The 114,425-nt window shown below is 70.8% G+C and carries 100 protein-coding genes, 1 pseudogene and 1 riboswitch (2 of these 102 running past the window's edge); of the genes and pseudogenes, 42 read left to right on the top strand and 59 right to left on the bottom strand.

Features of this window, described 5'->3' with window-relative positions:
* Nucleotides 1-452: the 3' portion of an MFS transporter gene (locus J2S57_RS08345; protein ID WP_370882448.1), read on the top strand. Its footprint begins 913 nt before the window's first position; only the last 452 of its 1,365 coding nucleotides appear in the window; its start codon lies beyond the left edge, outside the window; it ends in the stop codon at nt 450-452.
* Between the two features lie 53 nt (nt 453-505).
* Here the strand turns inward: J2S57_RS08345 and J2S57_RS08340 are convergent, their stop codons facing one another.
* From J2S57_RS08340 to J2S57_RS08325, 4 genes are all read right to left on the bottom strand, one after another.
* Nucleotides 506-1,312 (bottom strand): CPBP family intramembrane glutamic endopeptidase, encoded by an 807-nt coding sequence (locus J2S57_RS08340; RefSeq protein WP_370882598.1) that lies wholly within the window; start codon nt 1,310-1,312, stop codon nt 506-508.
* Between the two features lie 84 nt (nt 1,313-1,396).
* A complete protein-coding gene (locus tag J2S57_RS08335; RefSeq protein ID WP_307240188.1) occupies nt 1,397-3,025 on the bottom strand; it encodes a serine/threonine-protein kinase in 1,629 nt (542 codons plus the stop codon).
* Nucleotides 3,022-3,315, bottom strand: a complete 294-nt coding sequence (locus J2S57_RS08330; RefSeq protein WP_307240186.1) for a hypothetical protein — start codon at nt 3,313-3,315, stop codon at nt 3,022-3,024. Before J2S57_RS08330 ends, J2S57_RS08335 begins: the two co-directional genes overlap by 4 nt.
* Nucleotides 3,316-3,393: 78 nt before the next feature.
* The gene (locus J2S57_RS08325) at nt 3,394-3,933 is read right to left on the bottom strand and encodes a DinB family protein (RefSeq protein ID WP_307240184.1); all 540 of its coding nucleotides are present in this window, start codon (nt 3,931-3,933) and stop codon (nt 3,394-3,396) included.
* An 88-nt stretch (nt 3,934-4,021) separates the two neighbouring features.
* Here J2S57_RS08325 and J2S57_RS08320 point away from each other — a divergent pair, with 88 nt between their 5' ends.
* A complete protein-coding gene (locus J2S57_RS08320) occupies nt 4,022-4,477 on the top strand; it encodes a GNAT family N-acetyltransferase (RefSeq protein WP_307240182.1) in 456 nt (151 codons plus the stop codon).
* On the opposite strand, the gene alc is transcribed toward J2S57_RS08320, so the two are convergent.
* The 16 genes and pseudogenes from alc to J2S57_RS08245 all read right to left on the bottom strand — a co-directional run bounded on the left by alc (nt 4,462) and on the right by J2S57_RS08245 (nt 19,252).
* Nucleotides 4,462-5,574, bottom strand: coding sequence for an allantoicase (gene alc / locus J2S57_RS08315; protein WP_307240180.1), 1,113 nt, complete (start codon nt 5,572-5,574; stop codon nt 4,462-4,464). The two genes, J2S57_RS08320 and alc, sit on opposite strands and share 16 nt — an antisense overlap.
* Before the next feature lie 59 nt (nt 5,575-5,633).
* Complete coding sequence (gene allB / locus J2S57_RS08310; RefSeq protein WP_307240178.1) at nt 5,634-6,968, bottom strand: allantoinase AllB; 1,335 nt, start codon at nt 6,966-6,968, stop codon at nt 5,634-5,636.
* Nucleotides 6,969-6,977: 9 nt separating this feature from the next.
* Nucleotides 6,978-8,210 carry a DUF6986 family protein gene (locus J2S57_RS08305; protein WP_307240177.1) on the bottom strand — a complete coding sequence of 411 codons (1,233 nt, stop codon included), beginning with the start codon at nt 8,208-8,210 and terminating at the stop codon, nt 6,978-6,980.
* Nucleotides 8,211-8,231: 21 nt separating this feature from the next.
* Nucleotides 8,232-9,107 (bottom strand): factor-independent urate hydroxylase, encoded by an 876-nt coding sequence (pucL, locus tag J2S57_RS08300; protein ID WP_307240176.1) that lies wholly within the window; start codon nt 9,105-9,107, stop codon nt 8,232-8,234.
* A gap of 3 nt (nt 9,108-9,110) precedes the next feature.
* Nucleotides 9,111-9,437, bottom strand: coding sequence for a hydroxyisourate hydrolase (uraH, locus tag J2S57_RS08295; RefSeq protein WP_307240174.1), 327 nt, complete (start codon nt 9,435-9,437; stop codon nt 9,111-9,113).
* Nucleotides 9,437-9,952, bottom strand: coding sequence for a 2-oxo-4-hydroxy-4-carboxy-5-ureidoimidazoline decarboxylase (gene uraD, locus J2S57_RS08290; protein ID WP_307240171.1), 516 nt, complete (start codon nt 9,950-9,952; stop codon nt 9,437-9,439). The genes uraH and uraD overlap by 1 nt, the downstream gene beginning before the upstream one ends.
* A gap of 40 nt (nt 9,953-9,992) precedes the next feature.
* Nucleotides 9,993-11,030, bottom strand: a complete 1,038-nt coding sequence (locus J2S57_RS08285; protein WP_307240168.1) for a hypothetical protein — start codon at nt 11,028-11,030, stop codon at nt 9,993-9,995.
* Nucleotides 11,027-12,205, bottom strand: coding sequence for a class I SAM-dependent methyltransferase (locus J2S57_RS08280; RefSeq protein ID WP_307240166.1), 1,179 nt, complete (start codon nt 12,203-12,205; stop codon nt 11,027-11,029). The genes J2S57_RS08285 and J2S57_RS08280 overlap by 4 nt, the downstream gene beginning before the upstream one ends.
* Nucleotides 12,206-12,301: 96 nt before the next feature.
* The gene (locus J2S57_RS08275; RefSeq protein ID WP_307240164.1) at nt 12,302-12,757 is read right to left on the bottom strand and encodes an RrF2 family transcriptional regulator; all 456 of its coding nucleotides are present in this window, start codon (nt 12,755-12,757) and stop codon (nt 12,302-12,304) included.
* Between the two features lie 138 nt (nt 12,758-12,895).
* Nucleotides 12,896-13,171, bottom strand: a complete 276-nt coding sequence (locus J2S57_RS35510) for a TOBE-like domain-containing protein (RefSeq protein ID WP_442358346.1) — start codon at nt 13,169-13,171, stop codon at nt 12,896-12,898.
* A 30-nt stretch (nt 13,172-13,201) separates the two neighbouring features.
* Nucleotides 13,202-13,858, bottom strand: a pseudogene (locus tag J2S57_RS08270) (sulfate/molybdate ABC transporter ATP-binding protein); the annotation flags it as partial.
* Complete coding sequence (locus J2S57_RS08265; RefSeq protein ID WP_307240161.1) at nt 13,855-14,748, bottom strand: sulfate ABC transporter permease; 894 nt, start codon at nt 14,746-14,748, stop codon at nt 13,855-13,857. The gene J2S57_RS08265 and the pseudogene J2S57_RS08270, both read right to left, overlap by 4 nt.
* The gene (gene cysT / locus J2S57_RS08260) at nt 14,741-15,580 is read right to left on the bottom strand and encodes a sulfate ABC transporter permease subunit CysT (protein ID WP_307240159.1); all 840 of its coding nucleotides are present in this window, start codon (nt 15,578-15,580) and stop codon (nt 14,741-14,743) included. The genes J2S57_RS08265 and cysT overlap by 8 nt, the downstream gene beginning before the upstream one ends.
* An 8-nt stretch (nt 15,581-15,588) precedes the next feature.
* Nucleotides 15,589-16,626, bottom strand: coding sequence for a sulfate ABC transporter substrate-binding protein (locus J2S57_RS08255; RefSeq protein WP_307240157.1), 1,038 nt, complete (start codon nt 16,624-16,626; stop codon nt 15,589-15,591).
* A gap of 360 nt (nt 16,627-16,986) precedes the next feature.
* Nucleotides 16,987-18,102, bottom strand: coding sequence for a phosphoserine transaminase (gene serC / locus J2S57_RS08250; RefSeq protein ID WP_307240155.1), 1,116 nt, complete (start codon nt 18,100-18,102; stop codon nt 16,987-16,989).
* 58 nt (nt 18,103-18,160) lie between these two features.
* The gene (locus J2S57_RS08245) at nt 18,161-19,252 is read right to left on the bottom strand and encodes a citrate synthase 2 (RefSeq protein WP_307240153.1); all 1,092 of its coding nucleotides are present in this window, start codon (nt 19,250-19,252) and stop codon (nt 18,161-18,163) included.
* A gap of 93 nt (nt 19,253-19,345) precedes the next feature.
* Between J2S57_RS08245 and pdxH the strand changes: the two genes are divergently transcribed.
* A complete protein-coding gene (gene pdxH, locus J2S57_RS08240; RefSeq protein ID WP_307240151.1) occupies nt 19,346-20,068 on the top strand; it encodes a pyridoxamine 5'-phosphate oxidase in 723 nt (240 codons plus the stop codon).
* A 52-nt stretch (nt 20,069-20,120) separates the two neighbouring features.
* Here the strand turns inward: pdxH and J2S57_RS08235 are convergent, their stop codons facing one another.
* The gene (locus tag J2S57_RS08235) at nt 20,121-23,687 is read right to left on the bottom strand and encodes a tetratricopeptide repeat protein (RefSeq protein ID WP_307240149.1); all 3,567 of its coding nucleotides are present in this window, start codon (nt 23,685-23,687) and stop codon (nt 20,121-20,123) included.
* Nucleotides 23,688-24,172: 485 nt separating this feature from the next.
* On the opposite strand from J2S57_RS08235, the gene J2S57_RS08230 reads away from it, so the two are divergent.
* The 3 genes from J2S57_RS08230 to J2S57_RS08220 all read left to right on the top strand — a co-directional run bounded on the left by J2S57_RS08230 (nt 24,173) and on the right by J2S57_RS08220 (nt 27,202).
* Nucleotides 24,173-24,898, top strand: coding sequence for an iron-dependent transcriptional repressor DtxR (locus J2S57_RS08230; protein ID WP_307240147.1), 726 nt, complete (start codon nt 24,173-24,175; stop codon nt 24,896-24,898).
* Nucleotides 24,899-25,386: 488 nt separating this feature from the next.
* Nucleotides 25,387-25,553: riboswitch (cyclic di-AMP (ydaO/yuaA leader) on the top strand.
* Between the two features lie 89 nt (nt 25,554-25,642).
* Complete coding sequence (locus J2S57_RS08225; protein ID WP_307240145.1) at nt 25,643-26,335, top strand: C40 family peptidase; 693 nt, start codon at nt 25,643-25,645, stop codon at nt 26,333-26,335.
* A gap of 369 nt (nt 26,336-26,704) precedes the next feature.
* Nucleotides 26,705-27,202, top strand: coding sequence for an HNH endonuclease (locus tag J2S57_RS08220; RefSeq protein ID WP_307240143.1), 498 nt, complete (start codon nt 26,705-26,707; stop codon nt 27,200-27,202).
* Between the two features lie 292 nt (nt 27,203-27,494).
* Here J2S57_RS08220 and J2S57_RS08215 read toward each other — a convergent pair whose 3' ends face one another.
* Complete coding sequence (locus J2S57_RS08215) at nt 27,495-28,301, bottom strand: D-hexose-6-phosphate mutarotase (RefSeq protein WP_307240141.1); 807 nt, start codon at nt 28,299-28,301, stop codon at nt 27,495-27,497.
* Between the two features lie 129 nt (nt 28,302-28,430).
* Between J2S57_RS08215 and serS the strand changes: the two genes are divergently transcribed.
* The gene (gene serS, locus J2S57_RS08210; protein WP_307240138.1) at nt 28,431-29,720 is read left to right on the top strand and encodes a serine--tRNA ligase; all 1,290 of its coding nucleotides are present in this window, start codon (nt 28,431-28,433) and stop codon (nt 29,718-29,720) included.
* A gap of 70 nt (nt 29,721-29,790) precedes the next feature.
* Here the strand turns inward: serS and J2S57_RS08205 are convergent, their stop codons facing one another.
* Nucleotides 29,791-30,759, bottom strand: a complete 969-nt coding sequence (locus tag J2S57_RS08205) for an acyl-CoA desaturase (protein WP_307240136.1) — start codon at nt 30,757-30,759, stop codon at nt 29,791-29,793.
* Nucleotides 30,760-30,931: 172 nt separating this feature from the next.
* Between J2S57_RS08205 and J2S57_RS08200 the strand changes: the two genes are divergently transcribed.
* Complete coding sequence (locus J2S57_RS08200) at nt 30,932-32,296, top strand: N,N-dimethylformamidase beta subunit family domain-containing protein (protein ID WP_307240133.1); 1,365 nt, start codon at nt 30,932-30,934, stop codon at nt 32,294-32,296.
* 54 nt (nt 32,297-32,350) lie between these two features.
* Here J2S57_RS08200 and J2S57_RS08195 read toward each other — a convergent pair whose 3' ends face one another.
* Both J2S57_RS08195 and J2S57_RS08190 read right to left on the bottom strand, forming a co-directional pair.
* Nucleotides 32,351-33,046, bottom strand: coding sequence for a response regulator transcription factor (locus J2S57_RS08195; RefSeq protein WP_370882597.1), 696 nt, complete (start codon nt 33,044-33,046; stop codon nt 32,351-32,353).
* Nucleotides 33,027-34,265: a sensor histidine kinase gene (locus J2S57_RS08190; protein WP_307240114.1), complete on the bottom strand. Its 1,239-nt coding sequence runs from the start codon at nt 34,263-34,265 to the stop codon at nt 33,027-33,029. The genes J2S57_RS08195 and J2S57_RS08190 overlap by 20 nt, the downstream gene beginning before the upstream one ends.
* A 163-nt stretch (nt 34,266-34,428) precedes the next feature.
* Here J2S57_RS08190 and J2S57_RS08185 point away from each other — a divergent pair, with 163 nt between their 5' ends.
* From J2S57_RS08185 to J2S57_RS08175, 3 genes are all read left to right on the top strand, one after another.
* On the top strand, nt 34,429-35,361 hold the full coding sequence (locus J2S57_RS08185) for an ATP-binding cassette domain-containing protein (RefSeq protein WP_307240112.1): 933 nt from the start codon (nt 34,429-34,431) through the stop codon (nt 35,359-35,361).
* A complete protein-coding gene (locus J2S57_RS08180; RefSeq protein WP_307240110.1) occupies nt 35,358-36,143 on the top strand; it encodes an ABC transporter permease subunit in 786 nt (261 codons plus the stop codon). Before J2S57_RS08185 ends, J2S57_RS08180 begins: the two co-directional genes overlap by 4 nt.
* A 169-nt stretch (nt 36,144-36,312) precedes the next feature.
* Complete coding sequence (locus J2S57_RS08175) at nt 36,313-37,224, top strand: polyadenylate binding domain-containing protein (protein WP_307240108.1); 912 nt, start codon at nt 36,313-36,315, stop codon at nt 37,222-37,224.
* Between the two features lie 310 nt (nt 37,225-37,534).
* Here J2S57_RS08175 and J2S57_RS08170 read toward each other — a convergent pair whose 3' ends face one another.
* Both J2S57_RS08170 and J2S57_RS08165 read right to left on the bottom strand, forming a co-directional pair.
* Nucleotides 37,535-37,969 carry a DUF2089 domain-containing protein gene (locus tag J2S57_RS08170; protein ID WP_307240107.1) on the bottom strand — a complete coding sequence of 145 codons (435 nt, stop codon included), beginning with the start codon at nt 37,967-37,969 and terminating at the stop codon, nt 37,535-37,537.
* Nucleotides 37,966-38,910 (bottom strand): DUF4097 family beta strand repeat-containing protein, encoded by a 945-nt coding sequence (locus tag J2S57_RS08165; RefSeq protein WP_307240105.1) that lies wholly within the window; start codon nt 38,908-38,910, stop codon nt 37,966-37,968. The genes J2S57_RS08170 and J2S57_RS08165 overlap by 4 nt, the downstream gene beginning before the upstream one ends.
* 126 nt (nt 38,911-39,036) lie before the next feature.
* On the opposite strand from J2S57_RS08165, the gene J2S57_RS08160 reads away from it, so the two are divergent.
* The 3 genes from J2S57_RS08160 (at nt 39,037) to J2S57_RS08150 (ending at nt 40,302) form a co-directional block, all read left to right on the top strand.
* A complete protein-coding gene (locus J2S57_RS08160; RefSeq protein ID WP_307240103.1) occupies nt 39,037-39,210 on the top strand; it encodes a CsbD family protein in 174 nt (57 codons plus the stop codon).
* A gap of 321 nt (nt 39,211-39,531) precedes the next feature.
* A complete protein-coding gene (locus tag J2S57_RS08155; RefSeq protein ID WP_307240101.1) occupies nt 39,532-40,017 on the top strand; it encodes a MarR family winged helix-turn-helix transcriptional regulator in 486 nt (161 codons plus the stop codon).
* Nucleotides 40,018-40,074: 57 nt separating this feature from the next.
* On the top strand, nt 40,075-40,302 hold the full coding sequence (locus J2S57_RS08150) for a hypothetical protein (protein WP_307240099.1): 228 nt from the start codon (nt 40,075-40,077) through the stop codon (nt 40,300-40,302).
* Here the strand turns inward: J2S57_RS08150 and J2S57_RS08145 are convergent.
* Nucleotides 40,295-41,323 carry an isopenicillin N synthase family dioxygenase gene (locus J2S57_RS08145; RefSeq protein ID WP_307240096.1) on the bottom strand — a complete coding sequence of 343 codons (1,029 nt, stop codon included), beginning with the start codon at nt 41,321-41,323 and terminating at the stop codon, nt 40,295-40,297. The genes J2S57_RS08150 and J2S57_RS08145 overlap by 8 nt on opposite strands.
* 147 nt (nt 41,324-41,470) lie before the next feature.
* Entirely contained in the window at nt 41,471-42,604 is a 1,134-nt protein-coding gene (locus J2S57_RS08140) for a TDT family transporter (RefSeq protein WP_307240094.1), read from the bottom strand.
* A 222-nt stretch (nt 42,605-42,826) separates the two neighbouring features.
* Between J2S57_RS08140 and J2S57_RS08135 the strand changes: the two genes are divergently transcribed.
* From J2S57_RS08135 to J2S57_RS08125, 3 genes are all read left to right on the top strand, one after another.
* The gene (locus J2S57_RS08135; RefSeq protein WP_307240092.1) at nt 42,827-45,025 is read left to right on the top strand and encodes an MMPL family transporter; all 2,199 of its coding nucleotides are present in this window, start codon (nt 42,827-42,829) and stop codon (nt 45,023-45,025) included.
* Nucleotides 45,026-45,050: 25 nt separating this feature from the next.
* The gene (locus tag J2S57_RS08130; protein ID WP_307240090.1) at nt 45,051-46,385 is read left to right on the top strand and encodes a sensor histidine kinase; all 1,335 of its coding nucleotides are present in this window, start codon (nt 45,051-45,053) and stop codon (nt 46,383-46,385) included.
* A gap of 170 nt (nt 46,386-46,555) precedes the next feature.
* Nucleotides 46,556-47,227: a response regulator transcription factor gene (locus J2S57_RS08125; RefSeq protein ID WP_307240088.1), complete on the top strand. Its 672-nt coding sequence runs from the start codon at nt 46,556-46,558 to the stop codon at nt 47,225-47,227.
* Here J2S57_RS08125 and J2S57_RS08120 read toward each other — a convergent pair.
* Nucleotides 47,224-47,505 carry a DUF427 domain-containing protein gene (locus tag J2S57_RS08120; protein WP_307240087.1) on the bottom strand — a complete coding sequence of 94 codons (282 nt, stop codon included), beginning with the start codon at nt 47,503-47,505 and terminating at the stop codon, nt 47,224-47,226. The genes J2S57_RS08125 and J2S57_RS08120 overlap by 4 nt on opposite strands.
* Before the next feature lie 94 nt (nt 47,506-47,599).
* Here J2S57_RS08120 and J2S57_RS08115 point away from each other — a divergent pair, with 94 nt between their 5' ends.
* Nucleotides 47,600-48,964, top strand: a complete 1,365-nt coding sequence (locus J2S57_RS08115) for a lytic transglycosylase domain-containing protein (RefSeq protein ID WP_307240085.1) — start codon at nt 47,600-47,602, stop codon at nt 48,962-48,964.
* A gap of 156 nt (nt 48,965-49,120) precedes the next feature.
* Nucleotides 49,121-49,897 carry an ArsR/SmtB family transcription factor gene (locus J2S57_RS08110; RefSeq protein WP_307240083.1) on the top strand — a complete coding sequence of 259 codons (777 nt, stop codon included), beginning with the start codon at nt 49,121-49,123 and terminating at the stop codon, nt 49,895-49,897.
* On the opposite strand, the gene J2S57_RS08105 is transcribed toward J2S57_RS08110, so the two are convergent.
* Together J2S57_RS08105 and J2S57_RS08100 are read right to left on the bottom strand one after the other, a co-directional pair.
* Entirely contained in the window at nt 49,894-51,816 is a 1,923-nt protein-coding gene (locus tag J2S57_RS08105) for a potassium transporter Kup (RefSeq protein ID WP_307240081.1), read from the bottom strand. The two genes, J2S57_RS08110 and J2S57_RS08105, sit on opposite strands and share 4 nt — an antisense overlap.
* A 69-nt stretch (nt 51,817-51,885) precedes the next feature.
* Nucleotides 51,886-53,325: an MFS transporter gene (locus J2S57_RS08100; protein WP_307240079.1), complete on the bottom strand. Its 1,440-nt coding sequence runs from the start codon at nt 53,323-53,325 to the stop codon at nt 51,886-51,888.
* 54 nt (nt 53,326-53,379) lie between these two features.
* Here J2S57_RS08100 and J2S57_RS08095 point away from each other — a divergent pair, with 54 nt between their 5' ends.
* The 5 genes from J2S57_RS08095 to J2S57_RS08075 all read left to right on the top strand — a co-directional run bounded on the left by J2S57_RS08095 (nt 53,380) and on the right by J2S57_RS08075 (nt 58,623).
* Nucleotides 53,380-54,351 (top strand): aldo/keto reductase, encoded by a 972-nt coding sequence (locus tag J2S57_RS08095; RefSeq protein ID WP_307240077.1) that lies wholly within the window; start codon nt 53,380-53,382, stop codon nt 54,349-54,351.
* Between the two features lie 296 nt (nt 54,352-54,647).
* Nucleotides 54,648-55,766, top strand: a complete 1,119-nt coding sequence (locus J2S57_RS08090; protein ID WP_370882596.1) for an ABC transporter substrate-binding protein — start codon at nt 54,648-54,650, stop codon at nt 55,764-55,766.
* A 4-nt stretch (nt 55,767-55,770) separates the two neighbouring features.
* Complete coding sequence (locus J2S57_RS08085; RefSeq protein WP_307240073.1) at nt 55,771-56,664, top strand: ABC transporter permease; 894 nt, start codon at nt 55,771-55,773, stop codon at nt 56,662-56,664.
* Nucleotides 56,652-57,536, top strand: coding sequence for an ABC transporter permease (locus J2S57_RS08080; protein ID WP_307240071.1), 885 nt, complete (start codon nt 56,652-56,654; stop codon nt 57,534-57,536). Before J2S57_RS08085 ends, J2S57_RS08080 begins: the two co-directional genes overlap by 13 nt.
* A 1-nt stretch (nt 57,537) precedes the next feature.
* Nucleotides 57,538-58,623: an ABC transporter ATP-binding protein gene (locus tag J2S57_RS08075; protein ID WP_307240068.1), complete on the top strand. Its 1,086-nt coding sequence runs from the start codon at nt 57,538-57,540 to the stop codon at nt 58,621-58,623.
* A 67-nt stretch (nt 58,624-58,690) separates the two neighbouring features.
* Here J2S57_RS08075 and J2S57_RS08070 read toward each other — a convergent pair whose 3' ends face one another.
* Together J2S57_RS08070 and J2S57_RS08065 are read right to left on the bottom strand one after the other, a co-directional pair.
* The gene (locus tag J2S57_RS08070) at nt 58,691-59,473 is read right to left on the bottom strand and encodes a sulfite exporter TauE/SafE family protein (protein ID WP_307240066.1); all 783 of its coding nucleotides are present in this window, start codon (nt 59,471-59,473) and stop codon (nt 58,691-58,693) included.
* Nucleotides 59,470-60,051 carry a suppressor of fused domain protein gene (locus tag J2S57_RS08065; RefSeq protein ID WP_307240064.1) on the bottom strand — a complete coding sequence of 194 codons (582 nt, stop codon included), beginning with the start codon at nt 60,049-60,051 and terminating at the stop codon, nt 59,470-59,472. Before J2S57_RS08065 ends, J2S57_RS08070 begins: the two co-directional genes overlap by 4 nt.
* 67 nt (nt 60,052-60,118) lie before the next feature.
* Between J2S57_RS08065 and J2S57_RS08060 the strand changes: the two genes are divergently transcribed.
* Entirely contained in the window at nt 60,119-60,883 is a 765-nt protein-coding gene (locus tag J2S57_RS08060; RefSeq protein ID WP_307240062.1) for an NUDIX hydrolase, read from the top strand.
* Nucleotides 60,884-60,948: 65 nt separating this feature from the next.
* Here the strand turns inward: J2S57_RS08060 and J2S57_RS08055 are convergent, their stop codons facing one another.
* From J2S57_RS08055 to J2S57_RS08040, 4 genes are all read right to left on the bottom strand, one after another.
* A complete protein-coding gene (locus J2S57_RS08055) occupies nt 60,949-62,769 on the bottom strand; it encodes a DEAD/DEAH box helicase (protein ID WP_307240060.1) in 1,821 nt (606 codons plus the stop codon).
* Nucleotides 62,770-62,867: 98 nt separating this feature from the next.
* A complete protein-coding gene (gene mctP / locus J2S57_RS08050) occupies nt 62,868-64,514 on the bottom strand; it encodes a monocarboxylate uptake permease MctP (protein ID WP_307240058.1) in 1,647 nt (548 codons plus the stop codon).
* Complete coding sequence (locus tag J2S57_RS08045; RefSeq protein ID WP_307240056.1) at nt 64,514-64,753, bottom strand: DUF3311 domain-containing protein; 240 nt, start codon at nt 64,751-64,753, stop codon at nt 64,514-64,516. The genes mctP and J2S57_RS08045 overlap by 1 nt, the downstream gene beginning before the upstream one ends.
* A gap of 81 nt (nt 64,754-64,834) precedes the next feature.
* Nucleotides 64,835-65,470, bottom strand: a complete 636-nt coding sequence (locus J2S57_RS08040; RefSeq protein WP_307240054.1) for a TetR/AcrR family transcriptional regulator — start codon at nt 65,468-65,470, stop codon at nt 64,835-64,837.
* A gap of 179 nt (nt 65,471-65,649) precedes the next feature.
* Between J2S57_RS08040 and J2S57_RS08035 the strand changes: the two genes are divergently transcribed.
* The 6 genes from J2S57_RS08035 (at nt 65,650) to J2S57_RS08010 (ending at nt 73,515) form a co-directional block, all read left to right on the top strand.
* A complete protein-coding gene (locus J2S57_RS08035; RefSeq protein ID WP_307240052.1) occupies nt 65,650-67,812 on the top strand; it encodes an MMPL family transporter in 2,163 nt (720 codons plus the stop codon).
* A gap of 247 nt (nt 67,813-68,059) precedes the next feature.
* Complete coding sequence (locus J2S57_RS08030) at nt 68,060-69,706, top strand: methyl-accepting chemotaxis protein (protein WP_307240050.1); 1,647 nt, start codon at nt 68,060-68,062, stop codon at nt 69,704-69,706.
* A 313-nt stretch (nt 69,707-70,019) separates the two neighbouring features.
* A complete protein-coding gene (locus J2S57_RS08025; RefSeq protein WP_307240048.1) occupies nt 70,020-71,696 on the top strand; it encodes a methyl-accepting chemotaxis protein in 1,677 nt (558 codons plus the stop codon).
* Between the two features lie 64 nt (nt 71,697-71,760).
* Nucleotides 71,761-72,132 (top strand): response regulator, encoded by a 372-nt coding sequence (locus J2S57_RS08020; protein WP_307240046.1) that lies wholly within the window; start codon nt 71,761-71,763, stop codon nt 72,130-72,132.
* A gap of 43 nt (nt 72,133-72,175) precedes the next feature.
* Nucleotides 72,176-73,003 (top strand): CheR family methyltransferase, encoded by an 828-nt coding sequence (locus J2S57_RS08015; RefSeq protein ID WP_307240044.1) that lies wholly within the window; start codon nt 72,176-72,178, stop codon nt 73,001-73,003.
* Nucleotides 73,000-73,515 (top strand): chemotaxis protein CheX, encoded by a 516-nt coding sequence (locus tag J2S57_RS08010; RefSeq protein WP_307240043.1) that lies wholly within the window; start codon nt 73,000-73,002, stop codon nt 73,513-73,515. The genes J2S57_RS08015 and J2S57_RS08010 overlap by 4 nt, the downstream gene beginning before the upstream one ends.
* A 47-nt stretch (nt 73,516-73,562) precedes the next feature.
* Here the strand turns inward: J2S57_RS08010 and J2S57_RS08005 are convergent, their stop codons facing one another.
* On the bottom strand, nt 73,563-74,180 hold the full coding sequence (locus J2S57_RS08005; protein ID WP_307240041.1) for a TetR/AcrR family transcriptional regulator: 618 nt from the start codon (nt 74,178-74,180) through the stop codon (nt 73,563-73,565).
* A 22-nt stretch (nt 74,181-74,202) separates the two neighbouring features.
* A complete protein-coding gene (locus J2S57_RS08000) occupies nt 74,203-75,753 on the bottom strand; it encodes an MFS transporter (protein ID WP_307240038.1) in 1,551 nt (516 codons plus the stop codon).
* A gap of 209 nt (nt 75,754-75,962) precedes the next feature.
* Between J2S57_RS08000 and J2S57_RS07995 the strand changes: the two genes are divergently transcribed.
* On the top strand, nt 75,963-77,582 hold the full coding sequence (locus J2S57_RS07995; RefSeq protein WP_307240036.1) for an alpha/beta hydrolase: 1,620 nt from the start codon (nt 75,963-75,965) through the stop codon (nt 77,580-77,582).
* 77 nt (nt 77,583-77,659) lie between these two features.
* Here the strand turns inward: J2S57_RS07995 and J2S57_RS07990 are convergent, their stop codons facing one another.
* From J2S57_RS07990 to zwf, 7 genes are all read right to left on the bottom strand, one after another.
* Complete coding sequence (locus J2S57_RS07990; RefSeq protein WP_307240033.1) at nt 77,660-78,913, bottom strand: hypothetical protein; 1,254 nt, start codon at nt 78,911-78,913, stop codon at nt 77,660-77,662.
* A 59-nt stretch (nt 78,914-78,972) separates the two neighbouring features.
* Nucleotides 78,973-79,491 carry a flavin reductase family protein gene (locus tag J2S57_RS07985; RefSeq protein WP_307240031.1) on the bottom strand — a complete coding sequence of 173 codons (519 nt, stop codon included), beginning with the start codon at nt 79,489-79,491 and terminating at the stop codon, nt 78,973-78,975.
* A complete protein-coding gene (locus J2S57_RS07980; protein ID WP_307240029.1) occupies nt 79,488-80,015 on the bottom strand; it encodes an NADPH-dependent FMN reductase in 528 nt (175 codons plus the stop codon). The genes J2S57_RS07985 and J2S57_RS07980 overlap by 4 nt, the downstream gene beginning before the upstream one ends.
* A gap of 319 nt (nt 80,016-80,334) precedes the next feature.
* Nucleotides 80,335-81,180, bottom strand: coding sequence for a carbohydrate ABC transporter permease (locus tag J2S57_RS07975; RefSeq protein WP_307240027.1), 846 nt, complete (start codon nt 81,178-81,180; stop codon nt 80,335-80,337).
* Complete coding sequence (locus tag J2S57_RS07970) at nt 81,177-82,139, bottom strand: carbohydrate ABC transporter permease (protein WP_307240025.1); 963 nt, start codon at nt 82,137-82,139, stop codon at nt 81,177-81,179. The genes J2S57_RS07975 and J2S57_RS07970 overlap by 4 nt, the downstream gene beginning before the upstream one ends.
* Before the next feature lies 1 nt (nt 82,140).
* Nucleotides 82,141-83,400 carry an extracellular solute-binding protein gene (locus tag J2S57_RS07965; RefSeq protein WP_307240023.1) on the bottom strand — a complete coding sequence of 420 codons (1,260 nt, stop codon included), beginning with the start codon at nt 83,398-83,400 and terminating at the stop codon, nt 82,141-82,143.
* Nucleotides 83,401-83,682: 282 nt separating this feature from the next.
* On the bottom strand, nt 83,683-85,179 hold the full coding sequence (gene zwf / locus J2S57_RS07960) for a glucose-6-phosphate dehydrogenase (protein WP_307240021.1): 1,497 nt from the start codon (nt 85,177-85,179) through the stop codon (nt 83,683-83,685).
* A 247-nt stretch (nt 85,180-85,426) separates the two neighbouring features.
* Between zwf and J2S57_RS07955 the strand changes: the two genes are divergently transcribed.
* Nucleotides 85,427-87,679, top strand: coding sequence for a diguanylate cyclase domain-containing protein (locus tag J2S57_RS07955; RefSeq protein ID WP_307240019.1), 2,253 nt, complete (start codon nt 85,427-85,429; stop codon nt 87,677-87,679).
* A 26-nt stretch (nt 87,680-87,705) separates the two neighbouring features.
* Here the strand turns inward: J2S57_RS07955 and J2S57_RS07950 are convergent, their stop codons facing one another.
* The 3 genes from J2S57_RS07950 to J2S57_RS07940 form a co-directional block, all read right to left on the bottom strand.
* A complete protein-coding gene (locus tag J2S57_RS07950) occupies nt 87,706-88,194 on the bottom strand; it encodes an SRPBCC family protein (RefSeq protein WP_307240017.1) in 489 nt (162 codons plus the stop codon).
* Nucleotides 88,191-88,541: an ArsR/SmtB family transcription factor gene (locus J2S57_RS07945; protein ID WP_307240015.1), complete on the bottom strand. Its 351-nt coding sequence runs from the start codon at nt 88,539-88,541 to the stop codon at nt 88,191-88,193. The genes J2S57_RS07950 and J2S57_RS07945 overlap by 4 nt, the downstream gene beginning before the upstream one ends.
* A 108-nt stretch (nt 88,542-88,649) precedes the next feature.
* Complete coding sequence (locus J2S57_RS07940; protein ID WP_307240013.1) at nt 88,650-89,627, bottom strand: expansin EXLX1 family cellulose-binding protein; 978 nt, start codon at nt 89,625-89,627, stop codon at nt 88,650-88,652.
* Between the two features lie 111 nt (nt 89,628-89,738).
* On the opposite strand from J2S57_RS07940, the gene J2S57_RS07935 reads away from it, so the two are divergent.
* Nucleotides 89,739-90,116, top strand: a complete 378-nt coding sequence (locus J2S57_RS07935) for a hypothetical protein (RefSeq protein ID WP_307240011.1) — start codon at nt 89,739-89,741, stop codon at nt 90,114-90,116.
* A 66-nt stretch (nt 90,117-90,182) separates the two neighbouring features.
* Here the strand turns inward: J2S57_RS07935 and J2S57_RS07930 are convergent, their stop codons facing one another.
* Entirely contained in the window at nt 90,183-90,542 is a 360-nt protein-coding gene (locus J2S57_RS07930; protein WP_307240009.1) for a hypothetical protein, read from the bottom strand.
* 116 nt (nt 90,543-90,658) lie between these two features.
* Between J2S57_RS07930 and J2S57_RS07925 the strand changes: the two genes are divergently transcribed.
* From J2S57_RS07925 to J2S57_RS07915, 3 genes are all read left to right on the top strand, one after another.
* Nucleotides 90,659-92,440 (top strand): sensor histidine kinase, encoded by a 1,782-nt coding sequence (locus tag J2S57_RS07925; protein ID WP_307240006.1) that lies wholly within the window; start codon nt 90,659-90,661, stop codon nt 92,438-92,440.
* A gap of 356 nt (nt 92,441-92,796) precedes the next feature.
* Nucleotides 92,797-94,509, top strand: coding sequence for a sensor histidine kinase (locus tag J2S57_RS07920; RefSeq protein ID WP_307240004.1), 1,713 nt, complete (start codon nt 92,797-92,799; stop codon nt 94,507-94,509).
* 70 nt (nt 94,510-94,579) lie between these two features.
* The gene (locus J2S57_RS07915; RefSeq protein WP_307240002.1) at nt 94,580-95,239 is read left to right on the top strand and encodes a response regulator transcription factor; all 660 of its coding nucleotides are present in this window, start codon (nt 94,580-94,582) and stop codon (nt 95,237-95,239) included.
* A gap of 119 nt (nt 95,240-95,358) precedes the next feature.
* On the opposite strand, the gene J2S57_RS07910 is transcribed toward J2S57_RS07915, so the two are convergent.
* Complete coding sequence (locus J2S57_RS07910; RefSeq protein ID WP_307239999.1) at nt 95,359-95,751, bottom strand: SRPBCC family protein; 393 nt, start codon at nt 95,749-95,751, stop codon at nt 95,359-95,361.
* A 293-nt stretch (nt 95,752-96,044) separates the two neighbouring features.
* Between J2S57_RS07910 and J2S57_RS07905 the strand changes: the two genes are divergently transcribed.
* Entirely contained in the window at nt 96,045-97,121 is a 1,077-nt protein-coding gene (locus tag J2S57_RS07905; protein ID WP_307239997.1) for a sodium:calcium antiporter, read from the top strand.
* A 60-nt stretch (nt 97,122-97,181) separates the two neighbouring features.
* Here J2S57_RS07905 and J2S57_RS07900 read toward each other — a convergent pair whose 3' ends face one another.
* The 7 genes from J2S57_RS07900 to J2S57_RS07870 form a co-directional block, all read right to left on the bottom strand.
* Entirely contained in the window at nt 97,182-98,294 is a 1,113-nt protein-coding gene (locus J2S57_RS07900) for a site-2 protease family protein (protein ID WP_307239995.1), read from the bottom strand.
* 96 nt (nt 98,295-98,390) lie between these two features.
* On the bottom strand, nt 98,391-99,230 hold the full coding sequence (locus J2S57_RS07895) for a 3-hydroxybutyryl-CoA dehydrogenase (RefSeq protein ID WP_307239994.1): 840 nt from the start codon (nt 99,228-99,230) through the stop codon (nt 98,391-98,393).
* A 296-nt stretch (nt 99,231-99,526) separates the two neighbouring features.
* Nucleotides 99,527-99,715 carry a hypothetical protein gene (locus tag J2S57_RS07890; RefSeq protein ID WP_307239992.1) on the bottom strand — a complete coding sequence of 63 codons (189 nt, stop codon included), beginning with the start codon at nt 99,713-99,715 and terminating at the stop codon, nt 99,527-99,529.
* Between the two features lie 159 nt (nt 99,716-99,874).
* Entirely contained in the window at nt 99,875-101,776 is a 1,902-nt protein-coding gene (gene recD, locus J2S57_RS07885; RefSeq protein ID WP_307239991.1) for an exodeoxyribonuclease V subunit alpha, read from the bottom strand.
* Entirely contained in the window at nt 101,773-105,123 is a 3,351-nt protein-coding gene (locus J2S57_RS07880; RefSeq protein ID WP_307239990.1) for a UvrD-helicase domain-containing protein, read from the bottom strand. The genes recD and J2S57_RS07880 overlap by 4 nt, the downstream gene beginning before the upstream one ends.
* Nucleotides 105,120-108,485 (bottom strand): exodeoxyribonuclease V subunit gamma, encoded by a 3,366-nt coding sequence (gene recC, locus J2S57_RS07875; RefSeq protein WP_307239989.1) that lies wholly within the window; start codon nt 108,483-108,485, stop codon nt 105,120-105,122. The genes J2S57_RS07880 and recC overlap by 4 nt, the downstream gene beginning before the upstream one ends.
* A gap of 234 nt (nt 108,486-108,719) precedes the next feature.
* A complete protein-coding gene (locus J2S57_RS07870; RefSeq protein WP_307239986.1) occupies nt 108,720-109,721 on the bottom strand; it encodes a M15 family metallopeptidase in 1,002 nt (333 codons plus the stop codon).
* 62 nt (nt 109,722-109,783) lie between these two features.
* Between J2S57_RS07870 and J2S57_RS07865 the strand changes: the two genes are divergently transcribed.
* The 4 genes from J2S57_RS07865 to J2S57_RS07850 form a co-directional block, all read left to right on the top strand.
* Nucleotides 109,784-111,751, top strand: a complete 1,968-nt coding sequence (locus tag J2S57_RS07865; protein WP_307239985.1) for an acetoacetate--CoA ligase — start codon at nt 109,784-109,786, stop codon at nt 111,749-111,751.
* Between the two features lie 134 nt (nt 111,752-111,885).
* A complete protein-coding gene (locus J2S57_RS07860) occupies nt 111,886-113,196 on the top strand; it encodes an inositol-3-phosphate synthase (protein ID WP_307239983.1) in 1,311 nt (436 codons plus the stop codon).
* Nucleotides 113,193-114,038 (top strand): SCO3242 family prenyltransferase, encoded by an 846-nt coding sequence (locus J2S57_RS07855; RefSeq protein ID WP_307239981.1) that lies wholly within the window; start codon nt 113,193-113,195, stop codon nt 114,036-114,038. The genes J2S57_RS07860 and J2S57_RS07855 overlap by 4 nt, the downstream gene beginning before the upstream one ends.
* A gap of 1 nt (nt 114,039) precedes the next feature.
* Nucleotides 114,040-114,425, top strand: partial view of a sugar phosphate isomerase/epimerase family protein gene (locus J2S57_RS07850; RefSeq protein ID WP_307239979.1) — the 5' end (the start) only. The gene runs 466 nt beyond the window's last position; the window shows 386 of its 852 coding nt (coding positions 1-386); the start codon lies at nt 114,040-114,042; its stop codon lies beyond the right edge, outside the window.

Below are 114,425 nucleotides of genomic sequence, written 5' to 3'. Positions count from 1 at the left end.
TGCCCACCTACTGGTCGTTCGGCCTGATGCTGATCCCCGTCGGCCTGTTCGCGCTGACCATGCTGACCGCCGCCAACGCCACCATCCAGCTCGCCACCGAACCGGCCATGCGCGGCCGGGTGATGGCTCTGTACATGGCGATCCTGATGGGCGGCACGCCGGTCGGCTCGCCGATCATCGGCTGGATCGGCGAGGAGTTCGGCCCGCGCTGGACCGTGCTGATCGGCGGTATCGGCACGCTGCTCGTCGCGCTGGCCGCGATGGCTCTGGTCAGCCGCTCGCCGGTGCTGCAGGAGGCGGTGGCCCGCGCCGACCGGGGCCCCGCGCTCACGGTCACGGCGACCACCGAGCGGGCCAAGACCACCGGCACGCCGGAGTCGGAGGCCGTGGCCCGGGCCACCGCCTCGCGGGCCGAGACCACGACCGAGGTCACCGGTAAGTCCGCGGTGTGAGCCGGTTCCGCGTCGCCCGAGGGCGGCGCGGAACCGGCTGCCGATCTCGCGGGTCAGCCCAGGAGACGGTCGATCACGTCTTGGAACAGCTGATAGCCGACGAAACTCGCGATGTCGAGAATGGTGTGGGCCACGATCAGCGCCCACACCCGCCCGCCCCTCCGGTACCACTCGGCGAACACCACGCCCATGATCGCGTTGCCGACGAAGGCCCCGAACCCCTGGTACAGGTGGTACGAGCCGCGCAGCAGCGCGCTCGCCGCCATCACCCCGGGCCAGCCCCAGCCGAGCCGCCGCAGCCGGTTCATCAGGTAGCCGACCACGATGACCTCTTCGAGCACCGCGTTCTTGACGGCCTGGAGGATCAGCACCGGCACCGTCCACCAGTATTCGTCGAGCCCGGAGGCCACGACCGTGGTGGTGATGTTGAGCCGGTTGCCGATGACGTAGAGCACCAGCCCGGGCAGCCCGATCAGCGCCGCCAGGCCCGCCCCGTGGGCCAGGTCGCGCCAGGCGGAGCCGGTGTTCAGCCCCAGCCGGGCCCGCCAGCGCGGGGTGTCTCCGGCCAGCAGCCAGATCACCAGGGCCACCGGCACCAGCGTGTTGACGATGCCCAGCAGCTGGTAGGTCAGGTCGAGGTACTCGCGGACGCTCTGCGAGGCGTTCAGCGTGGAGGTCTGCGACCGCAGGCTGCCCTCGGCCGTCAGCTTCGCGATGATGCTGACGAGTGAGTAGACGCCGGACATACCGAGCGAGAGCCCGAGCACGATCCAGATCTCCCAGCCGAGCCGGCGCCGGGCCGGGGGGTCGGTGTGCGGAGCCTCCTCGCTGACGTCGCGGCGCAGCGCCGGAGCCTTCATCCACCAGCGGTTCTGCGCCGTACCGGCGTCGCTCTGAGACACGTCGCCAGCGTAGACAACCCGTCTGTGCCGGGAGCAGTCGCTTCATCGGGGTGAGCCGTCCGGATCAGTGCCCCGCTGCCCGGCCCCCGCCCCCGCCGGGGCGAGTGCCCCGGCCACCGCGGCGGGCACCGTCTGGTCGACCGGCACCCGCTCGATCACCCCCGACGGCGGCAGCAGCGACTTCTGCAGGTACTCGGCCCCCTCCGGCACCGGCGCGGTGCGGTAGCGCTCACCGATACGGGCCGTGAGCTCGTCTTTGCGTGTCTGCGGGGTGCCGGTGCGGCGGAGCTCCTCGTACATCCCGTGGGTCTCGCGGGTGACCTGCCAGGAGGCGGGGGTGTGGAACTGCACCTCGAACACCACCCCCGTGGACGGCTCGGCCCAGGTGGTGTTGAGGCCGCGGTAACGCGGTGAATGCCACTTGTTCGCCACCGAAAAGTTCTGATATCCGCGGCGTTCCAGCAACCTCGACACCTGCTGCACCCCGGAGACGTACGACCGGGCGTCGAGCACCACCGTGTAGCGCACCGCGTCTCCGGCCCGGTCGAGCAGTGCCGGCAGCGAACTCCCTCTCTCTGAGGCCACCTTGCGCTTGAGCGACTCGCCGTCTTTCAGGCGGTGCGCGAGCCCGGCCAGATCGCCCCGGGCCGCCCGCGACACCTCGCGCATCACCGCCGTCAGCCCCGGCTCACGGGCGGCCGTCAGCGCGGCGTACCGCTCGATGGCCGCGCTGGCCTGCGGCGTGAGCCCCTGCCCGTCTTCACGGAGCCAGGGCCGGAGCCGGGAGGAGGCCGGGGTGGTGCTGCGGCTGATCAGCTCGGACCGCGCCGCGCGCGCCGCCGCCTCGGTGGCGGCCCGCCGCCCGGCCTCGTGCGCCCGGGCCAGCACGGCCGCGCGCTGAGCCCGGGCCAGCTGACCGGGCCGGAGCGTCGCGGCCAGGTTGGCGCCGCCGAAACCCCCCGCCGCACTGGGGATCAGGTGACCGGCGGCCCGCGCCGGGTTGGTGCGCCAGGTCTCCCAGTCGACGACGCCCTGGAAAGTCTCACCCGGCTGCGTGGCCGCGAAACGCAGCCCGCCCAGGATGGCGCGGGTGGTCTGCAGATCGGGACGTGTCGGGTAGCGGCTGAAACGGGCCGCCGTGACCAGCGTCGCCTGGGCCGCCTCACCACCGCCCAGCACCACCTCACCCCGCAGATCGTTGAGCGTGCCGAGCCAGCGCCGCCACCGGGGCGGCCGGGCCGGGGCCACCGCCGCCAGCCCGGAGAGGGTGGACGCGGTGAGCCGGGCCGAGTCGGCCGCTTGGCGGGCAGCATCGCGCCGCAGCACCTCGGCCAGGTCGGGAGGCACCGAAACCGACCTCTGCAGACCGTGAATCGCCGATCGCAGGCACTCGGCGTGCTGCGAGTAGGCGGTGGCCGCGCGGCGGCAGGCCGAGGCGACCCGGTGGAACCCGCCGGGTTGCGCACCCAGCAGGGCGCTCACCGCCGAGGCCGCCGGAGCCGCCACCGCCTGCGCCACCGGGGTGGGCAGCCGCAGCGACGCGGCCTCCAGCCCGGCGGCGATCACCAGCAGGTGTCGGCTCAGCGATTCGGCCGCCCCGACCTGCGCCGACAGCCGGGTGAGCTCGCCGGGGGCGATGCCTCCGACGGTGGCCTGCTGCACGGCCCTCACGGCCGGAACCCCGACGCCGCCAGCCTTTCGGCGTCTTCGCAGGTCTGTGCGGCCAGGGCGAGCAGATCGGCGACGCGCCCGGCGTCGGCCACCACCTCGCCCAGACCGTGCGACCAGCGCTCGAGGAAGTCGTGCGACGCCGAGACCAGGGCGGCGTCGGCCAGGACGGCCATGGTGGCCCGCATCGGGCCGGGGCGGGCGTGCAGGTTCGACGCCTCGGACGCGGCCGCCCGGACACGGGCGGCCAGTTCGTGGAGCTGCGCGGTATCGACGTGAAGCCCTGGGCTCATGTCTTCAGACCGTAGGGCAGACCACCGACAGTCTTGGAAACTTATCCACAGCCGAGGTTTTCCACAGGACGAGTGCAGTCACGGCGTGACGTTGCCACCCTGAGCTGTCACATCATGCAGATGATGCACCGGGTCGTGCAGGAAGTAGCGGGCGAAGCTGTCGACCGTGAAGCGCGCGCCGTCGCTGCGGCGGCCGGGGCGCGACCACTGCGCGTCGGTGACGGCGGCGAACCGGTGGGCGATCGCGTCGCCCGCCTCCAGCAGCCCGCGCGAGACCAGAACCGGATCCTGCTCCCAGTACCGCTCGGCGATCGCGGTGTCGTCCTGGTCCCAGTTGGGGAAGAGCGGGTCGTTCTCGGTCAGCATCATCTGCAGACGCGCCTCGAAGATCCGGAAGGTGTCACGCACGTGGCAGGCGTACTCCAGCGGTGACCAGACGTGGTCGGCCGGACGCCGCCGCACGTCGGGCGTGACCAGCACCTCCAGCCACGCGGCGGCATTGGCGCGGATGAGCGACGGCAGGCGCCACATCTCCACCGACCGGGACTCGAACCCGCACTCCGGGCAGGTGCGATCGAGTACCCACGTCCAGTCCTTGGTGTCCTTCGCGATCGCCATGCCGCAAAGATTAGTGCGGACCTTCCGGGTGAATCCCCCTCTACGTGCACTCCGGTCACAGAATTTCCGAAGTCCTAACCTGTGACCCATGAACCTGGTCGTCGAACCCGCCCGCCCCGAGGACGCCGCCGACGTGTCCCGTCTGCTGAGCGACTACCTCACCCGCACCGAGCTGGAGAAAAGCGCGCACGGCCTCGACGTCCCCGAAGAGCTTCCGGAAAGATACCGGCGCGAGATCGACCACCCGGCCGAGCTTCTCGAGCACACGCTGGTGGCCCGGCAACCGCCCCGCACCATCGGCCTCGTCATCATGAGGAACAACGAGATCAAACGCCTCTGGGTGGACGAGCAGGCCCGCGGCACCGGGGCCGGCCGAGCGCTGGTCGAAGCCGCTCTCACGAAAGCCGCACCCGGCCCCGTCACCCTCACCGTCTGGGACTGGCGCACCGCCCCGATCCGTCTCTACCGATCGCTGGGCTTCGAGGTCAGCCCGTCCTGGGACGCCCGGGAACACCTGATCTGCCTGACCTACCCGAGCAGATAGCCGCGCAGGATCTCCGGCACAGCGGTCAGCGTCGACGTCCGCAGTCGGTCCGCGTCGTCGATCGACAGGTCCGGCACCTCCTGCAGCAGTTCTTCCTGGTGCCCGCCCGGCAGCGCGTTCAGGTAGCGCAGCGTCAGCGAAAGCAGTGCGGCGTCGTCGAGTTCGCCCAGCAGGCGCACCCGTGACATGCCCCCGTCCGGGTACACGTCCATGCGCACCTGCGTCACCACGTCGCGTGTCGCCCGGAACCGGTGCACCGAGTCGGGGCGCACCGGTGTGCGGGGCAAGAGCTCGATGGGGGACGTGGTGGTCGCCCCGTCGGTCAGGCGCACCTCCCCGGGGGCGTTGCCCAGGAAGTGGCTGGTGTCGATCACCGCCCGGCGCAGCCGCCCGGCCCCGGCCAGGGAGAAGAGCACCCAGTCGTTGCCGCCGTCGCGGCGCCGGGCGTTCTCCCAGCCGCCCTCGGTGGTCAGCGGGTCGCCGGGCAGGATCAGCTTGCCCGCCGAGGAGTAGAACATGTCCGAGCACCCGGTCACCGCACCGCCGTTCGCCAGCGCGGCCAGGTCGACGGTGCCGGTCAGGTGACGCGGGTCGGCCACCGGCTCGCCGTGCACCCGCAGCCGGGCCACGCCCCCGTCCGGGTAGATCGACAGCCGCACGTGCGTCCAGCGCCGGTCGCTGTCGACCTCGAAGGTGTTCGGCGAGTCACCCTTGAGCGCGACCTTGGGCAGGATGGTGGTCCACGCGCTCTCCGGCAGGTCTTGCGCCACCGGGTGCCCCTCGCCGGCCGCCGCCTCGATCGACGCGAAAGGCGGGTAGTTGCCCTTGAAATGGGCGGTGTCGATGGTCACCGACCGCACGACGCCGGGCAGCCCCAGCCGCACGATGGCGAAGTCGTGTCCGGGCTCGCGCCGGCGGCGGGTCTCCCAGCCGTCGTAGATCTTGCCGTCCGGCCCGAAGGCCGTCACCTCGTGGGCCGAGGGCTCCGGGCGGATCAGGTTGCGCCGGTCGGCGAACAGCTGGTCGTTCGCGTGGACCACCCGCCCCCCGACCGCGGAGGATGCGAGATCCGGGTACCCGCCGAGCTGTTCAGCCATGTCGGCCACCTTTCCAGTCGTTGCCGTGCCGTGGCCCGCAGGCCGGGGGAGACAGTTCTCTACACGTCACCCCGGCGCAGCAGCCGCCCGCGCGGCGCCGCTCCCAGGTCGATGCGGGCGCCGCCGAGCCAGGTCTCGCGCACCACCCCGGCCAGGGCCATGCCGTCGTACGGGGTGATCGGGTGCTTGTGCTCGAGGTCCGAGGCCGACACCACCGCCGCCTCGTCGGGGGCGAACAGGCACAGGTCGGCGTCGTAGCCCAGGGCGATGCGGCCCTTGCGGCTCAGCCCGGCCAGCCGGGCGGTTCGGGCCGACATCCACTCGGCCACGTCGGCCAGCGTGTAGCCGTGGGTGCGGGCCTGGCTCCACACCGCGCGCAGCCCGAGCTGCAGCGACGAGATCCCGCCCCAGGCCACGCCGAAGTCGCCGATGTCGAACCGCTTGAGCTCGGGCGTGGAGGGGGAGTGGTCGGTGACGACGCAGTCGATGACGCCGTCGCCCAGCCCCTGCCACAGCTGCTCGCGGTTCGTCGACTCCCGGATCGGTGGGCAGCACTTGAACTGCGTGGCGCCGTCGGGAATCGCCTCGGAGGTGAAACTCAGGTAGTGCGGGCAGGTCTCGACCGTGATCAGCACCCCGTCGCGCTTGGCCGAGGCCAGCATCGGCAGGGCGTCGGAGCTGGAGAGGTGCAGGATGTGCACCCGGGCCCCGGTGTACCGCGCGGCCTCGATCACCTCGGCGATCGCCACGTTCTCGGCCCCGCGCGGGCGCGACGCCAGGAACCGCCGGTACCGGTCGCCCTCCGGCGCCGGGGCCCGGTCGATCGCCTCCGAGTTCTCCGCGTGCACGATCATCAGCGCGCCGAAGTCGTGGAGCCGGAAGAGATACTGCTCCAGCTCGTGCGACGACAGTGGCAGGAACTCGTCCACCCCGGAGTGCAGCAGGAAGCACTTGAACCCGAAGACCCCGGCGTCGTGCAGCGGGCGCAGCTGCTCGAGGTTGCCCGGCACCGCACCGCCCCAGAACCCGGTGTCCACGAAAACCGCTCCGTCGGCGGCCTTCCGCTTGATCTCGAGGGCCTGCACCGTGGTGGTGGCCGGGATCGAGTTCAGCGGCATGTCGATGACCGTGGTGACGCCCCCGGCCGCGGCCGCGCGGGTGGCGGTGGCGAAGCCCTCCCACTCGGTGCGGCCCGGCTCGTTGATGTGCACGTGCGTGTCGACCAGGCCCGGCATCAGCACGACGTCGTCACCGAGCTCGATCACCTCGGCGGCCTCGAGCGGGGCGTCGAGAGGCTCGATCGCCACGATCCGCCCGTCGCGGATCCCGATCGAGCGGGCCGACTCACCCACCGTCGTGATCACCCGGGGAGCCCGGAAAACCGTGTCCAGCACAACATTCCCCTAACGTCGGGCCAGCGCGAGCAGAGCGGGGCGATCCAGACCGCAGGCCGCGACCACCTCGGCCTCGTCGCAGGCGCCGCAGTCGACGGCCCGCAGCACCGCGTTGGCCAGGGCCTGGGCGGTGGCCGGCTCGTCCATGACGCCCGAGTCGGCCTTGGCCACGTAGGTCTTCAGCCGGGCCGCACTGGGCGCCAGCTGGGCGCGGTAGAACACGTAGGTGGCCGCGTACCGCGACACCAGGTGGCCCGGGTGCAGGTCCCAGCCCTGGTAGAGAGCCCGTTCCAGGGCCCGGTGCACCAGCCGGGCGTGCAGCCGCCAGGCGGCGCCCACGTCGGCGGCCGACCCGACCGGGATCACGTTCGTCGAGCCGTCGCTGACCCGCACCCCGGTCTGCGCCGCCGCGAGCTGCATCACCGCCTTGGCGTGGTCGGCCAGCGGGTGCTCCAGCGACTGGTACCCGGCGACCACCCCGGCCGCCGCACTGAAGTCGTAGGTACCGTAATGCAGTCCCTCGCAGCGACCTTCGGCCGCGTGCACCAGCCGGGCCACCGCGGCCGAGCCGTCGGGCCCGTACACCGCCTGCGGCACCTCGATCTGCAGCTCCAGCCGCAGTGAGCCCTCGGCCAGCCCGAAAGCCTTTTCCAGGCGGTCGAGGATCAGCACCCCGGCACGGACCTCGGCCACGTGCGCCACCTTCGGCAGCGTCACCACGAACCGTTCCGGCAGCCCGCCCGCCGGGACCGCCGCCGAGATCAGGAGTTCCAGCGTTCGCAGACCGCGACCGCGGGTGGACGCCTGGAGCCCCTTGATCCGGGTGCCCGCCATCAGGGGTGGGCTGGTCAGGGCGGCGAGAGCCCGGCCGGCGGCGGTCGCGGCGGCGTCTTCCTCCGCGTCCGGACGCAACCCGTACCCGTCCTCGAAGTCGACCCGCACGTCTTCGATCGGCTGGGACGTGAGCTTCTGGCTCAGGCGCGGGTACGCGTGCTCCAGCAGATCAGCCGGAAGGCCGCTGAGTGAGGCCAGTTCGGAGGAGGACGGCGCGATCGTGCCCAGCAGTGCCAGCGCCTGCGTGCCCCACCGGGTACAGACGTCGGCGTCGAACTGGTCGGCCGGGACGTACACCGTGTGCACGGGCTGACGGCTCGCGGCCTCACCCGGAAAGGCGGCCGCCTGGGCGTCGGCGGGGGCCAGCAACGCGTCCAGTTCGGACGTGAAGGACTCGTCGAAAACCATGGAGCTCCCTGTGAAAGCGGTTCAGGCGAAGCCGGGGACGAACTGCCAGGCCGACCCGGCGTCGGGCGCCTCCTCGCGCAGCACCTGGCCCTCGATCAGGCCGTAGGGCCGGTCGCCGGCGATGAACACCTGGTTGGGGTTGTCCAGCCCGAACGGCGTCAGGTCGGCCAGGTAGTGGTGCTTGTTGGGCATGGAGAGCCGGACCTCGGCGACCTCCGCGAAGTCTTCCAGCACCGCCGAGCCCATCGCGTACAGGGTCTGCTGGAGCGCGAGACTGTGCGTGGAGGCGAAGGTCTCGAGCATCCGCGAGCGAATGCCCGTGAACAGCGCCCCGAAATCGAGGTCCAGCGACGAGTACCGCCAGCGTGCCGTCACCGATGTCGCCAGGATGCGGTCGGTCGTCTCGGGCAGCGTGGTGTACTCGTCGCGCGGGAACCCGTGGAACTCCGAGCCGGTGGTGTTCAGCACCACCAGATCGGTGAGCCCGGAGACGACCCACGCCGACGAGCCGTCGAAAGTGACGCTCGTGGTGCGGCGTTCACCGCCGGGCCGGGAGAACGAGTGGTCGCCGACCCGGGTCCAGGGCAGCTGGTCGATCTCGATCTGCGCCCCGGTCACCGCCTCCTGCGACTGGACGAAGTGCCGCCCCAGCCGCAGCGCGAACTCCTCCGGCTCGCCCACGCCGAACTGACGGGCGAAGGCGTACACCGTGTTCTTCTGCGTGTCCGTGGCCAGCACCGACGAGTTGTCGCCGGTGAGGTAGGTGGCGTCGAACGCCCCGCGCAGGTGGGTGCTCACGTTCAGGTCGGTGAGCACGTGCTGCGGTGCGGAACGGTCGACGTGCACGAGCCGCACCTCGGCCTTGCCGTACTGGTTGGCGCCCAGGACGATGCCCATGCCTCAGCTCCCGCGGTAGGTCGAATAGGCGTAGGCCGACAGGAGAATCGGCACGTGGTAATGCGTTTCGTCGGTCACTGTGAAGGCGACCGTGACGAAGGGGTAGAAACACTCCCGGCCCTGGGCCGCGAACCAGTCGCCGGTGGCGAAGGTGAGCCGGAAGACGCCCTCGGCCACCGCGGGGAAGTCTCCGCGCACCCGGCCGTCGGCATCGGTGACCGCCGTGACCACCGGCGTCCAGTCGTCCGCAAGCCGTTCGAGCGTGACCGAGACCCCGGAAGCCGGTCTGCCCGTGCCCGAATCCAGCACGTGGGTCGAGAGCGAAGCCATCAAACCGGCTCGCTCAACAGCGAACCCAGGCGCAGCTGGGCGATCTGGGCGAGCTGGTCGCGCACCACGCCGGCCTCGGTGTCAGGATCGTGGGCCAGCCTCTCGTTGAGCGCGGCGAGGATCTCCGGCCCGCTGCGCCCGGCCGCCCGGATCAGGAAGACCCGGTTAAACATCTTCTCGTAGGCCAGGTTTCCGGCGTGTAACGCCTGCGCCAGCTCGGCGTCGGAGGCGTCCACCCCGGACTGCTCGGAGCGGGAGTGCGAAGCCTCGCGGGACACCTCGGCAGGACGCTCACCGATGCGCGGATGCCGGCTCAGCGCCGCCTCGAGGTCGTCGTCGCTGAGCACCAGCCCGAAGCGGTAGGCCGTGGCCAGCAGGCTCTCGGCGTCCGGATAGGGCCGCCCGGCCAGCACCGCCTCCGCCCAGCCGGGCCCGTGCAGGCAGGTCAGCAGCCGTTCCCGGGCCGTGGCGGCCGGGAGCTCGTTGAACGGGGCGACGTCCTGGCCTGGGGGCACCTGACTCCTCGAGATCGTTCCGTGACTGCCGCCACGATACTCAACGACGGCGTCTGCGAGAACGTCTCGGGCGCACCATGATCGCGACGGCGAACAGGGCGACCGCCGCCACCGCCGCGCCGCCCGCCCCGACGAGCAGTTTCAGCCGGTTGTCGTCACCGACCAGATTCTCGATCCGCACCGCCGCCGGCGACGCGGCTGAGGACGTGGGCGAAGGGGTGGGCGTAGCGGTCTCGTAGGCGGGGATGTTCACCCGCAGAACCGGCTGATCAGCACCTTCCGACCCGACCAGGGCGTACCCGTCCATCACCGCGATCGACTCGCCCTGCTCCTGGTCGGGCAGCGCGGCGGAGGCCAGCGTGCGCAGCCGGCCGCCGTCGGCGTCGCGCGGCGACTCGACCACCGACACGTTCCCGTAGCCCCGCAGCACGATGTTCCCGTCGGGGAGAAAGGCCCCGTCGGTGACGAACGACGCACCGGTCGAGGCCACCTTCTTCATCCGGGTGATCTTCGACGAGCCGCGACCGGAGGGCCACAGCGACGTCGGAACGGCGTAGACCTCCGACCCGAACAGCGTCTTGGAGACCACGTAGAGGCGACCGGTCGAGGGATCGGCCATCAGCGTCTCGGCGTCACGCGCACCACCCGGATAGGTCAGCCGCAGCACCCGCACCGGGCTGACGGTGGTGTCCGCCAGCGCCGACGGTTCCTCGATGATCGCGATGCGCACGTAGTCGTGCACGCCGTTGTTGTCGCCGATGTCCCCGACCGCGATCATCGCGGTGCCGTCGGCGGCCTTCCAGCTGGTGACGGCCTCCCAGTCCCGGGCGTCCTCACCGGCGATCGTGACCGTGGCGGCGGTCGAGCCGTCTTTCGCGATCGCGTAGATCTGGTTGAGCCCGCCGGAGTCGTTGTGGGTCCAGAGCACGTCGTCGTGGAGAAGGCTCGGCGCCAGACCCGAGCTCTCGAGGATGCGCGGATCGCTGATCACCCGGTCGACGCGGGTCTTGGCCTGAGCGGTCGCCGGCCACCCGAGAAGGAGGGCCAGCACGACCAGGGTGACCAGACGCGTCCTCAATTCGCCAGCACCGACTCCACCTCGGGGGCCAGCCGCTCGGCCAGCGCGGGCTCGATGTGCCAGGCCGAGACCAGGTCGGTGTACTCGGCCACCCGCCGGGCGGTGGGAGCGGTGCCGGTGTGCACGGCGCGGATGAGGGCGTTGCGCGGGGTGTGCCGGGAATCGATGAACTCGACCACCTCGACCCGGTAGCCGAGCAGCCGCAGCAGATCGGCGCGCACGGTGTCGGTGAGCACGTCGGCGAACCGCTCGCGCAGGATGGCGTGCCGGGTGAGGCCCGCGAACGGGGCGCCCGCGTCGGAATCGGTGAGCTGGCGCTGGATGTCGTGGTGACAGCAGGGCGCGGCGAGCACCCCGCGGGCCTGCCAGCGCACCGCCAGGGCCAGGCTGTCGTCGGTGGCGGTGTCACAGGCGTGCAGGGCGAGCACGATGTCGACGCCGGTGAGCTCCGGATCGGCGGCGGCCTCCTCGATCGACGCCGCCTTGAAACCCAGCCCGGTCAGGCCCGCCTCGGCCGCGACCCGGGCGTTGCGGGAAGCCATCTCGGGCCGGATGTCGACCCCGAGCGTCTGCACGTCCGGGTCGATCTCGGCGGCCAGGTACCGGTGCGCGGCCATGGTCAGGTAGGCGTTGCCGCAGCCCAGGTCGACCACCCGGAGCGGACGGCCCTCGGGCTTCACCCGGCGGGCGATCGGGGCGAGCTGACGGAGGAAGGCATCGACCTGACGGCGCTTGGCGGCGTCGGCACCGAGGATGGTGAAGAGCGGGTCGGCCGGGTCGATGAGGTGGTTCTTGGCCCGGTCGTGGGTGGTGTCGGCGGCTTCGCCGGAGGCGGCCGAAGTGTGCACCTGGGCCTCGCCGCGCTTGGTCACCCGCAGCTGGACGACCGCCTCGCGGGTCTCCACGTGCCAGTTGCCGTAGGGCTGGGCGAGCAGGGAGTCCACGGCCGCCTCGGCGTCGGGGCCGGTGTGATTGAGGACGACGGGGGTGCGTCCGTCGGTCGCGGTCACCTGGAGGTGCCGCTCACCTCGGAGGTCGACGGGACGCAGCTCGGCGCGCGTCGGGTCGGGATGCTCGGCGCGGCGCCGCCCGGAGGCCACCGCCCGGATCAGCCCCTCGGTGTCGAGCAGGAGGGGGCGCAGGCGATCGAGGGCGGGCTGGAGCGGTTCGGGCACCCGCTGATTGTCTCAGGGGGTGAGGGTGATGGCCGACAGCGCGGGGGTCGACCGCGCGGTGGCCGACCTCGCCGGCCACCGCGTCCGGGGTCACCGCTACCGGGCCAGCCAGGCGTCGGGCGCCTCGGCCATCTCCCGCACCGTGGTGGGGAGCTGCCCGGTGAGCACGTCTTGCAGGGTGGTCTCGTCGAGCACCATGCGCAGGCTGTGCCGCATGGCCACCCACACCGTGGGCAGGTGCTCGGCGACACCCGTGTAGGCGGTCTCGTGGGGACGAAGGCCACGCACCTCGGCGAGCGGCCCGTCGACGACCCGGATCACGGAACCGATGGTGATCTCGTCGGCGGGACGGGCCAGGGCGTAGCCGCCGTCGGCACCGCGCTGAGAGCGCACGAGGCCTGCCCGGCGCAGCTCGGAGAGGATGGCCTCGACGAACTTGCGGGGCAGATCCTGCTGCGCGATCAGCACATCCACCTTGACGAGATCGGGTGACTTCGAGGCGAGCATCAACAGCGCCCGCACGGCGTAGTCGGTCTTGGCGGAGATCTGCACGGCTCTATTGTCCCCATAGCTGGGGCCTCGCGCCGCCCGGCCTCGGCCGACACGCCCGGGTGGGTGCAACTGCGGGCCGAACGGGCGCGATCAGGCGCCCGTGAGCACACCCGATCCGCCCCACCGGTGGCCCGCCGCTCAGGAGACCGCGAGGGTCTTCGGGGCGCCGCTCGTGCGCAGCCAGACCGACCGTTCCGGCTCCAGCGCGAGCTCCTCGGCCTGCCCCCGGGTGAGCTGCACCCAGGGCTCGCTGCCGTTGGCGGTGCGCAGTTCGGCCCGCACCTCGTACCCCACCCGCGTCAGCCGGGTGACGGTGGCCGCCACCGTGTCCGGACCCGGCGTCCGCAGCACCTCGATGTCGTGGGGCCGGATCAGCGTGCCGTCGAGGGTGGTGACCGGGCCCAGGAACTTCATCACGAAGTCGTTGGCCGGCTTGTCGTAGAGGTCGGCCGGGGCGCCCACCTGCTCGATCCGGCCGCCGTTGATCACCACGATCTCGTCGGAGACCTCGAGGGCCTCCTCCTGGTCGTGGGTGACGAAGATGGTGGTCACGTTCATCTCGTCGTGCAGGTTGCGCAGCCAGTCGCGCAGCTCCTTGCGCACCTGGGCGTCGAGGGCGCCGAACGGCTCGTCGAGCAGGAGCACCTCGGGCTGCACGGCCAGGGCGCGGGCCAGGGCCATGCGCTGCCGCTGACCGCCGGACAGCTGCGACGGCAGCCGGTCGGCGAACTGCTCCAGGTGCACCAGCTCGAGCAGCTCCGTCACCCGCTTGCGGATCTCCGCCTTGGGCTTGCGCCGGATCTCCAGCCCGAAGGCCACGTTCTTGAACACCGACATGTGCTTGAACGCGGCGTAGTGCTGGAACACGAAGCCCACGCTGCGTTTCTGCGGGGGCAGCCAGGTGGCCTGCACGCCCTCGATCTCGACCGTGCCGGTGTCGGGGAACTCCAGGCCGGCGATGATCCGCAGCAGCGTGGACTTCCCGCCGCCCGAGGGGCCGAGCAGGGCCGTGAGCCGGCCGGTCGGGACCTCGAGGCTGACGTCGTCGAGCGCGACGAAGTCGCCGAACCGCTTGGTGATGCCGGAAACCGCGATGCTCATCTCTTCTGCTCCTTCGGGCGCACCAGGGCGATGATGACGATGAACAGGACGGCCACGCACATCAGCAGGAAGGCGGCGGTGAACGCGTCCTGCTCGGCCTGCTTCCCGAACTCCTGGTAGCTGTCGTTGACGAACAGCGTGAGGGTCTGGGACTCGCCGGCCACGCTGCCGCTGACCACCCGCACGGCGCCGAACTCGCCCAGCGAACGGGCCAGGCTGAGCACCACGCCGTAGGACAGGGCCCATTTGACGGTGGGCAGGGTGATGCGCACGAAACGCTGGAAACCGTTGGCGCCCAGTGACTGCGCGGCCTGGTCCTGCTCGGTGCCGGCCTCTTCGAGCACCGGGATGACCTCGCGCACCACCAGCGGCAGAGCCACGATCACGGTGGCCAGCACCAGGGCCGGGGTGGCGAAGATGATCTGGATGCCGGCGTTGCTCAGGGCCGGGCCGAACCAGCCGCCCGAGCCGTAGACGAAGATCAGCGCGATGCCCACGACGACCGGCGAGATCGAGACCGGCAGGTCGATGACCGCGTTCAGCAGGCGGCGGCCCGGGAAGCGGTAGCGCACGATCAGGATCGAGATGCCCACGCCGAACACGGTGTTGATGACGACGCTGATCACCGCGACGAGCACACCGAGCCGGGCGGCGGAGCGCAGGTCGGGGTTGCGCAGCGACTCCAGCACCGGCTGCAGACCGTCGGCGAAGGTGTGCTGAACCACCGTGCCGACGGGGAGCGCGACCAGGCCGAGCACGTAGCCGACGGCGATGATGCGCAGCACCCAGCGGGTCACCCCACCACCCGACCGCCGCGGTCGCCGCGGGGACTGCGCGACCGTGACCGACGGCGTCCTCAGTTCTGGCTTCTCCAGGGAGGTCTCAGTCACGACGCGCCGCCAGTCTCTGCAGGGAGTCGAGCAGCACCAGCACGATCACGGCGACCACCAGCAGCAGCGTGGCCACCGAGGCGGCGCCGGTGGTGTCGTTCTGCTCGATCAGCTTGAGCATGTAGGCACTGCTGACCTCGGTCTTGCCGATCAGGTTGGCCGAGATCAGGATGACCGAGCCGAACTCGCCCAGCGCGCGGGCGAAGGCGAGGGCGGAACCGGCCAGGATCGCCGGGGCGATCGTCGGCAGCACGATCCGGCGGAAGGTGGTGAGATTCGAGGCACCGAGCGAGGCCGCGGCCTCTTCGACGTCGCTTTCCATCTCCATCAGCACCGGCTGCACGGAGCGCACCACGAACGGCAGGGTGACGAAGAGCAGGGCCACGAAGATGCCCCGCCGGGTGCCGACCAGGTTCGCACCGAACGGGCTCTGCGGCCCGTACAGCGAGATCAGCACGAGGCCGGCCACGATCGTCGGCAGCGCGAACGGGATGTCGATGATGACCTCGACGATGCGCTTGCCCCAGAACTCGTCACGCACGAGCACCCAGGCCACGAGCGTGCCCAGCACCGCGTTGATCACGGTGACCAGCACCGCCGCGCCGACGCTGAGCTTGATCGTGTCGAGGGCCTCGGCATCGGTGACGGACTCCCAGAACGGGCCGAAACCGGTCTGGAGGGCCACCACCACGATGCTCGCGATCGGCAGCAGCACGATCAGCGACAGCCAGAGCATGCTCACGCCCAGGCCGATTCCCGAGGCGGTGGTCAGCCGCCCGGACGAGACCGGGCGAGGGCGCCGTCTCGGCGGCGCGGGGGTGGTGGTGGCCATCTCCACGACTACTTCCGCAGCTTCGTGACGATGCCGTCGTCGCCGAAGAACTTCGCATCGACCTCGTCCCAGCCGCCCAGGTCGGCGATGGTGGTGAGGGTCTTCACCGTCGGGAACGGGGCGGCCGGGTCGTTGGCGCCCTCGACGTCGGTGGGGGTGACGCCGTCGATGATCGGGCGGTAGCCGTCTTTCGCGAGGATCTGCTGACCCTCGGTGCTGCGGATGTACTCGAGGAACTGGGAGGTGGCCTCGGGCGCGTCTTTCGTGACGGCGCCCGGGTTCTCGATCAGCAGCGTGCTGTCGGGCACGATGTAGTCGAGCTCCTCGCCGGCCGCGCGGGCCGCGATGGCCTCGTTCTCGTACGAGATCAGCACGTCGCCGGTGCCCTTGAGGAACGTGTCGGTGGCGTTGCGGCCACTGTCGTTCCAGCTCACCACGTTCCCGATGAAGCTCTTCAGGTAGGTCTCGGCGGCCGCCTCGTCCTTGTCGGTGCCGAGGGCCTGGGCGTAGGCGCCGAGCAGGTTCCACTTGGCGGCGCCGGAGGTGCCCGGGTCGGCGGTGACGATACCGACGCCCGGCTCGGCGATGTCGGCCCAGCCCTTGATGCCCTTGGGGTTCCCCTTGCGCACGGCGATGACCACGACCGAGCTGGAGTTGATGCCGTCGGTGTCGCCGGCGTCCTTCCAGGCGGCGTCGACCGTGCCCGCCTCGACGACCTTCGTCATGTCCGGCTCGAGCGAGAAGGCGACCAGGTCGGCGGCCTGACCGGCGACCACCGCGCGGGCCTGCGCCCCGCTGGCGCCGTAGGAGCTCTTGAACGTGACGCCCTCACCGGCGGGCGTCTTGGCGAACGCCTCGCCGAGGTCGTCGTACGCGGACTTGATCACCGAGAAGCCGACGATGTCGATCGTCTTGTCGTCGCCACCGCCCCCGCCGGAGCTCGAGGCGGTCCCGGTGTTCGAGCCGCACGCGCTCAGCCCGATCGTGGAGGCCGTCAGCAGGGCGAGCACGGCGGTCGTGCGGCCGCGTCCACGCAGAAGGTTCATCTCGGTGGGACTCCAACTCTGTCTCGGACCGTTCCGGGGCCCTGGGGACCAGCAGGGGACCAGCAGCAGGCAGACCCGGCGGTCGGGCGTCCCGGGCTGCGGTAACCATACATTAACTCTATCTCGCCACTAGAGAATAGAGGAAAAGCAGGGTTTTGAGCTCAGATCCTCGTGAGACGCCGGTGATGGCCGGTGATGCGCCGGTGATGGTCCGGTGAACGCTGTCAACGTGCCGTTACAGGACGGCATCGCCGGTGGTCGGGCGCGGTCGACCGTCCGGCAGACCGCGGCCCGACGACCCCTCGCCGTGCGGGCACGAAAAAGCCCCCGGCCCGGGGCCGGGGGCTTTCGGGGACGGACTCAGCCGAGCCGTTCCGCCACGTACTCCACGCACGCCAGCAGGGCACTCACGTCGGCGGGGTCCACGGCCGGGTAGACCGCGATCCGCAGCTGGTTGCGACCGAGCTTGCGGTAGGGCTCGACGTCGACCACGCCGTTGGCCCGCAGCACCCGGGCCACGGCCGCGGCGTCCACCCCGTCGAAGTCGACCGTGCAGACCACCTGACTGCGCGCGGCCGGATCGGTCACGAACGGCGTTGCGTAGGGCGACTTCTCGGCCCAGGTGTAGACGCGCTCGCTGGAGTCGGCGGTGCGGGCGCTCACCCAGTCCAGGCCGCCGCCCGCCTGCATCCAGTCGATCTGCGAGGCCATCAGTGCCAGCGTGGCCACGGCCGGCGTGTTCACCGTCTGGTCTTTGCGCGAGTTGTCGATCGCGGTCTGCAGGTCGAGGAAGTCCGGCACGTAGCGGCCGCTCGCGGCGGTGCGGGCGCTGCGCTCGAGCGCAGCGGGGGAGAGGAAGGCCAGCCACAGGCCCCCGTCGGAGGCGAAGCTCTTCTGCGGGGCGAAGTAGTAGGCGTCGGTCTGGCTCACGTCGACGGCCATGCCCCCGGCGGCGGAGGTGGCGTCGATCAGCATCAGCGCCTCCCCCGGAACCCGCTGAACCGGGGCCTGCACCCCGGTCGAGGTCTCGTTCTGCGGCCAGGCGTAGACGTCCACGCCCTCCTCCGGCTCCGGCGCGGCCACCGACCCGGCCGGCGCCGAGATCACCGTGCTCGCGCCCAGGAACGGCGCCTTCTCGGTGACCGCGGCGAACTTGGCCGAGAACTCGCCGAACGTCAGGTGCTGCGCGCGGTGCCGGATCAGGTTGAAGGCCGCGATGTCCCAGAACGCGTTCGAGCCACCGTTGCCCAGGATCACCTCGTAGCCCTCGGGCAGGTCGAAGAGCTCGGCCAGACCGGTGCGCACCCGGCCCACGAGCTGCTTGACCGGGGCCTGGCGGTGCGACGTGCCCAGCACCGTGCGCTCGATCGAGGCCAGGTACTCGACCTGCTCGGGGCGGATCTTGCTGGGGCCGGACCCGAAACGGCCGTCGGCGGGCAGCAGGTGCGCGGGGATCACGATGGCGGCGTCACTCACGCGCGCCAGTGTCGCAGGTCAACGCGTCCGGCCCCTAGGACGCCCTCGTCCGGGTCCCTCAGGCCGTGTACCCGTCCACGCTCTCGATCCCGCGCGGCCCCTCACCGACGTACCGCGCCGACGGCCGCACCAGCCGCCCCGTGGCCTTCTGCTCCACGATGTGCGCCGACCACCCGGCCGTGCGGGCACAGGAGAACATCGGTGTGAACATCCGGGCCGGCACCTCGGCGAAGTCCAGGATCACGGCCGCCCAGAACTCCACGTTGGTCGCCAGCACCCGGTCGGGACGGCGTGCCTGCAGCTCGGCCAGGGCCGCCTGCTCCAGCGCCCGCGCGGTCTCGAAGCGCGGGGCCCCGAGCCGTTCGGCGGTGGCGCGCAGCACCTGGGCGCGCGGGTCCTCGGCCCGGTACACGCGGTGCCCGAAGCCCATCAGCCGCTCGCCCCGGTCGAGCACCTGCTTCACGTAGGCGGTCGCGTCGCCGGAGCGCTCGACCCCCTCGAGCATGTGCAGCACCCGCGACGGCGCCCCGCCGTGCAGCGGCCCGGACATCGCCCCGACCGCACCCGACAGCGCCGCGGCCACGTCGGCCCCGGTCGAGGCGATCACCCGGGCGGTGAAGGTCGACGCGTTCAGGCCGTGCTCGGCGGCCGACACCCAGTACGCGTCCACGGCCTCGACGTGGCGCGGATCCGGTTCGCCCCGCCAGCGGATCATGAACCGTTCGGTGATGGTGCGTCCCTCGTCCACCATCTTCTGCGGCACCATCGGCGCGTTCTGGCCCCGGGCCGACTGCGCCACGAACGACAGCGCCATCACCGAGGCCCGCGCCAGGTCGTCGCGGGCCTGCGCGGGGTCGATGTCGAGCAGCGGCTTGAAACCCCACAGCGGAGCCAGCTGGGCCAGGGCGCTCTGCACGTCGACCCGCACGTCACCGGTGTGCACGGGCAGCGGGAACGGCTCGGCGGGCGGCAGCCCGGGCGTGAACGAGTTGTCGACGAGCAGGCCCCAGACCTGGCCGAAGTCGACCCGTCCGGCCAGATCGACCAGGTCGACGCCGCGGTAGCGCAGCGCGCCGCCGTCCCGGTCGGGTTCGGCGATCGCGGTCTCGAAGGCGACGACGCCCTCCAGGCCCGGTACGAACTCGCCCATGTCGGAACTCCCTCGCTCGTGTGGGCCTCCAGTCCAGCTCACGTCAAGGGCCGCCGGTAGTGCCCGCGGTATCGGGAAGACCACACTGGCGCCATGAGCTTCGACCCCGCCTTCAGTGCCCAGCGGCTCTCGTACCAGGTGCCCGGCCTGGGCGAGTCCGAGCTGGCCACCACCCCGCTGGCCCAGTTCCGCACCTGGTACGACGACGCGCTGGCCCACCCGGACGTCACCGAGCCGAACGCGATGGCCGTCGCCACGGTCGACGCGCACGGCGCCCCGTCGGTGCGCACGGTGCTGCTCAAGCAGGCCGAACGGCTCGGTTTCGTCTTCTTCACCAACTACGCCTCGCGCAAGGCCACCGACCTGGCGGCCCGCCCGGTCGCCGCGCTCGACCTGGTCTGGATGCCACTGCACCGGCAGGTGTCGGTGCGGGGTGTGGTCGAGCGGGTGGACGCGGCGGCGACGGCCGAGTACTTCGGCTCCCGTCCGTGGGGGTCACGGATCGGTGCCTGGGCCAGTCACCAGTCGCGGGTGGTCGCGTCCCGGACGGTCTTCGAGGACCGGCAGCGTGAATTCGCCGAGCGCTGGCCCGATTCCGGCCGCCCGGACGACGTCCCGGTGCCGCCGGACTGGGGTGGCTTCCGGGTGCGGCCGGTGGAGATCGAGTTCTGGCAGGGGCAGCCCTCACGCCTGCACGACCGGCTGGTCTTCCTGCCCGCGGGGGCCGATCCGGAGGCGGTGCGTGTCGACGCGGGCGCCGGCCTGCCGGTGCTCGACGATGCCTCGGGGTGGCAGGTCGTGCGCCGCGAGCCCTGAACCCTCACCGGGAGGACGTGGTGGTGCGGTTCGACCGGCAGCGGGCCGGAGGTCAGGAGCCGGTTTCGCAGAACCGGTTCCAGGCCTCCTCGGCCTCGTCGTCGCGCCCGGCCCCGCCGAGCACGGCGGCGAGCCGGGCGCCCAGACCGTGCCTCTGTTCCGCCTCGCCGACGTGGGCCGCGGCCTCCGCGGCCTCCCGCAGGTCGGTCACCGCTCCTTCGAGATCGCCCAGCTCGGCGCGCAACTGGCCGCGCAGGCCCTGCAGGTCGCGGGCCGACCAGGCGTCGTCGAGGGCGCGGTACTCGTCGACCAGACCGTCGGCCACCTCCATCGCCTCGCCGAACCAGCCGCCCAGCGCCAGGAGCCGCGCCCGCTGCTCGGCGATCGCGACCCGGTGCCAGCGCATCTGGACCTGCGCCAGCTCCCGTTCCGAGGGCTGGACCCGGCGCCCGGTGAGGGCCTGGGCCCAGTCGTCGAGCGTCTCGTCGGCCTCGTCGAGCGCGGCCAGGGCGGCGTCGTCACCGGCGTCGGCCCGCACTGCGGTGACCCGCTCCCGACGGCAGGTCGCGGCCCGGGCCCAGTCGCCGCCGGCCTCGGCCAGCTCGGCGGCGCGGTCGAGGTCGGCCGCCACCCGGCCCGGCCGCCCGGCCACCCGGGCGGCCAGCTGCCAGGCCTCGGCCTGCCCGATCGGGTTGCCGTTGCGCGCGTGCCACTGGGCGCTGCGGATCGCCAGGCGCCGGGCCGGTCCGGGAGTGCCCGCCGTCGAGTTCGCCTCGGCCGCCGCGAACGCCGCCGCCCCGGCCAGATGAATGCGGGAGGCCACCTCGGGAGTGAGCTCACCGGGCGGCATCTCGACCTCGTCCGGGGCCGGGCGCTCGCCCGGCTCGCTGCGCACGGCGGGCGTCTCCATACCCTCGGCCCGCAGCACCTCCACCACGTCGGCGAACGCGGCCTCGGCACTGGCCGCCGCCGCGAACGGCCGTTCCAGCTCGAGCAGCACCCGGGACAGGTCCACCCGGCACTGCCCGGCCAGCGCGGCCGGGGCGTAACGGTCGAGCAGCGGCACGGCCCGGGCCAGGTCGGCGGCCGCGATCGAGGCGTCGCCCACCCGGTGCCGCAGCATCGCCGAGGCGGCCAGCAGAGTACCGAGAATCGGCCCCTCGCCCGATTTTTCGGCGTCCTCCACGGCCCGGTCCCAGATCGCGAGCGCGGCCCCCGGGTCGCTCTCACCGAGCACCGAGGCCAGATCGGCCCCGGCCTGCGCGCGCTCCAGCGGGCGCACCCCCTCGGGCAGCGTGGCCACGGCCTGCATCAGGGTGCTCACCGCGGCCGAGCGGGGTTCGTCGCGGGCGCGCAGCCGCAGCATGCGGGCCAGCGCCCGGAGGTGACGGTGCTCGAGACGTTCCGGCGGGACCGACCGCAGCTGGGCGATCGCGGTCTCCAGCGGGTCGAAGTTCACCAGGTCGAGCGTCTGCGCCACCTCGAGCACGTCCTCGGGCGTCATCTCGGCCCGCAGCTGCTCCATCGGGTCGAGGCGGCGCCGCGACTGCCGGGGGTCGTCGTCGCCGTGCCAGGGCCGGTGACCGGGGGAGTCCGAGGGCGTCACCGGGATCGGCGTGGTCATGAACGGGCCGATGAGTGACGTCGGCATCGACGAGGGACCGAACGGCTCGGCCACCGCCGGGTCGTGGATCGGCTTGACCTCGTCCTCGTCCTCGTCCTCGTCCTCGGGGATCTCGTCCGGAACGGCTTCGTCGTCGGGTGCGGAGACCGGGATCAGCCCGGTCACCTCCTCCGGCACCGACCCGTGCACCGGCACCAGCTGGGAGATCTGGTCGGGCACCTCGACCCCGGCCGCGGCCGCGATCTCCCGGGCCAGCACCAGGCGCGACAGTGCCTCGCCGAGGTCGGGCCCCGACCCGGTCCCGGCCACCTCGGCGGTCAGTTCCTCGATCCGGTCCATCGCCGGACCGGGCTCCAGCAGCCGGTTCTGGGCCGCGATCAGCACGCAGGCCTGGTCGTGCAGCAGCGACTCGAGCACCAGGCCGCCCGCCCGCAGCCGCTCGGTGGCGGTCTGCGCCGCCTCCAGCAGCACGGGGGCCTCGAGCGGGAGCCCGGCCGCGGGATCGACCGGGTGCGAGGAGATCTCGTCGAGAGCCAGCCAGCCGTCGAGCCGCGCGGCGGCCCGCTCGGCCTCCGGGTCGCCCTCGGTGGGCACCCGCGACCGGATCGAGCGCCAGGCCTGCATCACCGCGCGCATCGCCTCGGCCGAGTCGGCCCTCAGCCCGTCCTCGAACTCCTGGGCCAGCACGGTCAGGTCGGTGCTGTCGGCGGCCGTGCCCTCGGCCCGGCGCCCCCGGCTGACCGGCTCCGGCGTCCACTGCTCCAGCCCGGCCCGCTCGAACGCCTCTAGCGGCATGTCCGGCAGCGAGCCCGAGCCCAGCGTCTCGCGCAGCCGGGCACCGACCTCGGCGGTCTCGTTGCGCCGGTCGAACTCCGCGGCCAGCCGGCTGCTGTCGGCCAGCACCAGCTCACTCAGGCGGGACACGGTCAGGTCGGCGCCGGTGACGTAGGCCTCCGGCAGCATCTGCGCGCGATCGGCGGGCAGCACCAGCTCACCCGCGCGCCCGACCTCCTCCAGGGCCCAGGCCAGGCGGGCGATCGCCGCCGCGTTCTCCAGCCGGGCCAGCGGTGAGGGCGCCCCGGTGAGGGCGGGCAGCCATTCGCGCAGCAGGTCCAGACCGTGGCGCAGGCGGCCGCTGCGGGCGCAGGCGAGCAGCTGGTCGGCGGCGCCGGTGCCGTGGATCGCGGTCGCGGCCAGCGCGACCCCGGCCCGCGAGTCACCCGTGATACCGGCCGCGGCGGCCGCGCCCGCCACCCGGGCCCGGATCAGCCGCACCGCACGCACGTGCTCCGACGCCGCCGCCCCGACCTGCCCCAGACGCAGCAGCGCCGGGACGACCGCGCCGATCATCCCGGCCGGCTGCTGTTCGCACTCCGAGGCGGGGGCCCTCAGCACGGGGGCGGCGTGGTCGACGGCCCGCTGGTAGGCGCCCAGCTCGACCAGGTGCCGCACCTGCTCGGCGCGCTCGCAGTCGGGGCAGCCGATCCCGGCGGGGGAGGGCCCGGCCCCCAGCCAGGCCTCGAGCTCACCGCTCGCCGTGGTGATGCCGTGCACGTGCCGGGTGAACAGGAACCGGGCGCGCAGCACCGGCCCGGCCGGGGCCCCGGCCTCCGCGTAGCGCTGCTCGGCGCCGGTGACGATGTGATTGATCAGGGACCGGGACACGTCCGGGTGGGGCAGCAGCCCGGCCCCGGCCTCGGCCAGGTTGGCCAGCAGCCGCCCCGACAGTTCCTCGCCGAGCCAGCCCGGGTTCTCGTCGTAGCGGGCGGTCAGCCAGCCGAGCAGCTCCGGCGCGCGGTCGTGCCGGCCACCGTCCAGGCAGGCCGTCAGCAGCGCGCTGCGGATCTCGGTGCCCAGCCGGCCGACCTCGGGTGCGCTGCCGGCCCGGCCGACGGACGACAGCAGCGCGTCGAGCGCACCGATGCGTTCCTCACCCGGAGGAAGCTCGTGCGTGCCGGCCAGGGCCGCGCGGATCTCTTCGGACGCCGTGCTCACTCGCACGATCATGCCTTCTATCGGGGGTCCGTGTCGGCCGTCCGGACTACTGGCTGGTTCGCCGTCGGAGAAACCGCGGGAAAACCCGTTGCCGCCCGGCCGGGGGCGTACGTACCGTCGTGCCACACGAGAGAGGAGGTGGTTCGACAGTGAGTTCATATCGGACGCGTGAGGTGGCCGTCAGCTAGCCGCCGTCGTTCCGGACGGACTGCTCTTGTTTCTCGAGAGTGATTCACGGTCGACACGGCCGGCGAATTCCAGGCAGTCACCGCAGCCCGCAGGGGGCGCGCATCGTCCAGCGCGCCACCGCCGGATCCTTCCGGCGAGCCTGCGGGCTGTTGCCTGCCCGGGCCCGGTGCGGCGGGCGGCGCGATCGCCGAGAGGCGTCGGTGCGGGCGGCTCCGGTTCCCGCACGATGCGTCACGTGACGACGCTCAGGCTGCCGGTGGATGGTGCTCGGTTGCCCGAGGGCGGACAATGGCCGTGTGAGCGACCTCATTGACACCACCGAGATGTACCTGAGAACGATTTTCGAGCTCGAGGAAGAGGGCGTCGTCCCGCTGCGGGCCCGGATCGCGGAACGTCTCGGTCACTCGGGGCCCACCGTGTCCCAGACCGTCGCACGCATGGAGCGTGACGGGCTGCTGCACGTCTCCGGCGACCGCCACCTCGAACTGACCGAGATCGGCCGGGCCAAGGCCACCCGGGTCATGCGCAAGCACCGCCTCGCCGAGCGTCTCCTGCTCGACGTGATCGGCCTGGAGTGGGAGCTCGTGCACGACGAGGCCTGCCGCTGGGAACACGTGATGAGCGACCACGTCGAACAGAAGCTGCTCAAGATGCTGGCCGGCCCGATGGAGAGCCCCTACGGCAACCCGATCCCCGGGCTCGAGGAGCTCGGTGGCCCGGAGGCCGCGCCCAACGCCTTCCGCGAGGGCGTGCTCAGCCTGCCCGACGCGGTGGCCTCGGCCGACAGCCCGAACGAGCTCCTGGTGCGCCGCCTCGGCGAGCGTCTTCAGATCGACACCCAGCTGATGAAGCAGCTGCAGGGCGCCGGCATGGTGCCCGGCTCGCGGGTGCAGGCGCAGCGCACGCCCACCGGCTACATGGTCAACGTGGTGAAGCTGCCCGAGATGCGCTCGGCCGAGTCCGACGCCGGGGTGGCGCTGCCGGCCGACGTGGCGCGTCACGTCTTCGTCGAGGCCGTCTGAGCGGATCCCGCCGCACCCCTGGCCGCAAGGGCCTGCTCACAACGGCGCGCTCGCTCGCCAGCCCCGTCCAGCCTCGGCTGGGCGGGGCTTGCGTACGTATGGGTCAATACCAGACCGAAGTCCCCTCGGTGCACCGCCGTCGGCACGCAGAGTGGTTGCCGACGGCCACTAGCAGCCGCCGTTCGGCACTGTCAAAAAGTGCGCGACGCGCCGAGCCGTGTTAGAGGACGTCGCAGCTCAGGATGCTGATCGAGAGGTTAAAGGCGTTGGTGGGGCTTCTGTGCATCGCCGGAACGGCCTACCGGAAGGTGCCGTTCGACCGGCCTTTGGTCACCCGAACGTGCTCACTCGGTCACTTTCCGTAAAGTTTTTCCGGGGTGTCGTGACACAGACGTGACATGCCTTCGCCTGTTCGGGTAGCTTCACGTTCGCTTCTCTCCCTCCGAGAAGCCCCCGAGGTGGACGCCGAGCTCTGCCATCACCCCGGGGCAACACGAACACCGCATGGCAGAGGCGGGGGACCCAATTCCGGGCGTCCGAACCTTGGACGTCCTCGGGGTGAAGCCGAGATCCGACTCGCAAGAGGCAGATCCGGCCGGATGACTTCTCCCATCCGAACCCGACAGCTGACCTCGTAGGCGTTCGGAGAGGTAAACCGTGACTACTCGGGCCACGGCGCGCCATCGCGCGCCTGTTCGTCCTGCAACACCGCTGTCGTCCCTGGGCACCGCGATGACCGGCCAGATGTCCGTCCTGGGTCGGGGTGGCGCGGTGATCGCCATGTCGGGTGGGCTGGTCGCCACGATGGGGATGTCTTCCCAGGCCGCCACCCGCACCGCCACCGGCGCCGAGGCGGCTGCTCCGGCCACCGCCCCGATCTCCGTGCAGCCGGCTGTCGCGTTCTCCGGGAGCCTCGCGGCGCCCGTCGGTACGCAGACTTCCTCGGCGTCGCTCACGGCACCCGTCGCCGCCACGGTATCGTTCGAAAGCAGCGACTTCACCGCTGTTCCGAACAAGGTCGTTATCTCCGCCCAAAACGGAGAGTCGTCGACGGGTACGAGCGTGTCCAGTTCATTCGGCAGTGCGCGGGGAGCCTCCGTGCTCGCTGTTGCTGCCCGCTACATCGGTGTCACCTATCGCTACGGTGGCGTGAGTCCCCTCGCCTGGGACTGCTCGGGCGCCACCAAGTACATCTTCGGCCAGGTCGGCATCGAGCTGCCGCGCACGGCCAACCAGCAGATGCTGAGCTCCACCCGCATCTCCCGGTCCGAGGCCGTGCCGGGCGACCTGGTGTTCTTCACGTCCGGCGGCAGTGCCTACCACGTGGGCATCTACGCCGGCGGCAACATGATGTACGACGCCGGCCGCACCGGCACGTCGTTCAGCAAGCGGGCGATCTGGACCAGTGCCGTCACCTTCGGCCGGGTGTCCGCCTGATCGCACCACCACGCACGAGCACAGGAGGTCCGCCGGTCCGGCGTGGCCTCCTGTGTTCGTTTGCCGGATGGTCACGCAGATCACTGAGGTAAAGGGAGTGATCTGGCGGTGGGTTCCCGCTTACTCTGTCAAGCAGAGTCCGACAAGCTGGCATACCGGTGAGGAGGTCGCCGTGGCAGCACACATACGCGACTTCCTGACGGCCAGGGCGCGGGCCCATACCGGGTTACCGGGCCTGCATCGGCAGGTCGGCAGTAGTTCGTTCCAGATATTCGAGATACCTGGCGGCCTCGTGCCGTCACTCTCCAAGGCGTCGTTCCCCTGCGGAACGGCGCCTTTTGTCGTCCGGGACCCAGGAGGTGGCCGCTGATGCGCACCCTCGTTCTGAACGCCGGCTACGAACCATTGGCCGTCGTCTCCTTCCGCCGGGCCATCGTGCTCGTCCTCGCGGGCAAGGCCGCCGTGGTCGAGAACGGCCCTCATCCCGTGGTCAGCGAGATGCTGACGGTCGACCGGCCGTCGGTCATCGTGCTGTCCCGCTACGTCAAGGTGCCGCACGGCCGGGTCATCCCGGTGAGCAGACGTGGGGTGCTGCGTCGAGACGAGCACCGCTGCGCCTACTGCAACGCCCACGGCTCGACGATCGACCACGTGCTGCCGCGGAGCCGGGGCGGTCAGGACACCTGGGAGAACCTGGTGGCGTGCTGTATTCGCTGCAACAACGTGAAGGGCAACCGCACGCCGGAGGAGATGGGGTGGACGCTCTCGGTGCGCCCGCGGGCCCCGCGCGGTCCGGCCTGGGTGGTGCGGGGGGCGGACGTGCGGGAGCCCTCGTGGGAGGAGTACCTGGGAGCGGCGGCGGCCTAGGCCCGAGAGGGCGGCCAAAATACCAAGGTCTGAGCCAGTGGGTCCCTCCAACCTCTGGCTCAGACCGAGGAGATCGCAGTGGCCACTGATGAAAGCCGACCGGGGAGCGCCCGCCCGTATCCGGGTGACACGCAAGAAGTCTGGTGCACCGGCGCTCTCGGCGCCGGTGCGTTGGAGAGCCTGCCACACGGATGCTGATTTAGCAAAGTGTCATGACTGCCCGTAATCAGACCATTAGTCATTGCAGGTCGGATTTATGTGACCGACACGTATCGCAATCCCGGTCGGCCGCTCAGCGCTTGCCCGTATCGAGCCGCACGGTGCCCGTCCAGGCCGACCCGGGCGCCAGCTCCACCGGTTCGAGCAGCGCCGGCTCGATGCAGACGAAGCCGCTCTCGCCTCCGGGGGGCACGTCGCCGAGTCCGTGGCCGGCTCCCGGGTTCCAGACCACGCGGTCAGGAAAGCCGTTGGCCGTGACCACCAATCGGCCGAGCCGGGAATCGTCGAGGGTGACCGGGCCGCCGGCCCCCTCGACGGCGATGTCGCGGGTGCCGAGCGCGAGCAGGGACTCGTCCAGCTGCTGCTGCGAGCCGTCCGCGTTGTCCGAGGCGGTCAGGCCGCCGAGTCCACCGACCGTCGTGGCGGGATCACCCACGGTGAAATAACTGTGCAGGGCGGCGGTGAAGCTCCACGGGCGGTCATCGGTGTTGCGTGCGGTCAGGGCCAGGTCGAGGGTCTGGCCGGCGGCGCGGGCCGTCAGCTCCAGCTCGAACGCGTAAGGCCAGATGTCACGGGTGTTCTCGTCGTCCGTCAGCTTCGCGGTCCAGGTGCCGGCGCCGGACTCGACGACGCTCCAGGCGCGGTTGCGGGCCACGCCGTGCTTGGGCAGCGGGCCCCGGCCGGCGAACTGCGGGAAGATCACCGGCACGCCGCCGCGGATGGCCAGGCCCGGACCGCACTCGGCGGTGGGGCTCAGCCAGAGCCGGGGCTCGCCGCCCGCCGGGGTCCAGCCGAGCACGTGCCCGCCGTGTGCGCAGACCACGAGTTCGGCGCCGTCCGGGCTGGTCAGGGTCTGGGAGGTGCAGGGGTCGATCGCCATGGCGGCATTCTGTCGGCCCGGGGTGAACACGAGAGGCAAGCACGCCACGCGAATAAGCAAGAGAGCTGGACTGCCCGGCGCCGGTAGCATCGATCGAGGCAAAAGCCCTACCTGGTGAAAGGTCCTTCGATGCACGACCCGCGCGCCCTGCTCGACCCGGGAACCGAGGCGGTCCGCCGTCTCGCCCGCCGGGGGTACGACCTCGACACGGCTGCCCTGGAAGAGCTGCTGTCCACCCGCAACGCCGGCATCAAGACCGCCGACGACCTGCGCGCGGAGTCCAAGAAGGCGGCCGCGGAGGTGGGAAGGACCGCCAAGGCCGGCGGTGACGTCACCGCGCTGAAAGAGCGCGCCCGCGAGCTGAAAGACCAGATCAAGGCGGCGGAGGAGAGCGCCGAGGCGGCGGCCGCGGATCTGCGCGACCTGATGCTGAGCATCCCCAACCTGCCGCTCGACCGGCTGCCCGACGGCTTCAGCGACGAAGACGCCACCGAGGTGCGCCGCTGGGGCACGCCGCCGCAGTTCGACTTCACCCCGCTCGACCACGTCGAGCTGGGCGAGCGCACCGGCATCCTCGACTTCGCCCGCGCCACCAAGCTCTCGGGACCGCGCTTCCGCGTGGCCCGCGGTGCCGGTGCGGCCCTCGAGCGTGGCCTGGCCTCGTTCTTCCTCGACGTGCACACCCGTGAGCACGGCTACACCGAGTTCTCGGTGCCGCACCTGGTCATGCCGAGCGCGCTCGAGGGCACCGGGCAGCTGCCCAAGTTCGAGGAAGACCTGTTCCGCACCCAGGCCGGCACCCGTGACCTCTACCTGATCCCGACGGCCGAGGTCCCGCTCACCAACCTGCACGCCGACGAGATCGTCGAGCCCGGTGAGCTGCCGCTGGCCTACACCGCGTGGACGCCCTGCTTCCGCTCGGAAGCCGGTTCGTACGGCCGGGACACGCGCGGCCTGATCCGGCTGCACGAGTTCGAGAAGGTCGAGATGGTCCGCATCGTCGCGGCCTCGCAGTCGCAGAACGAGCTGGAGAAGCTGGTCGGCCACGCCGAGACGGTTCTGCAGCGCCTGGGCCTGGCCCACCGCACCATCCTGCTGGCCGCCGGGGACACCGGTTTCGGCAGCCAGAGCACCTACGACGTGGAGGTCTGGCTGCCCGGCCAGGACACCTACCGCGAGATCTCGAGCTGCTCGGACTGCGGCCAGTTCCAGGCGCGGCGTGCGAACATCCGCACCCGCACCGAAGACGGCAAGCGCGAGTTCGTGGCCACGCTCAACGGGTCGGGCCTGCCGATCGGGCGCACGATGGCCGCGGTGCTCGAGAACGGCCAGCAGGCCGACGGGTCGATCGTGATCCCCGAGGTGCTCGCCAAGTACACCGGTTTCAGCACGATCCACGCCGACGGCAAGACCGACTGAGCCGACCACGCGAACGAGGGACGCGTCGGCACCCACGGGTGCCGACGCGTCCCTCGTTCGTTCTGGTCGCCTACTGAGTCACCACGCGCTTGGCGTCGATCCGCTTCTCCTTGGGCCACTTCACGTCCCAGACCCACCCGGCCTTCTCGAACAGCCAGATGAGCCGGGCCGAGATGTCGATCTGGCCGGGGTCGACCCCGTGCCGCGCACAGGTCGGGTCGGCGTGGTGCAGGTTGTGCCACGACTCGCCGAAGCTCGGGATCGCCAGCAGCCAGACGTTCGAGGCGCGGTCCTTCAGCGTGGTGCGGAACGGGCGCTCGCCCAGCACGTGGCAGACCGAGTTCACCGACCAGGTGACGTGGTGGATCAGGCCCACGCGCACCAGCCCGGCCCAGAAGTACGCGGTGACGAAACCGTGCCACGACTGCGTCACCAGCCCGCCCACGACCGCCGGGCCGAACAGGCTGAGCAGCAGGAAGGCCACGAAATTGCGCTGGATGAAACGGATGTCGCGATCGGCCACCAGGTCGGGGGCGAACCGCCGGGAGTTCGAGTTCTCCCGCGTGAACAGCCAGCCCATGTGCGCCCAGAGCATGCCCTTGGCCAGGGCCGGCACGCTCTCGCCGAAACGCCAGGGGGAGTGCGGGTCGTTCTCCTCGTCGGAGAACTGGTGGTGACGGCGGTGGTCGGCGACCCAGCGGATCGGCGCACCCTCGATCGCCATCGTGCCCGCGACCGTGAGCAGGATCCGCATCGGGCGCTTGGCCTTGAACGCGCCGTGGGTCAGGTAGCGGTGGAAGCCGACCGTCACTCCGAGCCCGGTGAACAGGTACATCACCACGAACAGCACGACGTCGGTCCAGCCCAGCCAGCCGCCGATCCAGGCCACCGGAATCGCGGCGGCCACGGCCAGGAGGGGCGCGGTGACGAAGAACCAGAGGAAGGCGATCTCGGTGCTGCTCTTGCGTCCGTAGGTCAGGGGGAGCTGCGCGCGGCGGGGTTTCCGCCCCGCTGTTCCCTCGATCTCGCCGGCGGTCATGGCAACCCCTGTCGATGGCGTCATGGCGGCCCGTCCGGGCCGCTTTCTTACGCAACCGTAAGCTACGAACCCGTAGGTTGCGCAAGCCCCGGGGGCCGTGTGAAGGAAGTGACGCACGGGTCGAGCTGGCCAATTGGCACCGGACGGTAGGTGCCCGACAGAATCAGTGGTCGTGCCGTCCCAGCGTGTTCTCGCCGTGACCGCCCTCGCCGCTCTCGGTGGCCTGGCCGGGTTGCTCAGTGCGGGTGGATCCGGCTCCGCCGACGACTCGCAGGCCACCTCCCAGGTGCGCGGCGGGCTGGTGAGCGCGGCCGCTGCGGGCACCGTCGGCGAGGAGAACGCCCTCCCCGGCACCCGCGAGTGGCGCATCACCGCCGCCCAGGGGCGCGCCTCCGGACTGGCCGCGTACGCCGGAGCGACCACCGCGTCCCCCGGTGACAAGGTTCCCCTCTTCCTGAAGGGCGAGGGGCCGGTGCAGGCCACCGCCTACCGCCTCGGCTGGTACGCCGGAGCCGGTGCGCGTCAGGTGCAGCAGGCCGTCTACCAGGCCACCCCGCAGACCGGCGCTCCCGCGTCATGGACCTCGACCGCCACCGTCGACACCACCGGCTGGCCCGAGGGGGCCTACCTGATCCGTCTCGACCTGGGCGCGGCCAGCCGCTACGTGCCGCTGACGGTCACCACCGGGCGCAACGGTGTGGCCGGCCGGGTGGTCGTCGTGACCTCCCCGATGACCTGGGCCGCGACCGGCCGGGCGACCTCCGCACAGCAGGGCGGCAAGGTCACGCTGAACCGCCCGTACCTCACCGGCGACGGCAGCGGCGGGCTGCTCGCCGAGGCCGGGCTGATCGCCCAGATCGAGCGCACCGGAACGGATGTCGTGTACCTGACCGACGCCGACCTGGCCACCGCCCCGGAGCTCGCCGACGGCGCCACCGCGCTGCTGGTCGACGGCGACAGCCGCTACTGGACCGCCCGCATGCGCAACGCGGTGAACGACGCCGTCGAGGGCGGTACCAACCTGGCGTTCTTCGGAGCCGGGTCGGCCCAGACCAACGTCGTCCTGCAGGGCGCCGACGGGCGCACGTTCACCGTCGCCGCCCTGGCGACCGCGTCGTCCACCCGCCTCACCGGCTCGGCCGCCACCTGCACCGCCGCCGAGCCCACCGGCCTGCGCGTGACCGACCCGTCGTGGTGGGGCTTCCGGGGCACCTCGGCCGACAACGGTGAGGTGCTGCCGCAGCTGGTCTCCGGGCGGCTCGACCGGCTCAACGAGTCGCAGGGCGCCACCGTGGTCGCCTCGGCCGACCTCGACTGCGGCGCCACCCAGGCCACCAGCTACCTCGAGAAGGACTCCGGCGCCGGGATCTTCACCGCCGGCACCCAGGCCTGGGCGTGCACGATCAGCAACGCCTGCACCGACGCGTCCGGCCGCCGCATCCAGGTCGACGCCCGCTCGCAGCAGGTCGCGGTCATGGTCACGCGCAACGTCGTGCAGACCTTCGCGACCGCCAAGGCCGCGCGCAACCTGCCCTGACCCGGCCCCGGCCGAGCCTCGGACCCGACGCGCGCCGGAGCCCGCGAACAGCCTCTAACGGGTCGGAGGGTCCAGGTCGGCGTCGTGGGCGAGGATCGCGATCTGCACCCGGTTCGACACCCCGATCTTCGTCATCACCCGGGACACATGAGCTTTCACGGTGGCGACGCTCATGTAGAGCTCCTCGCCGATCTCCGCGTTCGACCGGCCCTGCCCCACCGCCACGGCCACCTCGCGCTCGCGGTCGCTCAGCGGGTCCAGACGGGTGCGGGCGGCCGCGCGGCGCTTGGCGTGGTCGGGCACCGTGGGCGGGGCGCCGACGTGCCGGATCAGCTGCCGGGTCACGGCGGGCGAGAGCATGGCGTCGCCCGCGGCCACCGTGCGGATGCCCCGCACCAGGTCGGCGGGCGGGGTGTCCTTGAGCAGGAACCCGCTGGCCCCGGCCCGCAGCGCGCGCAGCACGTACTCGTCGGCGTCGAACGTGGTCAGCACGATCACCTGCGGCGCACCGGGTTCGCGGGTGAGCTGCTCGGTGGCGGCCAGGCCGTCGACGCGCGGCATCCGGATGTCCATCAGCACCACGTCCGGCCGGGTCTCGCGCACCACGGCCGGCACCTGCGAACCGTCGTCCGCCTCCCCGGCGACCTCCACCTCGTCACTGCCGGACAGCATCATCCGCAGCGCCGCGCGCACCAGCGCGTCGTCGTCGACGATCAGGACCCGGGTCTTGTCAGACGTCACGGGCCCCAGCCTCGTCCTCGTCCACGGGCCAGGGCAACCAGGCCCGGAGCCGGAAGTCGCCGGTGGTGGTGCGCCCGTGCTCGAGTCGCCCCTGCCCCAGATTCACCCGCTCGGCCAGGCCGACCAGACCCTGCCCGGCCCCGGGCATCTCGTCGGGCGGGGCCAGGGGTGCGCGGTTGACCACCGTGACGTCGATGCCGGTGCCGGGGGCGCCCGTCACCGTGACCCGGACCGCGGTGTGCGGGGCGTGCTTGCGGGCGTTCGTCAGGCCCTCCTGCACGATGCGGTAGACCGTGCGCCCGATCAGGCCCCCGGCCTGCGCCCCCAGCTCGAGCGAGACGTTCATGCCGGCCCGGCGGGACTCCTCGACCAGGTCGGGGATGTCGCCGAGCGTGGGCTGCGGACGGTCGGGGATGTCCTCGTCGCCGTGGGTGCGCAGCACGCCGATCACCTCGCGCAGCTCCTGCAGGGCCTGGTGCGCGCTGGCGCGGATGACCGCCGCCGACTCCGCCACCTCGGGCCCGGCCTTGTCGGCGCGGAACTCCAGGGCGCCCGCGTGCATGGTGATCAGCGAGATCCGGTGGCCGAGCACGTCGTGCATCTCGCGGGCGATGCGGGTGCGCTCGGAGGCCCGGGCCTGCTCGAGCAGCAGGTTGCGCTCGCTCTCGGCCCGTTCGGCCCGGTCGCGCAGCGAGACCACCAGCTGGCGCCGGGCCCGGGTGAACAGGGCCCAGGCGGTCACCGCGGAGATCAGCAGCACGTTGATGAACAGGTTGCCGAGGGCGCTGCTGCCGTTGAGATCGGGCCGGACGTAGAGGCTCAGGCAGCCGGCGGCCAGGTTGAGCAGGCCCAGCGGCAGCAGGTGCCGCAGCGGCCGGTGCACGATCACGGTGAAGTACAGGGCCAGGGCCGGCAGACCCGCGATCGCCGAGACCGCGGTGAGCGGGGCCATCAGGAAGGCAAGCCGCACCGGCCACCGCCGGCGCCACCACAGCAGCAGGATGCAGGGGACCCCGAGCGCCACGTCGAGCCCCTGCAGCACCGGGTGAGGGGGCCGGTCGGGCTCGGCGGTGACCATGAGCAGGACCACCATGAGCCCCGCGAGCAGGAACAACAGGGTGTCGACCGCCCAGTCGCGACCCGACCGCGGGCGGTGCCCACCCGCGTCCGTCATTCTGTTCATCTCGCCCGGTAGCCAGCCGGACATCGCGGGGGATTCGAGGCTCACCCCGCCACCGTAGGCACCCGAACGGGCCGTCACCATCACCCCAGGGATACCCGAGGTATGCCGGGGGACCGACTTTCGTCTAACCCGGAGGTGGACCGAGGGGGCCTCGAATCGGTCCGAAGACGGACGCGGGGAGGGCTACCGGCAAGGAAAGGTTGTTCCCGTGATCGAGATCGAGAACGTGACGAAGAGATACGGCAGCCAGACGGCCGTCGCCGATGTCTCCTTCCGCTGTGAGACGGGCACCGTGACCGGCTTCCTCGGTCCGAACGGCGCCGGTAAGTCCACCACGATGCGGATCCTGGCCGGCCTCACCCCCGCGACCAGCGGGCGTGCACTGATCGATGGCATTCCCTACCGCAGCCTGCCCAACCCCGGGCGCGCGGTCGGTGTGCTGCTCGACGCCTCCGCACAGCACCCCGGCCGCACCGGCCGGGAGGTGCTCACCCTCGGTTCCATGCTGCTCGGCCTGCCCCGCGAGCGGGTCGTGCAGGTGCTCGACCTGGTCGGCCTCGACAAGAAGGCCGCCGACAAGCGGGTCGGCAACTACTCGCTCGGCATGCGCCAGCGCCTCGGCCTGGCGCACTCCCTGCTCGGCAACCCGTCCACGCTGGTGCTCGACGAGCCGGCCAACGGCCTCGACCCCGAGGGCATCTTCTGGATGCGCGGTCTGCTGCGGGAGTTCGCCGACCGGGGCGGCACGGTGCTGCTCTCGTCGCACCTGTTGCACGAGGTCGAGGCGGTGGCCGACCACCTGGTGGTGATCGGCAACGGCCGCATCGCCGCCGACGGCAGCAAGAAGGAACTGCTCGCCGGGGCGGGCACCCTGGTGCGGGCCCTCGACCCGCAGCGGCTGGGCCAGGCCCTGGCCCAGCAGGGCGTCAAGGTCACCCCGACCGCCGACGGCGCGCTGCTCGTCGACGCCGAGGCACTGGTGGTCGGTCAGGCCGCAGCCGCCTCCGGCACCGTGCTCAGCGAGCTGCGCCCGGCCGACGGGGCCGGGCTCGAGGCCCTCTTCCTGCAGCTCACCGCCACCGCGACGGCCGCCGCCCCGGCCGGAGCCGTCAACAACGCCCCGATGGAGGCCGTCCGATGAGCGCCCAGACCGCCCTGCCCGCCTGGGCCGCGCCCGGCGCCACGCAAGACCTGAAGGTCAACCGCCCGAGCATGCTCACGCTCACCCGGATCGAGCTGCGCAAGATGGCCGACACCCGGGCCGGGCGCTGGCTGCTCATCATCACCGCGGGTCTGGTGGCCCTGGTGATCGGGGCGATGGCGATCTGGGGCGACGACGACAGCACCCTGCTGACCTACGTGCAGCTGGCCGCGTTCCCGATCACGGTCTTCGGGCCGGTGCTGGGGATCATGACGGTCACCAGCGAGTGGAGTCAGCGCACCGCCCTCACCACCTTCACCCTGGTGCCGCAGCGGGGCAAGGTGATCGCGGCGAAACTGCTGGCGGCGCTGGTGCTCTCGGTGATCACCATGGCCGTCACGCTGGCGGTGGCCGCCGTCGCCACGCTGTTCTCCGGTGCGCGCGACCCGTGGGACGTGACCGCGGTGGTCGTCGCCGAGCTGGTGCTCTTCGTGGCGATCAACTTCGCGATCGGCGTCGGGTTCGGCCTGCTGTTCGGCAACACCCCGGTGGCGATCGTCTGCTTCTTCGCCCTGCCGATCGTGTTCAGCCTGGCCTCGATGTTCTCGGCCCTGCAGACGCCGAGCGAGTGGCTCAACCCGAACGCGACGCTCGAGGTGCTCATCAACGCCGAGGGCATCAGCGGGCAGGAGTGGGCCAAGGTCCTGGCCACGGTGGCGCTCTGGATGGTCGCGCCCCTGGTGATCGGGGCCGTGCGCACGGTGCGGCGTGAGGTGAAGTAAGGCCTCTTCCGGGAGGGGACGGGAGCCGGTGGCCACGGAGGGTGGCCGCCGGCTCCCGTTGTCGTCCACGGGGTGTCGTCTGCGAGGGCACAGCACGCGGAGGGCATCTCATAGCTGGTTCACAGCGCGGATGCGGGATCTCCCCATCGGAGGGCCGAACTCTGGGGACATGGCAGAAAACCAGGGGCAGACGACGACCGCGGTGCCGGTGGACAACCACCCGGCCCCTGTCCGCAGCGACGCCCAGAACCAGACGCAGGCATCGGGCACCCCGATGTGGGCCCCGCCGCAGCCGGCCTCCGGTCAGCCCGGGGCACCGACGCAGCCCGGTCAGCCGGTGCAGTCGACCCAGCCGACCCAGCCGATCCAGCCGGGTCACCAGGCGCAGCCCGTGCAGTCCCTGCCGTCGGGCCAGGCCGGGCAGCCGGGCCAGATCGCGCAGCCGGACCAGATCGCGCAGCCGGGCCGGTCGGTGCAGTCGACGACCCTGATCGGTCCCGGTCAGCCGGGGCCCTACCCGCAGCAGTCAGGTCTCACCTTCGAGGTCCCGCAGGACCAGCTCGGCGGTGTCCCGGTGGCCGCCGGGGGCAGGGGTGGCAGTCTCACCGAGAAACTGAAGACGCCCGTGGCGGCGGCGGTCATCGGGGGCATCCTGCTGCTCGGTGTCGGTTTCGCGACCGGTTACGTGGTCGGCCACGATCGGGGGGCTTCCGCCTCGTCCACCACCAGCGACCAGAGCGGTTTCCCGGGTGGCGGTTTCGGCGGTCAGATGGGACAGGGCGGCCAGGGCGGCTTCCCGGGCCAGGGTGGCACGCAGGGCGGTACCCAGGGCGGTACTCAGGGCGGTACTCAGGGTGGGACCCAGGGCGGCACCCAAGGTGGGACGCAGGGTGGCACCGGCACGCAGGACGGCACCGGCACGTCCCAGGACTCCAGCGGCACCTCGCCGTTCGGTCAGTTCGGTCAGGGGCAGGGCCAGTTCGGTCAGGATCAGGGCCAGCTCGGTCAGGGCCAGAGCCAGGACGGCACGAGTGGCACCACCGACGGCACCACGGGTGGCACGACCGACTCGACCACCTGAGCGCACGGCCGGATGCCGGCGGGACATCCCCTCCGGTGGCCCGATGGCACCGGCCGTGCACTCTTCTGCGGAGGCTGTCGGCCCGCCGCCGTTCCCGGCGACGGTGGGACCGCCGCTCGACAACCGCTGTGACAGTAGCTCTCCGTCGCCACGCCCTTGTCCGGAACCGAGCCCGGTTGGGGTGTTCGGGCGACCGTGAGGCCGCCCGACCGGCGCCGGAGGAGCATTCTGCCCCCAGGTGCCGACAGCCGACAGATGCACCCCTGCACTCGGGAAACCCCCGGTCAGCAAGGGTGCATGCGTCGGCCGCTCAGTCTCCGAGGAGGTTGCGGGCGGCATCGACGTCGAGCTCGCCGGTGGCCAGCGCGCGCAGGGTGGCCAGCCGGGTGGCCTCGTCCGGGGCACTACGTTCCGTCGCATCCGCCGTGGTGGCCGGTGCCGGGGCCGAGGTGGCCGAGGGGCGCAGGCCGAGCTTGGACAGCAGGTCGTCGAACCGGGCCCGGGCCGTCGGGTAACTGACCCCGAGGTGCCGTTCGAGTTCCTTCATGTTGCCGCGCGAGGCCAGGAACACCCGCAGCACATCGAGTTCCGACTCCTCCAGTGCACAGAAGTCGCAGTGGTGGAAATGCCCGCTGATACCGGTGCCGCAGGAGTCACAGCCGAGCTGGGTGAGGTGCAGTTCGTCGCCGCAGACCGGGCACTGCTGGGGTGCCCGGTAGCCGCGCTCGCCGGAGGTGGAGCTCACGAAGGCACCTCGTCCCAGACCTGGGCGCCCACCGTCACCGAGCTCATCACCGCTTCGACCTTCAGCAGGTCGCGCCCGGAACCCACCACCGCCTCGGTGGTCTGGTCCTCCAGCGGCAGCGTGCTCACCGGGCGGTCGGGCAGCTGCAGCCGGCCCATCCGGTTCGTGCCGGAGATCCGCAGATCGCTGCCCTCGCGCAGGGTGATGCGGGCGGACGAGCTCTCCACGTAGATCCGGGACTCACCCAGCGGCACCGTGCTCAGCTTGACCGACGACGACATCGCCTCGAGATCCAGCTGCCCGCGCAGGTTCTCGGCCTTGAGCGAGCTCGCCACCACGCGCACCCTGAGCCCGCCGACCAGGCCGTTGAGCTTGACCTCGGCCCCCGTCGCCTCGAGCTCGACCAGCAGCTCGGGGTTCACCCGCACCAGAAGCTGGTGCTCCTTCCACGACCGCGCCCAGGTGAGGGTCTTGGGCAGGTCGCTGAAGCTGAAACCGCCGGGCAGGTTGCCGGAACGGTTCGCCGGGCCGGGCTCGTCGAGCGGCCCGGTGCCGGACACGACGAGGGTGGTGCCCTCCTGGCTGATCCGGTGCGGGCCGGTCACGTAGAGCTGGGCCACCGACGGGTCGGCCACGACCTGCACGGCCCGGTACGAGCCGAGTACCCGCACGGTGCCGATGGTTCCGCTGATCGGCGGGGTGCCACCCGCGTGCCTCGACGGCGGGGTGCCGAACACCGGGCCCCCGGACGCGGGCCTCCCGGTCGCCGCGGTCGTGGACGAGGTGCTGGGGGACGCCGGGGCCGCGGGCTCCGGTGCCGGGACGGGCGCCGGTGGTGTGGCCGGCTTCACCTTCTGCTCGTCGATCGCCTTCATGGCCGCCTCCGGGCTGATCTCCCCCGAGGCGACGCTCCTGAGAATCGCTTCCAGTTCGTCACTCATGCTCAATAGTGAAACCCAAGCTTCGACAATTGTGAACCCTGACTTTCCACTTTGGGGGGACACCCTGAGATGCGGAGATCGCGTTCAGGGGCGAGAGTGAAGGCAAGCGAGCTGAAGGAGATCGTCATGAGTGCCACTGACAAGATCAAGAACACCGCGCAGAGCGTGGCCGGCAAGGCCAAGGAAGCCGTCGGTAAGGGCACCGACGACCAGCGCCTGGAGAACGAGGGCCGCGCCGACCAGACGTCGGCCGACGTCAAGCAGGCGGGCGAGCACGTGAAGGACGCGTTCAAGCACTGACGGGTTCTGTCCCGCGCTCCACGTCGAGTCCTCCCCGGCTCCTCCGGAACTCTCGTTCCGCAGGAGCCGGGGATTCGTCGTTTGGTGACCGGCGCGTCCCTGATCGAAAGGCAGGGTTTGCGTCACTGAGTGCCAAAACGCGCTTACCGTCCCGCCTCGGAGGGGTTAGGCGGGACGGTAAGCGTTACTTGCAGAAGCCGGCCCAGCCGCAGCGCAGCGTCTCGGGGGGAAGACGGGTGCGCGCGTAGTCATGAGACCGACGGCATCCATGGTGCCATCGAGGTCGTTGCGCCGTCAACCATTAGCGGTAAGCTGGACCGGGTGCATGAGAACGACGCCCCCGCCGCCGACGACACCTGGCTCAGCGAAGCCGAGCAGGGCGCCTGGCGGGCGTACCTGGACAGCACCCGCATGCTCTTCGCGGCTCTCGACCGGCAGCTCGCGGCCGACTCCGACCTGACGCTCACCGACTACGACCTCCTGGTTCGTCTGTCCGAGGCGCCCGACGGCAAGCTGCGCATGCGCGAGCTGGCCGATCTCACCCTCTCCACGCGCAGTGGGGTCACGCGGGCGGTCACCCGGGCCGAGCAGGCCGGCTGGGTGCGCCGGGTGGAGTGCGAGGAAGACCGCCGGGGCATGAACGCCGAGCTCACCGACGCCGGGCGGGCCAAGCTGGCCGCCAGCGCGCCGGGTCACGTGCGGGCCGTGCGCGAGATGCTGATCAACCAGCTCACCCCCGAGCAGCTCGGCCAGCTCACCGAGATCGGCCTGCGCGTGCAGGGCAAGCTCCACGCGAACGAGAGCTAGAACAAAACTCGGTCACGGAGGGTCAAGCGGGTTCACCCGTTTGCCGATGCGCCTGTCATGAACCCCTCCGCCATCCTGCTCGAACGCCTCCTCGGAATCGCCGAGGGGGTTGCCGCTTTCGGTGACCAGCTCGACGAGCCGGCCGGTACCCGCCTGTCCGCCGCCGCCCGCGAGGCGGTCGACGAGTACTGGGAGCAGATGCGTGGCTACCCGAACGGTGCTCGTTTCTGGCGGGACGAGATCTTCGCCCTCCTGATGAGCACCAAGCACGCGGCGGTCAGCTGAGCAGTTTCTCGGTCTCGCGCCCGGGGGCAGGATCCGCGTCCGGCCCCCGGGAGCCGATCGCCCGGGCCGCGAGATGGTCTGCCACGGTGACAGATTCGTAACGCACGTCTTCGTCGGCGCAGCCGGGCAGTACCGAGATCACCGCGTCGGCATTGCCGTCGTGGAAGAACGCGGCCGAGCGGCGGCGCACCAGGGTGCCGTTCTCGTCGGTCGGCGGCAGCACCCGGTGCGGTGTGGAGACCCAGCGGTCGTTGGTCCAGCGGGCCAGCAGATCGCCCAGCTGCACGAGAAGTGCTCCGGGCTCGGGGATCACGTCGTGCCATTCACCGTTCGCGCCGAGGACCTGCAGCCCCCGCACCGACGGGTCGGCCCACAGCACGGTGAGGATGCCCGGATCGGTGTGCGTGCCCAGGCCGACCTGCCCGGTGGGCAGCGCGGTTTCGGGCGCCGGGGCCCGGTAGTGGTTGAGCCGCAGCACTTCCAGGGCGTGGTCCTGATAACCGGTGAAGAAGGCCGGGTCGAGCCCGAGCGCCACCGCCATCACCGACGTCATCTCGCGCGCCACCCGCGCCGCCTCGCCGAACCAGGCCAGCACGCCGGGCTCGAAGCTCTCCGGGCGCAGCGGCCAGAGGTTGGGCGCGTACTGCAGTTCGTCGAGCTCCAGGCCGGGGAAGTCCTCGCTGCTGCGGCCCATGTTGAAGGCCTCGAAGAGGTCGGCGGCGGAGTGCGAGCCGATCCCGAGCCGTTCGGCGCGCGGTGGCGTATATCCGCGGTTGAACTCCGGCGACGCCGGGCGCAGAGCCTTCTTCTGCCACATCGGCAGGCCGAAGAATCCGTCCATCGCGGCGATCAGCCCGGCCTCCACCTCGGCCGGAACGCCGTGACCCACGACCTGCACGAAACCGGCCGTGGACCCGGCCCGGTCGAAGGCCGCGGCCACGAGGGCGCGGTCGGCCGCCGTGCCGTCGCGGAACACGGCCAGGTCGATCGTCGGGACGTCGAGTGTGTGGCCTGTACCCATGAGCCTGATCTTCCCCTCCGTCGCGCCGATCGGCTCGCCGAGTGATCCGGCGAAGTTCCGACGGTAGAGGCCGGCCATGAACACGGCGTTACGCCGCGCCGGGCTGGATTTCACCGTGATTGCCTGACGTTCACGGCCCGGTGACGCTCAGATCGTGTACGACCACGCGGGGCTCACCGGACGCCGGGCGACCCGGGCGGCGTTGAGGCTGCCGGTGGCCGCCACGATCCAGCCGGTGAGCAGGCCGGTGAACAGGGCCACCGCGAGCCACTCGAGCACCAGGGCCCCGGTGGCTCCGGCCAGCCCGGCCGCCCCGGTGGCGCAGGTGCCGACCGGGAAGGTGAAGGCCCACCAGGTCGGGGCGAACGGCAGTCCGGCCGGGGTGCGGGCCGTGTGCAGGGTGAGGGCGAACGCCAGAACGGCCCACAGCAGGGCGAATCCGAGCACCGGCACGCCGTAGACCACGCCGAAGGCCCGCAGCGCGGTGGCGTAGGGATCGGCGATGGCCGAGTCCGCCTGCCGCCCGAGCGCCACCGCGGCGGTGACCGACTGACCCAGCGGGCCGAGCACGATCCACAGCGTGGGAACCATTTTCGCGGGCGGCAGGCCGTGGTGCAGCAGCCGGGCCCAGATCTGGGTGATGATCACGACCGAGGCGATCAGGCTGACCCCGAACAGGCCGTAGAGCGCCAGTAACAGGGTGAGGCGGGGCTGGCCGGCCGGCAGGTGCGGCAGGAGGGCGGCGCCGGTCGTGGCCGAGACCATCGGCGGTACCACGGACATCAGCCACCCGCCGAACGCGGCGTCGGCGCGGCCGAGCCCGCCCGTGATGTGCCGATAGGGCACCAGGACGGCACTGACGAGTCCCATCGCCGTGCCCAGCGTCCAGAGCGTGGAGGCGGCCACCAGGGCGGCGCGTTCACCGATCAGGTCGCCACCCACGAGCAGCGCCCCGGCACCCACGGTGAGCACGGCCATCGGCGGTGCCCCGTAGAAGTGGGCGACGACCGGGTGGCGAAGGTGTGAGCGGGCGATCGCGCGGTGCCGCACCCACTGCGTCAGTGTGCCGACGGCCAGGACTACGAGCGTCGCGGTAGCCGTGAGCCAGGCCCCGACCGCGAGTTCGTGCAGGCCCCGGCCGGGGGAGAGGGCCGTGGCCGCGGTGGCGACGATGCCGGTGCCCATCACCGCGGCGAACCAGTTCGGGGCGAGAGATGCGGTCAGGCCGGGTTTTTGCGTCCGGACGCGTCGAACGGCGGTGCGCGGTGCGGTGAGGGTCACGCTGTCGAGTCTGGTTCGGTGCCGGGTCCGGCGGAACGGGGCGCGCACCTGGATGGTCACAGGGTGGCCTTGTGACCCTCAGGGTAGGTACCGCGCTCGTAGTAGGCCCAGGTGTCGATTTCTGGACGATGTGCCCGGCCGCCGTGATCACCATTCTTCTGAGGGTGGGGCGTCGCCGCCCCGCTTCTCGGAAATCAGTCACCTGGAGGGGATTCATCCGTCATGACCGCACTCGCCCGATGGTGCTATCGGCACCGGTACGTCGTTCTCGCGCTCTGGCTGGCGTTGCTGGTCACTCTGGGCGCCGTCACCGCGGCGCGCGGTACCTCGTACTCCGACGAGTTCAGCCTGCCCGGAACCGAATCCTCCAAGGCGCTGGAGCTTCTCGAGCAGGCCAGCCCCGACCAGGCCGGTGACACGGCCCAGATCGTGCTGCACGCCGAGAGCGGCAGCATCACCGACGCCGCGCTCGAGCAGCGGGCCGCGCCGATGCTGGCCGAGGTCGCGCAGTTGCCGCACGTGGTCAGCGTGACCGGTCCCTACGACGAGGCCGGCGCCGGGCAGGTCAGCCAGGACGGCACGATCGCCTTCGCCACCGTGCAGTTCGACGGCCTGGCCGCCGACATCCCGGTCGAGGACATCGACAAGGTCATCGACACCGCGCAGGCGGCCGACGGCGACGGGCTTCAGGTCGAGCTCGGTGGCCAGGCCGTGCAGTCGCAGGAGATCGGCGGGGTGGCCGAGATCATCGGTGTCGTCGCCGCCGCGATCATCCTGTTCATCGCCTTCGGCTCGCTCTTCGCCAGCCTGATGCCCATCCTGGTGGCGCTTTTCGGCGTCGGCGTGGGCATCATGGCGATCGGCCAGCTCTCGTTCGGCATGTCGCTCTCGCAGATCGCGCCCACCCTGGCCGCGTTGATCGGCCTGGGCGTCGGCATCGACTACGCGCTCTTCATCGTCACCCGCTTCCGTAACGGGCTGAAATCCGGTCTGCAGCCCGAGGAAGCGACCGCGCGGGCGCTGAACACCTCGGGCCGGGCCGTGCTCTTCGCCGGTGGCACCGTGGTCATCGCGCTGCTCGGCCTGCTGGTGCTGAACGTGAGCTTCCTGGCCGGCATGGGCGTCGGCGCCGCCATCACCGTGCTCGCCACGGTCGCCGCCGCGATCACCCTGCTGCCCGCCGCGCTCGGCTTCTTCGGGATGCGCCTGCTGAGCCGCCGCGAGCGGCGACAGCTGGCCGAGAACGGCCCGTCGGCCAGCCATGCGCAGGAGGGCTTCTGGGGACGCTGGGCGCACCGGATCGCCAACCGGAAGGCGCTTTTCGGAGTGGTCGCGACCGCGATGATCGTGGTGCTCTCGCTGCCCGCGCTGTCGGTGCGCCTCGGCCTGTCCGACGCCGGCAACGACCCCGAGACCAGCACCACCCGTCAGGCCTACGACCTGCTGGCCGAGGGCTTCGGCCCGGGTTCCAACGGCCCGCTGCTGCTGGTCGCCGAGCTCGGCGACGACTCCGACGCGCAGGCCCTGACCTCGTTGGCCACCACGCTGCAGCAGACCCCGGGCGTGGCCGCGGTGACCGCCGTGCCCACCCAGCCGGGCGCCACGATCGGGATGATCCAGGTGATCCCGACCAGCTCGCCGCAGGACGAGAAGACCAGCGAGCTGATCCAGCGCCTTCGGGACGACGTGATCCCGCCGGCCGAGAACGGCACCACCATGCAGGTTCACGTGGGTGGTGCGACGGCGATCTTCGACGACTTCGCCGACGTCCTCACCAGCAAGCTGCCCCTGTTCATCGGCGTCATCATCGGCCTCGGGTTCCTGCTGCTCCTGCTCGCCTTCCGCAGCATCGTGGTGCCGCTGACCGCCGCGGTGATGAACCTGATCGCGGCCGCCGCCTCGTTCGGTGTGCTGGTGGCCGTGTTCCAGTGGGGCTGGGGCTCGGAGCTGATCGGCGCCGGGCCGGGTGGTCCGGTCGAGGCCTTCCTGCCGGTGATCATGCTGGCGATCCTGTTCGGCCTGTCGATGGACTACCAGGTGTTCCTGGTCAGCCGCATGCACGAGGAGTGGACGCACACCAGGGACAACGCCCGGGCGGTGACCGTGGGCCAGGCCGAGACCGGCCGGGTGATCACGGCGGCCGCGCTGATCATGATCTTCGTGTTCGCGGCCTTCATCCTCGAGGGCCAGCGGGTGATCGCGGAGTTCGGTGTGGGGCTGGCGGCGGCGGTGGCGATCGACGCCTTCCTGATCCGCACGATCCTGGTGCCGGCCGTCATGCACTCTCTCGGCAACGCCAACTGGTGGCTGCCGGGCTGGCTCGACCGGATCCTGCCGCACCTGTCGGTGGACCCGGCCGACGAACCGCTCCCGGAGGAGACCGCGGGGGAACCACCGGCCGCCGAACTGGTGTCCCGGTGACGAGTCCCCGGCCTACAGTGCTCAGATGGGACTGACTCTGCCGAAGACCGTCGGCCACCCCCGGATCCATCCCCGGGTGGCCGACGGTCTTCGGGCCGTGGCGCTCCTGGTCCTGGCCGTGACGATCAGCCTGAAGCTCGACGAGAAGCACCCGGGCACCGGCTCCGGCCCGGTCATGCTGGCCGTGACCGCGATCTTCGCGGTGCTGCTGCTCTGTTCACCCTGGCCGAAGCTGGCCCTGGCCTGCACCACACTCGGGGTCGCGGGTGTGCTCTGGCACCTCGAGGGGGCCACCTCACCGGTGATCCTGGCCGTCGGGGCGGCGATGGTCTCGGTCGGCCTGCAGGGCAACCGCCGTCACAGCATCATCTGCTGGGGGCTGAGCAGCGCCACGATCATCGTCGGCGAGAACCTGGGGGCGGGTGGGATCGACGTCGGCCGCAGCATCGGGTCGCTGCTGTGGGTGGGCTTCTTCGCCGCCGTGGGGGAGGCCGTCGCCAGCAAGAAGGCCTACGTCGCGGCGATCGAGGAGCGTGCCCACCGGGCCGAGCAGTCCCGCGAGGAGGAGGCCCGGCGCCGGGTCGCCGAGGAGCGGTTGCGCATCGCCCAGGAACTGCACGACGTGGTGGCTCACCACATCGCCGTGATCCACGTGCAGGCCTCGGTGGCCGAGCACCTGGTGCGCGACAAGCCCGACGAGGCCGGAGAGGCACTCACCCATGTGCGCCGTTCCAGCCGAACGGTTCTCGACGAACTCACCGGGCTGCTCAACGTGCTGCGCCGGCCCGGTGACACCAAGACCCCGGTCGAGCCCGCCGCCGGGGTGGAAGACCTGCCCGGCCTGATCCACTCGTTCGAGTCCTCCGGCCTGCGGGTGGTCTGGACCATCCGGGGCGAGCGCCGTCCGCTGCCGCCCGCGGTCGACCTGGTGGCCTTCCGCCTGGTGCAGGAGGGGCTGACCAACGCGCACAAGCACGGGTCCGGCTCGGCCCGGCTCGACGTGGTGTTCACCGCCGAGGCCGTGACGATCGACGTGGTCAACGCGCAGGGGGTGCTGGCCCGGCCGGCCCGCGACGACGACTCCCTGCTCGGTGGGTACGGCCTGATCGGCATGCGCGAGCGGGCCCTGGCGGTCGGTGGCCGGCTGCGGGCCGCTCCCGAGCCCGACGGCACCTGGCGGGTGCGGGCCGAGCTGCCGGTGCGCCCGGAGGAGCCGGAGAAGAAGGAACCCGAGAAGCGGGCCCCCGAGCCGGTGGCCGCCGAGAAGACCAAGGGCCCGGCCGTCTGCCTGCCGGCCCGGCTCACCGGTGCCTCGGCCTCAGCGTCGGTCTCCACCACGGCCGAACCCGGCACCGCCTGAACCCCGGAACCCGCCTGACGCCTGGAACCGCCTGAAGTCCGGAACCCGCCTGACGCCTGGAACCGCCTGAACCCCGGAACCCGCTTGAGCCCGGAACCGCCTGACCGCCCTGATGCCCGGAAACCCCTGACAGCCCCGAACCGTCCCGGGCGTCCCCTGAGAGAAGCGTGATGACGAACCAGAAGACCCGCGTCCTGCTGGCCGACGACCAGGCCCTGATCCGTGCCGGGTTCCGGGTGCTGATCGACTCGGCCCCCGACCTGGAGGTGGTCGGCGAGGCCGGCACCGGGCGGCAGGCCGTCGACCAGGTGCGCTCGCTGCGCGCCGACGTGGTGGTGATGGACATCCGCATGCCCGACCTCGACGGCCTCGAGGCCACCCGGATGATCTGCGCCGACGACGATCTGGCCGGTGTGAAGGTGCTGGTGGTGACCACTTTCGAGATCGACGAGTACGTGCTCGCGGCGCTGCGGGCGGGGGCCAGCGGGTTCGTCGGCAAGGGCGTCGAGGCCGACGAGCTGCTCACCGCCATCCGCACCGTGGCCAGCGGCGACGCCCTGCTCTCGCCCCGCGCCACCCGTGGCCTGATCACCGAGTTCCTGGCCCGCCCGAGCAGCGTGAGCCCACCCACGCCGGAGCAGTTCTCGGCGCTGACCGAGCGTGAGCGGGAGGTGGCCACGCTGGTGGCGCTCGGCCTGTCGAACGACGAGATCGCCGAACGGCTCTTCGTCAGCCCGCTCACCGCCAAGACCCACGTGAACCGGGCCATGACCAAGGTCGGCGCCCGCGACCGGGCCCAGCTGGTGGTGGCCGCTTACCAGAGCGGCCTGGTCAGCCCCTAGTTTTCGTACGTCACGCCGCGCCAGAACGCCACCCGGTCACGGATCTGGGCCGCGGCGTCCTTCGGTGTGGGGTAGTACCAGACCGCGTCCGGGTTCGTGGCCCCGTCGACATTCAGGGAGTAGTACGACGCGGTGCCCTTCCAGGGGCACACCGTCGTGGTGTCGCTCGAGGTCAGAAGGTCTTGCCGCAGCGACGAGGCCGGGAAGTACGGGTTGCCCTCGACCTCGACGATGTCGTCGGACTCGGCGATCACGGTGCCGTTCCAGATGGCGCGCACGTTTCCTCCAGTGACTCGTCCCCGATGACTGTGAATCAGGATCCATTCACCCAACGGGGCTGACCTCCGGCGTATTTCTGCTTAAGGTTCTGGGGTGCAATGGACCGATTCGGCACGATTGATCCGGGGCAGCGCCACCGCGCTGCGCCGGTCAGCTGCGGTGGCGGCCTTTCTCCTGGCGGTCGCCGTGGTCCTGATGATGTCCGGATCAAGCGTCGCGCAGGAGAAGAAGACCCTGGCCGACCAGGCCACGGTCAGCCCCTCCGGCACCGCGTTCGCCACTCCCACCAGCTCCTATCCGTTTCCGACGGCCAGCCTGATGCCGAGCGCCGGCACCGCCACGGCCTGGCCGTTCGACTCGCTGCCGAGCAGCAGCAAGTCGCCGACGCCGACCGCCGAGGGTGCCTACGGCATCAGCAAGACCGACGGCCTGACCTCCTCGGGCATCCCGGCCCGGGCCGAGCAGGCCTACCGGGCCGCCGCCGCGTCCCTCGCCCGCACCGACCCGTCGTGCCGGATCGACTGGTCGCTGATCGCCGGGATCGGCCGGGTCGAGAGCAACCACGGCCGTTACGGCGGCTCGTCCATCACCTCGGCCGGCGTGGTCACCCCGTCCATCCTGGGGGTGCGGCTCGACGGCTCGACCCCGGGCACCGCGCGCATCGGTGACACCGACAACGGCGCCTACGACGGCGACTCGTCCGTCGACCGCGCCGTCGGCCCGATGCAGTTCCTGCCCGGCACCTGGAAGGCCTACGGCAAGGGCAACCCGCAGAACATCGACAACGCCGCTCTCGCCGCGGGCACGTACCTGTGCGCCGGTGACGGGGTTCTCGACAACCGCACCGGCCAGGCCGCCGCCGTCTACCGCTACAACCGCAGCAACAGCTATGTCTCGCTGGTGCTCTCGCTGGCCACCGCCTACCGCACCGGCCAGTCGCAGACGGTGCCGGACACCTCGGACGACGAGACCCCGAGCCCGGGCCCGACGCACACGGATCCGCCCGGCACCGCTCCCGGTCCGCCGCCGGCGATCCCGAAGCCGCCGAAGAGCACGCCCACCAAGACGAGCACCCCCAGGCCGACGAGGTCGACGAGCAGGCCGACGCCGACGAAGTCGACCACCAGGCCGACTCCCACCAAGAGCACCGGCAAGCCCCCCGCGTCCCCCACTCCCACCAAGACCACCGACAAGCCGACGACGAGCCCCACCACGGGCCCGACGACCGGCCCCACGACCGGGCCCACGACCAGCCCGACCCCGAAGCCCGACGACCCCACCACGTCCCCCACCCCCACGGACGATCCGACGCAGACCTGCGAGCCCGAGGAGACCCCGACGTCCACCCCGACGCCGACTCCCACCGGCACGCCGTCCCCGACGCTCACGCCGTGCGACGAGGAGACCGAGGCCCCGGCCGACGGTGACCGCCCTTCGGGCACTCCGGTGGCGAGTTAGCGGCCGAACCAGAACCCGGCCCACGAAGGACGCCCACCAGCCCGCATCGGGCTGTTGGGCGTCCTTCATGGGGTTGCCGGAGAATCAGGAAGGGCAGCCAAACGGTTGCCTTTCCGGATAGGCAGCTATTAGGCTGCCTGTCGTAGGAGGAAAGCGATGGACGATGCGGTGTTCAAGGCCCTGGCCGACCCGACCCGGCGAGCACTGCTCGACCGGCTCGCGGCCGAGAACGGGCAGAGTCTCAAGCAATTGAGTGCTGGACTCGGCATGGCCCGGCAGTCGGTGAGCAAGCATCTGGCGGTGCTGGAGGCGGCCGGTCTGGTCACCACCCTGCGCCAGGGGCGGGAGCTGCTGCACCACCTGAACGCCGAGCCGATCAACGCCATCGCCGACCGGTGGATGTCCAAGTACGACCGGAGCCGGGCGCAGGCCCTGGCCGGTCTCAAAAGTGCACTGGAGGGCGGAAACATGAGCAGTTTCGTCTACACCACGTTCATCCGGTCCACGCCGGAGAAGGTCTGGCGCGCGATCACCGAGCCCGAGTTCACCAAACAGTACTGGGGGGTGGAGTTCCGCACCGACTGGAAGAAGGGCAGTGCCATCGTCTGGGACTTCGAGGGTGTCGTGATGGATGACCCCGATCAGCGGGTGGTGGAGTCCGAGCCGTTCGAGCGTCTTTCGTACACCTGGCACGGCCTCACGCCGGAGTTCGCCGACAAGGTGGGCTGGGACCAGGAGGTCCGCGCGAAGGTGGCGTCGGAACCCCGCACCACGGCCACGTTCACCCTCGAACCGCAGGAGAACGGCGTGGTCAAGCTGACTCTCGTGCACGGCGGTGAGCCCGGCAGCGCGATCGTCGAGATGGTCGAGCAGGGCTGGCCCTCGGTGCTCTCCGGTCTGAAAACCCTTCTCGAGACCGGTAAGACGCTCTAGACCTCGATCCGCGAACCCACGATGACGGTCTGGTCGCGGGGCAGGCGGAAGTAGTCCGCCGCATCCGCCGTGATTCCGGACGTGGCCACGAACAGGCGTTTTCGCCACATCGTCATGCCCGGCGCCTGGCCGACCTCGAGGTCGATGGTGGACAGGAAGTACGACGCGTCGCCGAGCGAGACCGGTAGCTCGGGGGCGGTGCCGCAGATCAGGGCCAGGGCGGCGGGCACGTCCGGTTCGTCCATGTAGCCGAAATAGGCCGTGACATGGGTGATCCCGTCGTTGGCGTAGCCCAGCTCGTCGAGCACCATCCGCTCGGCGGGCGGCACGTACGGCACCGGGCGGGTCGCGATCGACACGATCACGGCATGCTCGTGCAGCACGTGGTTGTGCTCGACGTTGGCCCGCATCGCCAGCGGGGTGGTCTCCTTGCCGCGGTTCAGGAACACCGCGGTGCCCGGCACCCGCACCGGTTCCGGCTTCCGGGTGTGCAGGCTGTCCACGAAGTCCCGCAGCGAACCCTCCTCGGACTCGCGGCGTTCGGTGACCAGGGCGCGTCCTCGCTGCCAGGTCGTCATCACGGTGAAGACGGTGACGCCGATCAGCAGCGGCAGCCAGGCGCCGTGCACCAGCTTGGTCATGTTGGCCGACAGGAACAGCACGTCGAGGGTCAGGAAGACCCCGGCCAGGCTGAAAGTCAGCCAGCGGGAAACCTTCCAGCGGTGCTGGGCCACGTAGAAGAACAGGGTGGTCGTGATGGTGATCGTGCCGGTCACGGCCATGCCGAAGGCGTACGCCAGCTTGTGCGAACTCTGGAAGGCGAAGACCAGCGTGAGCACCGAGACCATGAGCGCCCAGTTGATCCAGGGCACGTAGATCTGGCCGATCGACTGGGCGCTCGTGTAGAGGATGCGCAGGCGCGGCAGGTAGCCCAGCTGGATCGCCTGGTGGGTCACCGAGAACGCGCCGGTGATGACGGCCTGCGAGGCGATCACGGTGGCGGCGGTGGCCAGCAGTACCAGGGGCAGGCGGCCCCAGTCGGGCACCAGCAGGAAGAACGGGCTGCTCAGGTTGGCCGGGTCGTGCAGCACCAGCGCGCCCTGGCCCAGGTAGCTGAGCAGGCAGGCGGGGAAGACGAGGAACAGCCAGGCCCGGGTGATCGCGGCGCGGCCGAAGTGGCCGAGGTCGGCGTAGAGGGCCTCGGCGCCGGTGATCGCCAGCACCACGGCGGCCAGCGAGAAGAACGCGATGCCGAAGTGCCCGAACAGGAAGCTGATCGCGTACGTGGGCGACAGGGCCTTGAGCACCTCGGGGTTGCGGGCGATCCCGCTGATGCCGGCCGCCCCGATGGTGGTGAACCAGATGATCATCACCGGGCCGAAGAGCCGCCCGACCCTGGCGGTGCCGAACTTCTGGGCGGTGAACAGCCCGACGATGATGACCGCAGTGATCGGCACGGTCCAGCTCGCGAACGACGGGCGCACCACTTCCAGGCCCTCGACCGCCGACAGCACCGAGATGGCCGGGGTGATCATGCTGTCGCCGAAGAACAGCGAGGCGCCGAAGATGCCCAGCGCGGCCAGCAGGGCCTTGGTGCGGCGGGTGCCCGGCACCGCCCGGCGCTTGATCAGGGTGATGAGCGACAGGATGCCGCCCTCGCCGTCGTTGTCGGCGCGCAGCACGAAGAGCACGTACTCCAGCGTGACGATCAGGGTCACCGACCAGATCATCAGCGAGATGACGCCGTAGACGTTCTCGACCGAGACCGGCACCGGGTGCGGGTCCTCCGGGTTGAACACGGTCTGGATCGTGTAGATCGGGCTGGTGCCGATGTCCCCGAAGACCACGCCGAGCGCGCCGACGGTCAGCGCGAGCCGCGCCAGCGAGGGGTTGCGAGTGGCCTGGTCAGGGTTCTGCACGCCGCGAGCCTGAGGCCGGGTCCGTGACGGCGCAACATTTTGACAGGATCTTGACACGTGTCCGGACGGTCACCGAGGGTGCACCGGGGGCTCGCTCACGGGGCAGTTGTACGGCTGGGGCTCGGGCTCCAGGATGTCGTCGCGGATCTGGGTCCAGGCGATCGCCGAAGCCAGGATCACCAGGACGGCGCAACCGACGACGGCGGTGTGGAAGCCGTCGGCCAGCGGCCCGGCGCGGTTGAAATCGTCGCCGGAAAGGCCCATCACGAGCGGCAGAACGGCCACCGAGAGCAGTCCGGCGGTGCGGGCGACGGCGTTGTTCACGCCCGAGGCGACGCCGGCGTGCCGGTCCTCGGCGGCGCCCAGCACGGCCGCGGTGAGCGGGGCGACGGTCAGGGTCAGGCCGCACCCGAAGACCAGGATCGCGGGCAGGGCGGTGGTGAGATAGCCGGTGCCGACGTCGATCCGGAGCATGAGCAGGAGCCCGGCGCTCATCACCAGCGGGCCGATCGTCATCGGGCGGCGGGGGCCGATACGGGCGGCGAGGGCACCGGTGCGCGACGACAGGGTGAGCATGAGCAGGGTCAGCGGCAGCGTGGCCGCTCCGGCCTGCAGGGGACTCAGCCCGACCACGGTCTGGAGCACCACCGCGAGCAGGAAGAAGGTGCCGGAGATGGCGGCGTAGAGGGCCAGGGTGACCAGGTTGGCGGCGGTGAACTGGCGGTTGGCGAAGATGTCGAGCGGCACCAGCGGGTGGTTGCTGCGGCGTTCGACGAGCACGAAGGCGGCGAGTCCGGTCAGGCCCACGGCACCCGCGACGAGACTGGGCAGGCCGCCCGCGGCGATCAGGGCGTAGGTCACGCCGCCGAGACCGATCGCCCCGCTCACCGAACCCGCCAGGTCCAGGCTCTTGGCGGCCCCCGGGTCGAGGGACTCCGGCACGTGCCGCAGGGCCAGCACGATCACGAAGACCGTGAGCGGCAGGTTGATGAGAAAGATCAGGCGCCACGACTGCTCGAGCAGGGCCCCGCCCAGCAGCGGCCCGGCGGCCGCGGACACCCCGCCCAGACCCGACCAGGCGCCGATCGCCCGCGCCCGGTCGGCCGGATGGAACGACGACGAGATCATCGCCAGGCTGCCCGGGGTCAGCAGCGCCCCACCGATGCCCTGCAGGGCCCGGGCCAGCACCAGCACCTCCAGGTTCGGGGCCAGGCCGCACAACAGCGAGGCGATGCCGAACCAGCCCACGCCGATCACGAACACCCGGCGCCGGCCGAACCGGTCGCCGAGCGAACCACCGAGCAGGATCAGGGCCGCCAGGGTGAGCGCGTACCCGTTGACGGTCCACTGCAGCCCGGCCACGTCGGCGTCCAGGTCCCGCCCGATCGTCGGCAGCGCCACGTTGACCACCGTGGCGTCGAGGCTCACGACCGCGCTGCCGAGGACGGCGGCGGTCAGGACCCAGCGGCCCTGTGGGGTGGCCAGACGCAACGGTTCTTTGACAGGCATGTCACTGAGACTGCCCGAAATCGTCACGGACCGTCGAGGTTTAGGTTGTCCGGCATGGACTACGTCAAGCTCGGTTCCACCGGTCTGGAGGTCTCGCGCCTGGCGCTGGGCTGCATGAGCTACGGGGAGCCCGCCCGCGGCACCCACCCCTGGACCCTCGACGAGGAGAGCAGCCGGCCCTTCCTGAAGGCCGCGCTGGAGGCGGGGATCACCTTCTTCGACACCGCCAACATGTACTCGGACGGCACCAGCGAGGAAATCGTCGGCCGGGCGCTGGCCGAGCTCGCGCGCCGCGACGAGGTGGTCATCGCCACCAAGGTCTTCTACCCGATGAGCGACCGGCCGAACGGCCGTGGCCTGTCCCGCAAGGCGATCCTGGCCGAGATCGACAACAGCCTGCGCCGTCTGGGCACCGACTACGTCGACCTCTACCAGATTCACCGGTGGGACTACGAGACGCCGATCGAGGAGACGATGGAGGCGCTGCACGACGTGGTGAAGGCCGGGAAGGCCCGCTACATCGGCGCTTCCTCGATGCACGCCTGGCAGTTCGCCCAGGCGCAGTACACCGCCGACCTGGGTGGGTGGACGCGGTTCACCAGCATGCAGCCGCACTACAACCTGCTCTACCGGGAGGAGGAGCGGGAGATGCTGCCGTTCTGCGCCGACCAGGGCGTCGGGGTGATCCCGTGGAGCCCGATGGCCCGCGGACGCCTGACCCGCGACTGGGACGCGGCCAGCCCGCGGCAGGAGACCGACGCCGTCGGCCAGACGCTCTACCTCGACAGCGACCGGCAGATCGTCGAGGCGGTGGCCCGGGTGGCGGACGCGCGGGGCGTCTCCCGCGCGCAGGTGGCCCTCGCCTGGGTGGCCCGCAACCCGGTGGTGACCGCTCCGATCATCGGCGCCACGAAGGCCCACCACCTGACCGACGCGCTCGCCGCGCTGGACCTGCGGCTGACCGACGACGAGGTGGAGCAGCTCGAATCGCCGTACACCCCGAGGGCCGTGGCCGGGCACGCATAGCATCCCTTCACCGAGGTCGTCCGGAAGGAAGCGGCCGGAATCCCCCGGCTCGCCTACATTCGGTGAGGAACCACGACGCAGCTGTCGCCCCGATCGCTGTTAGTCACAAGTTGGTCTCGGTGTGTTGCCCAGGTTGTCCGGATCATGACGGGAGATTCCTTGCCCGTTTACCATCCGGTCAGCCATCCGCCGCTCCGTCACCCCGGTTGTCGTCCAACGAACGTGTCACTGTGTTCAGCGTTCAACTACGCGGGGGCAAAAGTGCCTGAGGAGGCAAGAAACTCGTGAAGAAGGTCATGCGCGGAGTCGGCGCGAGTGTGGCGGTGGGCGCAATCGTGGCCCTGGCCGCCTGCGCGCCGCCGAGTGACGACGACAGCAGCTCCACCGGTGCGGACGGCGTCAGCGCCTCCTCCGCCACCTCCGCCGAGGAGTTCGGGGGGATGGACGCCCTGGTCGAGGCGGCCAAGAAGGAGGGCGAGCTCAACGTCATCGCCCTGCCCGACGACTGGGCCAACTACGGCGAGCTCAAGTCGGCCTTCACTGCGAAGTACGGCGTCAAGATCAACTCGGCGAAGCCCGACGCGGCCAGTCAGGACGAGATCAACGCGGTCAAGACCGAGAAGGGCCGCAGCTCGGCCCCGGACGTGCTGGACATGGGCGGCGCCGTCACGCTGGCCAACACCGCGCTGTACGCGCCCTACAAGGTCGCGACCTGGGAAGACATCCCGGACAGCCAGAAGGAGCAGACCGGCCTCTGGGTCAACGACTACGGCGGCTACATGTCGATCGGCTACGACTCGTCGAAGTTCAACGGCGTCTCGGCGCTGAAGGACCTGCTCGGCTCGGACTTCAAGAACTCGGTCGCCCTCAACGGTGACCCGACGCAGGCCGGTGCCGCGTTCGCCGGTGTCGCGATGGCGTCGCTGGGCAACGGCGGCTCGGCCGACGACATCAGCAAGGGTGTCGACTTCTTCACCGAGCTCAAGAAGGCCGGCAACTTCGTCCCCGTGCAGGCCTCCCCGGCGACCATCAAGACCGGCGAGACCCCGGTCGTCTTCGACTGGGACTACCTGAACGCCGCGCAGACCTCCGAGAACAAGAACTGGAAGGTCGTGGTGCCCGAGGGCGTCGTCCTGGGCAGCTACTACAACCAGGCCATCAGCAAGGACGCCCCGCACCCGGCGGCCGCCCGCCTGTGGCAGGAGTTCCTGTTCTCCGACGAGGGCCAGAACCTGTGGCTCAAGGGTGGCGCCCGTCCGGTGCGCATGGAGGCCATGACCACGGCCGGCACCATCGACGCGGACCTCGCGGCGAAGCTGCCCGAGGTCAGTGGCGAAGCGGTGTTCCTGACCACGGATCAGACCGCGACCGCCACGAAGTTCCTGACCGAGAACTGGGCGAAGGCGATCGGCTGACGCCGTGACCTCCGTGTCCGTCGACGCTGACCCCGCCGGCCGGTCCCCCCGGGCCGGCCGGCGGGTGCCGCTCAGCTGGATCGGCGTGGTGCCCTTCCTGGCCTACGTCGGTCTCTTCCTGCTCCTGCCCACCGCCCTGGTGGTGATTCAGGCGTTCGGCACCCCGGAGGGGCAGCCGACCCTCGCCAACGTCCGCGCGCTGGGCGAGAGCTACGTGCTCACCGCGTTCTGGCGCAGCATCCAGCTCTCGTTCGCCACCGCCGCGATCGGCGCGGTGCTCGGCGCCGTGCTGGCCTACATCGTGGTGCAGGGCCCGGCCGACGGCATCGTGCGCCGCACGGTGACCGCTGCCGCCGGTGTGCTCGCCCAGTTCGGCGGCGTGACCCTCGCGATGGCCTTCATGGTGAGCGTCGGCAACCAGGGTGTCGTCACCCTGCTGCTGCGCGACGTCGGGGTGAACGCCTCCGGCGGGTGGCTCTACGAGCTGTCCGGCCTGATGGTCGTCTACCTGTACTTCCAGGTGCCGCTGATGGTCCTGGTCTTCCTGCCCGCGCTCGACGGCGTGAAACCGCAGTGGCGCGAGGCCACCGAGAGCCTCGGCGGAAGCGGCTGGGCCTACTGGCGGCACGTCGCCTTCCCGCTGCTCACCCCGCCGTTCCTGGGGGCGTTCCTGCTGCTGTTCGCCAACGCGTTCGCCGCCTACGCCACCGCCGCGGCGCTGATCAGCCAGGGCGGCATCATCATCCCGCTGCAGATCCGCGCGGCGATGACCAGTGAGACGGTGCTCGGCCAGGAGAACGTGGCCAAGGCCCTCGCCCTCGGCATGGTGGTCGTGGTGGCCGTGGCGATGGCGCTCTACTCGTGGATGCAGCGAAGGAGCTCGAAATGGCTGCAGTGACGAGTGAACTCACGAAGACCCCGGAGCGTCGGGAGCAGCGTCCCGGTGGCCTGCGGGCCCGTTCGGCCCGCCGGGCGCGTCTGCTGCGCTCGCTGCTGCTGATCCCGTTCGGCCTGTTCTTCGCGGTACCCCTGCTGGCCCTGCTCGAGTTCAGCACCCGGGCCGGTGATCTCTACGGCGCCCGCACGCTGGACTACTGGAAGGCGATCGGTGACAACCCCGACCTGCTCAAGGCCCTGCGCGACTCGCTGCTGCTGGCCCTGATCACCTCGGTGGTGGCGCTGGCCCTGCTGGTGCCGACCATGGTCTGGGTGCGGCTGCGGCTGCCGAAGATGCAGCGTCTGGTGGAGTTCCTCTGCCTGCTGCCGCTGACCATCCCGGCGCTGGTGCTGGTGGTCGGCCTCGGCCCGATCTACCTGTGGATCGCGTACTTCACCCCGTCCGCCTACGACTCCTCGCCGCTGGTGCTGGCTTTCGCCTACGTCGTGCTGGTCATGCCCTTCATGTACCGGTCGCTCGACGCCGGTCTGCAGGCCATCGACGTGCGCACGCTGAGCGAGGCGGCCCGCAGCCTGGGGGCGAGCTGGTTCACCGTGATGGTGCGGGTGATCCTGCCCAACGTCATCTCCGCGGTGCTCAACGCCTCGCTGCTGTCGGTCGCGCTGGTGCTCGGCGAGTTCACCGTCGCCTCGCTGCTCAACTACAACAACCTGCAGGTGGCGATCAACCTGCAGGCCCAGGCCAGCGTCGGGGTCTCCGTCGCCCTGGCCGCGGCCTGCCTGATGTTCGTTTTCGTGCTGCTGTTCGCGCTGTCGTTCATCGGCCGGCGCCGCCCGGCGCGCGTCGGTGCTCCGGCTGCTGAGGAGAAGTGAAGTGACCGAAACCGTTGCCCCGCCCCAGGAGACCGCCCGGGCGGGCGTCGAGGTCCGGCTCGAGGGGCTGCGCCGCCAGTACGGCTCCGTGACCGCCCTCGACGGCCTCGACCTCACCATGAACCCGGGCGAGTTCATCGCCCTGCTCGGCCCCTCCGGCTGCGGGAAGACCACCGCACTGCGGCTTCTCGCCGGCCTCGAGGACGCCGACGGCGGACGCGTGGTGGTCGGTGGCAAGGACGTCACCGGTCTGCCCACCAACAAGCGCGACATGGGCATGGTGTTCCAGGCCTACTCGCTCTTCCCGCACATGACCGCGCGCCAGAACGTGGCCTTCGGGCTGCGGCTGCGCAAGGTCGGCGAGACCGAGCGCAACCGCCGCGCGGGCGAGATGCTCGAGCTGGTCGGGCTCTCCGCCCAGGCCGACCGGTACGCGCACCAGATGTCCGGCGGCCAGCAGCAGCGCGTCGCCCTGGCCCGTGCCCTGGCGATCCGCCCGACCGTGCTGCTGCTCGACGAGCCGCTGTCCGCCCTCGACGCGAAGGTGCGCGCGAACCTGCGCGACGAGATCCGGCGCGTGCAGCTCGAGGTCGGCATCACCACGCTGTTCGTCACCCACGACCAGGAGGAGGCGCTCGCCGTCGCCGACCGGGTCGGCGTGATGAACGCGGGCCGGCTGGAGCAGCTGGCGGCACCGACCGAGGTCTACAGCCGCCCGGCGACGCCGTTCGTGGCCGAGTTCGTGGGCCTGTCCAACCGGCTGCCGGCGACCGTGAACGGTTCCGGTGTGGACATTCTCGGGGCATCGCTGCCGGCCATCCCGGGCTCGGTGAGCGGCGCCGGGGTGGCGCTGGTGCGTCCCGAGGCGGTGGACCTGCTGCCGGTGACCGACGGCTCGGCCGGTCCGCTGATCGGGTCGGTCGTGGCCACGTCGTTCCTCGGTGCGGTCAGCCGGATCACCGTCGACCTGGGGCCGCACGGAACGGTTCTCGCCCAGCTACCGACCTCGCAGGCCAGTGGTTTCGGGGCGGGCAGCACGGCCCGGGTGGCCTTCCGGCCCGACCCGGTGCTGGTCGTCGCGGGTTGACGGTGGACGTGGTGGCACCTCGGGCGGTCCGGGTCGCCCGAGGTGCCGTCCTTGCGTTCGAGAACCGTCAGAGGTAGGCCTCGACGGCCAGATGCACCGCCAGGCCGAGTCCGGCCAGGGCGATGAGCACCCGCAGCGGCCCGGCCGGGGCGTGGCGCACGACGAGCGGGCCGATGCGCCCGCCGACCAGGAAGCCCACGGCCAGCGGCAGGCAGTAGAGCCAGTTCACCGGGCCGAAGATCGCGAAATACAGGGCGGCGACGGCGTTCGCGCCGGTCAGCACCGCGGTGCGCACGGCGCTGGCCCGCGGCAGGCTGAGGCTGGTCAGGCCGAGAACCAGGGCCAGGATCATCACCCCGGCGGCGGCCCCGAAGTAGCCTCCGTAGACCCCGACCGCGAAAGAGCCCACCAGCAGCGCCTTCGGCGTCCCGACCGGGGGTGGGTCGGCGGCGACGTCGGCGGCCGTGTGCGGGATCTCGTCGGCCGGGAGCTCCTGGGTACGCCGGCGGAACAGCACGGCCAGGGCCGCCCCGCCGATCAGGACCGGCACCACCTTCTCGAACGAGTCCGAGGGAGTCAGCAGGAGCAGCACGCTGCCCACGACGCCGCCGGGAACGGCCCACAGCAACAGCTTTCGCACCAGCGTGCCCTGCCCGCGCAGCTCCGGCCGGGAGCCGGCCAGGGTGCCGGCGCCGGACGCGATCAGGGCCACCGTGTTGGTGACGTTGGCGCTGATCGGGGAGATGCCGGTGGCCAGCAGCGCGGGGTAGCTGACCAGGGAGGCCAGCCCGGCGATGCTGCCGGACAGCCCGCCGCCGATCCCGGCGAGCAGGAGCAGGGCGAAGGTCATCTCGTGAGCACCGACACCCGGTCCGGGTCGCGCAGATCGGTTCCGGCGTCCAGCCAGAGCTGCCGCAGATGGGCCGCGCCGCGGGCCCGGGCCAGGGCGGCCTCGTCGGCGGTCATCGGCAGCACGGGGTGGAAGCGCACGGGCTCCATCGGGTCGGGCAGTTCGAGATCGGGCACCAGCCCGGCCTCCTCGCCCAGCAGCACGGCGCTGAGCCGGGCGCCGGGCCACAGGGGCTGCCCCAGGTCGATCGTGGCCCCGGCGGTCAGCACCAGGCCCTCGACCTGCGGGGTGGCGGCGAGAACGGCGAGCGTGCGCAGCACCTCGTCACGCCCGGGGCGCAGGCTCAGCACCAGTTCGGCGCGGGGGCCGAGCACCGGGTCGACCACGCTGGCGGTCGGTGGGTGCATCGGCGCCTCGCTCACGCCGACCGTGGCGTAGCGCACCAGCCCGGACGCGTCCGGCCCGAAGCGGATCACGGTCAGCGCGGTGGTGCCGAGGAAGGTGACGGACGCGGCGGCCTGGGGACCGGGGAACGTCGCCGTCAGCCGGGCACGGACGAGATCGGTGACGACGGGCACGGGCGCATTCCATCATGAGCCTCCGGCGTCCCGGCCGAGGGGCGGGCGTGCGTGCCACCATGCTGGGATGCACGCGGACGAGGAACTCCTGCGCCGGGCCCGTTCGTTGCTGGCGGGGGAGCTGGAGCCGGTCCGGCCCCGGGCGGCGGCCACGGTGGCGCTGCTGCGGGACGGGGCCGAGGGGATCGAGGTCTACCTGCTGCGGCGGGTGCCGAAGATGGCGTTCGCGGCCGGCATGTACGTGTTTCCCGGCGGTTCGGTCGACGCGGCGGACGCGGTGCCCGGGGACGCGTGGACGGGCCCCTCCGGGGACGTGTGGGCGGGGAGGCTGGGCACCGACGTGACCACCGCGTCCACCCTGGTGAGGGCCGCCGTGCGCGAGACCTTCGAGGAGACCGGGGTTCTGCTCGCCTCGGGCGACGGCTCGCCCACCGAGCCGGAACGCGCGGACCTGGAGGCCGGGCGTCTCTCGCTGGCGGCCCTGTTCGCCCGGCACCGGCTCACCCTGCGGGCCGACCTGCTCGCGCCGCTGCAGCACTGGATCACCCCGGAGCTGGAGCCGCGTCGTTACGACACCTGGTTCTTCGCCGCCGCGCTGCCGCCGGGCGCGCAGCCGCGCGAGGTGGGCACCGAGGCCGACCGGCGGGTCTGGATCACCCCGGCCCGGGCCCTCGAGAGCGACCTGACGCTGATGGCACCCACCCGGGCCGCGCTGACCGATCTGGCCGGGCACGCCACGGTGGCGTCGGTGCTCGCCGCCGACCGGGAGATCACCACGGTGCTGCCGCGGTTCGAGATCGTGGACGGGCGCGTGGTGCTGATCCGGCCCTGAGAATCTGACAACGCGCAGGGCCCGGTCGCCGACGGTGTGTCGGTGACCGGGCCCGGCGGCGTCTGCTATTTGCTCGGGTAGGACTTGCGGAACTTCGGCGGGCGGTTCTCGAAGTTGCCCCGCTGGCGCTGGGGAGCCGCGCCGTCGGTCTTGGTCAGCTGGATCAGCTTGCCCGAGATCCGGGTCTGGGTGAGCGCCTCGACGGTCTCCCGCGACAGGTTCGCGGGCAGCTCGACCAGCGTGTGGTCGGCCTGGATGTCGATGTGGCCGAAGTCGGACCGGCCCAGACCACCCTCGTTGGCGATCGCACCGACGATGGCGCCGGGCTGGACCCGGTGCCGGCGGCCGACCGCGATCCGGTAGGTGGCCAGGGGCACGTCACCACGGGGGCGACGCGGGCCGGCGACCCGGGGAGCCGCACCCCGGGCCCCTCGGGCGCCGGCGGGCTCCCGGGCGGGCCGGCGGGCCGACGGCGGCGGGTCGGGCGGCAGCAGGAACGACTTGCCGTCCTGGGCGATCACGGCCAGGGCCGCAGCCACGTCGGCGGCGGGCACGTCGTGCTCGGCGATGAACTCCTCGATCAGGCCGCGGAAGACGGCCGCCTCGGGGCTCTCCAGGTTCGCCTTGATCGAGTCGGTGAACTTGCCCACGCGGGTCGAGTTCACGTCGTCGGCGCTCGGGAGCGGCATCTCCTCGATCGTCGAGCGGGTGGCCCGCTCGATCGAGCCGAGCAGACGCTTCTCGCGCGGCGTGACGAACAGCAGCGCCTCGCCCGAGCGCCCGGCCCGGCCGGTGCGGCCGATGCGGTGCACGTACGACTCGCTGTCGTGCGGGATGTCGTAGTTGACGACGTGGGTGATCCGGTCGACGTCGAGACCGCGGGCGGCCACGTCGGTGGCCACCAGGATGTCGAGCTGACCGGACTTGAGCTGGCCGATCGTGCGCTCACGCTGCTGCTGGGCCAGGTCGCCGTTGATGGCGGCGGCGGAGAAGCCGCGCGAGCGCAGGCGCTCGGCGAGTTCCTCGGTGGCCTGCTTGGTGCGCACGAAGATGATCATGGCTTCGAAGGACTCGACCTCGAGCACCCGGGTGAGGGCGTCCAGCTTCTGCTGGTGGCCCACGAAGATGTAGCGCTGCCGGGTGTTGGTCGAGGTCACCGTGCGGTTCGCCACCGTGATCTCGGCGGCGTCGGTGAGGTACCGCTTGGAGATGCGGCGGATCTGCGGCGGCATCGTGGCGGAGAACAGGGCGACCTGCTTCTCCTCCGGCGTGGTCGCCAGGATCGTCTCGACGTCTTCCTGGAAGCCCATCTGGAGCATCTCGTCGGCCTCGTCCAGCACCAGGTACTTCAGCTGGGACAGGTCGAGCGTGCGCTTCTCCAGGTGGTCGATCACCCGCCCGGGCGTACCGACGACGATGTGCGCGCCGCGCTTGAGGCCGGCGAGCTGGACGCCGTAGCTCTGGCCGCCGTAGATCGGCAGCACGTTGAGCCCGGGGATGTGGTGGGAGTACCGGCCGAAGGCCTCGGCCACCTGCAGCGCCAGTTCGCGCGTGGGGGCCAGGACGAGCGCCTGCGGGGCGCGCTGCGTCAGGTCGATACGGCTGAGCACGGGCAGCGCGAAGGCAGCGGTCTTACCCGTGCCGGTCTGCGCGAGCCCGACCAGGTGGCGCCCCTCCATCAGCGGCGGGATCGCCGCGGCCTGGATGGGGGAGGGCATTTCGTAGCCGACTTCGCTGAGCGCGCGCAGCACCCGCTCGTCGATCCCGAGGTCGGCGAACGTGGGCAGGGCCTCGCCCGGCGCCTCGTCACGCACGGCCTCGGAGGTGGTTTCGGGGGAGTCCGCGGGGTCTTCCGGCGTGTCGCGGACGGCGGGATCGTTGTTCATCGCCCACCAATCTACGGAGGCCGGGGCCTTCGTGCACAACGCGGCCCCCGGGAGCCGACTTGTCCCGGGGGCCGCGTGTGTGCTGCTGCTTTGTCTCGTCACCCACTGCTGCTGGTCTGCCCGACCTCCCCGGAGGCGGCCGGAGGGGGCGTCGCGGGGGCCCGGTCGACCGTGTAGTCACCCGCCTGGGTGGCGTCCGGGGTGTCAGGTGCACCCACCTGCCGCAGAACCAGGGTGAGCACGACGGCGACCAGCAGGTTGGCCAGGACCGCCACGAATCCGACATAGATCTGCTTGTCGCTGTCGAGACCGGCCAGCGACAGCTTGTAGGCCGATCCGCCGAAGTGCTCCTTGCCGTTGTTCGGGTTGGGGATCTGGTAGAGCATCCCGATCCCGACGGCCAGCCCGGCGATCAGGCCGGTGCTGAGGGCCCACGGGTGCAGCCAGCGGGTGTACACCCCGAGGGCCACGGCCGGCAGCGTCTGCAGGATCAGGACTCCGCCGATCAGCTGCAGGTCGATGGCGAACTGCGGGTCGAGGAAGAGGATCACCGCGACCGCCCCGAGCTTGACCACCAGCGAGGTGATCTTGCTGACCGACGCCTCCTGCTTCGGCGTCGCGTCCTTGCGCAGGTACTCCTTGTAGACGTTGCGGGTGAACAGGTTGGCCGCGGCGATCGACATGATCGCCGCCGGCACCAGCGCGCCGATACCGATGGCGGCGAACGCGACGCCGGTGAACCAGCTCGGGAACATCTGGTCGAACAGCTGCGGCACGATCGTGTTGGTGTCGGCCTTGCCGTCGCTGGTGACCGGTTTGATGCCCGCGGCCAGGGCCATGTAGCCCAGGAGCGCGATCAGCCCGAGCAGGAAGCTGTAGGCCGGCAGGGCCGACATGTTCTTCTTGATCGTGTCGCGGTTCTTGGCCGCCAGCACGCTGGTGAGCGAGTGCGGGTACAGGAACAGCGCCAGGGCCGAGCCGAGGGCCAGGGTGATGTACTGCAGCTGGTTGTTGGCGTTGAGCAGGGTGCTGCCTCTCGGCAGGCCGGTGTTGGGGTTCGGCTGTGACAGGGCCGCCTCGGCGCTGCCGAAGATGACGCTCCAGCCGCCGAGCTTGTAGGGGATCACGATGACGGCGACGATGATCACCAGGTAGATCAGCGTGTCCTTCACGAACGCGATCAGGGCGGGCGCCCGCAGACCCGAGTTGTAGGTGTAGAGCGCCAGAATCAGGAACGCGATGATGATCGGCAGGTGCCCGTGCACGCCCATCACCTTCAGCACCGCCTCGATGCCGACCAGCTGCAGCGCGATGTACGGCATGGTGGCGACGATGCCGGTGATCGCGACCAGCAGTGCCAGGGTGGGTGAGCCGAATCGGCCGCGCACGAAGTCGGCCGGGGTCACGTACCCGTGTCGGTAACTCACCGACCAGAGCCGGGTGAGCACCAGGAAGGCCATCGGGTAGATGAGGATCGTGTAGGGCACGGCGTAGAAGCCGATGGCCCCGGACGAGAACACCAGAGCCGGCACGGCCACGAAGGTGTAGGCCGTGTAGAGGTCGCCGCCGAGCAGGAACCAGGTGATCCAGGCGCCGAAATTGCGCCCGCCGAGCCCCCATTCGTCGAGATGGTCGAGCGAGTCGGCGCGTCGCCAGCGGGCGGCGACGAACCCCATCACCGACACCAGGGTGAACAGGAGGACGAAGACGACGATTTCGACGACGTGGTCGGAAGCGCTGGGCATCAGTCCCTCCGCTTCGTCTTGTTGTAGACGATCGCCGTGCACCCGACCCCGAGGAGCACGAAACCCAGCTGCAGCCAGTAGAACAGCGGGAAGTCGAGCAGTTTCGGGGTGTCGTGGTTGAACAGCGGCGTGCAGAGCGGGATCACGATCGGGACGAGCAGGAGCCAGTTCCAGTGACTGTGATCGTCACGGTGGGGTAGATCGGCCGGCGGCTCTTCCGGGGTTTCTGGAGACGTCACTGTCTGCTTCCCCTCGCTGACGTTTTCGGCAGAGGCGAGGGACTGTCTATCAGGTCACAGTTTGTCCGCCAAGAACCTGGATCAGATTGGTTCGGAAATCGCCTTGATGATGATGGTGAGGGTGCGACGGCAGACGTCCGGATCCTCGGGGCGGCCGGAGGCCGAGGAGATCCACAGATCGGTGGTCCCGGTCTCGTACCCCGAGATCAGTGCGTTGAGGGCGTCCTCCACGTCGACCGTGAGCCGCCGCCCGGCCCGGTCGAGACCCTGCAGCACCAGCCGGGCCAGCTCCGCGCGGAACGGGGCCATGGCCGTCAGCAGGGCCGGCGCGTGCTCGGGGTTACGGATCATGTAGAGCCCGATCTCGCTCTCCACGAGCCGCGACTCCCGGTCGAGGGGGTACGCGGCCAGCACCCGGCCGACCAGGTCGTCGATCACGTCGGGTGCGTCCTGGGTGGGCTCGGAGTCGAGGATCGCCCGGATGCCGTCGAGCAGCACCTGGTGCTTGGCCTCCATCAGTGCGTTGAGGAGGGCTTCCTTGCTCTCGAAGTTCGAGTAGAACGCGCCGCGGGTGAAACCGGCCTCCTCGCAGATGCTCTCGACGCTGGCGCCGTTCACGCCGCGCTCGGCGACGACCGTGCTCGCGGCGGCGAGCAGGCGCCGGCGGGTGGCGGCCCGGCGGGTGCTGATCCGCGGGGTCGGCTCGGTCTCGGTCACGGTGGTTCCTCGGTGGTCGGCAGGTTCGGTGGTCGGGGCTGCCAGTTTCTCCCAGAAGGCCGCCCCGGTGGTGCATCCCGGGTGGGCATCCCGCTTTCAATACACTACTGTATTCAATACAACCCTGTATCGAAGCTGCTCAGCCGCCCTCTGCCCCGGGCGCTGATGGGAGTACACGTATGTCCACGCTGCTCTATGCGCTCGGCCGGCGCGCCTACCGGGGGCGCCTGGTCGTCGTCGGTGTGTGGGTGCTGCTGCTGGCCGGCCTGGCCGCCGGCGCCGCCACCCTGGGAACCGGCACCAGCGAGGAGTTCCGGATCCCCGGCACGGCCTCGCAGGAGGCGCTCGACACGCTCGGCGACCGGTTCCCGGAGCTGGCCGGCGGTCAGGCCCAGGTCGTCGCGGTCGCCTCCGACGTCACCGATCCCACCTTCCAGAAGGCCGTTCAGGCCTCTCTGCTGGCGATCTCCAAGGTCGACGGGGTCACCGCCGTCGTCGACCCGTACAACGAGCAGGTGCAGGGAGCGATCTCCGCCGATCGGCAGGTCGCCCTCGGCACGGTGCAGGTCGAGGCCGACTGGCGCTCCGACTCCGACACCCTGCGCGAGGCCATCGAGAAGGCCGCCCAGCCGATCGAGGACGCGGGTGGTCAGGTCGAGTTCGGTGGCGAGGTCTTCGCGGTGTCGCTCCCGTCGGTCACCCCGACCGAGGGCATCGGCGTGGTGGTCGCGCTCGTCGTCCTGATCGTCACCTTCGGCTCGTTCCTGGCCGCCGGGCTGCCGCTGCTCACCGCGCTGCTCGGTGTCGGCGCCACGATGGCCGCGATCTGGCTGTTCACCCCGGTGCTCGACATCTCCAGCACGGTGCCGCTGCTCGCGCTGATGATCGGCCTGGCGGTGGGCATCGACTACGCCCTGCTGATCGTCTCCCGCCATCGCGACCAGCTGCGCGAGGGGCTCGACCCGGAGGAGTCGGCCGCCCGGGCCGTGGCCAAGGCCGGGTCCGCCGTGGTGTTCGCCGGGATCACCGTGATCATCGCCCTGATCGGCCTGGCCGTCGCCCGCATCCCGTTCCTCACCGTCATGGGGGTGGCCGCGGCCGGGGCCGTGCTGGTCGCGGTACTCGTCGCACTCACCCTGCTGCCGGCGCTGTTCGGGTTCCTGGGGGCTCGTCTGGCGCCCAAGGCCGGGGGCGCTCAGGAGCGGCACCGCTTCGCCAACTCCTGGCTCAGCACCGTCATCCGCGTCCCCGTGGTCACCGTCCTCCTCGTCGTGGTCGCCGTCGGCGCCCTCGCGATCCCGGCCAAGGACCTCCGCCTCGCCCTGACCGACAACGGCGCCGCCGCGTCCGACACCACCCAGCGCCAGGCGTTCGACCTGGTGGCCGACCACTTCGGCGCCGGGGCCAACGCCCCGCTGCTGGTCACCGCCGACCTCCCGGAAGGCACCGACCCGCAGGCCGTCCTGGCCGGCCTGGCCCAGGACCTCTCCGGCCTCGAGGGGGTGGCCGGCGTCAGCTCGGCCGCCGTGAACTCGACCGGCGACCTCGCCGTCGTCGCCCTGGTCCCCCAGGGCAGCGCGTCCTCAGTCGTCACCTCCGACCTCGTGAAAGAGGTGCGGGACGACACCGCGATCGCGCAGAAGTACGGCGTCACGCTCGGCGTCACCGGCCAGACCGCGATCGCCATCGACATCTCCGACCGTCTCCGTGACGCCCTGCTGCCCTTCGGCATCGCTGTCGTCGGCCTCTCCCTGATCCTGCTCGGCGCCGTGTTCCGCTCGGTCGCCGTCCCGGTCAAGGCCGCCCTCGGCTACCTGCTCTCGGTCGGCGCCTCGTTCGGTGCGGTCACCGCCGTGTTCGAGTGGGGCTGGCTGTCCGGTCTGCTCGGCGTGCAGCGCGAGGGCCCGGTCATCAGCTTCATGCCGATCATCCTGATGGGCGTGCTCTTCGGCCTGGCCATGGACTACGAGGTGTTCCTGGTGGCCCGCATCCGTGAGGAGTTCGTGCACAACGGCGGCGACGCCCGCAAGGCCCTGCGCACCGGCTACGCCAGCGGCTCCCGGGTGGTCACGGCCGCCGCGCTGATCATGGTCTCGGTGTTCACCGCCTTCGTGCCCGAGGGTGACGCCAACATCAAGCCGATCGCGCTGGCGCTCGCCGTCGGGGTGTTCGTCGACGCGTTCGTGGTGCGGATGATCTTCGTGCCGGCCGTGCTCGCGCTGCTCGGCAACTCGGCCTGGTGGATCCCCCGGTGGCTCGACCGGCTGCTCCCGCACTTCGACGTCGAGGGTGAGGGGCTCGAGAAGAAACTCCAGCAGGAGAAGGCCCCCAGCCCGGTCTGATCTCTGGCTGAACCCTGCAGGCCCGTCCCGTCCGGGCGGGCCTGCAGGCGTTGGCCGGAGGGTCGGCCACCGCCGATCGAGTGATCACCGAACCTTGCGTAACTTGTGTCATCGACTGGGTATTCAGTTGGCGGCCAACCGGACGATGAAGTGGTGACGGTCCGCACGGACCGACCCCCCGACTCGCTCGAGAACCCGGACGCCCCCGCGCCCGGGAGCCGAAATCCGGAAGGCCCTGGACCCCGCCATGACCGTCCCCACCCCCGGCGCGCCCTCCCGGCGCAGTCCGCTGCGGCTGCTCGCCGATCTCCGGATCGGCGTCAAAGTTCTTGTCCTGGCCATCTTCTCGGTCATCCTCACCGCTGCGGTGGGAGTCACCGGACACCTCGCGGTGGGCGGTGTGCAGGAGACCGGCGAGCGCATCGTGAACGTCACCGCCGCGCAGAGCCAGATGGTGATCCGCTCCCGCTCCAACTTCAGCGGTTTCCGTCGCCAGGTCCTGGCCGTCGCCGTCGCCCAGAACGCGGAAGAGCGTGACGGCGCGGTGGCGGGTGCCGAGGAGAACTGGACCGAGGTCCGGGACGCGATGAAAGAGCTTCAGGGGATGGAGCTCTCGGACGCGGAACGCACCGTCCTGGAGCAGGAGATCCTTCCCGGCCTGGACGGGGTCTGGCAGATCTGGAGCGAGCAGCTCCAGCCCGCCGCGGCGCTGAACCTCACCCGGGCGCAGATCAACGCCTACGTCGCCTCGATGGACGGTGACTTCGGTGACGCCGTGCAGAAGTTCCTCGACGGCAACACCGCGCTCACCAAGCTCCTCGATGCCTCCATGTCCGAGCAGGTGGACCGGTCCGGTGCGGACGCCCGCGGCGCCACCGTGCGGATCTGGGTGCTCACGGTGGTCGGTGCCCTGCTCGTCTTCGGGATCGGCCTGCTCGTGGCCCGTCTGGTGTCCTCCCCGGTGAACCGGTTGCGGCAGTCGCTCAAGGCGCTCGCCGAGGGGGACCTGACGGCGGTCGCGGACGTCGACAGCCGTGACGAGATCGGCCAGATGGCCCAGGATCTCAACGAGGCCACGGTGTCGCTGCGGTCGGCGATGATCCAGATCAACGGCACCTCGGGCACGCTGCAGGACAGCTCGCGCAGCCTGAGCGCCATCTCCTCGCGCATCGCCGAGAACGCCGACGCCACGTCCGGCCAGGCGTCCGGCCTGGCGGGCACCGCCGGTGAGGTCTCGAGCAGCGTGCAGACGGTCGCGGCCGGCACCGAGGAGATGGAGGCGAGCATCCGTGAGATCGCCTCGTCGTCGGCCGAGGCCGTGCGGGTCGCGGCCAGCGCGGTGAACGAGGCGATGACCGCCCGGGCGACCGTGGCGAAGCTCGGTGACTCCAGCGTCGAGATCGGCAACGTGGTCAAGGCGATCACCTCGATCGCCGAGCAGACCAACCTGCTGGCCCTGAACGCGACCATCGAGGCCGCCCGCGCCGGGGAGGCCGGCAAGGGCTTCGCGGTGGTGGCGGAGGAGGTCAAGCAGCTGGCCCAGGAAACGGCTCGCGCCACGGAGGACATCTCCCGCCGCGTGGAGACGATCCAGGGTGACACCCAGGAGGCCGTCGACGCGATCGCCCGCATCTCGCAGACGATCGAGGACGTCAACTCCTACCAGACCACGATCGCCTCGGCCGTGGAGGAGCAGACCGCCACCACGTCCGAGATCACGCGCAGCATCACCGAGGCCGCCGCCGGATCGGTCAGCATCGCCGGCAGCGTCGACTCGGTGGCCCAGGCCGCGCAGGCCTCCAGCGCGAGCATCTCCCAGGCCGAGCAGGCAGCGGGGGAGCTGGCCGGGCTGTCGGCCGAACTACGCCAGCTCGTCTCCCGGTTCCGGCTGTGACCCAGTGCTGACACTGCACCCGTGCCGGAGCACCTGTCCGGGTGAGTCGGTGACACAGACATGAACCATGGCCACGCTGAGTATTTCAGTCGTGCCGATCCGCTGCCGATGGGGTCTGGACGAACCGATCCGCCAGGCAGTCCTGGCGGCCGGTCCCGACCCGCAGCACCGCACGCAAAGACGCAGGCACAGATCCACCGCACACACCACGAACAGCACCACGCTCCGACCCCCTCCCCGCAGAGCGCCATCCCCCCGAACTGCCGGCCGCCTCCCACGGCCGTGCCGACGGAAGGTAGTAGGACCACCTCCCATGACAGCCGCCAGCGACATCTTCACGTCGCGCACCGTGGCCGGGACCCCCACCGGCCGCTCCACCCCCCTCCGGTTCGTCGCGGACCTCCGGATCGGGGCCAAGATCCTCATTCTCGCCGGGGTTGCCGTGGTGCTGACGGCCCTGGTCGGCCTGACCGGGCAGACCGCCGTGAGCAGCGTGCAGAAGACCGGGGAGAGCATCGTCAACGACACCGCCGAGGCCAGCACCCTGATCCTCGGCACCCGGTCGGACTACAGCGCCTTCCGCCGCTACGTCTACACCACCGCGATGGCCCAGAACGCCGAAGGCCGGGACAAGGCCCTCGAGAACGCGAAGGGCAACTACGACGACGCCCTCGCCGCCTGGAAGCAGCTCGGCACCATGCCGCTGTCGGCCTCCGACCTGGACACGCTGAACAACAAGCTGATCCCCGCGGCCGAGCAGTCCTGGCAGCTCTGGGAACAGCAGCTCCAGCCCACCGCGTCGAACCTGAACCTGAACATCCGCCAGCTCGACGCCTACACGGCCAAGGCCAACGCGGAGTTCGACCCGATCGCCGACGTGGTGCGCGACCAGATCGCCGCGATCGTGAACAACCTCGACCAGACCATGTCCGACCAGGTCACCCAGTCCGCCTCCGACGCCCACGGTGCCGTGTTCCGGATCTGGGCCATCACGATCGTCGGCGCCCTGGTGCTGTTCGGTCTCGGCCTGTTCATCGCCCGGATGGTGTCCGGCCCGGTCAACCGCCTGCGGGACGCCCTGGTCTCGCTGGCCGAGGGTGATCTGACCTCCACCGCCGACGTGAACAGCCGCGACGAGGTGGGTCAGATGGCCCGGGCCCTCAACGACGCCAGTGTCTCGCTGCGCTCGGCGATGATCCAGATCAACGGCACCTCGGGCACCCTCAGCGACTCCTCGCGCAGCCTCGGCTCGATCGCCGGGCAGATCTCCTCGAACGCGGACGCCACCTCGCACCAGGCCTCCAGCCTGGCCGGCACCGCGACCGAGGTGTCCGGAAACGTTCAGACCGTTGCCGCGGGCACCGAGGAGATGGAGGCGAGCATCCGTGAGATCGCCTCGTCGTCGGCCGAGGCCGTGCGGGTCGCCGCCAGCGCCGTGAACGAGGCCGTCACGGCCCGCGCCACGGTGGCCAAGCTCGGTGACTCCAGCGTCGAGATCGGCAACGTGGTCAAGGCGATCACCTCGATCGCCGAGCAGACCAACCTGCTGGCCCTGAACGCGACCATCGAGGCCGCCCGCGCCGGGGAGGCCGGCAAGGGCTTCGCGGTGGTGGCGGAGGAGGTCAAGCAGCTGGCCCAGGAAACGGCTCGCGCCACGGAGGACATCTCCCGCCGCGTGGAGACGATCCAGGGTGACACCCAGGAGGCCGTCGACGCGATCGCCCGCATCTCGCAGACGATCGAGGACGTCAACTCCTACCAGACCACGATCGCCTCGGCGGTCGAGGAGCAGACCGCCACCACCTCGGAGATCTCCCGGAGCATCACCGAGGCGGCGGCGGGTTCGGCCAGCATCGCCTCCAGCGTGGACTCGGTGGCGCATGCGGCGCAGGCGTCCAGCGACAGCATCTCCCAGGCCGAGCAGGCCGCCGGGGAACTCGCCGGACTGTCAGCCGAACTACGTCAGCTGGTTTCCCGCTTCCGGCTGTAAACCACTGAAATACAACCGAAATCACTGACCAGCTGAGATCAGCACGAAGAGAGATAGGCGGATCATGCAGGCACTAGTCGTCGACGACTCGCGGGTGATGCGGACCATCCTGACAAAGCTCCTCACCGGCCTGAACTTCGATGTGGTTCAGGCCGGCGACGGGGCGGAGGCACTGGCCGCTCTCGACGCCGGCGCCCGGCCGGAGGTCGCGCTCGTGGACTGGAACATGCCGGTCATGGACGGTCTGACCTTCATCAAGAAGGTCCGGCAGAACCCGGAGTACCGGGACGTGGTGCTGATGATGGTCACCACCGAGAGCGAGCAGAACAACATCGTGCGGGCACTCGCCGCCGGTGCGCACGAGTACGTGATCAAGCCGTTCACCGACGAGGTCATCGCCGAAAAGCTGGAAATGCTGGGGCTGATCGAGCGATGAGCACGGAGCAAGAGCTAGCAGTGGGTGAAGGGAGATCCCCCCGATGAGTATCGCGACCACGGACTTCACCTTCGTGGCCGACCTGGTGCGCCAGCGCAGTGCGATTGATCTGCAGCCTGGCAAGGAGTACCTGGTGGAGTCCAGGCTGGTGCCGCTGATGCGCACCAGCGGGGAGAGTGACCTGAGTGCGTTCGTCGGCCGGCTGCGCCGGGGGGACGCGAAGCTGATCGACTCGGTCATCGACGCACTCACCACCAACGAGACCCTGTGGTTCCGGGACACGGCCCCGTTCGACGTCTTCGCCAAGCAGTTGCTGCCCGATGTGGCGAAGAGTTCGCTGACCAAGAAGATCACCGTCTGGTCGGCGGCCTGCTCCTCCGGTCAGGAGGGCTATTCGCTGTCCATGCTGCTGCTCGACTGGCTGCCCCGGAACCCGGGTTTCGAGGCCCGGGTGGTCGGCACCGACATCTCGCACAAGATGGTCGAGCGGGCGAACGCGGGCAAGTACTCGCAGCTGGAGATCAACCGCGGTCTGCGGGTGCCCTACCTGGTCAAGTACTTCGACCAGGTCGGCCGGGACTGGGTGCTCAAGAAGGACGTCCGTGACCTGGCGACCTTCAAGTGGGGCAACCTGGCGCTGCCCCCGGTCGGTCATCCGCAGTGCGACATCATCTTCCTGCGGAACGTGCTGATCTACTTCGACGCGGCGACCAAGAAGCGCGTCATCGAGAACTGCCGGTCGGTGCTGCGCCCGGGTGGGTACCTGGTTCTCGGCGGCGCCGAGACCGCCCCCTCGCTCGGCCCCAACTGGAAGCGTGTAGAGGTTGACCGCGCGGTCGTTTTCCAGCACCAGGGAGGTGGCGCATCATGATCGACACCGAGGAACTGGCTTCTGCCCAGCCCGATCTGGAGATGCTGCTCGTCGAGATGATCGCTTCGGTCCTCGGTGAGCACGCCGAGCCGACGCCCGAGCCGCTGCCCGCGGCCGTCGGCCTGGCGGTCTCCCGCCTGGTGATCCAGGACCCCGAGGACGGCACCTTCCTGGGTGTCGACGTGCGGGCCGAGGGCAACCTCATCACCACGCTCGCGGCCACCCTGCTCGGGGTGGCGGAGCCGGCGCCCGACGACATGCTCGACGTGATCGCCGAACTCGGCAACATCGCGGCGGGCAACGTGAAGTCGCTGCTGTGTCACAACGGTCAGCTCTCGCTGCCCGCGCCGCAGCTGGCGTTCGAGCACGAGGGTGACTCGCCCGACGCGGTGCGCGCCGGTGCGAGCCTGCTCGGCAACGTGGTGGAACTGGTGGTGATGCCGCTGCACTCGGCCGATCCCCAGACCCGCTGGCCCTCGGGTTCGGCCCAGCACGCCGCCGCAGGCGTCTAGAACATCGGCCGGCACTCCCTGCACGGGGGTGCCGGCCGATTTCTGTCTCAGGCCTTCTTCTGCGCCTCGGCAATACGTTTCAGCTGGTCGTCGGTGATCGAGGGCCGGTGGCTCGGCACCGGCTCGATGCGCAGCGCGGCCAGGTGCAGGTCGAGATGACGCTGCCAGGCGTCGGGCGCGTTCTGCCCGGTGACCGCCACGATGCCACGCAGCGCCCACATCAGGGCTCGGACGTCGCCGAACGAGACATCGGGTGAGATCCGGCCGTGCGCGCAGGCCTGCGTGTGCAGCTCGGCGATCAGTGCGTTCAGCTGCAGCTGGTGCTTCTCGTTGCCCGGGCTGAAAAGCTTGGCCGAGTAACCGTGATGGCGGGCCAGCGACCGCCCGAAGGCCCGCAAGAACGTCTCGAGTCCCCGCTCGTCTTCCAGGCCGGCCCGGGCGGTGCTGATCAGCTCGTCGAGAATGATCCGGACCAGCTCGTCGACCAGCGCCTGCTTGTTCGGGTAGTGCCGGTAGAGCGTGCCCACCCCGACGCCGGCCCGCGAGGCGATCTGCTCCATGCTGGCCTCGACGCCGGACTCGGAGATCACCTCACGGGCAGCCGTGAGCACTGCTTGGAGATTGCGCGCCGCGTCGCGTCGCATCGGGCGCAGAGACGTTCCCACGGCGCTCACCTCAGACGGGCCGTCACTCCGGTTCATCACCCACGAGCGTACCGCCCGGCACCAGGGCGAGTTCCGGGGTGGCCACCGGGGTTTTGCTGTCCGTGGTGGACGTGGTGGTCGCCGTGGTCACGGCCCGCGCCTTCGGGCGCAGGTCGGGGATGAGCAGCCCGGCCAGCGTGGCCAGCACGAGAGCTCCTGTGAGCAGGGTGAAACCGAGCGTGTACCCGGACTCGGCCGGGAACCCGGCCGGGCCGGCGTGCGAGGTGACGACACTGGCCATCACGGCCGAGCCGATCGCCCCTCCGATCGTGCGGATGTTGGCGTTCATGCCGCTCGCCACCCCGGTCTGCTCCTGCGGCACCCCCTGCACGATCAGCCCGGACATCGCCGAGAACACCAGTCCCATACCGAATCCGAAGACGGCGCAGCCGATCAGGATCTGGAGCACGGTGTCGTGGGCGAAGGCGAACATCAGCATCGAGAGCATCGTCACGGCGCACCCGGTGACGGTGAACCACTTGCCGCCGAAGCGGGCCGAGAGGTTGCCCGAGAGGATGCCGGTGGGCAGCTGCACGATGCACTGCGGGGCCATCATCAGGCCGGAGAGCGTGATGCCGGCGCCGAAGCCGTAGCCCGCGGCCTCGGGGGTCTGCAGCAGCTGGGGCAGGAAGCCGAACACCGCGTACATCGCCACCCCGAGCAGCAGTGCCACCAGGTTCGCGGTCCAGACCGGCCGGCGCCGCATCATCCGCATGTCGATGAGCGGTGTGGTGGCCCGGGTCTCGGCCAGCACCCAGAGTGCGGCCAGCGCCGCCGCGGCCGCGATCAGGCCGAGCACCGGCAGTGAGATCCAGCCCCACGACGACCCCTGGCTCAGCGCCAGCAGCAGGCAGACCAGCCAGGCCGACAGCAGCAGGGCGGGCGGCCAGGAGATCCGGCCCGCCGAGCGCACCGGCGAGGCGGGAACGAGCCGCCAGGCCGCCACCGCCGCGATCGCCGTCATGATCATCGGGATCCAGAACAGCCAGCGGTAGCTCAGCACGTCGACGATCGGGCCGGCGAGCACCAGGCCCAGCCCGCCCCCGACCGCGCTGAGTGAGGCCAGGCTGCCGACCGCGCCGGTCACCCGGTGGGCCGGGTACTCGTCGCGGATGATGCCGAAGGCCAGGGGCAGCACGCCGCCACCGAGGCCCTGGATCACCCGGGCCACGATCATCACGGCCAGGTTGGGCGCCAGCGCCGAGAGCAGCGAGCCGACCGCCAGGGCGATCAGGGTGGCGACGAAAACCCGTTCCTTGCCGGCCAGGTCACCGATCCGGCCGAGGATCGGCGTGGCCACCGAGGCGGACAGCAGGTAGGCGGTGAGGACCCAGGTGACGCCGTTCTGGGTGGTGCCCAGGTCGTGCTGGATGGTCGTCATCACCGGGATGACGAGTGACTGCAGAAGGGTGAACGCCGCGACCCCGAGGGTGAGGACGGCGAAGGTGACGCCCGGGGCGGTGCGGCGGGGGCTCCTGGGCCATGACTTCTCAAGATCGGATTCTGCGCTCGGAATTCCGGCGGCGGACCGCATCGTGCTCCTTGTTCGCTGGTCGACGGAACTGAGATTCCGTTGCCGTCCCAAACTACCGAACTGCGGAATGCAGATTCCGTTTCGCCGCCCGACTGGCTCCCGGATGTGATGTATGCCTCAGGGCCGGGGGAGCATCTATTGCCAATCGGGCACGACGCCGGAACACTCAGCGGAAATACAGATTCCATCAATCGTGATCAAGAGGGCAGATGGTGAAAAAGAAGATCGTGGTGATAGCGGCTTCCGCCGCGCTGGTGGCCACCTCTGTGGTGACCGGCTCGGTGGCGCAGGCTTCCGGTTCCGGGAGCGGTTCCACGACTGGAGTCGCTCAGGCGGCGCCTGCCCCCACCCAGGTGGCGTTCAGCCCCGAGCCGATCAAGTGGGGCAAGTGCGCGAGCGCCGGCCTGCAGTCGCTCGGCGCCAAGTGCGGCTTCCTGACGGTGCCGCTCGACTACGACAAGCCCAAGGGCAAGAAGATCAAGCTGGCCGTCTCACGGATCTCGCACACCGTGAAGAAGGCCAAGTACCAGGGCGTCATGCTGGTCAACCCGGGTGGTCCGGGCGGTTCCGGCCTGACCCTGTCGTCGCTCGGGCAGTACGTGCCCGACAACGCCGGTGACGCCTACGACTGGATCGGTTTCGACCCGCGCGGCGTCGGCTCGAGCAAGCCCGCGCTCTCCTGCGACGGCAACTACTTCTCCTACGACCGGCCGAAGTACGTCCCGAAGACCACGAAGGACGAGAAGGTCTGGCTGAAGCGCTCGAAGGGCTACGCGCAGGACTGCGCCAAGGCCGGTGGCGCGCTGCTCGACAACCTGAAGACCACGGACAACGTCAAGGACATGGACGTCCTGCGCAAGGCGCTGGGCCAGAAGAAGATCAACTTCTACGGCTTCTCGTACGGCAGCTACCTCGGCCAGGTCTACGCCACCCAGTACCCGACCCGGGTGCGCCGGATGGTGCTCGACGGCGTGGTCGACCCGCGCAACGTCTGGTACCAGGCGAATCTCGACCAGGACATCGCCTTCGACGCCAACATGGACGTCTTCTTCGGCTGGGTGGCCAAGAACAACGCCACCTACAAGCTGGGCAAGACGGCCGCGGCAGTGAAGAAGCTGTACTACCAGCAGCTCAACGCCCTGGACAAGAAGGCCGCCGGCGGCAAGATCGGCGGTGACGAGTGGACCGACATCTTCCTCGGCGCCGGGTACTACGTGTTCGGCTGGGAGGAGACGGCGGACGCCTTCGCCGGCTGGGTGCACGACGGTGACTGGAAGACGCTGAAGGCGCTCTACGACTCCTCGAACCCGCAGGGGCCGGGCGAGGACAACGGCTTCGCGGTCTACCTGGCCACCCAGTGCACCGACGTGCAGTGGCCGAAGAGCTGGGCGAAGTGGAAGAAGGACGCCCGGGCCACGCACCAGAAGGCGCCGTTCATGACCTGGTCGAACAACTGGTTCAACGCGCCCTGCCTGTACTGGGACGGCGAGGTCGGCAAGGCGGTGAAGGTCGACGGGTCGAAGGCGCCCGGCATCCTGCTGATCGCCGAGACGCACGACGCGGCCACCCCGTACGCGGGTGCCCTCGAGGTCCGCAGCCGGTTCCCGAAGTCGGTGCTGATCGAGGGCAAGAACGGCACCACGCACTCCGGCTCGCTCAACGGGGTCGCCTGCACCGACGACACCATCGCCGCCTATCTGAAGGACGGCACCCTGCCCAAGCGGGTCAAGGGCCGGACCTCGGACAAGCAGTGCTCCCCGGTGCCGCAGCCGACCCCGGCCGGCAGCAGCACCACGGCCAAGGCGGACACCGGCAAGAACGCCGCCTGACGATCACCTGAAACCGCAGAAGGCCCGGTCCCCGAAAAAGGAGGGCCGGGCCTTCTGCCGTGCCGGATCAGGCTGGATCAGTGCTGCTGGTGCTCCTGCGGCTGGCCGAGGCCACCCTCGCCCGGCCCGTCGTCCTCGGACTCCTCGTCGTCGAGGTCCTCGAGGTCGTCGATCTCCTCGAGGCTCTCCACCAGGTAGGGCGGCAGCGACCGGTCGGCGTTGAACGGCGTGAACCAGTGCACGAAGCCCATCGGCGCGGAGTCCTCGGACAGCTGCAGGTCCTCGTCCTCCTCCTCGTCGTCGTCCTCGGACGGGGCGTCGAAGAGGATCTCGTGGTCGGAGTCCTCGAACAGGTTCGCCTCGATCGCCTCTCGCCAGCCCTCGTCGAGCTCCACGTCGGCCTGGTCGAGCTGCACCTCGGCGTTGTCCAGGAGCAGGCGCAGGGCCAGCTCGTGGGCCACGCACGACAGCGGCTCCCATCCGGCCGTGAAGCGCCGGGTGACGTCGGCCGTGGCGACGATCAGCCGCTGCGTGAACAACGCGTCGTAACGGTCGGTGTACCGCTCGGGCAGGCCGCCGAGCACGAAGAACACGTCCTCCGGGGCATCGGCCACGGTCTCGGTGACGCCGTCGCGGGTCAGCGTGTCCAGGTCGACGAACAGCTGGTCGACCACGGCGACCGAGGCCTGGAACAGGGCCCCGGCCACGAAGCGGGCCTGGGTGATCGCTTCCTCCCCGGCCTCCTCGTCGTCGCTCTCGGTGTCGAGCGCCGTGAGCAGGGCCAGGTCGACCCCGGTCAGGACGCTCGCGCTGTGCAGCAGCTGCTCGCGGCTCGCCTCGGTGTCGCGGCTGGTCTCGATCCCGGTCAGGCTGAGCCCGTCGGGACCGGTGACGACCACCACGGTCTCCACGTCGAGGTCGCCGCCGGAGTCGCCGTCGAGCTGCCGGCGCAGTTCCTCGACCTCGTCGTAGTCGTCCAGGACCTGCAGGTCCGGGGCGTCGTCGAGGCCCTCGGTGACGTCGGCCGACTCGCCGGTGACGCTGACCGAGAACGGTCCCCAGCCCGGGTTGGCCGGGTCGTTGATCAGCGCCGCGACGCTGTCGCCGACCAGGCTCAGCACCTCGGCCGCGGCCAGACCGGGAGCCGCGACGGTCAGGCTGATGTCGGCCTCGCCGGTCATGCCGTTGGTGAGGTAGCCCTCGTTGGTGCACTCGGCGATGGCCAGCGTGACCGATTCCTCCAGCCGCCGCAGCATGCCGTCGCGTTCCAGCGCCGTCGAACCCTCAGCGGCGCCCACCAGGATGGTCAGCTCGTCGTCGTCCTCTTCCATGTGGGCAGTCTGCCCGACCCGGGACGTTCCCGTCAGTGGGGGCGGTCGCCGAGGACGTCTCAGGCGCTGCGGACCCCGAGTTCCTGGTGCGGGTGCAGACGCCGGTAGGTGCCGTTGAAGTAGAGCAAGGGGTGCAGACCGGGCGTGGCGTGCAGTGACCGCACACGACCCACCGTGAGGTAGTGGTCGCCGGTCACGAACTCGTTCTCCAGGTCGCAGTCGATCGTGGCCAGCACGCCCTCCAGTCGCGGCGCCCCGGTCGTGCCGGGCTCCCAGGCCACGCCGCGCCACTTGTCGCCGCCGCTGCGCGCGAACTGGTTGCAGAGAGCCTCCTGGCCCGCCTCCAGGATGTTCACCGTGAACGCCCCGGCCTCGCGGATGCGCGGGTAGCTGGTCGAGGTCAGCGCCGGCGAGAAGGCGATGAGCGGCGGGTCGAGCGAGAGGCTGAAGAACGACTGCATGGTGAGCCCGACCGGCTCGCCCTCGTGGAGCGCGGTGACCACCACGATGCCGGACGCGAAGCCGCCGATCACCCGCCGGAACTGGGCGGCGTCGAAGTCGATCGTGTTGTCGCTCACCGGGTCACCCCCAGGCGGCCGGTGAGGGCCGGCACCAGCGTGGCCGCGTTCGCCCGGGCCCAGTCGGAGGTGATCGCGTCGAGCTCGGCGATCCGGGTCATCACCAGGTAGAGCCCCCGGCTGGGCACGGTGGCGCCCAGCTCGACGAGCAGCGGGCGCAGGTTCACCTCGGTGGCCATCGCGTGGTCGGCGGCGGCCCCGGTCATCACCGGCACGGCCACCACGCCACCCAGCCCGTTGCTGGGGTAGCGGTCGAGGAAGGCCTTGAGCAGGCCGGTGTAGGTGGCCTTGTAGGTGGGGGAGGCGACCACGAGCAGGTCGCTGGCCGCGACCGCGTCGTTCAGCTCGGCCAGGGTGGGCTCGGGCCACTCGAAGAGTCTCGAGGAGTAGTCGGCCAGATCGATCACCTGGCGCTCGGTGGGCTCACCGGGCAGCAGTTTCTCGATCGCGTCGGTGACGGACTCCGCCACCCGCAGGGTTCGTGAAGCGGGCTTGGGATTGCCCACGACCACGGCGATCTTCACCGGTTCCACATCCTTCAGCAGCCGGGCGCGGCGTCTCTCAGACGCCGCACGGACGAGATGGTCAGTCCCCGCACACCGGCCCGTTCCGCGAAGCGCGTCTTTGGGCAGCCCGAAGTGCCTGCAGTGCAGGAACATTCACCTGTCGCGTTCTTGTGTCACGACGGCGGCTGCAACGTCTTACGCTGCTGCATTCGATATTAGGTTCGCCTGACGCGATGTCAAGATTGTTGACCGGAACAGTGAGGTTCGCCTCTCCCGGACCCGAACGGACGTGGTGGCCGCCCTCCCGGGGCGACCACCACGTCCATCATCTGGGCCTCTACTTCACCGAACCGGCCGTGAGCCCACCCACGAGGTGCTTCTCGATCAGGGCGAAGAGGATGACGACCGGCACCACCGCGATCAGCGAGGCGGCGAACAGCTCGTCCCAGTGCTGCTGATAGCCGGTGACGTAGGAGTTGATGCCGACCGTCAGCGGCTTCTTCGAGTCGTCGCTCATCAGGGTCAGGGCCACCACGTACTCGTTCCAGGCCGCGATGAAGGTGAAGATCACGGTCGTGACCAGCCCGGGGAGGGTGAGGGGGAGCATCACGTGCCAGAGGGTGCGGGCCCGGCCGCAGCCGTCGAGGTGCGCGGCCTCCTCCACCTCACGCGGGATCGAGGCGAAGAACCCCTGCAGGATCCAGATCGCGAAGGCCAGGTTGAACGCCGCGTTGGTGATGATGATCGAGGCGTAGGTGTTGACCATCGTGAGGTCGAAGAACTGCCGGTAGAGGCCGACCACCAGCGAGGTCGGCGAGAACATCTGGGTCACCAGCACGGCCAGCAGGAACGCGGTGCGCCCGGGGAACCGGAAGCGCGCCGTGAAGTAGGCCGCCGGAACCGCCGCCGCCAGCACGATCGCCGTCGACGAGATCGCCACCAGCAGTGAGGTCTTCAGCCAGTTCAGGAACCGGCTGTCCGACAGCACGGTGCCGAAGGTGTTCCACTGCCACTCGCGCGGCAGGAACGACGGCGGTGAGGCCAGTACGTCGTGCGCGGGCCGCAGCGCGTCGAGCAGCATCACCGCGTACGGCGACACGAACACCAGGGTGATGGCGAGGCCGATGAGTGAGAGGTAGTAGGGCCGGGCCTTCTTGCGGACGGACACGGTGGCCGCGGTCATCCCTGGGTCACCTCCCTCCAGCGGATGATCCGCAGGTACACGAGCACCACCACGAGGATCAGCAGCACGTTGAGCACCCCCATCGCGGCGGACATGCCGACACTGCGCTCGGCCGCCTTGAACGCCAGCTTGTAGCTGTAGGTGATGGACGTGTCGTGGCTGAACCCGGGATTGCGGTCGTTCAGCGTGTAGATCAGCGGGAACGAGTTGAACACGTAGATCAGGTTCAGCACGCTGGCCACGAGCAGCGCCGGGCGCAGCAGCGGAAGGGTGATGTGCCAGTAGATCTTCCGGGGCGAGGCGCCGTCGACGCGGGCGGCCTCGACGATGTCGGCGGGGATCGCGTTCAGCCCGGCCAGCAGCACGTAGGCGGTGAACGGCAGCGAGACGAACACCCCGACGCCGATCATCGCGGGCATCACCCAGGTGTCGTCGCCGAGGAAGTCGATCGGCTCACCGATCAGGTGCAGGGTGACGAGCAGCTGGTTGAGCACGCCGTGCTCGTAGTCGAGGATCAGCGTGAACAGCCGCGCGGTGATCACCAGCGACGCCGCCCACGGGATGATGATCGCCCAGCGCATCACCGTGCGGCCGTAGAAGTCCTTGGCCATGAACTGGGCCAGGCCCAGGCCGATCAGGATGGTCAGCGCGACCACCACGACCACCCAGATCCCGGTGTTGGCCAGAACGGTCCACAGGTCGTCGTGGCTCAGGATGTCGGTGTAGTTGCCGAAACCGGCCGACCCCTTGCGCAATCCGGTGATCGAGTACTCCGACAGGGACGCCTGCACCAGGGCGATCGCGGGGTAGACGACCACGCCGGCGATGAGCAGGACCGGCACGATCAGCCAGGGGATCGCGGAAAGGCCACTGGCGTAGCCGGTCTCAGTGCGCTTCGAGCGCCGGCGGGGCCCCGTGCCCGTGGTCACGGGGCCGGCCTTCTCGAGCTGGTCGGTCACCTCAGCTCCCGGACTCGGCCTGCTTCTGCAGGTCGTCCAGGATCGCCTTCGGGTCGCCGTCCGGGCCCACCGCCGCGCCGATCTCCTGCTGCACGGCCAGTTTGATGGTGTCCCACGTCGGGTCGTCGGTGGGGGTGAGCTGCACGCCGGTGAGGGTGTCGAGGTAGACCTTCAGGTCGGCGTCGGAGCTGAACTTCTCCACGCCGCTCCGGGTGACCGGCAGGAAACCCTCGTTCTCGATGAACGTGTTCACCTGGTCGGTCTGGTAGTACAGGTCGTAGAAGGCCTTGACCGCCTCGGCGTTGCCGTCCTTCTTGAACGCCATCAGGTAGTCGGTGACGCCGTACGACTTGGGCTCGTCACCGGTGTTCGAGGGCATCGGGGCGACCCCGTACTCCACCTTCTTCGCCTCGTCGAGCTGTGCGGCCAGCGGCGAGAAGCCCACCACCATGCCCGCTTTCCCGGCCGCGAAGTCGGCGAACGCGCCGTCGGTGCGGTTGGTCTTGCCCGGGTTGTTCTGCGTGACACCGTCGGTGCTGAGCTTCTTCAGGAACTCCAGCGTCTCGACGTTGGGGGCCGAGTTGATCGACCACTTGCCGTCGGTCTTCCAGTTGCCGCCGTTGTTGAACATCCAGATCGAGAACTCGGCCTGGGCCTCCTCGGGCCCCAGCGGCTCGGCGTACCCGGCCGCGCCGTCGCCGGTGTCCTTGATCTTCTTGGCGTCGGCGGCGAACTCGTCCCAGGTGGTGGGCGGCGCGTCGATGCCGGCCTTCTCGAACAGGTCCTTGTTGTAGAACAGGGCTCGCGCCGACGACAGGTCGGGCATGCCGTAGAGCTTGCCGTCGTAGGTGCCGCTGGTGACGAAGTTCGGCAGCAGATCGGACTTCACGTCGGGTGAGAGCACCTCGTCGGCGCTGTAGAGCAGGCCGTCCTTCGCGTAACTGGCGTAAGCATTGAGGTTCAGGATGTCCGGCGGGTTGCCGTTCTGGATCATCGTGCTGCTCTGCTGGTCGATGTCGTCCCAGCTGACCACCTGCACCTCGAGCTCCGTGCCGGTCTTCTCCTCGTAGGTCTTGGCGAAATCCTGCCAGAAGCCCTGGGTTTCGGAGCTGTACTCGGCCGCGACCAGCTTGATCGAGTCGACCTTGCCGTCACCGCCGTCGCTCCCGGTGTCACTCGCGCCGGTGCCGCCACCGCACGCCGCGAGCGTGAGGGCGAGGCCGGTGACGCCGACCGTGAAGGCCTGGGCTCGTCTGTTCATCGCAGAAACTCCTGTTGTCGGACGGGAGGGGGAGGCGGGGCGTAAGGGTCGCCCCTGAACTGCTGCGAAGGGTTTGTAAAGACGCTTTACGATTCGGCCGTAACCATCGCGCAGGATCCCGGTGGCGTCAAGAGGTGTTCATCCGGGTCTGTCCCGGTTCGCCCCGTCGGGGCTTCTGCTAAAGGGCTTTCACCTGCGATGGGGTGCGGAGGGGGCAAATACGAAGGACGCCGGAGAGCGATGCTCTCCGGCGTCCCGGTGGTTGCCCGGACGGGCAGATGGTTACCGGTGCTCGCGCCAGGCCCGCTCGAACGGCAGGCGCCAGGCGTGGGGGGCGATCAGCTGGTGGATCGCGTTCGGCCCCCAGGTGCCCGGGGCGTACGGCTTCACCGGCGGCGGGTCTTCGAGCAGCGGGATGGACCGCTCCCAGAGACTCTCGATGCCCTCGGCGGTGGTGAAGAGCGTGTGGTCGCCCTTCATCGCGTCGAGGATGAGGCGCTCGTAGGCCTCGAGCACGTCGCCGGCCCGCTCGGTCTCCTGCGTGGAGAACTGCATGCTCAGCTTGTCGAGCTTCATGCCCGGGCCGGGCCGCTTGCCGTAGAACGACAGCGACACCTTCGAGGCGTCGGCCAGGTCGAACGTGAGGTGGTCGGGACCGGCCGCGCCGACGCCCGAACCGGCCGGGAACATCGACTTCGGCGCCTCCTTGAAGGCGATCGAGATGATCCGGGCGCCCTCGGCGAGTCGCTTGCCGGTGCGCAGGTAGAACGGCACCCCGGCCCAGCGCCAGTTGTCGATGCCGGCGCGCAGGGCGATGAAGGTCTCGGTGTCGGAGTCGCGGGCGACCCCCTCCTCACCGCGGTAGCCGCTGTACTGACCACGCACGACGTCGCGCGGGTCGATCGGCAGCATCGAGCGGAAGACCTTGTTCTTCTCCTCGCTGATGGCCCGCGGCTCCAGGGCGGTCGGCGGCTCCATCGCGACGAACGCCAGCACCTGGAGCAGGTGGGTGACCACCATGTCCTTGTAGGCGCCGGTGCTCTCGTAGAAGTTCGCCCGCCCGCCGAGGCCGAGGGTCTCGGGGATGTCGATCTGGACGTGATCGATGAAGTTGCGGTTCCAGATCGGCTCGAAAAGGCCGTTGGCGAAGCGGAACGCCAGGATGTTCTGCGCCGCCTCCTTGCCCAGGAAGTGGTCGATCCGGAAGATCTGGCTCTCCCGGAAGGTCTCGTGGACCTGGTCGTTGAGGATGATGGCCGACGTCAGGTCGGTGCCGAACGGCTTCTCCATCACCACCCGCGACCGCTCGACCAGCTTCGCGTCGCGCAGCATGGTGATGACGGCGAGAGCGGCCTTGGGCGGCACACTCAGGTAGTGCAGCCGCCGGGCGTCGGGCCCGAGCTGGGCCTCGGCGTCGTTGACGGCGCTGGCCAGGGCCTCGGGCCCGGCCGACTGGGGCACGTAGCAGAGGTTCTTCGCGAAGGTGTCCCACTGCTCGGGCGAGAGCTTGTGGGTACCGAACTCCTGCATGGCGGCCTGGGCGAACGTGCGGAACGCGTCGTCGCTCATGTCCTCGAGGGAGGTGCCGACCACGCGGATGTCCGGCGCCAGGGCGGATGCGGCAAGGTGCGCCATGCCGGGCAGCAGCTTGCGGCGGGCGAGGTCACCCGTAGCCCCGAACAGCACGATCACGTGCGGGGCGAGGGAGTCCTCCCCCTTCCGCGACGGCCGTGACCCGGGGGCCGGGTAGGAAATCGTCTGGGGTGCTAGATCGGACACAGCTTCGATGATGGCACCATCGACCGTCCGGCGCGAAGGAGCCCGGTCGATCGGGCTCGGATGTCTGCCTCTGCGTCACAGGCCGATAGTCCCTCCGGAAACGGTCCAAGGGCCCCTCCACTCCTTCGGGCAGCGTGCCGATACCCGCGCTGAGATGACGATTGGTGACGCGGGAGCCGCACAGACGCCTCGGGGGGACGGGACGCCTGCCGATGAGACGTGCCCGGTCCCGCGACAGTTCACCCCGGTGGATCATCCGGACGAGGCCCGGCGCCTGACCGAACTGCATTCGCTGGGAATCCTCGACTCCGCGCCCGAACCCGGTTTCGACGACCTGGCCCAGCTCGCCGCCGACCTCACCGGCAGCCCCGTCGCCCTGGTCACCCTGATCGACGAGCAGCGGCAGTGGTTCAAGGCCAAGGTCGGCACCGACCTGTGCGCGGTCGGCCGGGACATCGCCTTCTGCGATCACGTGGTGCGGGGCCGCGCCGAGCTGGAGGTCTCCGACCTGCGGATCGACCCGCGGTTCGCGAGCAACCCGTTCGTCACCGGCCCGCCCCACGCCGTGTTCTACGCCGGATTCCCGGTGCTGCTCGAGACCGGCTCCATCCTGGGCACCATCTGCGTCATCGATCTGCACGAGCGGGAGCTCACCGAACGCCAGCGCGAGCAGATGCGGGCGCTCGCCCGGCAGGTCTCGACCCAGCTGGAGCTGCGCCGTCGCACGATCGAGCAGGCCCGCGAGATCGAGCTGCGCACCACCGCGCAACGGCAGCTGGCCCGGTCCCGCTCCGAGTACCGGCTGCTCACCGAGAACTCCGGTGACGTGATCGCGCGCTGGACGGTGGACGGGCGGGTCACCTACATGAGTCCCTCGGCGGGCTCGGTGCTCGGTCTGGACACCGAGAGGGACCTGGGTACCCGGTTGATCGACCGGGTGCACCCGGACGACCAGCCGGTGCTGCGCGAGGCGCACGCGGCGGTGCTGCGGGGCGGGGCCGAGCTGATCACGCTGCGGATGCCGGCCTCCGGCGGGGACTGGCACTGGCTGGAGTGCACGCTCTCACCGCTGCACGACCCGGACAAGGGTGAACTCGAGATCCACTGTGCGGCAAGGGAGGTCACTGAGCGGGTGACCGCCGCGGCGAGGATCGCCCAGTCGGAGGAGCGATTCCGCAGCATCTTCCACGGGTCCCCGATGGGTATCACGCTCACCGACACGACGGGCCGGTTGATCTCGGCCAACCCGGCGATGTGCCGGCTGCTCGGGGTGCCGCACGACGAACTGATCGGGCGGATGCGCTCCGACTTCGTGCACCCGGCCGACAGTGCCATGCACCCCTCGGCGATGCGCGACCTGATGAAGCGGCCGGGCACCAGTGTGGAGGTGGTGGTCCGGTTCCGGCGTCATGACGGGGTGCTGGCCTGGGCCTCGGCCTGGCTCAGCTGGATCCACGACGGCGACCCGGAACCGCACCTGCTGGCCCACGTCTTCGACATCACCGACCGGCGCGCGGCCGAGCAGGCGCTGGCCGACAGCGAGGCCAACCTGGCCGCGATCAACCGGGTCACGCGCCGGATCCTGTCGGGCGAGCCGGCCCGCACGGCGATCGTGACGGCGCTGGTCGACATCGCCGGGGCCTCGCTGGCCACGGTGCTGGAGAAGAACGACGCCGACGAGTTCGTGATCACCGGCTGCTCGGACGCCCAGCGGGTGGGGGAGGCCTACGCGGCGGCGAGCACGCCCGCGACCGCCGGGGTGTGGCGCGACAAGAAGTCGCTGTTCATCGAGAAGGTGCCGGGCAACGCGCTGGTCAACCAGAAGCTGGCCCGGATGATCAACGCACAGTCGATCCTCTACCAGCCCATCATGAGCGGTGACGAGATCATGGCGCTGCTGTCGGTGTCGTGGGAGACGCCGGTGTCGGACCTGGACGACCGGCGGCTGAAGGCGGTCGAGCTGCTGGCCGACGAGGCCGCGTTCGGGCTGGCGCACGACGCGCTGGTGCGCCGCTACGAGAACCTGGCCGGCACCGACCAGCTCACCGGCCTGCCGAACCGGCGCAGCTGGGACGAGCGGCTGTCGGTGCTGGTGGCGGCGTCGCAGCGCACGGCCGAGCCGTTCGTGGTGGCGGTCGCCGACGTGGACCGGTTCAAGGTCTACAACGACACCCACGGGCACCTCGAGGGCGACGTGCTGCTGCGCGAGGTGGCCCAGGCCGTGCGCGCGGAGCTGCGGGCGGTGGACACCGTGGCCCGCTGGGGCGGCGAGGAGTTCGCGATCGCGCTGCCGAACTGCCGGGAGAGCGACGCCCGGCGCGCCCTGGAACGGGTGCGCCGGGCGATGCCGCGCGGGCAGACCATCTCGATCGGCTACTGCCACTGGGACCTGCAGGCGAGCGCGGACAGCCTGATGAACCGGGCGGACGCGGCCCTGTACGAGGCCAAGCGCTCGGGCCGGGACCGGGTGGTCGCGGCCGCCGACCTGCCCCCGGCCTGATGCGGCGAGGCCGTCCGAGAAGCCTTCTACCGCAGGCCGGCCGCCACCCGCTCGAGCGCGTCCATCGACCCCTGCATGCCCTCTTCCATGCCCGAGTCGATGTGCGCGTCGCGGTGCGCGGCCTCGGTGTGCTCGATGAGCATCGTCAGCGTGGTGCGGCCGCCGGACTCGGCGAAGGTGATGGTGTTGACCGAGTAGGCGTCGGGCATTCCCTCGAAAGTCTCGGTGCAGACGATCTTCTCGAGGTCGACGATCTCGCGGAACTCGCCGTTGAAGCCGACCTCGAAACCGGGCCCGGCCACCATCACCTGGCGCCAGCGCCCGCCCACCCGGAAGTCCGACTCGACCAGGGTGACCTCACCCTTCTCGCCGGCCCACCAGCGCTTGATCAGCTCGGGCTCGGTGTAGGCGCGCCACACCAGGCTTTTCGGTGCGTTGAACTCGCGGGTGATCAGGATGGTGGTGTCGCTCGGGAGCGTCACCACCGCGGTGCCGGTGCTCGTGGAAGATGTCATGTCCCCTGCCCCTTCTCGGATTCGGCCTCGAGTTCCGCGAGGACGTCGTCCAGGGCGGAGAACCGCCCCTGCCAGAGCCGCTCGAACGACGCCAGCCAGTCGTGGATCGGTTGCAGGCCCTCGGGATTCAGGCGGTAGAGCCGTTGCCGTCCCTCGTCCCGCGCCGTCACCAGACCCACTTCGCGCAGTACCCGCAGATGTTTCGACACCACCGGCTGGGCCAGGTCGGTCATCCCGACCAGGTCGTTCACCGGCAGTTCCCCCCGGGCCAGCAGCAGCAGGAGCTGTCGCCGGCGCGGCTCGGCCACGGCGCTGAACGCATCGGTCGTCGTCGCGGCGCGGGCCATGCCACTCATCGTATTCCGATATAGGCATACGTCAACACCCGCAAAATGGGGGACGCGCCGGTGGCACCTTTCGGGTCGAAGGTGACCGGCGCGTCCTCCCCGAGGTTTTCAGGCGGCCGGCAACTGGCCCGCGCCGCTCTGCTCGACCAGCGGTTTGATCGAAATGCCGCTGTCGGTGAGCTGATTGCCCTGGATGTCGGTGATCCGGACCGTTCCGCCGCAACCCTCGCCGTTCGCGGAGAGGAAGTAGTTGTACATCTGCCGGTCGAGAGTGATCCAGCCGTTGGGGCCCTTGAGCTCGACCTTGCGGATCGGGTTGCGGTGGTCACGCACCTGGATGCCGCACCACCACTGGGTGCTGCCTTCCTTGTACACGTACTTCACCGGCCCGGACAGGCTGGGGCTCACCATCTTCCAGGTGATGTCGATGCGGCCCTCGACCGGCTCGGCCAGCTTGGCGAAAGCCTGGGCGGAGAGGTCGATGTGGCCCGGCCGGCACTCCGGGCAGCGGTCGACGATCTTGACCCGCACGGTGTTGCCCGCCGGCCCGGTGACGTCGACGTAGGCGCCGCAGGCCTGGGAGCCCTGGTAGTCCTGCTCGTTCATCGCGGCCACCATCAGGTCGGTGGTGGGGTCGTAGGAGCAGTTGCCCGCGCCGGTCGCGCCGTAGAAGGTGGCGATGCCGTCGTAGGTCTGGCCGAACACGATGCGGTCGCCGGAGGTGTCGGCCGCGACCTTGCTGCTCGAGGCGGCCTTCTTCGGGGCGGCCGCCTTCTTCGTCGGCGACGTCGCCGCCGCGGTCAGCGGTTCTTCTTTCTCGGCCGTCTTCTTCGGCTTCGGTCTCGGTTTCGCCGAGGGGGAGACGGATGCGGAGGGGGACGTGGTGGGGTCGGCGCCGCTGTCGGGCGCGTCGTCGGGCGCCTGGGCGCTCTGCGTGGCGATGGCGACATCGGGTCGCGACAGCACCAGCTGGGCCTGACCGGCGTCGGAACCGGAGCGGGCGTAGAACACACCGCCGGTCACCGCCACCACGGCGAAGGCGACGAGGGCCGCAGCGGCCCGGGCATCCATCTTCTTTCGCGACACGTTCGGGGAGTCTGGGTGCCGCGACGTCAGGCGTACCTTCTGTCCGGGTTAAGAAAGGTCTTCGCAGGCGGCGCACAGCCACTTCCCAGGAATCCGGGGTTTCGTGGGCGCATGGAAGAGAACCGGGCCCGGCGCGTGGTCGACGCGCTGCGGGATCGAGGCATCGACGCGCGCATGGAGAAGGCCGGGGTCTACCAGTTCGGCCTCTGGATCAAGATCCCCGGCGGCCGCGAGGCGATCTGGGACACCGACGGCTCGGCCGGGCTGGAGGCCCAGGTCATGCGCGACGGTGTACTGGTCGGGTTCGTGCCGTCGATCCCGGGCTCCGACGATTTCACCGAGGAGCAGGTCGTCGACGCGATCGCCCGCACCGACTACGACCAGCCCGTGGCCACGCAGCGCCGCACCGCACCGGTCCCGGCCGCACCGCTCCCGAGGCAGGGGGGCGTGTTCCGGCGCTTCCTCGACGGGTTCCGCTACCGCGACTGAGTCTGCCCATTCGCGGCAAAAGGCGCAGGTACGTATTAGGTTGGGCTGGTGAACCGGGTGGTGGGGTCAGGCGCTCCGGCGAGCCGGGCCGCGGCGCGCCGGGATCCGGATGTCCGCGATCCGCTGCTCGCCCCAGGCCACGTCCGAGCAGATCCAGTCCTCGAGCCGGTCGGCCAGGTAGTAGGCCACCTCGCCGAGTGTCTCCTCGGGATCGGCGCCGAACCAGAAGCCCGAGTTCCAGGTCTGGCCGCGGGCCGTCACGGCCAGCCGGATCTCCTGGCCCGGGCCGCGGGCCACGTCGGCCGCCTCCAGTTCACCCGGTCGGAGCAACCCGTCCAGAACGGGCACCACCACTCGGTCGCGGACGTCTTCCAGATCCGTGGAGTCGAAGCGGTCGTCGATCCCCGGACCGCGCAGGCTGGGCATGCGCACAGGCTGACAGTCCGGGGCGGCACCGACAACAACCCCGGCCGGATTCAACAGGATCGAAACAGGGGATATCCCTCTTGTCCGAATCTTTGTAGGCCATCAGGGTGAATACGGTGAGGACGACGTCTCTGGCGCCGACGTCCCAGCAACGTCCACCACCGCTCTCGCCGAGCCGCCAGTGGTCGCACACCCTGGCCGTCACCGGTGCCCTCACACTCCTCGGTGCGTTCGTCTTCGGCCCCCTCTGGCGTGAGTACCCCGAGGTCGCCGCGGGCAGCATCCTCTTCACCGCGATGTTCAGCGGTGCCGGGGCCATCCTGTGGAGCGAACCCGGCCACCGCCGCACCGCCGTGCTGCTGGTGCTCGCCGGGCAGTTCTGGGCCCTCGGCTGGAGCGAGGAGTGGCGGGTCAGCCCGTTCCCGCTGGTCTCCGGCATCTCCAGTTACGTGGCGCTCTCGCTCGCCGTCTGGGCCATGTTCCGCTACCCGGATCCGGCCCTGATGAACCGCGTGGAGCGGGTCTTCGTGCGGGTACTGGCCGTCACCGTGATCGGCGGGATCCTCGCCGAGACCGTCACCATGCGCCCCGAGTGGAAGGACTACGACCCGGGCACCCTCTGGATCACCCTGCACGCCGACCGTGCCCTGCACGACGCGATCGGCGAGGTCATGCAGACCGTCCAGGTCCTGCTGGTGGCCGGGTTCCTGCTGCTGTGGATGGTGCGGATCCGCCGGATGCGCGGCCTCGACCGGGAACTGCTCGCCCCGATGGCCCTGGCCGCACCCGCCGCCGGGCTGGCCGCGGCCGCCGTGCCGGTGGCCCGGCTGTTCGGCCTGAGCGGCACCCGGATGGACACGGTGTACGCCTTCCAGCCCGCCGTTCTCGCCGTCGTGCCCCTCGCCTTCCTGGTCAGCGTGGTGCGCCGGCGCCTCGCCGACAACGCCGTGCTCACCCTGATCCAGCAGGTGCAACGCCGCCCCACCCCCGAGGCCGTGCAGACAGCGCTGCGCACCGCCCTGCGCGACGCCACCCTCCGCGTGCGCTACTGGGCGCCCGACCTCAACGCCTACGTCGACGTCACCGGCACCCCCATCGACGAGCCCGTCGACCAGTCCGGCGGTGACCGGCTCGAGCTCGTCGTCACCGCCCCGGCCGGCGGCCCGCTCGCCGTCATCGACGCCGATGCGGTGCTGCGCCGGCATCCGCACGTGGTCTCCAACGCGCTCGCCGCCAGTGGCCTGGCCCTGGAGAACGCGCAGTTGCAGGCCGCGGTGCTGGGCCGGCTCAGCCAGGTGCGGCAGGTGCGCATGCAGGCGGTGCAGGCCGGGGTGGCCGAGCGCCGCCGGGTCGAGCGCGACCTGCACGACGGCGCCCAGCAGCGGCTCCTCGCCCTGCGGCTGGTGCTCGCGGCCTCGGACTCGCCCGACCTCAGCGACTCCTCGCGGGAACGGCTGCGCAGCATGAGCCATCAGATCGCGCTGGCCCTGAACGAACTGCGCGACCTGGCCCGCGGCATCCACCCGGCGGTGCTGAGCCAGGCCGGGTTGTCGGCGGCGATCGAGGCGATGGCCCAGCAGCAGCCCCTGGTGGTCGACGCCGACCTGCCCGCCGGGCGTTTCCCGGCCGCCACCGAGGAGACGGCCTACTACCTGATCTGTGCCGCGCTCAAGGGAGCGGCCGAGCAGTCCGGGGCCCGGGTCAGCATCCGCGGGCACGAGACCGACGGTGTGCTCACCATCGAGGTGGAGGACGACGGGCGGCGCCCGGCGCAGATGCGTCTCGACGCCGAGTTGCCCGGGATGCTCGACCGGGTGCGGGCTCTCGGCGGCGACATCATGTTCTCCACGCTCTCCCGCGGCGGCTCGCTGATGGTCGCCGCCATCCCCTGCGCCTGAACGCAGCCGCCCCTGTGCCCGAACACCGCTACGGCAGCGGACCGGAGCACGCAGCCGGTGAGACGCCTGGTCACACAGTGCCCTGTGAGACGTGAGATCCGTCCTGGATGGGGTCATTGCGCCGAGCAGCCGATACTCTCTGATGCTGTTCAGTAACAATGGACGACGAAAGCGGCGGATCGCCCGGTGTCGGGCAGAACCGCTCAGTCCGGGGCACTTGTCGGCGCACGTGAGCATCGGGCACGAGGGACGGATTGTCAGCCAACGCCATGGCCTCCCGGTTCACCGGGTCGCGCGGGTCCGCACCGGCGCCCTCCGGGGGTAACGGGGGTTCGCCGGCCGCCCGCCTGCGCCCCGTGTTCTGGCTCGCGGCGCTGCTGGCCGGCAGCACGGTCACCGCCGTCGCCTCGATCGGCATCAGCTCGCTCTGGGCCAAGAACCCGGCCCTGGCCGCACCCACCGTCGTCTTCGCCGGGGCCCTGGTCGCGGTCGGCGTGATCCTGGCCCGCGAACCCGGTCAGGGCCCGGCCGGGCGGGCCATCGTGCTGGCCGGCTGCGTCTGGCCGCTGAGCTGGGTCGAGGAGATCACCCGGGGCCCGCTGCACCTGGTCTCGTTCCTCGCCGCGCCCCTCACCCTGGTGCTCGCGGCCTGGGCCATCTTCGGCTACCCGGACCCGGCCTCGGTCGGCCGCGCCGAGCGCCGCTTCCTGTTCTCGCTCACCGCCTGGGTCCTCGTCGGCCGCGTCCTGGTGGTGGTCAGCTCCGACCTCGCCGCCGAACGCGACCACGGCGCCGCCTGGTGGCCCACGGTGCAGTCCGACCCGGGCTTCCACCGCACGCTGGCCTACGTCTCCTCGGTCGGCGAGGTGCTGCTCGCCACCGGCTTCCTGATCCTCTGGGTGCGCCGCAGCCGGCGCATCCGCGGCCTCGACCGCAAGCTGCTGCTGCCCGTCGCCGGGGCCGCCGCGATCGCCGGCACCGCCAGCATGTGCGGCTCGCTGGCCCAGGTCATGGGGGTGCGGGGCGACCTGCTCGACGACATCCTGGTGCTGCAGACCACGCTGCTGCTCACCGTGCCGGTCGCGTTCGTCGTCGCCACCGTGCGCCGCCGCCTGGCCAGCGTGGTGATCGCCGACCTGCTGCCGCTGCTGCGCGTCGAGCGCACTCCCGAACGGCTCGAAGAGGCCTTCCGCAAGGTGCTCGGCGACCCCGGCCTCGAGATCCACTACTGGGCCGCGGAGATCGGTGCCTACGTCGACCGGCACGGCGCCACCAAGGCCGAGCCCGGCGGCGAGACCGGCGAGGAGGCCCTGCTCCTGCCGATCACCTCCACCAACGGCTCGCGCCTCGCGATCATCCGCGCCGACCAGGCCCTCTGGCGCTACCCCGACCTGGTCGAGGCGGTCGGCTCGGCCGCCGGCCTGGCCATCGAGAACGCCCGCCTGCAGGTCGAGGCCCGCGCCCAGCTCGAGCTGGTGCGCGCCTCCCACGCCCGCATCGTCGCCGCCCAGCTGGCCGAACGGCAGGCCCTCGAGAAAGACCTCGACGACGGCGCCCTGCGCCGCGTGCAAGACCTGCTCACCACCATCGAGCCGGTCGAGGGCATCGAGGACGCCGTCGGCTACGCGGCCGAGCAGCTGCGCGCCACCGTGGCCGAGCTGCGCGAGATCGCCGCCGGGCTGCACCCCTCGATCCTCGACCGCCTGGGCCTGGCCGAGGCGGTGCGCCGCATCGGCCAGGCCCAGCCGGTCACCGTCGCCGTCGACCTGCCCGACCGTCTGCCCGGCCTGCCGATGGCGGCCCAGGTCGCCGGGTACTTCGTCGCGGCCGAGGCGATCACCAACGCGGTGCGGCACGCCGCCGCCTCGCGCATCGACGTCCGCGGCGCCGACACCGGCAGGACGCTGCGGCTGACCATCGAAGACGACGGGCGCGGCGGGGCCGATCTGGCCGCGGGCACCGGACTGAGCGGACTGGACGAAAGGGTCAGGGCAGCCGGGGGAACGCTGCTGCTCGAGAGCCCACCGGGGGCAGGGACCACGCTGACGGCGGAGATCCCGTACCGATGAAACGAGTGAGGGGCGGGCGCGTAGTGAAGAACGGGCACCACGGCGGCACCGGATCATCCAGGAGGCGCACGTGAGGGTCGCGATCGCAGACGACTCCAGCCTCTTCCGGGGCGGACTCAAACTGCTGCTGGGCCAGGTCGGGGTGGAGGTCTGCCTGGAGGCCGGCAACGCCGACGACCTCGTCGAGGGCATCACCGAGGCGAAGCCCGAGGTGGCGATCCTCGATATCCGGATGCCTCCCACCTTCACCCGGGAGGGCCTGCACGCCGCCGCGAAGATCCGCGAGACCGACCCCTCCATCGGCGTTCTCATCCTCTCCACCTACGCCGAGACCACCTACGCCGCCGAGCTCTTCGCCAACGGCAGCGCGGGCCGCGGTTACATGCTCAAAGACCGGGTCGACGACGTCGGCACCCTCCGCGACGCGCTCGTGCGCCTCGCGGCCGGGGAGTCCCTCGTCGACGCCACCCTGGTCGACAGTCTCATCGGTCACTCCCGACGGCAGGACGCGCTCGCGGCCCTCACCGTGCGCGAGCGTCAGGTGCTGCGGCAGATGGCCGAGGGGCGTTCCAACGCGGGTGTCGCGGCGGTGCTCAACCTCAGTCACAAGACCGTGGAGAACTACGCGGCCAGCATCTTCGGCAAGCTGGACATCCCGGCCGGGTCGGACGACAACCGGCGCGTGCTCGCGGTGCTCTCGTGGTTGCGGGCGGGCAGCAGCGGTTCGTAGGGCCGTTCCCCCGCGGCTTCTTTCACGGGTTTTTTCACGGGCTCTCACGGGCTTGAGGACGTCGTGGTCACCTCGCTCCCCGAGGTCACCACGGCGTCCTCGCGGGTTCACGGATCGGATCATTCCGGCCGAGTGACCAGTCGCCGCAACGCGATCCGGGCGGCCGGGGCGTAGGGCAGCACCAACGGTGCCGGCCCGCGCAGTGCCAGCCAGGTGCGGGTGCCGGACCCGGCCGCCTCCACACCGTGCTGCAGCACCACCGAGACCGGTCCTCGCCGCACCACCCAGGTCCAGGTGCGGGCGGTCTCGTCGACGTCCTCCACCCAGAATCCCAGCCAGACGCCCAGCGGCCCGACGACGCGTCCGCCGGTCCCGGACTCGAGCCGCTGCGGCGCGTACTCGACGCGGCGCAGCTGAGGCGACCACGACGTCCACCGTTGTGGTTCGACGTACCGCAGCCAGGCCAGATCCGGATCGACGGGCCCACGGGCGGTCAGCTTCAGAGTCATCATGATGTGCACCCCCGCCCCAGCATGGCGGTGTTCAACCTCACTGTCACCTGGGCCACATGGGTGTCTCAGCGATTGCGCCCGCGCATCAACGTGTGTCACTCTCGAAGAGTTCCGGAGGGGAGTAGTCCGCGAACTCACGATCGACATACTGAGAGCTTCGGCCCTCCGGTCGTGAGACCTGCCTCGCAGCAGGTGGACGAGACCTTTGGTCCCGACAGATGCACGCTACAAGTGTGTCTGCTATCGGGATCAAGGCCGCCCCGCCAGCCGAGATCCCGTCTGCGGACGCGGAAATGGCTGAGGAAAACATCGTGTGGCACTTCGTGTTACTCATCACCTGCGCGGTGGCGATCTATCTCTCGTGTGAGTGGTTCGTCAACGCGGTGGAATGGCTCGGCCAGCGACTCAACGTCGGAAAGATGGCCGTGGGAACCATTCTCGCGGCCTTCGGCACCGCCCTCCCGGAATCCGTGGTCACCCTGGTGGCCGTCACGACCGGTGCCACCGAAGACGCCAAGAACATCGGCGTCGGCGCCGCGATGGGCGGCCCGCTCGCGCTGGCCACCGTCGCCTACGGCGTCACCGGCGTGATGCTGCTCTACCGCAAGCGCATCATCAGCCGGGAGCTGGTGGGTGCGGGTGGCCCTCCGGCCGCTGAAAGCCTCTCCGGTGAAGACGCTCTCGGTACCCGGGAAGACATGGCCCGGCTGGCCCGTGACCAGAAGTGGTTCCTCGGCGTCTTCGTGTTCAAGGTCGCGCTCGGCCTGGTCGCGTTCGCGTTCAAGCCCTGGCTCGGTCTGCTGTTCTTCGCCGTCTACGCGCTCTACTTCTGGAAGGAGATGAGCGGCGGCGGTGACAGTCACGGGAGTGATGACGACGAGGAGCTGGAGCCCCTCAAGATCCAGCCGAACGCGAAATCTCCCGCGACGTGGGCGGTTCTGGCCCAGACGGCAGCCACGCTGGTCGTCATCTTCGTCGCCTCGCAGCTCTTCGTGCACCAGCTCGACGCGATCGGCCCGATGCTCGGCCTGTCCGGAACCGTGACGGCGCTGCTGCTCTCACCGGTCGCGACCGAGCTGCCGGAGATCATGAACGCGATCATCTGGGTGCGCCAGGGCAAGGTGAAGCTGGCGCTGGCCAACATCTCCGGTGCGATGATGATCCAGGCCACCGTGCCCAGCGGTCTCGGTCTGCTGTTCACCAGCTGGCATTTCGACCACGCGCTGACCTGGTCGGGCGGCGTCACCATGGTCGCGATCGGGTATCTGCTCGCGCTCATGGCGGCCCACAGGCTCACACCGGCACGGCTCGCGGTGGCCGGGTTGTTCTACGTGGTGTTCGCGATCGGTCTGGTTCCGATTCTCGCCTGACACCCGCCGAACTGAAGGACGCCCACGCGAACGTTCGCGTGGGCGTCCATCATGGGGATCTCAGGCAGTGCGCAGAACCGTGAGTCGCCCGGCCACGTCCTCCCGGCCCGTGGCCCGCGCCTCGGTGACGGCCCGGTCCATCACCGGCGGCGGCACGTGCGGCCCCAGAGGCCCCTGCAGGGTGTGGATCAGTGCGTCCCAGTCGTGTTCCAGGGCCTGCGTGAGGGCCAGGATCGCGGCCAGGTTCGGGTCTTGGGGACGCCGCTGCGTCTCCTGCTCGAGCAGTGCGTGCCCCTGCTGCGGGTCACCGGTCAGGCTCAGCACCGCGCCGTGCAGTGCCAGGTCGATCGCCACGCCGTCGGGCAGCGACTGCATCACCTGACGGGCGCGCTCGGCCTGGTTGCGCCAGAGCATCTCGACGATCATGGTCTCGGGCGACTGACCCGGCCGGGGACCGCGCAGGCCGTCCTGGCTGACCGACTCGTTGCGCGAGAGGTCGCGCACCGTCATGAAATTACTGGCGGCGAAGAACAGCAGGAAGATCGTCAGGAAGATCCGGCCGTCGAGCAGGTAGTAGGCGGCGGCCGCGGCCAGCAGCGCCACCACCAGGGAGACCCAGGCCGCGCGGCGCAGCCGGGTCAGCGGGTCGCCGGGCAGGAACTCGCGCATCGCCTGGCCGCCGTCGAGCGGCAGGATCGGCAGCAGGTTCAGCACGCTCCAGCCGAGCGAGGTGAAGATGCCGAACTCCAGCAGCCAGTAGGCCCATTCGGTGCTGATGTCGGTCCACACGGTGCGGCTCAGGAAGAGCAGCGTGATCCCGATGACGATGCCGACCGCGGGGCCGGCCAGCGAGATCGCGATCGACCGGGCCCGGCTCAGCTCGCGAGGAGGGGTGAAGCTGGTGACGCCGCCGAAGCCGGCCAGCGCGATCTCCGGCTTCGCCCCGGTGGTGCGGGCGACCACGGCGTGACCCAGCTCGTGGGCCAGCACCATCACCGGGGTGATCAGGACCCAGACCACCAGGCCGGTGAGGCTCGGCGAGGAGAGGTAGCCCAGGATCGCCATGATGATGATGAACGACCAGTCGATGTGCACCGGGAAGCCCAGCACCTTGCCCTTGAACAGGGCGCGGCCGCCCTCGACGGGCCCGCTGGTGGGGCCGCTCAGGCTCATGATCGGGTTCCCGGGCAGATTTCGTGTGTCACCCTGCCATGCTCTCCCGAGCACAGGCCGTAGAGCGAGTCGGCCCAGGGGATTGCCAGGCAACTTTCAGTACTCGTAGAACCCGCGGCCGCTCTTGCGACCCAGCAGACCGGCCTCGACCATGCGGTTGAGCAGGGGCGGAGGAGCGAACAGGGGCTCCTTGAACTCGGCGTACAGCGACTGCGCGATGGCCGCCGTGGTGTCCAGCCCGATCAGGTCGGCCAGCCGCAGCGGACCCTGCGGGTGGGCGGCGCCGCGCACCAGGCCCTCGTCGACGTCCTCGGCGGTGGCGAAGCCCGACTCGACCATCCGCACCGCGGACAGGATGAACGGGACCAGCAGCGCGTTCACGATGAACCCGGCCCGGTCGGGGCTGCGGATCGCGTGCTTGCCGAGGCTCTGCTCGGCGAAGTCCTGCGCCCGGCGGGTGGTCTCGGGCGAGGTGAGCAGGCTGGGCACGATCTCGACCAGGCTCAGCACCGGCACCGGGTTGAAGAAGTGGATACCGACGACGTTCGCCGGGCGCTGGGTGGCGGTGGCCAGTTTCATGACCGGGATGGAGGACGTGTTGGTCGCCAGGATCGCGTCACTCGCCTTGACGACCTGGTCGAGTCGGGTGAACAGGTCGAGCTTGGTCGGCTCGTGCTCGACGACCGCCTCGATCACCAGTTCCCGGTCTTCGAGCTGGTTGAGGTCGTCGGTGAGCCGGATCCGGTCGATCGCGGGCTGGGCCGCCTCGATCTTGCCCTTGCTCTGCGCGCGCTGCAGGGAGCTGACGATCCGGTCGCGCCCGGCGTCCACCCGCTCCTGAGTGGACTCGACCACGATCACGTCCTGACCGGCCCGGGCGCACACCTCGGCGATGCCCGCGCCCATCAGCCCGCACCCGACCACGCCAACCCGCATCGTCTGCACACCTTCGCTCGTGTCGTCCGTTGCTGTTCGAGGCTAGCTTCGTCCGGTCTTCGCGGCCTGTCCGGTCTTCGCGGCCTGTCCGGTCTTCGCGGCCTGTCCGGTCTTCACGGCCTGTCCGGTCTTCGCGAGTCCTCGCCGGTCCTCGCCGGTCTTCGCTGGGTCTTCGCGGGGCTCTCGGGCTTACCGGCTCTCGGGCCCGTGGGCCCGAGAGGAGAGACACCCCCTATACCCAATCGGTATAGGGGGTGTCTCTGCTGCCGGGATCGTGAAGGCGCGTTCCGGCCGGCTCAGGCGGCGAACAGCATGCCGTGGTGGAGGCGGTCGTGGATGGCGCGCAGATGTGCGGCCTCGGCTGCCGGGAAAGGTCCGCCGACCAGGTTGCAGGTCTCGCACGACATCATCGTGCCGGACTCAGAACCGTTGGGGGACAGGGAAGTTGTCGTGGTGGAGACGGTTCCCAAAACATCGTTGTTCATGGCGAACTCCCGGATTTCCCAGTGCCGTTTACACGTACTTCACGGTAAACGTGCATCATGTAATGCGATAGTCGATCAAGATGTGACCGGGAACTCGCGCTGCATCTATGGGCAAAAAAGCTGACACGTGCTAGCGGCATTCAAGCGGGTTCGGCCTGGTCAGCCCGTCAATCGCTCCCGCAGACCGGTCGCCCGCGCCGCCGGCTTCACGATGGCGGCACGCAGTGCCTCTTCGGACCCGATCACCCGGACGTGTTCACGGGCCCGGGTCACTGCGGTGTATAACGTCTCGCGGGTGCACAGCGACGAGGCCGCGGCCGGCAGCAGCACGCTGACCCGGTCGAACTGGCTGCCCTGGCTGCGGTGCACGGTCATCGCGTAGAGCGGGCGCACCGCCCCGAGCCGGGCCAGCGGCACCGGGATCGGGTCGCCGCCCCGGCCGAACACCGCGATCAGCGAGTCGTCGGACTGGGCCACGACCACGCCGGTATCGCCGTTGTAGAGCCCGGACTCGTAGTCGTTGGTGGTGACGAGCAGCGGTTCCCCGGCGTAGCGGCCGTCGCTGCGGGGCACCACCGGATGGTCTTCGAAGATCCACCCGGCGGCCAGGTCGCTCCACAGCTGCACGCCGCGCGGACCCCGCCGGTGGCTGCAGAGCAGGCGGTGCTGCTCCAGCCCGGCCAGGGCGCCCACCCGGTCACCGGCCAGTGCGGCGGCCATCACCTGCGTGGCGCTGTTGCGGACCTCGGTGCGCACCGGCTCCAGCTGCTCCGGCCCGGCCCGGTCGTCGTCGGCCAGCTCCACGAACTCGACGGCGCCGGACATCGACCGCAGCACCTGCACCGCCCTGTCCGCCTCACCGTCGCGGATGGCGGCGGCCAGCGCGGCGATGTCACCCCCGGCCGCGAAGCGCCGGGTGGCCAGCAGGGTGCTGACGCCGTTGCGGAACCGGGCCGTGGGCGTGTCCTTGGCGGGTTCGCCCGGGCTCACGGACGGCAGGACCCGGCCCAGCGCCTCGGCGAAGTCGGTGGTGCGCCGCCCCAGCTGGTTGCGGTCGACCAGGTCGCCCAGCACCGCTCCGGCCTCCACCGAGGCCAGCTGGTCGGGGTCGCCGATCAGGATCAGCCGGGTGGACGGGCGCAGCGCCTCGAGCAGCCGGGCCATCAGGGTGAGAGAGACCATCGAGCTCTCGTCCACGATGACCACCTCGTAGGGCAGCCGGTTGTTGCGGTCGTGCCGGAACCGGCTGCGCGCGTCCGGGCGCCAGCCCAGCAGGCGGTGCAGCGTGGTTGCCGTCAGATCGGAGCCGAGCCGGGCCGCGTCGACCGCGGGCAGGTCGGCCGTGGACGAGCGCACCGCCTCGTGCAGCCGGGCCGCGGCCTTGCCGGTGGGTGCGGCCAGGGCGATGCGGTACTCCGGGTGCTGCTCACGCAGCAGGGCCAGCAGGCGCGAGACGGTGGTGGTCTTGCCGGTGCCCGGCCCGCCCGCGAGCACACCCACCCGGGACAGGGCGCAGACGGCGGCGGCGAGTTGCTGGTCGGCGTACTGCTTCTCGCTGAACAGACGCTGCAGACCGGCGGCCAGCACCGGTTCGTCGAGGTCGTCGGGCCGGGACGCCGCGCGCAGCAGCAGTTCCGCCGCCACCGCCTGCTCCTGTTCCCAGTACCGGCTGAGCCACAGCTGTGACCCGGTCATCCGGATCGGCCCGGACACCAGCGGGCTGGCCGCGCAGCGCGTCACCCAGTCGGTGATGTCCGGCCAGGCCAGCTGCACGAGCGGGAGGGTCTCGTCGAGCTCCTCCTCCTCGTCGTCGGGGCTGATCGTCGCGGCCGCCGTGGACAGGTCCAGCACGACCGAGCCGTGCCGCACCGAGCGCACCACGAGAGCCACCGCCAGGAGCACGGTCTCGTCCGGCTCCGAGCCGAGCACGCCCAGCCGCCGGGCCACGTGCACGTCGGCCGCGGTGAGGATGCCCGCCTGGTTGAAGTCGGCGAGCAGACCGGTGGCCGTCGCCGCGACGCGGTGCGGGTGCCCGGCCTCGTCGGTCTCGGGAGCCTTCATCGGATACCCGCCAGCAGGTCGGAGGTGTCGGTGATCAGGGCGGTGGGCGGGTCCCAGGTGAACACGCCCGGCGCGGTGCCGTCGTCGCTCAGCACACCGGGCCCGGACATGCCCCGGAGGAACAGGTAGCGCACGCCGCCGAGGTGAACCGCCGGGTCGTAGCCGGGCTGCCGCCAGCGCAGGAAACGGTGCAGCGCGACGGCGTACAGCAGCGCCTGCAGCGGGTAGTGGGCCTCGATCATGGCCTCGGTCATGGCCTCGGGCCGGTAGTGCCACGCGTTCACCGGCGCGTCGGGCGTCCCCAGGCGGTTGGTCTTGTAGTCGACCACCACGTACCGCGGGCCGGGCACCCGCAGCACGGCGTCGATGCTGCCGTTCAGGTAGCCGCGCAGCGTCACCGGATCGAGATCGGCCAGGGCGTCGGCATACTCGGCCAGCCGGGTGCCGGGCGGGCAGTGCCGGCGCCAGATCGGCACCAGGTCGGACAGCGCCACGTCGCCCGCCACCGGACGGTCGCCACCGGCCAGGGGCAGTTCGAAGACGAGCTCGGACAGGCGGTCCCGGGTGTCGATGTCCCGCAACGTCAGGTCGCCGAAGCCCAGCGGCGTCGAGACCGCCGGGATCAGCGCCTGCACCAGGGTCTCCACGTCGACGGCGGGCCCGGAGCGGGCCACCCGGGCGGCCACGGTGGTCCGCAGCTCGTCGGTGTTGCCCGCGTCGGCGGCCAGTTCCAGCACCTCGTGCACCAGGGTGCCGAAGCGCGCGCCGGCCGGGAGGTCGTTCCAGGCGCTGGGAACCGCCTGCAGCGGATGGCTTTCCGGCTCCCCGGCACCGAGCGGCAGGTCGGCCTCGTCGTCCTTGAGATGCACCTCGGGCTCGCTGCCGAGGTGCTGCTCGTGGGCCGAGGCGGTGAGCGCGCTGTACGAGGTGCGCCGCCAGTCCAGGTCGAGTTCGCGCTCCAGCCGCGCCACGCTCAGCGCGGCGGGCTCCGGGGCGGGTGCCTTCCAGGTCGGCGAGGGACGCTTCGGCACCAGCTGCACGGTCAGCCCACCGGAACTGCGGCTCGCCAGCCGTTCGAAGTCGGCCAGGGCGCCCGGGTCGGAGGGAACCGGGATCCGGCGCGGGGCAGGCTGTTCCGGGTCAGGGTTGAGCAGGATGCGCTGCAACGGGGCCAGCTGCGTGTTGAAGGTCGGGGCCCACCACAGCACCAGGTGCGACTGGGCCCGGGTGAGAGCCACGTAGGTGAGGCGCAGTTCGTCGTCCGCGTCTTCCTGCAGACTGGCCGCCAGGTGCCCGGCCCAGCCCGGCGACCCGGCGCCGCCCACGTCGCGCAGTCGTCGGTCGCCCTCGTGGAACGTGACCGTCGTGATCTCGCGCTCGTTCGGCGCCCACTGGTTCCAGGCGAACGGCACCAGCACGACCGGGAACTCGAGGCCCTTGCTGGTGTGCACGGTCATCACCTGCACGGCCGCGGCGTCGGACTCCAGGCGGCGGCTGCGCTCGAGGGTGCCCTCACCGCTGGTCGCCTCATCCTGCCGGTGCCGCAGCCAGACCAGCAGCCCGGTCAGCCCCAGCTGCCCGGTGTCCGAGGCCTCGTGCAGCGCCTGGGCCACGTGCCGCAGGTCGGTGAGAAGTCTTTCGCCGCCCGGCTTCTGCAGGATCCGCCGCTGCAGGTGCGTGCGCATGGCCACGATCTCGAACAGGGCCCCGACGCCCCGCTCCGCCAGCATGCGTCCCCACTCGCGCAGGTTCAGGGCCAGTTCCTCGTCGATCTCCTCGCCGCGCTCGTCGAGCTCGCGCGCGGTGGCCCCGTAGAAACAGCTCAGGGCCAGACGACGGACGCGGGTGGTGCGGTGCGGCTGCTCCATCGCCTCGAGCAGGAGGCGCCACTCGGCCGCGGCCGGCGTGTCGAACACGCTCGTGCGCCCGGTCACCACCACCGGCACCCCGGCCGCGGACAGGGCCGAGTTCACCTGCTGGGCCTGGCTGTTCGTGCGCACCAGCACCGCGATGTCACCGGGGCGCAGGTCGCGCTCGGGCCGGTCGTCGCGGGGCTGCAGGCGGGCGGCCCCGTCGAGCAGGTGCACCGTCTCGGCCACCAGATCCTTCAGCACCGCCGCGCGCGCCTGCGGCGACTTGGCCAGGCCCCGGTCGGTCTGCGGCAGGTCGTCACGGGTCAGCACGCGCAGCCGGACAGCCGCACCGGTTCCCTGTACCCGCACCATGCGCCCGGTGTGGTGCGCCTGGACCGGCTGCACCCGGATGCGCTCGTCGCCCAGGGCGGCACCGCGGAACACCGCGTCCAGACCGTTCAGCAGCCCGGCGTCACTGCGGTAGCTCGTGGGCAGCGTGCGCACGGTCTCGGCGGTCTCGAAGGCGTTCAGGTAGGCCTGCACGTCGGCGCCGCGGAATCCGTAGATGGCCTGCTTGGGGTCGCCGATGAGGATCAGCGTGGCGTGCCCGTGGAACGGCCGGCGGATGATGTCCCACTGCACCGGGTCGGTGTCCTGGAACTCGTCGACCAGCACGAACCGGTAGCGGGAACGGAGCCTTTCGCAGGTGGCCGGGCCGGTGAGCGGGTCGCTCAGCGTCGCGGCCAGGCGGGTCAGCATGTCGTCGTAGCCGAACACGTTCAGCCGCCGCTTACGCCGCTCCACCTCCTCGCGCACGGCCCCGGCGATGCGCGCCCGCAGCCCGGGGATGCCGCCGACCGACGGCTCCGGCACCAGGTCGGCCATCTCGGCCACGGCGTCGAGCGCGAGCCGGTGGAACTCCTCCCGGCCCAGGTCCGGAGCGGGTGCCCCGGCGCTGCCCCACTTGCGCAGGTACAGGTCGTCGGCCACCTCGTGCACCAGATCGGCGACGTCCTCGAGCAGCACGGTGTCCGGGTCGTGGTCGCCGTTCGTGCCCAGGGTGGTCAGAACCTGCTGGCAGAAGCCGTGAATCGTGGTGACGGTCGCGGCGTCGAAACTGGCCAGGGCCTTCTCCAGGCGTTCCCGCCGCCGCTGCCTGCGGGAGGGATCGACGTCGGCCAGGTGCACCAGCACCTCGTCGGCCGGGTCGATCATCGCCGGGTCGGCCAGGGCCAGCCCGTCGCGCACGCTCACCAGCCGCTCCCGCACCCGCTCGCGCAGCTCCCGCGTCGACTCCCGGCTGAAGCTGACCACGAGCAGCTCGCTCATGTTCTGCGCCCAGCCCTCGGCCAGGTAGCGGGTGACCAGCGCCGCGATGGTGAAGGTCTTGCCGGTGCCCGCGCTGGCCTCGAGCATCGTCGTGGTGTCGCGGGGGAGCTCACCGTGCAGGTCGAACGGGGTCTGCCGGCGCAGGGTCGACTGTCCCGGGATCATCGGCCCTCCAGGCGTTCGGCGGCCAGCAGCGGGTCCCACAGGCGGCGGCTGAGACGGCCGAACCGGTCGGTCTCGTCCATCACCCAGCCCTCACCCTCTTCGTCCACGGCCGGGCGTTCGGCGACCAGCGCGTCCATCGTCGCCGTCCCCCCGAAGACCAGCCGGTGCTCCGCGTCGGACTGCTCGCCCGCCATGAAACCGAAGCGGTCGTCGGTGCGGTCGAGCCAGGCCTTGGCCGCCTCGACGCGCGCGGCCGAGACGATCGAGCGCCGGAAACGCCGTTCGGCGTACGCCGCCGAGGTCTTCATCGGCAGCGGGAGCGGCGACCGCAGGCCGGACCGGTAGAGCCCGACCAGCTCGGTCAACGTGGTCAGCGCGAGCTCGGCGTCGATCGGGTCGAAGACGCTGCGGGCGGCCCCTCCTCGGCCACGCCCGACGGTGACGGCCGAGGGCGCCTTCACGCCGGGGGTGGCGGTGAGCGCGAGCAGGTCGATCCAGCTGTCCAGGCGATGTTTCGCGGCGAGCCGCGAATACGACAGCGACAGGATCGTGCCCTCGCGCACCCCGCCGACGGTGCCGGTGAGACGAGTGCCGTCGGGCAGCGTGACGTCGACGTCGCGGGTGTCGGCCGGGGCCGCCCGCTCGATCGTCGAGGCCCGCAGCACGTTCTCGACGTTGCGCCCGACCTGCGCCAGCACCGCCCGTCCGAGCTCACCCGGGGGCAGCAGCCCGCGTCGCTGTTCGAGGGTGATGCAGTCGGCCGGGGACAGACCCGAAAGGCGCAGCCGCAGAAGCCGATCGCCCACGCTCCACTGCTGCAGGGCATCGAGCTGCACCGGCAGCGTGTCGTCGGGCTCCTCGTCGGTGAGGGCCATGCTGACCTGGAGCCGCTGCCGCAGGAATCCCTTGGCCGGGTGCTGCAGCAGGCGGTGCAGGTCGGCGAGCTCGATGTCCGTCTGCCGCCGCGGCGCCGGGAGAATGCCCTCCAGGAAGGGCTTCTCGGCGACCTTGGCGCCGGTCAGGGCCCGGGCCCCGTCGAGCGCGGGCTGGTCGAAGCTGAACGGCCCGGGCCGGCCCAGCGTCCCCGCCGTGAAGTTGCGCGGGTCGAACGGTTGCAGTGGGTGGTTCATCGTGATCCGGTCACGCACCCGGCCGTCTTCGACCCAGGCCGTGCGGTCGACGGCGTCGAGCAGCTCACCCAGCGGCACGGCCGGCGGGATCGGGGTGCCGGTGCGGTCGTCGGCGCCGGAATAGGTGATCACGAGCCGCTCTTCGGCCGCGCCGACGGCGTCGATGAAGAGCTGCCGGTCTTCGCTGCGGGCGTCGCGTTCGCCCACCCAGGGGTCGCGGCCGAGCACGTCGTCGCCGTCCGGATCGGCGCGACGGGGGAAGTTGCCGTCGTCGAGGCCGAGCAGGCAGATCACCCGGTGCGGCACCGAGCGCATCGGCACCAGCGTGCACACGGTGAGGGTGCCGGTGCGGAACGAGGAGCGGGTGGGGCGACCGGCGAGCAGGTCCGAGAGCAGCGACCGGATGTCGGCCAGACCGCACGGCGACGAGCTGCCCGCCGCGGTCTCGATCACGTCGAACAGCTCCGACCGCAGCTGGTTGACCTGCCAGGCGGTGGTGCGGTCGGTGCCGCCGAGCCCGAGCACGGCCTCTTCCAGGCCGGCCAGCCAGTGCCCGACCGGGTGCTCGCCGGCCATCAGCGACTGCGCGGTGGTGAGCCGGTCGACGAGCTCGGCCAGCCGCCCGGCCAGGTCGATGTCGGCGCTGTCCACGTCGTCGAGACCGACCACGCCGCCGAGGTGCTCGGTGTCGCCCTCGACCGCGACGCCCAGCAGCAGCCGGTCCAGCCCGGCGCGCCAGGTGCCCTGCGGGATCGAGGCCAGGTGCCAGGTCTGGCGGTGCGACTCGTCAAGACCCCAGCGGATCCCGGCCCCCACCAGCCAGTCCCGCATCCGGGCGAGGTCGTCGTCGTCGAAACCGAAGCGCCGGCGCACGGCTTCGCGCCCGGCCAGGTCGAGCACCTGAGGCGCGGTGATGCGGGCGGTGCCGAGGTCGAGCAGCACGCCGAGCACGTCGTAGAGGGCGTTGGTCTGGCGCGGCGAGCGGTCGGCGACGCGCACCCGCAGGCGCTGGGCCGGGTGCCCGTCGTCGCTGTCGTGGTCGTCGCCGATGGCGAAGGCCGACGCGATGATCGGCGCGAACGTCTCCACGTCGGGGCACATCACCAGGATGTCGCGCGGTTCCAGGGTGGGGTCGTCGGCGAGCAGGCCCACGATCACCTCACGCAGCACCTCGACCTGGCGCACGCGGCCGTAGCAGGCGTGCACCTGCACGCTGGTGTCGCCGGGATGCAGGGCGGGCCGGTCGGCCACGTCGATGATCTCGCCGGTGTAGAGATCGTGCTGGAGACGCCCGAGCAGGGTCGGTGGACGCGGTGGCACCGGGTGCTCGATCGTGCGGGCCTGCGGGGCATGTCTTTTCAGGGTCTGCTGCAGCTCGAGCAGATCCCGGGACATCGACGCCAGCAGCGGGTTGTGCACCCGGCTGCGGCTGTCGTCGTCGGCCCGTCGCACGGCGGGCGCGCCGGTCGCCTCCCAGAGCGCGGGCGAGGGGTGGTGCATCCACAGGTGAACGTCGCGGTGCTCGGCCAGGGCGGCCAGCACCTGCACCCGGGCGGGGGAGAGGCGGCTCGCGCCGAAGATCGAGATCCGGTCCGGAAGGGCCGACAGAGCGGGGTCTTCGCGCAGTCGGGTGCAGGCCTCGTCGAGCAGCTCACCCGGCGCGGGGCGGCCGAGCAGGTCGCGCAGGCGGCGCCAGAGCTCGGCCTGCCCGATCAGGTCCGGGTCGAGGCGGTGCCCGTCGCCGAACTCGTCACGGCCCTGCGCCCAGGCGGTGATCATGGCCGGGCGGGACTGCCCGTACTCGTCGAACAACCGGGCCAGGCGGGTGGCCACGGCCAGACGGCGGCCGCCGTGCCGGAGGTGCCGGGCCAGCGGTGCGCACCAGGGCTCACTCAGCGAGACGTCGATGACCTCGATCAGGGGCCAGCGCACCCGGTCGGGGGCCCACGCGCGTACCGACGCCGCAATCTCCGGTGAGGCCGCCCGCACCGCCTGTTCGACCACCTCGGCCGGCGTCGGGTAGTCGACGTTGGCGCAGACCCCGTCGGGTGCAGTTCGAGTGCCGGTCGCGGGGGCGGTGCCGAGCACGTGGGAGAGCCTCTGGGTGAGCCAGCGCTCGACGCCCTTGGCCGGGACGGCGATCATCTCGACGGCGAACGGGTCGGCGAGAGGCTCCGCCAGCACGTCGGCCAGAGCGTGCGCCAGAGGAACCCCGTGAGCACTGCGGTGCACGGTCAGCACGATTCAGGGGTGCCCGTCTGACGTGTGCGGCCCGTCTGCATGGACACCAGTTCTATCCCACTGCCTTGCCGGTCGGTGACGAGGGCACGCCTTGCGGTGCGATTGCGCGTGACCGCGCCCGCGGTGCCCGTTCGCGGGCGGGTGACCACCCCGTCCATCATCGGTCACCCGGACCGTGACCATGCCCCGGGGTGCCGGGGCACGATCACGGCCGGTCGAGTGCCGTCAGGCGTTGGAACTGACCGTAGCTCCCTCGCGCACGTCGACGGTCGTCCCGCCCGTGTCGGCCGCCTGGCCGACCACCGCCGCGTCACCGGGCTTCGCCAGGGCGTCAGCGGCCTCGGCCGCCTCGACGGCCTCCGCCTCGGCCACGGCCGCCGCGACGTCGGCGTTGATCTCGTCGTCACTGACCGACGTGCCCTGCAGCTGGTCGGCCTCGGCGTTGATCTGCGCCACCTCGGCCTGCAGCCGGCTGCTGCCGTCGGCGAACGCCTGGGCCACCTCGGCCGACGAACCCGACGCCAGCGCCGTGACGGCCTTGATGAGCGTGTCGAGCTGGGCCTTCATGGCCGCGTCGCGCTTCGCCGAGGCCGCCGCGAACGCGGTCAGGTCGGCCTGCGTCTTACGCGCCAGGGTGGGGTAACGAACCATCAGCCCGAAGGTGATCTTGTCGCCCTCCTTGTAGGGCTTGCCCCAGATCTTGGCGTCCGTGGAAGTGAGCTTGACCTGATCGGTCCACTTCATGTCGTCCTCTTCCTCCAGCTTCTTCTGCAGCACCGTGCGGGCCCGCTTGACCATGGCCGCGCTCACGTTGATCTCGAAGTGCATCCCGTCGACCCGGCCGACGTAGTCGTTGCCCCAGCGGAAGACCTTGTGCCCCTTGCCGTCCGTGACGGCGGCGAGGATCTTGTGCACCTTGGCGATCTCACTCCTGGTGAAGGTGCCCTTCACGCCCAGCGGGTGCTGGGTGGCGTTCAGATCCCAGGCGGTCGCGCTGGCGTGGTTGCTGATGACGGACGAGCCGCGCACGTTGCGCGCGGCCCAGGACCAGTCGTCGAGCACCTTGCCCTTGATCGGCTCAACCTCTTTGCTGAAGCGTTCGATCAGGTACTTCGCCAGGAAGGCGACGTCGGAGTTGGCCGCGGCGAACCGGCCCCCGGCTGCGGTGAACCAGGTCAGCCGGTTGCTCGACAGGACGGGCCACCCGTTCTGCGAATGTTCTGCCATATCGCCCGGAGTCTAGGGGCGCATAGAGTTGAGTGCATCCGTGGGCGAAGGGGCTTGTGGCGATGACAGTGCACCCAGACAGCAGTTCGGCTGAAATCCTGTGGCATCCCGATGCCGAACGGGCGGCGCGGAGCCAGATCGCTGAATTCGGGCGGTGGCTGGGCGATCACCGTGAGGTCGTCGTCGATCCGCTGGACTACGCAGCGTTGCACCGCTGGTCGGTGCGGCATGTCGGCGATTTCTGGTCGGCGGCGGCAGAATTCCTCGGCGTCCGCTTCGGTGCGAAGCCGGTGCGCCCCCTGGCCGACGCGAGCATGCCCGGGGCGCAATGGTTTCCCGGGGCAACACTGAACTACGCCGAGCATGCGCTGTCCCACGACGGGGCGGCCGTCATCTTCGTCCGGGAAGACGGCCTGGAGCAGCAGCTGACCTACGCCGGGCTGCGTGACCTGGTCGGCCGCGCCCGCACCGGCCTGGTCGATGCCGGTGTCGGCCGCGGCGACCGCGTGGTGGCCCTGGCTCCCAACGGCATCGCGGCCCTGGTGCTGTTCCTGGCCACCGCCTCGCTGGGCGCGATCTGGTCGAGCTGCTCACCCGACTTCGGGGCCCGGGCCGTCACCGACCGGTTCGCCCAGATCGAGCCCAAGGTGCTGTTCGCCGTCGACGGATATCTCTACGGCGGCAAGCGTTTCAGCATCCGTGACACCGTGACCGCCCTGCGTGAGTCGATGCCCTCGCTGACCCGCACGGTGATCCTGCCCTACCTCGATCCCGGCTCCCGGCCTCGGGCCGGTGAGATCAGCTGGGCCGAGTTCACCGCCCGGCCCGGCGAACTGGCCTTCGAACCGGTGCCGTTCGACCATCCGCTGTGGGTGCTCTACTCGTCCGGCACCACCGGCCTGCCCAAGGGCATCGTGCAGGGCCACGGGGGCATCCTGCTCGAGCAGCTGAAAACCCTGCGGCTGCAGCACGACCTGCGCCCGGGCGACGTGCTCTTCTGGTTCACCACCACCGGCTGGATGATGTGGAACTTCCTCGTCGGCGGTCTGCTGGCCGGCTCCACGATCCTGCTGTACGACGGCAGCCCGGCCTTTCCCGACGCGTCCCGGCTCTGGGAACTGGCGGCCCGGCACCGCATCAAGCTCTTCGGGGTCTCGGCGCCGTTCGTGCAGGCGGCCTCGCGTTCCGGTCTGAGGCCTGGTGAGCAGTTCGACCTCAGCGCGATGGAGTCCCTCGGCTCCACCGGATCGCCGTTGTCGCCCGAGAACTTCCGCTGGATCGGCTCGGCCGTCGGCGAGCACGTGCGCATCTGCTCGGTGTCCGGCGGAACCGACGTCTGCACCGCCTTTCTCACCGGCGCACCCACCGTGCCGATCTGGCTGGGTGAACTGTCGTGCGCGTCACTGGGTGCCGACGTGCACTCGCTCGACGAGGCGGGACGCGACCTCATCGACCGCGTCGGGGAGCTCGTCATCGGGCAGCCGATGCCCTCGATGCCGGTGGCCTTCTGGAACGACCCCGACGGAACCCGCCTGCGCGAAGCCTATTTCGAGACCTATCCGGGGCTGTGGCGGCACGGCGACTGGGTGCGGGCCACGCCGCGCGGGTCGTTCGTGATCTACGGGCGCAGTGACTCCACGCTCAATCGCGGCGGGGTGCGCATGGGCACGGCCGAGTTCTACTCCGTGGTGGAGTCCTTGGCCGGCGTGGCCGACTCGCTGGTGATCGACGCCGACGAGCTGCTGTGCTTCCTCGTTCTGCACGAGGGGGTTTCGATGGCGGACGTGGAGGCACCTCTGCGGACGATGCTCCGGTCCCAGTTGTCCCCGAGGCACGTGCCGGACCGGTTCATCGCGATCCCGGCCGTGCCGCGCACGCTCAACGGCAAGAAGTGCGAGGTTCCGGTGAAGCGGATCCTGAGCGGGGTGCCGGTCGAGCAGGCCGTGAGCCGTGACGCGCTGGCCGACCCGGACTCGCTCACGCCGTTCCTGGCCCTACTTCGTCCCGAGGGCGGTCGATCTTTGGCCTGACTCTGCACAAAGAATTACCCGCTGCAGTGATTCTGTGACACGAGGTGTTGTCACGCATCGTCCGGCTTGTTACCTTTTGGAACGGACATCGGCGTCGCAGGTGACCCGGTGCGCGTGCCGGGGAGGTGCCGACAATGGCTGTCGGGCTGTGGCTGGTCGGGGCCCGAGGGTCCATCGGAACCACCGTGACGGCGGGGCTCGCGCTGCTGCCGACGAATGCGTCGACCACCGGAATGGTCACGGCGCTGCCCGAATTCGCGGACGTGGGCCTGCCCGATCCGGGTGACCTGGTGGTCGGCGGGCACGACGTGAGCGAGGTGCCGCTGGCCGAGCGGGCGGCCGGGCTCGCGCGGGCCGGGGTGCTTCCCGCGAACGTGCTGTCGCTGGTGCGGGCCGACCTCGAGGCGGCGGACACGCGGGTGCAGCCGGGGGTGCGGGGCGGCGGTCGCCCGGGGATCGAGCAGATCCAGCGAGACCTGCGCTCTTTCAGTTATCAGCATCACCTCGAGACCGTCGTGGTGCTGAACATCGCTTCCACCGAGCCTCTTTCGGCTCCGTTCGGTGGCACGCTCGCCGAGCTGGACTCCGCCCTCGATGCCGGTGAAGACCCTCTGCCCGCCAGCGCCCTCTACGCCTACGCCGCACTGGACGCCGGGCTGCCGTTCGTCGACTTCACCCCGTCCACCGGGGCGGCGGTCCCGGCCCTGCACCAGCTGGCCCTCGACCGCGGCACGGTCTACGCGGGGCGCGACGGCAAGACCGGCGAGACCCTGGTGAAGACGGCCCTGGCCTCGATGTTCGGCAGCCGGAACCTGACCGTGACGTCGTGGGCGGGCCTGAACCTGCTCGGCGGCGGTGACGGGCGGGTGCTGGCCGATCCCGACCGGGCCGCGGCCAAGCTCGCCTCCAAGGCCCGCTCGGTGCGCGAGACGCTGGGTGAAGACGTGGTGGCGCCGGTGCACATCGACTACGTCGAAGATATGGGGGAGTGGAAGACCGCCTGGAACCAGGTGCGTTTCACCGGTTTCCTGGGCACGCCGATGACCATGCAGATCACCTGGCAGGGCTGCGACTCGACGCTGGCCGCGCCGCTGGTGATCGACCTGGCCCGGCTGACGGCCCGGGCGCGATCGGTGGGCCGCGTCGGGGCGCTCGACGAACTGGGCTTCTTCTTCAAGGATCCGCTGGGCAGCGACGAGCACCGGCTCGACCGCCAGTTCCGGCGCCTGGTGGCCTGGGCGCAGGGGCTGCGCGACCTGGCGCCGGTGGTCGCGGTGCCGTCCACGGTTCGTCCCGGGCGTTCGAAGGTGGCCCGGCGTATGGACGCGGTGGCGGGCCTGGGCGCGCCGGTGCGGGTCGACGGGGTGGCCGGGCGGGGCGAGGGAACGGGCTGGGTGGGTGCTCCGGTCACGAGCCTCGACGCCCGGGGCATCGGTGAGGCGTGAACGTCTACGCCGACCTGGTGCGGCTCCCGGCGGTGCTGAGTGCGCCGGGTGACGCGCTGCTCGGGGCTGCGGCCGGTGGTCGCGCGGGGGTGGTCCGGCCGACGGCGTCGGCGGCCTTGTCGTCGGCGCTGACCTATATGGCCGGGATGGCCCTCAACGACTACGCGGACCGGCACGTCGACGCGGTGGAGCGCCCCGGGCGTCCCATCCCCTCCGGGCGCATCTCGCCGGGGAAGGCCCTCGCCGTGGGCACCGGACTCCTGGCGGCGGACCTGGTCGTGGCCTGGTGGGGATCGGGCCGTCGGGGGGTGGCCTGGTCGCTGGCCACCTCGAGCGCCGTGATCGCCTACGACTTCGCCGCCAAGGACACCCCGGCCGGTCCGGCGACGATGGCCCTCTGCCGGTTCCTCGACGTGCAACGCGGCAGCCCGAGCGTGCGGGCCGCGGTGTGGCCGGCCGCGCTGGTGGCCGCTCACACCTACGCGATCACGCAGGTCAGCCGGCACGAGGTGAAGGGCGCAGACCCGGCCGTGGGCCAGGTCTCGGCCGCCGTCACCGCGATGGTGGCGGCGGCCGTCACCGCCTGCGCCCCGGGCCGGAATGCACTGGTGACAGCCGTCGCCACCGGGACGTATCTGGTGCCGTCGGTGCGGGCCTCCCTGACGGCGGCCACGGACCCGACACCTCAGCACGTGCAGAAGATCGTGAAAACGGGGGTTCTGGGCATGATTCCGCTGCAGAGTGCGCTCATCGCGGCGCACCGGAAACCGGTCACGTCCGTCGCGCTGCTGGCTCTCTGGCAGGGCGCGCGCACGCTCGCGGCCCGCCGGCGGGTGACCTGACGTGCCCGGCCTGCGGTACGCCTACGTCACCAACGGTCTCGGCGACCACCGCCTCGACGATGCGCTGAGCCTGCTCGCCGACCACGGTTACAAGGGGGTCGGGCTGACGCTCGATCACCATCACCTCGATCCGTTCGGCCCGGACCTGCCCCGCAAGGTCGCCGTGATCGCCGACAGACTGCGTGATCTCGGTCTGGCCGTGGTGGTCGAGACCGGCGGCCGGTTCGTCATGGACCCCCGTCGCAAGCACGAACCCACCCTGCTCAGTGACGAGGGTCGCGACCGGCGCGTCGAGTTCCTGCGTATCGCCACCCGTGTCGCGAACGATCTGGGGGCCGAGGCGGTCTCCTTCTGGTCGGGCGCCCGTCATCCCTCGGTCGGGCCCGG

Source organism: Kineosporia succinea (assembly GCF_030811555.1).
Classification (GTDB): Bacteria; Actinomycetota; Actinomycetes; order Actinomycetales; family Kineosporiaceae; genus Kineosporia; species Kineosporia succinea.
The sequence above is the reverse complement of the archived record's forward strand: the minus strand, read 5'-3'. Positions and strand labels throughout refer to the sequence as shown.

Bases quoted from the DNA above. Each gene is read 5' to 3' on its own strand.
- J2S57_RS07950 (WP_307240017.1), bottom strand. From the start codon at position 88,194: ATGACATCTTCCACGAGCACCGGCACCGCGGTGGTGACGCTCCCGAGC.
- J2S57_RS08100 (WP_307240079.1), bottom strand. From the start codon at position 53,325: ATGCCTGTCAAAGAACCGTTGCGTCTGGCCACCCCACAGGGCCGCTGG.
- J2S57_RS08090 (WP_370882596.1), top strand. From the start codon at position 54,648: ATGCGCGGAGTCGGCGCGAGTGTGGCGGTGGGCGCAATCGTGGCCCTG.
- J2S57_RS07895 (WP_307239994.1), bottom strand. From the start codon at position 99,230: ATGCGGGTTGGCGTGGTCGGGTGCGGGCTGATGGGCGCGGGCATCGCC.
- J2S57_RS08225 (WP_307240145.1), top strand. From the start codon at position 25,643: ATGTCCGTCCTGGGTCGGGGTGGCGCGGTGATCGCCATGTCGGGTGGG.
- cysT (WP_307240159.1), bottom strand. From the start codon at position 15,580: ATGGCCACCACCACCCCCGCGCCGCCGAGACGGCGCCCTCGCCCGGTC.
- J2S57_RS08020 (WP_307240046.1), top strand. From the start codon at position 71,761: ATGCAGGCACTAGTCGTCGACGACTCGCGGGTGATGCGGACCATCCTG.
- J2S57_RS07990 (WP_307240033.1), bottom strand. From the start codon at position 78,913: ATGGAAGAGGACGACGACGAGCTGACCATCCTGGTGGGCGCCGCTGAG.
- pucL (WP_307240176.1), bottom strand. From the start codon at position 9,107: ATGGGCATCGTCCTGGGCGCCAACCAGTACGGCAAGGCCGAGGTGCGG.
- J2S57_RS08095 (WP_307240077.1), top strand. From the start codon at position 53,380: ATGGACTACGTCAAGCTCGGTTCCACCGGTCTGGAGGTCTCGCGCCTG.
- J2S57_RS08220 (WP_307240143.1), top strand. From the start codon at position 26,705: ATGCGCACCCTCGTTCTGAACGCCGGCTACGAACCATTGGCCGTCGTC.
- J2S57_RS07890 (WP_307239992.1), bottom strand. From the start codon at position 99,715: ATGAACAACGATGTTTTGGGAACCGTCTCCACCACGACAACTTCCCTG.
- J2S57_RS08125 (WP_307240088.1), top strand. From the start codon at position 46,556: ATGACGAACCAGAAGACCCGCGTCCTGCTGGCCGACGACCAGGCCCTG.
- J2S57_RS07935 (WP_307240011.1), top strand. From the start codon at position 89,739: ATGGAAGAGAACCGGGCCCGGCGCGTGGTCGACGCGCTGCGGGATCGA.
- J2S57_RS08110 (WP_307240083.1), top strand. From the start codon at position 49,121: ATGGACGATGCGGTGTTCAAGGCCCTGGCCGACCCGACCCGGCGAGCA.
- J2S57_RS08205 (WP_307240136.1), bottom strand. From the start codon at position 30,759: ATGACCGCCGGCGAGATCGAGGGAACAGCGGGGCGGAAACCCCGCCGC.
- J2S57_RS08305 (WP_307240177.1), bottom strand. From the start codon at position 8,210: ATGGTTTTCGACGAGTCCTTCACGTCCGAACTGGACGCGTTGCTGGCC.
- J2S57_RS08330 (WP_307240186.1), bottom strand. From the start codon at position 3,315: ATGAGCCCAGGGCTTCACGTCGATACCGCGCAGCTCCACGAACTGGCC.
- alc (WP_307240180.1), bottom strand. From the start codon at position 5,574: ATGGCTGAACAGCTCGGCGGGTACCCGGATCTCGCATCCTCCGCGGTC.
- J2S57_RS08135 (WP_307240092.1), top strand. From the start codon at position 42,827: ATGACCGCACTCGCCCGATGGTGCTATCGGCACCGGTACGTCGTTCTC.
- J2S57_RS08165 (WP_307240105.1), bottom strand. From the start codon at position 38,910: ATGAGTGACGAACTGGAAGCGATTCTCAGGAGCGTCGCCTCGGGGGAG.
- J2S57_RS07865 (WP_307239985.1), top strand. From the start codon at position 109,784: ATGACAGTGCACCCAGACAGCAGTTCGGCTGAAATCCTGTGGCATCCC.
- J2S57_RS07975 (WP_307240027.1), bottom strand. From the start codon at position 81,180: ATGACCGCGGCCACCGTGTCCGTCCGCAAGAAGGCCCGGCCCTACTAC.
- J2S57_RS07870 (WP_307239986.1), bottom strand. From the start codon at position 109,721: ATGGCAGAACATTCGCAGAACGGGTGGCCCGTCCTGTCGAGCAACCGG.
- J2S57_RS07930 (WP_307240009.1), bottom strand. From the start codon at position 90,542: ATGCCCAGCCTGCGCGGTCCGGGGATCGACGACCGCTTCGACTCCACG.
- J2S57_RS07965 (WP_307240023.1), bottom strand. From the start codon at position 83,400: ATGAACAGACGAGCCCAGGCCTTCACGGTCGGCGTCACCGGCCTCGCC.
- J2S57_RS08160 (WP_307240103.1), top strand. From the start codon at position 39,037: ATGAGTGCCACTGACAAGATCAAGAACACCGCGCAGAGCGTGGCCGGC.
- J2S57_RS07880 (WP_307239990.1), bottom strand. From the start codon at position 105,123: ATGATCCCGGGACAGTCGACCCTGCGCCGGCAGACCCCGTTCGACCTG.
- J2S57_RS07910 (WP_307239999.1), bottom strand. From the start codon at position 95,751: ATGATGACTCTGAAGCTGACCGCCCGTGGGCCCGTCGATCCGGATCTG.
- J2S57_RS08320 (WP_307240182.1), top strand. From the start codon at position 4,022: ATGAACCTGGTCGTCGAACCCGCCCGCCCCGAGGACGCCGCCGACGTG.
- J2S57_RS08130 (WP_307240090.1), top strand. From the start codon at position 45,051: ATGGGACTGACTCTGCCGAAGACCGTCGGCCACCCCCGGATCCATCCC.
- J2S57_RS07995 (WP_307240036.1), top strand. From the start codon at position 75,963: ATGGTGAAAAAGAAGATCGTGGTGATAGCGGCTTCCGCCGCGCTGGTG.
- J2S57_RS08070 (WP_307240066.1), bottom strand. From the start codon at position 59,473: ATGACCTTCGCCCTGCTCCTGCTCGCCGGGATCGGCGGCGGGCTGTCC.
- pdxH (WP_307240151.1), top strand. From the start codon at position 19,346: ATGAGCTTCGACCCCGCCTTCAGTGCCCAGCGGCTCTCGTACCAGGTG.
- J2S57_RS08025 (WP_307240048.1), top strand. From the start codon at position 70,020: ATGACAGCCGCCAGCGACATCTTCACGTCGCGCACCGTGGCCGGGACC.
- mctP (WP_307240058.1), bottom strand. From the start codon at position 64,514: ATGCCCAGCGCTTCCGACCACGTCGTCGAAATCGTCGTCTTCGTCCTC.
- J2S57_RS07945 (WP_307240015.1), bottom strand. From the start codon at position 88,541: ATGGCCCGCGCCGCGACGACGACCGATGCGTTCAGCGCCGTGGCCGAG.
- J2S57_RS08000 (WP_307240038.1), bottom strand. From the start codon at position 75,753: ATGCGGTCCGCCGCCGGAATTCCGAGCGCAGAATCCGATCTTGAGAAG.
- J2S57_RS08175 (WP_307240108.1), top strand. From the start codon at position 36,313: ATGGCAGAAAACCAGGGGCAGACGACGACCGCGGTGCCGGTGGACAAC.
- J2S57_RS08030 (WP_307240050.1), top strand. From the start codon at position 68,060: ATGACCGTCCCCACCCCCGGCGCGCCCTCCCGGCGCAGTCCGCTGCGG.
- J2S57_RS07860 (WP_307239983.1), top strand. From the start codon at position 111,886: ATGGCTGTCGGGCTGTGGCTGGTCGGGGCCCGAGGGTCCATCGGAACC.
- J2S57_RS07900 (WP_307239995.1), bottom strand. From the start codon at position 98,294: ATGAGCCTGAGCGGCCCCACCAGCGGGCCCGTCGAGGGCGGCCGCGCC.
- J2S57_RS08015 (WP_307240044.1), top strand. From the start codon at position 72,176: ATGAGTATCGCGACCACGGACTTCACCTTCGTGGCCGACCTGGTGCGC.
- J2S57_RS08340 (WP_370882598.1), bottom strand. From the start codon at position 1,312: ATGAAGGCTCCGGCGCTGCGCCGCGACGTCAGCGAGGAGGCTCCGCAC.
- J2S57_RS08180 (WP_307240110.1), top strand. From the start codon at position 35,358: ATGAGCGCCCAGACCGCCCTGCCCGCCTGGGCCGCGCCCGGCGCCACG.
- J2S57_RS08035 (WP_307240052.1), top strand. From the start codon at position 65,650: ATGTCCACGCTGCTCTATGCGCTCGGCCGGCGCGCCTACCGGGGGCGC.
- J2S57_RS07905 (WP_307239997.1), top strand. From the start codon at position 96,045: ATGGCTGAGGAAAACATCGTGTGGCACTTCGTGTTACTCATCACCTGC.
- J2S57_RS08245 (WP_307240153.1), bottom strand. From the start codon at position 19,252: ATGGGCGAGTTCGTACCGGGCCTGGAGGGCGTCGTCGCCTTCGAGACC.
- J2S57_RS08010 (WP_307240043.1), top strand. From the start codon at position 73,000: ATGATCGACACCGAGGAACTGGCTTCTGCCCAGCCCGATCTGGAGATG.
- J2S57_RS08060 (WP_307240062.1), top strand. From the start codon at position 60,119: ATGCACGCGGACGAGGAACTCCTGCGCCGGGCCCGTTCGTTGCTGGCG.
- J2S57_RS35510 (WP_442358346.1), bottom strand. From the start codon at position 13,171: ATGAAGTTCCTGGGCCCGGTCACCACCCTCGACGGCACGCTGATCCGG.
- J2S57_RS08080 (WP_307240071.1), top strand. From the start codon at position 56,652: ATGGCTGCAGTGACGAGTGAACTCACGAAGACCCCGGAGCGTCGGGAG.
- J2S57_RS08150 (WP_307240099.1), top strand. From the start codon at position 40,075: ATGAACCCCTCCGCCATCCTGCTCGAACGCCTCCTCGGAATCGCCGAG.
- J2S57_RS08145 (WP_307240096.1), bottom strand. From the start codon at position 41,323: ATGGGTACAGGCCACACACTCGACGTCCCGACGATCGACCTGGCCGTG.
- recD (WP_307239991.1), bottom strand. From the start codon at position 101,776: ATGAAGGCTCCCGAGACCGACGAGGCCGGGCACCCGCACCGCGTCGCG.
- uraH (WP_307240174.1), bottom strand. From the start codon at position 9,437: ATGGCTTCGCTCTCGACCCACGTGCTGGATTCGGGCACGGGCAGACCG.
- serS (WP_307240138.1), top strand. From the start codon at position 28,431: ATGCACGACCCGCGCGCCCTGCTCGACCCGGGAACCGAGGCGGTCCGC.
- J2S57_RS08325 (WP_307240184.1), bottom strand. From the start codon at position 3,933: ATGGCGATCGCGAAGGACACCAAGGACTGGACGTGGGTACTCGATCGC.
- J2S57_RS08055 (WP_307240060.1), bottom strand. From the start codon at position 62,769: ATGAACAACGATCCCGCCGTCCGCGACACGCCGGAAGACCCCGCGGAC.
- J2S57_RS08255 (WP_307240157.1), bottom strand. From the start codon at position 16,626: ATGAACCTTCTGCGTGGACGCGGCCGCACGACCGCCGTGCTCGCCCTG.
- J2S57_RS08215 (WP_307240141.1), bottom strand. From the start codon at position 28,301: ATGGCGATCGACCCCTGCACCTCCCAGACCCTGACCAGCCCGGACGGC.